The organism is Pectobacterium betavasculorum, assembly GCF_000749845.1.
Lineage (GTDB): Bacteria > Pseudomonadota > Gammaproteobacteria > Enterobacterales > Enterobacteriaceae > Pectobacterium > Pectobacterium betavasculorum.
Genome location: NZ_JQHM01000001.1, coordinates 922,741 through 1,038,083 on the forward strand (window position 1 = coordinate 922,741; position 115,343 = coordinate 1,038,083).

General features: G+C 49.1%; 109 protein-coding genes, 1 tRNA gene, 1 pseudogene, 1 riboswitch and 1 other annotated feature (1 of these 113 running past the window's edge). Of the genes and pseudogenes, 49 read left to right on the forward strand and 62 right to left on the reverse strand.

Annotated elements, in window-relative coordinates; translation table 11 throughout:
* The first annotated feature begins 25 nt into the window (after positions 1-25).
* The 10 genes from KP22_RS04200 to ihfA all read left to right on the forward strand — a co-directional run bounded on the left by KP22_RS04200 (position 26) and on the right by ihfA (position 9,277).
* A complete protein-coding gene (locus tag KP22_RS04200) occupies positions 26-289 on the forward strand; it encodes a YebO family protein (protein WP_039300300.1) in 264 nt (87 codons plus the stop codon).
* A 100-nt stretch (positions 290-389) separates the two neighbouring features.
* On the forward strand, positions 390-1,793 hold the full coding sequence (locus KP22_RS04205) for an amino acid permease (RefSeq protein ID WP_039322629.1): 1,404 nt from the start codon (positions 390-392) through the stop codon (positions 1,791-1,793).
* A gap of 290 nt (positions 1,794-2,083) precedes the next feature.
* Positions 2,084-4,012, forward strand: coding sequence for a threonine--tRNA ligase (gene thrS / locus KP22_RS04210; RefSeq protein WP_039300293.1), 1,929 nt, complete (start codon positions 2,084-2,086; stop codon positions 4,010-4,012).
* Between the two features lie 2 nt (positions 4,013-4,014).
* Positions 4,015-4,557 carry a translation initiation factor IF-3 gene (gene infC, locus KP22_RS21485; RefSeq protein ID WP_072012534.1) on the forward strand — a complete coding sequence of 181 codons (543 nt, stop codon included), beginning with the start codon at positions 4,015-4,017 and terminating at the stop codon, positions 4,555-4,557.
* 95 nt (positions 4,558-4,652) lie between these two features.
* Positions 4,653-4,850 carry a 50S ribosomal protein L35 gene (gene rpmI / locus KP22_RS04220; RefSeq protein ID WP_039300291.1) on the forward strand — a complete coding sequence of 66 codons (198 nt, stop codon included), beginning with the start codon at positions 4,653-4,655 and terminating at the stop codon, positions 4,848-4,850.
* Between the two features lie 42 nt (positions 4,851-4,892).
* A complete protein-coding gene (rplT, locus tag KP22_RS04225; protein WP_005968887.1) occupies positions 4,893-5,249 on the forward strand; it encodes a 50S ribosomal protein L20 in 357 nt (118 codons plus the stop codon).
* Between the two features lie 109 nt (positions 5,250-5,358).
* Positions 5,359-5,482: a sequence feature (Phe leader region), on the forward strand.
* Entirely contained in the window at positions 5,364-5,408 is a 45-nt protein-coding gene (pheM, locus tag KP22_RS22620; protein WP_209428693.1) for a pheST operon leader peptide PheM, read from the forward strand. Its footprint overlaps the feature before it by 45 nt.
* A gap of 108 nt (positions 5,483-5,590) precedes the next feature.
* Positions 5,591-6,574: a phenylalanine--tRNA ligase subunit alpha gene (gene pheS / locus KP22_RS04230; RefSeq protein WP_011093972.1), complete on the forward strand. Its 984-nt coding sequence runs from the start codon at positions 5,591-5,593 to the stop codon at positions 6,572-6,574.
* Positions 6,575-6,588: 14 nt separating this feature from the next.
* Positions 6,589-8,976 (forward strand): phenylalanine--tRNA ligase subunit beta, encoded by a 2,388-nt coding sequence (pheT, locus tag KP22_RS04235; RefSeq protein WP_039322635.1) that lies wholly within the window; start codon positions 6,589-6,591, stop codon positions 8,974-8,976.
* Positions 8,977-8,980: 4 nt separating this feature from the next.
* A complete protein-coding gene (ihfA, locus tag KP22_RS04240) occupies positions 8,981-9,277 on the forward strand; it encodes an integration host factor subunit alpha (RefSeq protein ID WP_009112984.1) in 297 nt (98 codons plus the stop codon).
* Between the two features lie 42 nt (positions 9,278-9,319).
* On the opposite strand, the gene KP22_RS04245 is transcribed toward ihfA, so the two are convergent.
* From KP22_RS04245 to nadE, 4 genes are all read right to left on the reverse strand, one after another.
* Positions 9,320-9,754, reverse strand: a complete 435-nt coding sequence (locus KP22_RS04245; RefSeq protein WP_039300283.1) for a nitrous oxide-stimulated promoter family protein — start codon at positions 9,752-9,754, stop codon at positions 9,320-9,322.
* A gap of 137 nt (positions 9,755-9,891) precedes the next feature.
* The gene (locus KP22_RS04250; RefSeq protein ID WP_039322638.1) at positions 9,892-11,610 is read right to left on the reverse strand and encodes an ABC transporter ATP-binding protein; all 1,719 of its coding nucleotides are present in this window, start codon (positions 11,608-11,610) and stop codon (positions 9,892-9,894) included.
* A 113-nt stretch (positions 11,611-11,723) separates the two neighbouring features.
* A complete protein-coding gene (yddG, locus tag KP22_RS04255) occupies positions 11,724-12,626 on the reverse strand; it encodes an aromatic amino acid DMT transporter YddG (RefSeq protein WP_039322641.1) in 903 nt (300 codons plus the stop codon).
* A gap of 129 nt (positions 12,627-12,755) precedes the next feature.
* Complete coding sequence (gene nadE, locus KP22_RS04260; RefSeq protein WP_039300274.1) at positions 12,756-13,580, reverse strand: ammonia-dependent NAD(+) synthetase; 825 nt, start codon at positions 13,578-13,580, stop codon at positions 12,756-12,758.
* Positions 13,581-13,804: 224 nt separating this feature from the next.
* Between nadE and osmE the strand changes: the two genes are divergently transcribed.
* Complete coding sequence (gene osmE / locus KP22_RS04265) at positions 13,805-14,134, forward strand: osmotically-inducible lipoprotein OsmE (RefSeq protein WP_039300269.1); 330 nt, start codon at positions 13,805-13,807, stop codon at positions 14,132-14,134.
* A gap of 108 nt (positions 14,135-14,242) precedes the next feature.
* Here osmE and KP22_RS04270 read toward each other — a convergent pair whose 3' ends face one another.
* From KP22_RS04270 to kduI, 11 genes and pseudogenes are all read right to left on the reverse strand, one after another.
* Positions 14,243-15,637 carry an L-cystine transporter gene (locus tag KP22_RS04270; RefSeq protein WP_039275127.1) on the reverse strand — a complete coding sequence of 465 codons (1,395 nt, stop codon included), beginning with the start codon at positions 15,635-15,637 and terminating at the stop codon, positions 14,243-14,245.
* A gap of 389 nt (positions 15,638-16,026) precedes the next feature.
* Positions 16,027-16,533: pseudogene (locus tag KP22_RS04275) on the reverse strand (metal-dependent hydrolase); the annotation flags it as partial.
* Positions 16,534-16,642: 109 nt separating this feature from the next.
* Positions 16,643-17,605, reverse strand: coding sequence for a pectin acetylesterase PaeX (paeX, locus tag KP22_RS04280; protein ID WP_039322644.1), 963 nt, complete (start codon positions 17,603-17,605; stop codon positions 16,643-16,645).
* Between the two features lie 337 nt (positions 17,606-17,942).
* Entirely contained in the window at positions 17,943-18,659 is a 717-nt protein-coding gene (locus KP22_RS04285) for an oligogalacturonate-specific porin KdgM family protein (protein ID WP_039300258.1), read from the reverse strand.
* Between the two features lie 247 nt (positions 18,660-18,906).
* The gene (locus tag KP22_RS04290) at positions 18,907-20,196 is read right to left on the reverse strand and encodes an ABC transporter substrate-binding protein (RefSeq protein WP_039300255.1); all 1,290 of its coding nucleotides are present in this window, start codon (positions 20,194-20,196) and stop codon (positions 18,907-18,909) included.
* A gap of 15 nt (positions 20,197-20,211) precedes the next feature.
* Complete coding sequence (locus KP22_RS04295) at positions 20,212-21,339, reverse strand: ABC transporter ATP-binding protein (RefSeq protein ID WP_039322647.1); 1,128 nt, start codon at positions 21,337-21,339, stop codon at positions 20,212-20,214.
* 13 nt (positions 21,340-21,352) lie between these two features.
* Positions 21,353-22,258, reverse strand: coding sequence for a carbohydrate ABC transporter permease (locus tag KP22_RS04300; RefSeq protein WP_039300251.1), 906 nt, complete (start codon positions 22,256-22,258; stop codon positions 21,353-21,355).
* Positions 22,251-23,141 carry a carbohydrate ABC transporter permease gene (locus tag KP22_RS04305; protein ID WP_039300248.1) on the reverse strand — a complete coding sequence of 297 codons (891 nt, stop codon included), beginning with the start codon at positions 23,139-23,141 and terminating at the stop codon, positions 22,251-22,253. The genes KP22_RS04300 and KP22_RS04305 overlap by 8 nt, the downstream gene beginning before the upstream one ends.
* A 46-nt stretch (positions 23,142-23,187) precedes the next feature.
* Positions 23,188-24,819 (reverse strand): pectate disaccharide-lyase PelW, encoded by a 1,632-nt coding sequence (gene pelW, locus KP22_RS04310; protein WP_039300245.1) that lies wholly within the window; start codon positions 24,817-24,819, stop codon positions 23,188-23,190.
* A 273-nt stretch (positions 24,820-25,092) separates the two neighbouring features.
* Positions 25,093-25,854: a 2-dehydro-3-deoxy-D-gluconate 5-dehydrogenase KduD gene (gene kduD / locus KP22_RS04315; protein WP_039300241.1), complete on the reverse strand. Its 762-nt coding sequence runs from the start codon at positions 25,852-25,854 to the stop codon at positions 25,093-25,095.
* An 83-nt stretch (positions 25,855-25,937) separates the two neighbouring features.
* Positions 25,938-26,774, reverse strand: a complete 837-nt coding sequence (gene kduI / locus KP22_RS04320; protein WP_039300237.1) for a 5-dehydro-4-deoxy-D-glucuronate isomerase — start codon at positions 26,772-26,774, stop codon at positions 25,938-25,940.
* A 324-nt stretch (positions 26,775-27,098) separates the two neighbouring features.
* Here kduI and KP22_RS04325 point away from each other — a divergent pair, with 324 nt between their 5' ends.
* Entirely contained in the window at positions 27,099-27,431 is a 333-nt protein-coding gene (locus KP22_RS04325) for a cupin domain-containing protein (RefSeq protein WP_039322649.1), read from the forward strand.
* A gap of 88 nt (positions 27,432-27,519) precedes the next feature.
* Here KP22_RS04325 and hxpB read toward each other — a convergent pair whose 3' ends face one another.
* The gene (hxpB, locus tag KP22_RS04330) at positions 27,520-28,185 is read right to left on the reverse strand and encodes a hexitol phosphatase HxpB (RefSeq protein WP_039300230.1); all 666 of its coding nucleotides are present in this window, start codon (positions 28,183-28,185) and stop codon (positions 27,520-27,522) included.
* 231 nt (positions 28,186-28,416) lie between these two features.
* Between hxpB and KP22_RS04335 the strand changes: the two genes are divergently transcribed.
* Positions 28,417-28,965, forward strand: a complete 549-nt coding sequence (locus tag KP22_RS04335; protein WP_039300227.1) for a YniB family protein — start codon at positions 28,417-28,419, stop codon at positions 28,963-28,965.
* Positions 28,966-29,054: 89 nt separating this feature from the next.
* Here the strand turns inward: KP22_RS04335 and KP22_RS04340 are convergent, their stop codons facing one another.
* From KP22_RS04340 to KP22_RS04360, 5 genes are all read right to left on the reverse strand, one after another.
* Positions 29,055-29,915, reverse strand: a complete 861-nt coding sequence (locus KP22_RS04340; RefSeq protein WP_039322652.1) for a fructosamine kinase family protein — start codon at positions 29,913-29,915, stop codon at positions 29,055-29,057.
* Positions 29,916-30,184: 269 nt separating this feature from the next.
* On the reverse strand, positions 30,185-31,042 hold the full coding sequence (locus tag KP22_RS04345; RefSeq protein WP_039300221.1) for a metal ABC transporter permease: 858 nt from the start codon (positions 31,040-31,042) through the stop codon (positions 30,185-30,187).
* A complete protein-coding gene (locus tag KP22_RS04350) occupies positions 31,039-31,902 on the reverse strand; it encodes a metal ABC transporter permease (protein WP_011093949.1) in 864 nt (287 codons plus the stop codon). The genes KP22_RS04345 and KP22_RS04350 overlap by 4 nt, the downstream gene beginning before the upstream one ends.
* Positions 31,902-32,792, reverse strand: coding sequence for a manganese/iron ABC transporter ATP-binding protein (locus KP22_RS04355; RefSeq protein ID WP_039322656.1), 891 nt, complete (start codon positions 32,790-32,792; stop codon positions 31,902-31,904). Before KP22_RS04355 ends, KP22_RS04350 begins: the two co-directional genes overlap by 1 nt.
* Positions 32,789-33,703: a metal ABC transporter substrate-binding protein gene (locus tag KP22_RS04360; RefSeq protein WP_039300215.1), complete on the reverse strand. Its 915-nt coding sequence runs from the start codon at positions 33,701-33,703 to the stop codon at positions 32,789-32,791. Before KP22_RS04360 ends, KP22_RS04355 begins: the two co-directional genes overlap by 4 nt.
* A 945-nt stretch (positions 33,704-34,648) precedes the next feature.
* Between KP22_RS04360 and KP22_RS22330 the strand changes: the two genes are divergently transcribed.
* The 3 genes from KP22_RS22330 (at position 34,649) to rlmA (ending at position 35,975) form a co-directional block, all read left to right on the forward strand.
* Complete coding sequence (locus KP22_RS22330) at positions 34,649-34,765, forward strand: DUF2627 domain-containing protein (protein WP_085996916.1); 117 nt, start codon at positions 34,649-34,651, stop codon at positions 34,763-34,765.
* 41 nt (positions 34,766-34,806) lie between these two features.
* Positions 34,807-35,016: a transcription antiterminator/RNA stability regulator CspE gene (cspE, locus tag KP22_RS04365; RefSeq protein WP_005968829.1), complete on the forward strand. Its 210-nt coding sequence runs from the start codon at positions 34,807-34,809 to the stop codon at positions 35,014-35,016.
* A gap of 128 nt (positions 35,017-35,144) precedes the next feature.
* Positions 35,145-35,975: a 23S rRNA (guanine(745)-N(1))-methyltransferase gene (gene rlmA, locus KP22_RS04370; protein WP_039300212.1), complete on the forward strand. Its 831-nt coding sequence runs from the start codon at positions 35,145-35,147 to the stop codon at positions 35,973-35,975.
* A 72-nt stretch (positions 35,976-36,047) separates the two neighbouring features.
* Here the strand turns inward: rlmA and mntP are convergent, their stop codons facing one another.
* The 5 genes from mntP to manX all read right to left on the reverse strand — a co-directional run bounded on the left by mntP (position 36,048) and on the right by manX (position 40,375).
* On the reverse strand, positions 36,048-36,620 hold the full coding sequence (gene mntP / locus KP22_RS04375; protein ID WP_039300209.1) for a manganese efflux pump MntP: 573 nt from the start codon (positions 36,618-36,620) through the stop codon (positions 36,048-36,050).
* 426 nt (positions 36,621-37,046) lie between these two features.
* Positions 37,047-37,505, reverse strand: a complete 459-nt coding sequence (locus KP22_RS04380; RefSeq protein ID WP_039322659.1) for a DUF986 family protein — start codon at positions 37,503-37,505, stop codon at positions 37,047-37,049.
* A 72-nt stretch (positions 37,506-37,577) separates the two neighbouring features.
* Complete coding sequence (locus KP22_RS04385; RefSeq protein ID WP_039322663.1) at positions 37,578-38,420, reverse strand: PTS mannose transporter subunit IID; 843 nt, start codon at positions 38,418-38,420, stop codon at positions 37,578-37,580.
* 14 nt (positions 38,421-38,434) lie between these two features.
* Positions 38,435-39,232, reverse strand: a complete 798-nt coding sequence (locus KP22_RS04390) for a PTS mannose/fructose/sorbose transporter subunit IIC (protein ID WP_039300201.1) — start codon at positions 39,230-39,232, stop codon at positions 38,435-38,437.
* 177 nt (positions 39,233-39,409) lie between these two features.
* Positions 39,410-40,375: a PTS mannose transporter subunit IIAB gene (gene manX, locus KP22_RS04395; protein ID WP_039300199.1), complete on the reverse strand. Its 966-nt coding sequence runs from the start codon at positions 40,373-40,375 to the stop codon at positions 39,410-39,412.
* Positions 40,376-40,941: 566 nt separating this feature from the next.
* On the opposite strand from manX, the gene KP22_RS04400 reads away from it, so the two are divergent.
* Positions 40,942-42,498 (forward strand): TerC family protein, encoded by a 1,557-nt coding sequence (locus KP22_RS04400; protein WP_039300196.1) that lies wholly within the window; start codon positions 40,942-40,944, stop codon positions 42,496-42,498.
* A gap of 102 nt (positions 42,499-42,600) precedes the next feature.
* Here the strand turns inward: KP22_RS04400 and sdaA are convergent, their stop codons facing one another.
* From sdaA to pabB, 3 genes are all read right to left on the reverse strand, one after another.
* A complete protein-coding gene (gene sdaA, locus KP22_RS04405) occupies positions 42,601-43,965 on the reverse strand; it encodes an L-serine ammonia-lyase (protein WP_039322666.1) in 1,365 nt (454 codons plus the stop codon).
* 492 nt (positions 43,966-44,457) lie between these two features.
* Positions 44,458-45,051 carry a CoA pyrophosphatase gene (locus tag KP22_RS04410; RefSeq protein ID WP_039322670.1) on the reverse strand — a complete coding sequence of 198 codons (594 nt, stop codon included), beginning with the start codon at positions 45,049-45,051 and terminating at the stop codon, positions 44,458-44,460.
* Complete coding sequence (gene pabB, locus KP22_RS04415) at positions 45,052-46,506, reverse strand: aminodeoxychorismate synthase component 1 (protein ID WP_039300188.1); 1,455 nt, start codon at positions 46,504-46,506, stop codon at positions 45,052-45,054. It abuts the gene before it with no gap.
* Positions 46,507-46,633: 127 nt separating this feature from the next.
* Between pabB and KP22_RS04420 the strand changes: the two genes are divergently transcribed.
* A complete protein-coding gene (locus KP22_RS04420) occupies positions 46,634-46,873 on the forward strand; it encodes a YoaH family protein (protein ID WP_039323464.1) in 240 nt (79 codons plus the stop codon).
* Positions 46,874-46,911: 38 nt separating this feature from the next.
* On the opposite strand, the gene KP22_RS04425 is transcribed toward KP22_RS04420, so the two are convergent.
* Positions 46,912-47,256, reverse strand: coding sequence for a RidA family protein (locus KP22_RS04425; RefSeq protein ID WP_039300181.1), 345 nt, complete (start codon positions 47,254-47,256; stop codon positions 46,912-46,914).
* 194 nt (positions 47,257-47,450) lie between these two features.
* On the opposite strand from KP22_RS04425, the gene yoaA reads away from it, so the two are divergent.
* From yoaA to rnd, 5 genes are all read left to right on the forward strand, one after another.
* Positions 47,451-49,370 carry a DNA repair helicase YoaA gene (yoaA, locus tag KP22_RS04430; RefSeq protein WP_039300177.1) on the forward strand — a complete coding sequence of 640 codons (1,920 nt, stop codon included), beginning with the start codon at positions 47,451-47,453 and terminating at the stop codon, positions 49,368-49,370.
* A gap of 114 nt (positions 49,371-49,484) precedes the next feature.
* Positions 49,485-50,186, forward strand: a complete 702-nt coding sequence (tsaB, locus tag KP22_RS04435; protein ID WP_039322673.1) for a tRNA (adenosine(37)-N6)-threonylcarbamoyltransferase complex dimerization subunit type 1 TsaB — start codon at positions 49,485-49,487, stop codon at positions 50,184-50,186.
* Between the two features lie 98 nt (positions 50,187-50,284).
* Positions 50,285-50,911, forward strand: coding sequence for a Slp family lipoprotein (locus KP22_RS04440; protein WP_039322676.1), 627 nt, complete (start codon positions 50,285-50,287; stop codon positions 50,909-50,911).
* A 208-nt stretch (positions 50,912-51,119) separates the two neighbouring features.
* Positions 51,120-52,805: a long-chain-fatty-acid--CoA ligase FadD gene (gene fadD / locus KP22_RS04445; protein ID WP_156103710.1), complete on the forward strand. Its 1,686-nt coding sequence runs from the start codon at positions 51,120-51,122 to the stop codon at positions 52,803-52,805.
* Positions 52,806-52,946: 141 nt separating this feature from the next.
* Positions 52,947-54,071, forward strand: a complete 1,125-nt coding sequence (gene rnd, locus KP22_RS04450; RefSeq protein WP_039322679.1) for a ribonuclease D — start codon at positions 52,947-52,949, stop codon at positions 54,069-54,071.
* A gap of 160 nt (positions 54,072-54,231) precedes the next feature.
* On the opposite strand, the gene minE is transcribed toward rnd, so the two are convergent.
* The 3 genes from minE to minC are packed head-to-tail and all read right to left on the reverse strand — an operon-like array spanning position 54,232 to position 56,024.
* Complete coding sequence (gene minE / locus KP22_RS04455; RefSeq protein WP_005968801.1) at positions 54,232-54,501, reverse strand: cell division topological specificity factor MinE; 270 nt, start codon at positions 54,499-54,501, stop codon at positions 54,232-54,234.
* A gap of 3 nt (positions 54,502-54,504) precedes the next feature.
* Positions 54,505-55,317: a septum site-determining protein MinD gene (minD, locus tag KP22_RS04460; protein WP_039300160.1), complete on the reverse strand. Its 813-nt coding sequence runs from the start codon at positions 55,315-55,317 to the stop codon at positions 54,505-54,507.
* Between the two features lie 20 nt (positions 55,318-55,337).
* Positions 55,338-56,024: a septum site-determining protein MinC gene (minC, locus tag KP22_RS04465; protein ID WP_039300157.1), complete on the reverse strand. Its 687-nt coding sequence runs from the start codon at positions 56,022-56,024 to the stop codon at positions 55,338-55,340.
* Between the two features lie 136 nt (positions 56,025-56,160).
* Here minC and KP22_RS04470 point away from each other — a divergent pair, with 136 nt between their 5' ends.
* The 3 genes from KP22_RS04470 (at position 56,161) to KP22_RS04480 (ending at position 57,967) form a co-directional block, all read left to right on the forward strand.
* Positions 56,161-56,418 carry a YcgL domain-containing protein gene (locus tag KP22_RS04470; protein ID WP_039300154.1) on the forward strand — a complete coding sequence of 86 codons (258 nt, stop codon included), beginning with the start codon at positions 56,161-56,163 and terminating at the stop codon, positions 56,416-56,418.
* 341 nt (positions 56,419-56,759) lie between these two features.
* Positions 56,760-57,416, forward strand: coding sequence for a fumarylacetoacetate hydrolase family protein (locus tag KP22_RS04475; RefSeq protein ID WP_039300151.1), 657 nt, complete (start codon positions 56,760-56,762; stop codon positions 57,414-57,416).
* A gap of 104 nt (positions 57,417-57,520) precedes the next feature.
* A complete protein-coding gene (locus tag KP22_RS04480; RefSeq protein WP_039322683.1) occupies positions 57,521-57,967 on the forward strand; it encodes a YcgN family cysteine cluster protein in 447 nt (148 codons plus the stop codon).
* Between the two features lie 99 nt (positions 57,968-58,066).
* Here KP22_RS04480 and mgtS read toward each other — a convergent pair whose 3' ends face one another.
* Entirely contained in the window at positions 58,067-58,162 is a 96-nt protein-coding gene (mgtS, locus tag KP22_RS22335; RefSeq protein ID WP_039300147.1) for a protein MgtS, read from the reverse strand.
* A 282-nt stretch (positions 58,163-58,444) separates the two neighbouring features.
* Between mgtS and KP22_RS04490 the strand changes: the two genes are divergently transcribed.
* Positions 58,445-58,642: a DNA polymerase III subunit theta gene (locus KP22_RS04490; protein WP_039300145.1), complete on the forward strand. Its 198-nt coding sequence runs from the start codon at positions 58,445-58,447 to the stop codon at positions 58,640-58,642.
* A gap of 245 nt (positions 58,643-58,887) precedes the next feature.
* Here the strand turns inward: KP22_RS04490 and dsbB are convergent, their stop codons facing one another.
* Both dsbB and nhaB read right to left on the reverse strand, forming a co-directional pair.
* On the reverse strand, positions 58,888-59,418 hold the full coding sequence (gene dsbB / locus KP22_RS04495) for a disulfide bond formation protein DsbB (protein ID WP_039322686.1): 531 nt from the start codon (positions 59,416-59,418) through the stop codon (positions 58,888-58,890).
* Between the two features lie 194 nt (positions 59,419-59,612).
* Positions 59,613-61,193 carry a sodium/proton antiporter NhaB gene (gene nhaB, locus KP22_RS04500; protein ID WP_039322689.1) on the reverse strand — a complete coding sequence of 527 codons (1,581 nt, stop codon included), beginning with the start codon at positions 61,191-61,193 and terminating at the stop codon, positions 59,613-59,615.
* 230 nt (positions 61,194-61,423) lie between these two features.
* On the opposite strand from nhaB, the gene fadR reads away from it, so the two are divergent.
* Complete coding sequence (gene fadR / locus KP22_RS04505) at positions 61,424-62,143, forward strand: fatty acid metabolism transcriptional regulator FadR (protein WP_039300136.1); 720 nt, start codon at positions 61,424-61,426, stop codon at positions 62,141-62,143.
* Between the two features lie 104 nt (positions 62,144-62,247).
* Here the strand turns inward: fadR and KP22_RS04510 are convergent, their stop codons facing one another.
* The 4 genes from KP22_RS04510 to KP22_RS04525 form a co-directional block, all read right to left on the reverse strand.
* A complete protein-coding gene (locus tag KP22_RS04510; RefSeq protein WP_039300133.1) occupies positions 62,248-63,789 on the reverse strand; it encodes a SpoVR family protein in 1,542 nt (513 codons plus the stop codon).
* Between the two features lie 166 nt (positions 63,790-63,955).
* Positions 63,956-65,359, reverse strand: a complete 1,404-nt coding sequence (locus tag KP22_RS04515) for a condensation domain-containing protein (protein WP_197061537.1) — start codon at positions 65,357-65,359, stop codon at positions 63,956-63,958.
* A gap of 50 nt (positions 65,360-65,409) precedes the next feature.
* Complete coding sequence (locus KP22_RS04520) at positions 65,410-66,699, reverse strand: MFS transporter (protein WP_052012470.1); 1,290 nt, start codon at positions 66,697-66,699, stop codon at positions 65,410-65,412.
* Between the two features lie 21 nt (positions 66,700-66,720).
* Positions 66,721-67,656 carry a sulfotransferase family protein gene (locus KP22_RS04525; protein WP_039322691.1) on the reverse strand — a complete coding sequence of 312 codons (936 nt, stop codon included), beginning with the start codon at positions 67,654-67,656 and terminating at the stop codon, positions 66,721-66,723.
* A 551-nt stretch (positions 67,657-68,207) separates the two neighbouring features.
* Here KP22_RS04525 and otsB point away from each other — a divergent pair.
* The 4 genes from otsB (at position 68,208) to KP22_RS04545 (ending at position 73,299) form a co-directional block, all read left to right on the forward strand.
* On the forward strand, positions 68,208-68,981 hold the full coding sequence (gene otsB / locus KP22_RS04530; RefSeq protein WP_039300128.1) for a trehalose-phosphatase: 774 nt from the start codon (positions 68,208-68,210) through the stop codon (positions 68,979-68,981).
* A complete protein-coding gene (locus KP22_RS04535; protein ID WP_052012471.1) occupies positions 68,978-70,372 on the forward strand; it encodes an alpha,alpha-trehalose-phosphate synthase (UDP-forming) in 1,395 nt (464 codons plus the stop codon). Before otsB ends, KP22_RS04535 begins: the two co-directional genes overlap by 4 nt.
* Positions 70,373-70,492: 120 nt before the next feature.
* The gene (locus KP22_RS04540) at positions 70,493-71,968 is read left to right on the forward strand and encodes a GMC oxidoreductase (protein WP_039322694.1); all 1,476 of its coding nucleotides are present in this window, start codon (positions 70,493-70,495) and stop codon (positions 71,966-71,968) included.
* A 20-nt stretch (positions 71,969-71,988) separates the two neighbouring features.
* Entirely contained in the window at positions 71,989-73,299 is a 1,311-nt protein-coding gene (locus KP22_RS04545; protein WP_039300125.1) for an aminotransferase class III-fold pyridoxal phosphate-dependent enzyme, read from the forward strand.
* A 124-nt stretch (positions 73,300-73,423) separates the two neighbouring features.
* On the opposite strand, the gene KP22_RS04550 is transcribed toward KP22_RS04545, so the two are convergent.
* The 7 genes from KP22_RS04550 to KP22_RS04580 form a co-directional block, all read right to left on the reverse strand.
* The gene (locus KP22_RS04550) at positions 73,424-74,323 is read right to left on the reverse strand and encodes a tagatose-bisphosphate aldolase (protein WP_039322697.1); all 900 of its coding nucleotides are present in this window, start codon (positions 74,321-74,323) and stop codon (positions 73,424-73,426) included.
* Between the two features lie 36 nt (positions 74,324-74,359).
* Positions 74,360-74,893, reverse strand: coding sequence for a P-loop nucleotide/nucleoside kinase family protein (locus KP22_RS04555; RefSeq protein ID WP_039300117.1), 534 nt, complete (start codon positions 74,891-74,893; stop codon positions 74,360-74,362).
* Positions 74,890-75,327: a PTS sugar transporter subunit IIA gene (locus KP22_RS04560; RefSeq protein ID WP_039322700.1), complete on the reverse strand. Its 438-nt coding sequence runs from the start codon at positions 75,325-75,327 to the stop codon at positions 74,890-74,892. The genes KP22_RS04555 and KP22_RS04560 overlap by 4 nt, the downstream gene beginning before the upstream one ends.
* A 6-nt stretch (positions 75,328-75,333) precedes the next feature.
* Positions 75,334-75,612 carry a hypothetical protein gene (locus KP22_RS04565; protein ID WP_039322703.1) on the reverse strand — a complete coding sequence of 93 codons (279 nt, stop codon included), beginning with the start codon at positions 75,610-75,612 and terminating at the stop codon, positions 75,334-75,336.
* Positions 75,613-75,676: 64 nt separating this feature from the next.
* Positions 75,677-77,014, reverse strand: a complete 1,338-nt coding sequence (locus KP22_RS04570) for a PTS sugar transporter subunit IIC (protein ID WP_039300107.1) — start codon at positions 77,012-77,014, stop codon at positions 75,677-75,679.
* 13 nt (positions 77,015-77,027) lie between these two features.
* Positions 77,028-77,321: a PTS sugar transporter subunit IIB gene (locus KP22_RS04575; RefSeq protein ID WP_011093910.1), complete on the reverse strand. Its 294-nt coding sequence runs from the start codon at positions 77,319-77,321 to the stop codon at positions 77,028-77,030.
* A 10-nt stretch (positions 77,322-77,331) separates the two neighbouring features.
* The gene (locus tag KP22_RS04580; RefSeq protein ID WP_039322706.1) at positions 77,332-78,312 is read right to left on the reverse strand and encodes a 6-phosphofructokinase; all 981 of its coding nucleotides are present in this window, start codon (positions 78,310-78,312) and stop codon (positions 77,332-77,334) included.
* Between the two features lie 616 nt (positions 78,313-78,928).
* On the opposite strand from KP22_RS04580, the gene KP22_RS04585 reads away from it, so the two are divergent.
* Positions 78,929-80,188 carry a D-amino acid dehydrogenase gene (locus tag KP22_RS04585; RefSeq protein ID WP_039322709.1) on the forward strand — a complete coding sequence of 420 codons (1,260 nt, stop codon included), beginning with the start codon at positions 78,929-78,931 and terminating at the stop codon, positions 80,186-80,188.
* Between the two features lie 143 nt (positions 80,189-80,331).
* On the opposite strand, the gene KP22_RS04590 is transcribed toward KP22_RS04585, so the two are convergent.
* From KP22_RS04590 to yeaG, 3 genes are all read right to left on the reverse strand, one after another.
* Positions 80,332-81,531 carry a multidrug effflux MFS transporter gene (locus KP22_RS04590; protein WP_039300097.1) on the reverse strand — a complete coding sequence of 400 codons (1,200 nt, stop codon included), beginning with the start codon at positions 81,529-81,531 and terminating at the stop codon, positions 80,332-80,334.
* 140 nt (positions 81,532-81,671) lie between these two features.
* On the reverse strand, positions 81,672-82,946 hold the full coding sequence (locus KP22_RS04595; RefSeq protein WP_039301080.1) for a YeaH/YhbH family protein: 1,275 nt from the start codon (positions 82,944-82,946) through the stop codon (positions 81,672-81,674).
* A 36-nt stretch (positions 82,947-82,982) separates the two neighbouring features.
* Positions 82,983-84,917, reverse strand: a complete 1,935-nt coding sequence (yeaG, locus tag KP22_RS04600) for a protein kinase YeaG (protein ID WP_039300095.1) — start codon at positions 84,915-84,917, stop codon at positions 82,983-82,985.
* 454 nt (positions 84,918-85,371) lie between these two features.
* Here yeaG and KP22_RS04605 point away from each other — a divergent pair, with 454 nt between their 5' ends.
* Both KP22_RS04605 and KP22_RS04610 read left to right on the forward strand, forming a co-directional pair.
* Positions 85,372-86,121, forward strand: coding sequence for a MipA/OmpV family protein (locus KP22_RS04605; RefSeq protein ID WP_039300092.1), 750 nt, complete (start codon positions 85,372-85,374; stop codon positions 86,119-86,121).
* 115 nt (positions 86,122-86,236) lie between these two features.
* A complete protein-coding gene (locus tag KP22_RS04610) occupies positions 86,237-87,088 on the forward strand; it encodes an aldo/keto reductase (RefSeq protein WP_039300089.1) in 852 nt (283 codons plus the stop codon).
* Between the two features lie 181 nt (positions 87,089-87,269).
* On the opposite strand, the gene KP22_RS04615 is transcribed toward KP22_RS04610, so the two are convergent.
* Both KP22_RS04615 and gapA read right to left on the reverse strand, forming a co-directional pair.
* Positions 87,270-88,139 (reverse strand): D-hexose-6-phosphate mutarotase, encoded by an 870-nt coding sequence (locus KP22_RS04615; RefSeq protein WP_039322713.1) that lies wholly within the window; start codon positions 88,137-88,139, stop codon positions 87,270-87,272.
* Positions 88,140-88,246: 107 nt separating this feature from the next.
* Positions 88,247-89,242 carry a glyceraldehyde-3-phosphate dehydrogenase gene (gene gapA / locus KP22_RS04620; protein ID WP_039300086.1) on the reverse strand — a complete coding sequence of 332 codons (996 nt, stop codon included), beginning with the start codon at positions 89,240-89,242 and terminating at the stop codon, positions 88,247-88,249.
* Positions 89,243-89,585: 343 nt separating this feature from the next.
* Here gapA and msrB point away from each other — a divergent pair, with 343 nt between their 5' ends.
* Both msrB and KP22_RS04630 read left to right on the forward strand, forming a co-directional pair.
* Positions 89,586-90,005 carry a peptide-methionine (R)-S-oxide reductase MsrB gene (gene msrB, locus KP22_RS04625; RefSeq protein ID WP_039300083.1) on the forward strand — a complete coding sequence of 140 codons (420 nt, stop codon included), beginning with the start codon at positions 89,586-89,588 and terminating at the stop codon, positions 90,003-90,005.
* A gap of 129 nt (positions 90,006-90,134) precedes the next feature.
* The gene (locus tag KP22_RS04630) at positions 90,135-90,413 is read left to right on the forward strand and encodes a YeaC family protein (RefSeq protein ID WP_039322716.1); all 279 of its coding nucleotides are present in this window, start codon (positions 90,135-90,137) and stop codon (positions 90,411-90,413) included.
* Between the two features lie 50 nt (positions 90,414-90,463).
* Here the strand turns inward: KP22_RS04630 and pncA are convergent, their stop codons facing one another.
* The 3 genes from pncA to sppA all read right to left on the reverse strand — a co-directional run bounded on the left by pncA (position 90,464) and on the right by sppA (position 94,234).
* Positions 90,464-91,111: a bifunctional nicotinamidase/pyrazinamidase gene (pncA, locus tag KP22_RS04635; protein ID WP_039300078.1), complete on the reverse strand. Its 648-nt coding sequence runs from the start codon at positions 91,109-91,111 to the stop codon at positions 90,464-90,466.
* A 19-nt stretch (positions 91,112-91,130) separates the two neighbouring features.
* Positions 91,131-92,150 carry an asparaginase gene (gene ansA / locus KP22_RS04640; protein ID WP_039322718.1) on the reverse strand — a complete coding sequence of 340 codons (1,020 nt, stop codon included), beginning with the start codon at positions 92,148-92,150 and terminating at the stop codon, positions 91,131-91,133.
* 233 nt (positions 92,151-92,383) lie between these two features.
* Positions 92,384-94,234, reverse strand: coding sequence for a signal peptide peptidase SppA (gene sppA, locus KP22_RS04645; RefSeq protein WP_039300073.1), 1,851 nt, complete (start codon positions 94,232-94,234; stop codon positions 92,384-92,386).
* A 267-nt stretch (positions 94,235-94,501) separates the two neighbouring features.
* On the opposite strand from sppA, the gene KP22_RS04650 reads away from it, so the two are divergent.
* The 3 genes from KP22_RS04650 to KP22_RS04660 all read left to right on the forward strand — a co-directional run bounded on the left by KP22_RS04650 (position 94,502) and on the right by KP22_RS04660 (position 97,362).
* A complete protein-coding gene (locus KP22_RS04650; protein ID WP_039300071.1) occupies positions 94,502-95,053 on the forward strand; it encodes an NAD(P)H nitroreductase in 552 nt (183 codons plus the stop codon).
* Positions 95,054-95,149: 96 nt separating this feature from the next.
* Positions 95,150-97,075: a DNA topoisomerase III gene (locus KP22_RS04655; RefSeq protein WP_039300069.1), complete on the forward strand. Its 1,926-nt coding sequence runs from the start codon at positions 95,150-95,152 to the stop codon at positions 97,073-97,075.
* A complete protein-coding gene (locus KP22_RS04660) occupies positions 97,072-97,362 on the forward strand; it encodes a DUF1496 domain-containing protein (protein WP_039300066.1) in 291 nt (96 codons plus the stop codon). Before KP22_RS04655 ends, KP22_RS04660 begins: the two co-directional genes overlap by 4 nt.
* Positions 97,363-97,522: 160 nt before the next feature.
* Here the strand turns inward: KP22_RS04660 and xthA are convergent, their stop codons facing one another.
* Complete coding sequence (xthA, locus tag KP22_RS04665) at positions 97,523-98,335, reverse strand: exodeoxyribonuclease III (protein ID WP_039300063.1); 813 nt, start codon at positions 98,333-98,335, stop codon at positions 97,523-97,525.
* Between the two features lie 277 nt (positions 98,336-98,612).
* A riboswitch (glycine riboswitch) is annotated at positions 98,613-98,708 on the forward strand.
* Between the two features lie 21 nt (positions 98,709-98,729).
* Here xthA and KP22_RS04670 point away from each other — a divergent pair.
* Positions 98,730-99,356 (forward strand): trimeric intracellular cation channel family protein, encoded by a 627-nt coding sequence (locus tag KP22_RS04670; RefSeq protein WP_039300060.1) that lies wholly within the window; start codon positions 98,730-98,732, stop codon positions 99,354-99,356.
* 310 nt (positions 99,357-99,666) lie between these two features.
* Here the strand turns inward: KP22_RS04670 and KP22_RS04675 are convergent.
* The 3 genes from KP22_RS04675 to KP22_RS21495 form a co-directional block, all read right to left on the reverse strand.
* A tRNA-Tyr gene (locus KP22_RS04675) sits at positions 99,667-99,751 on the reverse strand.
* A gap of 154 nt (positions 99,752-99,905) precedes the next feature.
* Entirely contained in the window at positions 99,906-100,754 is an 849-nt protein-coding gene (gene purU / locus KP22_RS04680) for a formyltetrahydrofolate deformylase (protein WP_039300057.1), read from the reverse strand.
* Between the two features lie 83 nt (positions 100,755-100,837).
* Positions 100,838-101,305: a YchJ family protein gene (locus KP22_RS21495; RefSeq protein ID WP_072012536.1), complete on the reverse strand. Its 468-nt coding sequence runs from the start codon at positions 101,303-101,305 to the stop codon at positions 100,838-100,840.
* 132 nt (positions 101,306-101,437) lie between these two features.
* Here KP22_RS21495 and rssA point away from each other — a divergent pair, with 132 nt between their 5' ends.
* The 3 genes from rssA (at position 101,438) to galU (ending at position 104,577) form a co-directional block, all read left to right on the forward strand.
* Complete coding sequence (gene rssA, locus KP22_RS04685; RefSeq protein WP_039300054.1) at positions 101,438-102,343, forward strand: patatin-like phospholipase RssA; 906 nt, start codon at positions 101,438-101,440, stop codon at positions 102,341-102,343.
* Positions 102,344-102,443: 100 nt separating this feature from the next.
* Positions 102,444-103,460, forward strand: coding sequence for a two-component system response regulator RssB (gene rssB, locus KP22_RS04690; protein WP_039300051.1), 1,017 nt, complete (start codon positions 102,444-102,446; stop codon positions 103,458-103,460).
* 205 nt (positions 103,461-103,665) lie between these two features.
* Positions 103,666-104,577 carry a UTP--glucose-1-phosphate uridylyltransferase GalU gene (galU, locus tag KP22_RS04695; protein ID WP_039300048.1) on the forward strand — a complete coding sequence of 304 codons (912 nt, stop codon included), beginning with the start codon at positions 103,666-103,668 and terminating at the stop codon, positions 104,575-104,577.
* A 144-nt stretch (positions 104,578-104,721) separates the two neighbouring features.
* Here the strand turns inward: galU and hns are convergent, their stop codons facing one another.
* The gene (gene hns / locus KP22_RS04700) at positions 104,722-105,129 is read right to left on the reverse strand and encodes a histone-like nucleoid-structuring protein H-NS (RefSeq protein WP_039300045.1); all 408 of its coding nucleotides are present in this window, start codon (positions 105,127-105,129) and stop codon (positions 104,722-104,724) included.
* 393 nt (positions 105,130-105,522) lie between these two features.
* On the opposite strand from hns, the gene KP22_RS04705 reads away from it, so the two are divergent.
* Complete coding sequence (locus tag KP22_RS04705) at positions 105,523-106,119, forward strand: thymidine kinase (RefSeq protein WP_039300042.1); 597 nt, start codon at positions 105,523-105,525, stop codon at positions 106,117-106,119.
* A 134-nt stretch (positions 106,120-106,253) separates the two neighbouring features.
* Here KP22_RS04705 and adhE read toward each other — a convergent pair whose 3' ends face one another.
* Together adhE and KP22_RS22340 are read right to left on the reverse strand one after the other, a co-directional pair.
* Positions 106,254-108,929 carry a bifunctional acetaldehyde-CoA/alcohol dehydrogenase gene (adhE, locus tag KP22_RS04710; RefSeq protein ID WP_039300039.1) on the reverse strand — a complete coding sequence of 892 codons (2,676 nt, stop codon included), beginning with the start codon at positions 108,927-108,929 and terminating at the stop codon, positions 106,254-106,256.
* A 302-nt stretch (positions 108,930-109,231) separates the two neighbouring features.
* A complete protein-coding gene (locus KP22_RS22340) occupies positions 109,232-109,408 on the reverse strand; it encodes a hypothetical protein (protein ID WP_156107261.1) in 177 nt (58 codons plus the stop codon).
* Positions 109,409-109,922: 514 nt separating this feature from the next.
* On the opposite strand from KP22_RS22340, the gene oppA (KP22_RS04715) reads away from it, so the two are divergent.
* From oppA (KP22_RS04715) to oppC, 4 genes are all read left to right on the forward strand, one after another.
* The gene (gene oppA / locus KP22_RS04715; RefSeq protein ID WP_039322720.1) at positions 109,923-111,593 is read left to right on the forward strand and encodes an oligopeptide ABC transporter substrate-binding protein OppA; all 1,671 of its coding nucleotides are present in this window, start codon (positions 109,923-109,925) and stop codon (positions 111,591-111,593) included.
* Between the two features lie 323 nt (positions 111,594-111,916).
* Positions 111,917-113,554 (forward strand): oligopeptide ABC transporter substrate-binding protein OppA, encoded by a 1,638-nt coding sequence (gene oppA, locus KP22_RS04720; RefSeq protein ID WP_039322723.1) that lies wholly within the window; start codon positions 111,917-111,919, stop codon positions 113,552-113,554.
* 53 nt (positions 113,555-113,607) lie between these two features.
* Positions 113,608-114,528: an oligopeptide ABC transporter permease OppB gene (oppB, locus tag KP22_RS04725; protein WP_039300031.1), complete on the forward strand. Its 921-nt coding sequence runs from the start codon at positions 113,608-113,610 to the stop codon at positions 114,526-114,528.
* Positions 114,529-114,540: 12 nt separating this feature from the next.
* Positions 114,541-115,343: the 5' portion of an oligopeptide ABC transporter permease OppC gene (gene oppC / locus KP22_RS04730; protein WP_039322728.1), read on the forward strand. Its footprint extends 106 nt past the window's final position; 803 of the gene's 909 nt are visible here — the first part of the coding sequence; the start codon lies at positions 114,541-114,543; the stop codon falls past the right edge of the window.

The following is a 115,343-nucleotide window of genomic DNA, read 5'->3' on the forward strand; positions in this document are numbered from 1 at the left end:
TTGAGTGGTTATAAGTGGAGTCGTTGTGAACATATTAGAAGTGGTTTTTGTCTTATTGGTTGTGCTACTGGCTGCGTTGGTCTGGTTTTTTGTCAATCGGGCGAGTGTCAGAGCGAATGAGCAAGTGAAATTGCTGCAAGAGATCGTAGAGCAGCAACGCCAGCAGTTAGCCTTATTGAAAAAATTGCTGCCCCAGAATGTAGAGAAAAGCGAGCCTGAAACGCTTGCTGCCGAGCTCGATAGTGATGATGTGGCGCTAACGTTTAAAAGCGTCATTCCTGAACGTTAATGGATCAGTCACTGTATAACGCCGTCATGTTTCATGCTGATGACGTAAACAGGCATTGAGATAGAAATGAAGAAAGCGTTACAGGAAGCACGAAAATAACATGGCAAATGCTCAAAAGAACATAGCAAATGATCAACAGGAATTGGTTTTAAAACGAGGGTTAAAAAACCGACATATTCAGTTGATTGCGTTGGGTGGTGCGATTGGTACTGGATTGTTTTTAGGGATATCGCAAACGATCCAAATGGCAGGGCCGTCCGTTTTATTAGGCTACGCTATCGCTGGAATGATTGCGTTTCTGATTATGCGGCAGTTGGGTGAGATGGTGGTAGAGGAGCCTGTTGCAGGGTCGTTCAGCCATTTTGCTTTTAAATATTGGGGCGACTTTGCAGGCTTTCTGGCCGGTTGGAACTACTGGGCGATGTTTATCCTGGTCGGGATGGCTGAGCTGACCGCCGTAGGGATTTATATCCAATACTGGTGGCCTGAGACACCAACCTGGCTGTCCGCGGCGATATTCTTCGTGCTGATTAACCTTATCAATCTGGTTAATGTTCGGATGTTTGGGGAAACGGAATTCTGGTTCGCTATTATCAAAGTACTTGCCATCGTTGGGATGATTGTTTTCGGCGGTTGGCTACTACTGAGTGGCAACGGCGGTGAAACGGCAACGGTACGTAACTTATGGATCCATGGCGGATTCATGCCAAATGGCGCTAGCGGCTTAATCATGGCGATGGCCGTGATCATGTTTTCTTTCGGCGGTTTGGAGTTAGTTGGAATCACGGCCGCAGAGGCCGCCGATCCGAAGCGTTCAATTCCCCAGGCAACCAATCAGGTGGTATATCGCATCCTGATTTTCTATATCGGCGCACTATCGATTTTGCTATCGCTCTACCCATGGGGAAATGTGGTCGGCGGCGGCAGCCCGTTTGTTCTGATTTTCCATGCACTTAACAGCAACATAGTGGCAAACGTGCTCAACGTTGTGGTGCTGACGGCGGCGCTATCGGTGTATAACAGCGGCGTATATTGTAATAGCCGGATGCTGTACGGCTTGGCAAAACAAGGGAATGCGCCGAAATCTCTCGCCAAGATCAATGCGCGTGGTGTGCCCGTTCGTTCCATTGCCCTGTCCGCGCTGGCGACCTCACTGGGTGTGGCGATTAACTATCTGATGCCGGGTAAAGCCTTTGAACTGTTGATGGCGCTGGTGGTTTCAACGCTGGTGATTAACTGGATCATGATCTGCTTTACACACCTGCGTTTTCGTCAGGCAATGATAGAAAAAGGGATTGTGCCCGCGTTTAAAGCCTTCTGGTATCCGTGGGGTAACTACCTGTGTCTGGCGTTTCTGGCGGGGATTTTGGTGATTATGCTGTTGTCGCCGGGGATTCGCATTTCGGTAATGTTAATTCCGGGCTGGATTGCGGTTATTTGGCTTGGTTTCCGGTTCTCCCGCAGAAACTGTTCTTTTGCAAAATCTGTCCTCATGCAAAAATAGTGCTGCGCTGAGGTCTGCTCAAACGCAGTAAACGCTTTTGTGGCCTGTTCATCACGATGTAAAGGTGAGCAGGCTACCCATCTGGCTTTAACACACAACTTATAAGGTGTATTATTGCTTCGACGTTTTCCATGTCACGCTAAGGCACACCTGTAGTCGTGTGCTTCATGTGTATATATTTCACAGAGTACAGAGAAATAGCATGGCTAACACTTTTAATTTTCAATTGATATACGATTTTTTGCATGTGAGCTTTCGTGTGGCTCACCACTGTAAATAAGGGAATTATAATGCCAGTTATCACCCTTCCTGATGGAAGTCAGCGTCATTACGACCACGCCGTTTCTCCCCTGGATGTTGCACTTGATATCGGTCCCGGTTTAGCAAAAGCCTGTATCGCTGGACGAGTCAATGGCGAGCTGGTTGACGCCAGCGATGAGATCGACACCGATGCGCAGTTAGCCATCATCACCGCTAAAGATGACGCGGGTCTGGAAATTATTCGCCACTCCTGCGCGCACCTGTTGGGTCATGCGATCAAGCAACTGTGGCCAGATACCAAGATGGCGATTGGTCCGGTTATCGACAACGGTTTTTACTATGATGTCGACATCGACCGTACCCTGAGTCAGGAAGACATTGAACTGCTCGAAAAGCGTATGCATGAGCTTGCTGACACCGACTATGACGTAATCAAGAAAAAAGTCAGCTGGCAGGAAGCGCGCGATGCGTTCGCTGCACGCGGTGAGACCTACAAAATAGCGATTCTGGATGAGAACATCAGCCACGACGATCGTCCGGGTCTGTATCACCATGAAGAATACGTCGATATGTGCCGTGGTCCGCACGTACCGAATATGCGTTTCTGCCACCATTTCAAATTGCAGAAAACCTCCGGCGCCTACTGGCGTGGCGACAGCAAAAACAAAATGCTGCAACGTATCTACGGCACAGCATGGGCGGATAAAAAGCAGTTGGCTTCTTACCTGCAACGTCTTGAAGAAGCGGCTAAGCGCGATCACCGGAAGATCGGCAAACAGCTTGACCTGTATCACATGCAGGAAGAAGCGCCGGGTATGGTGTTCTGGCACAACGATGGTTGGACGATCTTCCGCGAGTTGGAAGCGTTTGTGCGTATGAAGCTGAAGTCGTACCAGTATCAGGAAGTGAAAGGTCCATTCATGATGGATCGCGTGATGTGGGAAAAAACCGGTCACTGGGATAACTACAAAGAAGCGATGTTTACGACTTCTTCAGAGAACCGTGAGTACTGCATTAAGCCGATGAACTGCCCTGGCCACGTACAGATTTTCAATCAAGGATTGAAATCCTATCGCGATCTGCCGCTGCGTATGGCGGAGTTTGGTAGCTGCCACCGTAATGAACCGTCAGGCTCTCTGCATGGTTTAATGCGCGTGCGTGGTTTCACTCAGGACGACGCACACATCTTCTGTACGGAAGAGCAGGTTCGTGACGAAGTGAACAGTTGCATCAAGATGGTGTATGACATGTACAGCACCTTCGGTTTTGAAAAAATCGTGGTGAAACTGTCTACGCGTCCTGAAAAACGCATTGGTAGCGATGAGATGTGGGATCGCGCTGAAACCGATTTGGCTGCGGCGTTGACTGAAAATAACATCGAATTTGACTATCAGCCGGGTGAAGGGGCGTTCTACGGCCCAAAAATTGAATTTACCTTGCATGACTGTTTGGATCGTGCGTGGCAGTGTGGTACGGTGCAACTCGACTTTTCGTTACCGGGTCGTCTGAACGCGTCCTACGTTGGCGAAAGCAACGAGCGTCAGGTGCCGGTTATGATTCACCGGGCTATTTTGGGATCAATGGAGCGTTTCATCGGTATTTTGACCGAAGAATTTGCTGGTTTCTTCCCAACCTGGTTAGCCCCGGTCCAAGTGGTGATAATTAATATCACCGATAGCCAGTCTGATTATGTCAACGAATTGACCCGAAAATTGCAAGAAGCGGGCATTCGTGTAAAAGCAGACTTGAGAAATGAGAAGATAGGCTTTAAAATCCGCGAACACACTTTACGACGCGTTCCCTATATGCTGGTTTGTGGCGACAAAGAGGTCGAGGCAGGAAAAGTTGCTGTCCGCACTCGTCGTGGTAAAGACCTGGGGAGTCTGGACGTCAGTGAAGTTATCAGTAAGCTGCAACAAGAGATTCGCAGCCGTAGTCTTCATCAATTGGAGGTATAGGTATTAAAGGCGGAAAACGAGTTCAACCGGCGCGTCCTAATCGCATCAACAGAGAGATTCGCGCAAATGAGGTACGCCTGACAGGCGTCGAAGGCGAACAGCTGGGCATCGTAAGTCTAAATGAAGCATTAGAAAAAGCCGAAGAAGCAGGTGTTGATTTAGTTGAAATCAGTCCGAACGCCGAGCCGCCGGTTTGCCGAATTATGGATTACGGCAAGTTCCTTTATGAGAAGAGTAAGGCTACAAAGGAACAGAAGAAGAAACAAAAAGTTATTCAGGTTAAGGAAATCAAATTCCGACCTGGTACCGATGATGGCGACTATCAGGTCAAACTACGCAACCTGGTTCGCTTTCTTGAAGATGGTGACAAAGCTAAAATCACACTGCGTTTCCGCGGTCGTGAAATGGCGCACCAACAGATTGGTATCGAAGTGCTTAACCGCGTTCGTGACGATCTGAGTGAACTGGCAGTTGTCGAATCCTTCCCATCGAAGATCGAAGGCCGTCAGATGATCATGGTGCTAGCACCGAAGAAGAAACAGTAAGGCATTCAAGTAGCAATACCGTACGGCTTCTGTGTTGTACGGTGTTGTTCGCCTTATCTGATTCGTTTTATTAACAATGCGAAGTGGAAATAACAATGCCAAAGATCAAAACAGTACGTGGCGCCGCTAAACGCTTTAAAAAGACCGCAAGCGGTGGTTTTAAGCGTAAGCATGCTAACCTGCGTCATATTCTGACCAAAAAAGCGACTAAACGTAAACGTCACCTGCGTCCAAAAGGTATGGTCTCCAAAGGGGATCTGGGCCTTGTTATCGCATGTCTGCCGTACGCATAAGTAACTTTTTTTAATTCAGAATAAGACTTTAGGAGAGAGCATATGGCTCGCGTAAAACGTGGTGTAGTTGCCCGTGCACGTCACAAGAAAATATTGAAACAAGCGAAAGGTTACTACGGTGCCCGTTCGCGTGTTTATCGTGTTGCCTTCCAGGCAGTAATCAAAGCTGGCCAATACGCTTACCGCGACCGTCGTCAACGTAAACGTCAATTCCGCCAGCTGTGGATTGCACGTATCAATGCAGCAGCCCGTCAAAATGGCTTGTCTTACAGCAAATTCATCAACGGCCTGAAAAAAGCCTCTGTTGAAATTGACCGTAAGATCCTGGCTGATATCGCAGTATTCGACAAGTTAGCGTTCAGCGCTCTGGTCGAAAAAGCGAAAGCGGCACTGGCGTAAGTCAGTTGAGAGAGGGAGCTTTGGCTCCCTCTTTTCGTCATGTACCATATTGTCAAGTACCATAGTTTTTGTTATTCACAAGACTTTTTATTTACGAGACAAGGTAACGCAAGTATGAATACTGCTATTTTCCGTTTCTTTTTTTACTTTAACGCCTGAACTCAGGGGGCTTTGCGCGTAAGAAAAGAAACGAAAAGTAGCGCTTAAGCCTCCCTCTGGGAGGCTTTTTTGTTTACAATAATCGGTTTTTACTCTTGTTTTTAGTAACATTTATCGTTTTGAGTAAAACGACATTCTTCAATCATGACCGTTGGCCACATAGGCAGAAAAAGAGGAACACAATGCCACATCTCGCAGAGCTGGTTGCCAAAGCCAGAACAGCTATAGAAGAGGCTCAGGATGTTGCCGCACTGGAAAATGTGCGTGTTGAATACCTGGGTAAAAAAGGTCACTTAACCCTTCAGATGACCTCGCTGCGCGAGTTGCCGGCTGAAGAACGCCCTGCTGCTGGCGCGGTTATTAATCAGGCCAAGCAAGACGTTCAGGACGCGCTGAATGCCCGTAAGCAAACGCTGGAATCTGCTGAGTTAAATGCGCGTCTGGCACAGGAAACTATCGATGTCTCCTTGCCGGGACGTACCATTGAGAATGGTGGTCTGCACCCAGTGACGCGCACCATCGATCGCATCGAAACATTTTTCGGTGAGCTGGGCTTTTCCGTAGTAACCGGGCCAGAAATCGAAGATGACTACCACAACTTTGATGCGTTAAATATTCCAGGTCATCATCCTGCACGTGCTGACCACGACACATTCTGGTTCGATGCTAAACGCTTGCTGCGTACACAGACCTCTGGCGTTCAGATTCGCACCATGGAAAAGCAGCAACCGCCTATTCGTATTATCGCGCCGGGTCGCGTTTATCGTAACGATTACGATCAGACCCACACGCCGATGTTCCATCAGATGGAAGGGTTGATCGTCGATAAGGACATCAGCTTCACCAATCTGAAAGGCACGTTGCATGATTTCCTGCGTAATTTCTTTGAGGAAGATTTGCAGGTTCGCTTCCGGCCGTCTTATTTCCCGTTTACCGAGCCGTCTGCTGAAGTGGATGTGATGGGCAAAAACGGCAAGTGGCTGGAAGTGCTGGGTTGCGGCATGGTGCACCCGAATGTCTTGCGTAATGTCGGTATCGATCCCGAAGTGTATTCCGGTTTCGCGTTTGGTATGGGTATGGAACGTCTGACGATGTTGCGCTATGGCGTGACCGATCTGCGTGCATTTTTTGAAAACGATTTGCGTTTCCTCAAACAGTTTAAGTAAGGCGGGTATACATCATGAAATTCAGTGAGCTCTGGTTACGCGAGTGGGTGAACCCGGCAGTTGACAGTGAAACGCTATCTGAACAAATTACGATGGCCGGGCTGGAAGTGGATGGTGTTGAGCCTGTGGCTGGCGCATTCCACGGTGTGGTTGTCGGTGAAGTGGTTGAATGTGGGCAGCACCCGAATGCAGATAAACTGCGTGTGACGAAAGTTAATGTAGGCGGTGAGCGCTTGCTGGACATCGTTTGCGGTGCGCCGAACTGCCGTCAAGGGCTGAAAGTGGCAGTAGCGACAGTAGGTGCTGTGTTGCCGGGTGATTTCAAAATTAAAGCCGCCAAACTGCGTGGCGAACCGTCTGAAGGCATGCTGTGCTCATTTTCCGAACTGGGCATTTCCGACGATCACGATGGCATCATCGAACTACCAGTAGATGCACCGATTGGCACGGATATTCGTGACTACCTGAAGCTTGATGACAACGCGATTGAAATCAGCGTGACGCCAAACCGTGCAGATTGCTTAGGCATCATCGGCGTAGCGCGTGATGTCGCTGTGTTGAATCAACTCGCGTTGAATGAACCGACTATTGAGCCGGTAGCCGCGACGATTCAAGATACCTTCCCGATTCAGGTCAAAGCACCGCAGGCATGCCCACGTTATTTAGGCCGAGTGGTGAAAGGCCTCAACGTTAAGGCGGCAACGCCGCTGTGGATGCGTGAAAAGCTGCGTCGCTGTGGCATTCGTTCTATCGATCCTGTCGTCGATGTGACTAACTACGTTCTGCTGGAACTTGGCCAGCCGATGCACGCTTTCGATCTTGACCGTCTCAACGGCGGCATTATCGTGCGTATGGCGGAAGAGGGTGAAACGCTGACGCTGCTGGATGGCAACGAAGCGAAGCTGAATGCGGATACGCTGGTTATTGCTGACCAACAGAATGCGCTGGCGATGGGCGGCATCTTTGGTGGTGAGCATTCCGGCGTCAATGAAGAAACGCAAAACGTTCTGTTGGAATGTGCCTACTTTAACCCGTTGTCGATTACCGGACGCGCACGTCGTCACGGTTTGCACACTGATGCTTCTCACCGCTATGAGCGTGGCGTCGATCCGGCGTTGCAATATAAAGCCATTGAGCGCGCGACCCGCCTGCTGATCGATATCTGTGGTGGTGAAGCGGGTCCGGTGGTTGATGTCACCAGCGAGTCAGACTTGCCAACGCGCGCAACGATTACTCTGCGTCGTGAGAAACTTGATCGTCTGATTGGCCATGTGATTGCCGATGAGCAGGTGAGCGATATCCTGCAACGTTTGGGCTGTAACGTGGTGAAAACCGACTCTGGTTGGCAGGCGACTGCACCGAGCTGGCGCTTCGACATGGAAATTGAAGAGGATTTGGTTGAAGAAGTCGCGCGTATTTACGGCTACAACAACATTCCGAATATTCCTACTCAGGCTCCACTGATCATGACCTCGCATCGCGAAGCGTCACTGTCATTGAAGCGCGTGAAGACATTATTAGTCGATCACGGCTACCAGGAAGCAATTACTTACAGTTTTGTTGACCCGAAAATTCAAGGGCTAATCCACCCTGATGAAGCGTCACTGAGCCTGCCGAGCCCGATTTCCGCGGAGATGTCGGTGATGCGTTTATCGCTGTGGAGCGGCTTGCTGAGTGCGGCGGTGTATAACCAAAACCGCCAACAAAGTCGTCTGCGTCTGTTTGAAAGTGGTTTGCGTTTTGTACCGGACGCGAGTGCTGACCTGGGTATTCGCCAGGATTTGATGCTGGCGGGGGTGATTACAGGCACGCGTTATGAAGAGCATTGGGATCTGGCGCGTCAGGCTGTTGACTTCTATGATTTAAAAGGCGATTTGGAAGCGGTATTGGCATTGACGGGTAAATTGTCTGAGGTTGAATTCAAGGCTGAAAATAATCCAGCATTGCATCCAGGGCAAAGTGCTGCTATTTATCTGTGCGGAGAACGCATTGGATTTATTGGCGTTATTCATCCAGAACTGGAGCGCAAGTTGGATCTTAACGGGCGCACCGTGGTGTTCGAATTGTTGTGGGATAAGGTCGCAGACCGCGTATTGCCTGATGCGAACGAGATTTCCCGCTTCCCAGCGAACCGTCGCGATATTGCTGTTGTGGTAGCTGAAAATGTCCCTGCGGGAGATATTTTGGCCGAGTGTAAGAAAGTTGGCGCAAATCAGTTAGTTGGCGTAAACTTATTCGACGTGTACCGAGGGAAGGGCGTAGCGGAAGGTTATAAGAGTCTAGCTATCAGCCTGACCCTGCAAGATACCACGCGTACACTGGCAGAAGAGGAAATTGCCGCTACCGTTGCAGAATGCGTAGCAGCATTAAAACAGCGATTCCAAGCATCCTTGAGGGATTGAACCTATGGCGCTTACTAAAGCTGAAATGTCAGAATACCTGTTTGAGAAGCTCGGGCTGAGCAAACGGGATGCCAAAGAGCTAGTCGAGCTGTTTTTTGAAGAAGTTCGTCGCGCTTTGGAAAATGGCGAGCAGGTCAAGTTGTCAGGTTTTGGCAATTTTGATTTGCGAGACAAGAACCAACGTCCGGGGCGTAACCCAAAAACTGGCGAAGATATTCCGATTACGGCGCGCCGTGTGGTCACGTTCCGTCCGGGGCAAAAGCTAAAAAGCAGGGTAGAGAACGCCTCTCCCAAAGAGTAACAGTGTCACCCAAAAAGGCCGCGTAAGCGGCCTTTTCCTATCTTATACGCTCTTCACTTTATCAGCGTTGCTGTCTGCTGATGTAGGATGCTGCGCGGCTAAACGCGCGGTTCGTCCGGTTGACGTCTTTGCTGATGTTTCTCTTTTAGGATAATCCGGCACGGGTCGACGATCGTCAATTAAATGCCGTATCGCCAGAATTGGGTGGCGCAGCAGCATCCGTGGCCCTGACCAGCGCATAACCGCTTTGATCGCTTCGCGTCTTGCTGGCTGATAACAGTGAATAGGACAATGTTTGCACGCGGGTTTATCTTCACCAAAATGACAACGCTCCAGACGCTTGATGGCGTAGCTGAATAAGTCGTTATACTCCGCACTCACGTCGGTTTCAGGGTGGTGCTTTTCATACAACGCGATCATCAATCCGACGGTACGAATCTCCCTCTGTCGATATTTTCCCAAGGGTTTTCTCGCCATGCTTGTCATGTCCTGATGAAATTATAATAGATGCATTCTAAATGCAATTTATTGCAAGGGAAACCGCTTAAATCACATCTGTGTTTAAAAGAAAAAGGAGAAAGGCGAGGAGAACCCTCGCCGAAGAAAGAGGGTAATCAGGCTTGACCGAACTGTGCCTGATGTAATCTGGCATAGGTGCCACTTTGCTCCAGTAGCGTCTGGTGGCTACCTTGTTCAATGATACTGCCGTTATCCACCACAACAATGCGTCCTGCATTCTGTATGGTTGCCAGCCTGTGGGCGATGACCAGCGTGGTGCGCCCTGTGGAAAGCTCGCTGAGCGATTGCTGTATCGCCTGTTCCGTCGCCGTATCCAACGCGGACGTCGCTTCGTCCAGAATCAGGATCGGTGGGTTTTTCAGGAAAATACGCGCAATAGACAAACGCTGTTTTTGTCCACCTGACAGTTTAACGCCGCGCTCACCGACCACCGTATCCAGTCCTTCCGGCAGATTCTCGAGCAACTCATCTAATCGGGCTCGTCGTGCGGCTTCCATGATTTCGTCATCGTTGGCATCAAGTTTGCCGTAGGCGATGTTTTCCCGAATGGTACCGCCGAACAGGAAAACATCCTGCTGTACGATGCCGATTTGGCTGCGTAGCGATGCCTGTGTCATCTGGCGGATATCCATGCCGTCAATGGTGATGGCACCGTGGGTTAAATCATAGAAGCGAGGAAGCAGGGAACAGAGTGTGGTTTTTCCTGCGCCGGAGGGGCCAACAAACGCGACGGTTTCCCCTGCGCGAATCGATAGATCGATATTGCGCAGAATCGGGCGATCGGCAGAATAATCAAAGCTCACCTGATTAAAGCGGATATCGCCTGTCAGCGGCCCAGCATCACGTGCATCGGGTGCATCGGCAATCTCGGGGACGGTATCAATCAGTTGAGTAAAGCGTTTGAATCCCGCAATGCCCTTGGGATAACTCTCCAGTACCGAGGTAATTTTGGCGACAGGACGGAAGAAAACTTCAATCAGCAGCAGGAAGCCGATAAAACCTCCGTAGGTGAGCTCGCCCTGAATGACATACCAGATACCTGCTAGCATCACGATAAGCTGTATCAGGCGCGTGCTGAGGTAGCTGAGCGTCATGCTGGCGGTCATGATGCGGTAAGCCTGTAACTTAGTACGGCGGTAGTTTTCGTTATCGTGAGAAAACAGTTTCTTCTCATGAGTTTCATTGGCAAAAGCTTTCACGACACGGATACCGCCCACGCTTTCTTCTATTCGGGCGTTGAAGTTGCCCACCTGACCGAAGAGTTGGCGCCAGGTTTCCGTCATGCGTGCGCCATAGCGGCTGACGAGATATCCCATGAAAGGCACGATAATAATCGTCAGTAGCGCCAGATTCAGGTGAACTGTTGCCATCAGAATAAACGCGCCAATAAATGTCATGATGGCGAGGAAGAGGTCTTCCGGGCCATGGTGAGCTATTTCACCGACTTCTTCCAGATCTTTGGTAACGTGGGTGATGATATGCCCGGTCTTCATATTGTCATAGTAACGGAACGGCAAGTTTTGCAGGTGCTCAAATGCCTGTCTCCGCATGTCGGTTTCAATCCCCACGCCCAGTGCATGTCCCCAATAGTTGACGATAGCCATCAGCGCGGTATTCAGCAGATACACCGCCAATAATGCTACCGACGCTAGCAGGATCAGCGACCAGTCCTGAGCCGGTAACAGTTTGTCGATGAACGCTTTAATCGCCATCGGGAACCCTAGTTCAAGCAGGCCGGCGATAATGGCGCAGCCAAAATCGAGGATGAATAACCCTTTGTAAGGGGAATAGTAAGAAAAGAAACGCCTTAACATGTATGACTTTTTTAGGTAACGAAATGTGAGGGTGACTATAACAGGTTAGCGAGAGAATGTGACCGCGGGCAGATTAGGGTTTTTAGTGGCCGGGAAGCCCGGCCGAAAACGGATCAACTCGTAAGCGTGCGTGTCGCATACCAGCAGAGCAGTGAACCTGCCGTGACCATGGCGACGCCTTGCCAGAACGAAATAGCAGGTGTGATGTTGAGCCAGAGCGCCGCCAATAGTGTCGAGAGCACGGGTGTAAAGTAAGAGGCGGTTGCTAGCAAGGTCAGATTGCCATACTGAATACCGGCATTCCATGCTGAATAGGCTAGCGCGGTTGAGGCACCCATAAAAAGCAGTTCCAGCGAACTCGGCAACGTCAATAAAATAGGCCCTTCGGCACTGAAGGAATACTGAACCCATAGCACAAGCGAAGTGAAGAAAAAGAACAGCGATACGCCACTTTTTCCCTGCCCATAACGCTTGGTGATATTACAGTAGAGTGCCCAGGTTAGGGCCGCAGAAAACGCCAGGCCGTAGGCCAGTGGGTTAGTAAGAATGTTGTTCCACAGTAGCTCGGGCGTCCAGTCACTTTCTCCTTTCATAATCCATACAATGCCACCTAGCGCGAGTGCGAGACCGGGCCAGAGCAGAAAGCGACTTTTCTGTTGATTGATAAAAAGAGAAAAAAGTATGGTCAAACTGGGCCACAAATAATTAATCATGCCGATTTCCATCGCCTGCATGCGGCTATCGGCTAATCCGATGGACAGAGACAAAAATATTTCATAGCAGACAAATAGCGCTCCGCCCGCGAACAAATAGATTCTGGGTAACGTTTTAATGCGTGGAAGACCATACAAGACCAGTAGACACAGCGTGCTGGTGGAGTAAATCATCGCTGCGCCACCAACGGCGCCGAGCGCTTCGGTCAGGCTGCGAATAAGCCCAACGGATGTGCTCCATAGAATGATAGCCAGTAGACCTGTGAGCGTGGCGCGCTGAGGCGTCGTGTTTATTCCCGTCATACTTCACGTTGCCCGTGCGTTGGTTTTTCTGCCACTCAAATTGTGAGGGAATCGATGAAAAGTGTGCAGAAGGGAGGTATAGCAAGCCGGACGCCGTTATCTGCGTCCGGTTATATTCATCGCGATAGTTTACTGCCAGAAGTCATCAAAAACAGTAATCGGTGGACGACGCTTGTGCTCGGTTTTGCGATACCAATTCTCGATGGTGGCCGCATCATCAGCATCGATTTGCTTACCTTCCAGATAGTCGTCGATCTTCTCATAGGTGACGCCCAGCGCCAGTTCATCGGGGAGAGAGGGGCGATCTTCTTCCAGATCGGCGGTTGGGGCTTTCGTATACAGATGAGGAGGGCAGCCAAGTTCGCGCAGCAGCGCTTTACCCTGACGCTTGTTCAGTCGAAAAATCGGGTTGATATCCGTACCGCCGTCGCCGTACTTGGTGAAAAAGCCCGTTACTGCTTCTGCCGCATGATCGGTACCCACAACAAGTCCGGCATTCATGCCTGCGATGCTGTACTGAGCCTTCATTCGTTCTCTGGCTTTCTCATTGCCTTTTACAAAATCGGAGAGCTCCACGCCAATAGCACGCAAGGTGGTTTCGCTGGCCTCGATAGCGGGCTTGATATTTACGGTTAATACACGGTCAGGTTGGATAAAGGCGATGGCATCCTGGCAGTCAGCTTCATCAGCCTGCACGCCGTAAGGCAGCCGAACAGCAATGAACTGATAGCGAGAATTTCCCGTTTCATTGCGTAATTCAGTGATAGCCGTCTGGCACAGTTTGCCTGTCAACGTAGAGTCTTGACCGCCGCTGATGCCCAGAACTAACGACGTAACGAACGGGTGAGCATTCAGATAATTCTTTAAAAAATCAACGCTAACACGGATTTCCTGTGCCGGATCGATGCTGCTTTTCACGCCCAACGCAGTGATAATGTCGTTTTGTAATGACATGCCATCTCCCTCCTGAACTTATTGATACTGCAAAAGAATTATTAAGATTCCTGAGTGTAAAACGAATCGACGTGAAGAAAAAGAACAAGCTGTCAGGTAGTCGTTTTCCCTATAGATAGCTCGTTTTAGACTATCGGCCAATATGTTACATCTTCACGTTATGATTTGAAAAAGTGGTCGCCGCCGACTAGCCTTAGTGTGACGTATAATAATGAGGTGATGAGATGAAGAATAATAGATTATTAGTGTGTATTGCGGCAGCGGGCGCTGTCATGCTTGCGGGATGTACGGCTTACAACAAGGCAGAAAGCTATGTTAATGAGCCTGTGGTAAAAGATGTGAAAGTGGGAATGACGAAGCAGCAGGTTCAGCAACTTGCAGGTAGCGGGGTGGAAAAACACCTGGTGAATGCCAAGGGATCCTGTAGCGATTATCTGTTGAAAAACCGTGATGGTACTGCGCAGAACTATTTCGTGAGCTATAACGACACGGGCCATGTTCTCAATAAAGGTTTCCAGACTTGCCAGGCTTATGACACAAATCCACAGCGCTAAGTAACCGGATTGTACGAAATCGTTACCAAAAAGCATGTGAAGAGTCATAAATAAAAAAACGCCGACAGCATCAGTTGTCGGCGTTTTTTTTTGCACAAGAAGCGCGGCTTAGCGGTGTGTTAACTCAGCGTCATCCTGGGCGTTGAAAACCGTTTTATCCGTCTGTTTCATCAACTGGCTGGTGACTGTCCCGGCTGTCATCGATCCGCTAACGTTAAGCGCGGTACGACCCATATCGATCAGCGGTTCAATGGAGATCAGCAGTGCGACGAGGGTCACCGGCAGCCCCATTGCGGGCAGGACGATTAATGCTGCAAAGGTGGCACCGCCGCCCACACCGGCCACACCGGCAGAACTAATCGTAACGATACCTACCAGCGTTGCGATCCAGACTGGATCCAATGGGTTGATTCCTACCGTTGGTGCGACCATCACGGCCAGCATCGCTGGGTAGAGTCCCGCGCAGCCGTTTTGACCAATGGTGGTACCGAAAGAAGCAGCAAAGCTGGCAATAGACTGCGGTACGCCAATGCGGCGCGTTTGCGCTTCAATACTGAGTGGAATCGTTGCGGCGCTGGAACGGCTGGTAAACGCGAATGTTAGCACTGGCCAGACTTTGCGATAAAAACGCGCCGGATTGATACCCGTGAAAGACAGGATGAGTGCGTGGACGCCGAACATAATCGCCAGTCCCAGATAGGACGCGACAACGAAGCTACCCAGCTTGAGGATGTCTTGCAGATTAGAGCTGGCAACCATTTTGGTCATTAGCGCCATGACACCATAAGGTGTCAACTTCATCACCAGACGAACAAGTTTCATCACCCAGGATTGCAGCGTGTCAATTGCGGTTAACACACGTTCGCCTTTCACCGCGTCATCTTTCAGCAGTTGTAGCGCGGCAACGCCAAGGAAAGCGGCGAAGACAACGACGCTAATGATAGACGTTGGGTTAGCACCGGTCAGCTCAGCAAACGGGTTTTTAGGGATGAATGACAGGATAAGCTGAGGAACGTTAAGGTCTGCGACTTTACCCGCATAGTTGCTTTCAATCGCTGTTAATCTCGCGGTTTCTTGCGCGCCTTGCACGAGTCCGGTTGCCGTTAGACCAAACAGGTTGGTGACAAAAACGCCGACCAACGCAGAGATCAGCGTGGTAATCAGCAGAGTAGACAGCGTCAAGACGCTGATTTTCCCCAATGATGAGGCATTATGCAGTTTGGCAACGGAATTAAGGATGGAGATAAATACCAGCGGCATCACGATCATCTGTAACAGCTGCACATAGCCATTACCGACGATGTTAAACCATGAGATGGACTGCTTAACAACCGGGTTGTCGCCACCATAAATCAGATGCAGCGCCAGACCAAATAATACCCCGACAACCAAGCCCAGCAACACTTTCTTTGCCAGACTCCAGGATGGATTACGGCTGGCGTAGCCTAATCCGAGTAGTAATACGACAAATAGCAAAATATTTATGAGTAGCGGAAAATTCATCCGGTTTTGCTCCCTATCAGTGACCGCTTTGCGCCATACTCTCCACGGATATGCAATAAGGCACAGTGCCGTAAGCGACAGCACGATCTTTCGCGATAAAAAATAACAAAGACGCACAGGATAACAGGTCTTTTACCATCATGTTACAGAGATATGTTTATACCCGTCATACTTCAAGCCGCATGTGCGTTGGCTACGTTCAAATACTCGGCCGTCGTGGGCCTCAACCCTTCGGGGACAGCGCAAGCGCTGCTCAAAAACGCCTTGCCGTTTTTGTCCTGCAACTCGAATTATTTAGGGTATTACGCCAGGTAACGCAGTTATTTCACGTATTGGAAGAGGTATGATTGCGCGGATTGCAAAAAGCGGAATGACTGTTCATAGGTGCAGCAATCCAAATTTTTTTGCGGTTGATACAGTGAAAAACCGATACAGGCAATACACAGGAAACGTTCTAATTGATTACCTTTTTGGCTATTTAAAATCGGCAAGCGGAAACGCCAGCGGCAAGGCCAGAGCAATGGGACGCCCGAAGGAGTCAACATATCAGCGAATATGTGGCTTAGATAACCGACGATCATGGCATGGTAGACATCCGTCGGAATCGGCCAGTCTGGCGGCAGACGCGTCTGAATAAAGAAAATACTGGCGGCGATAGCGAGAAAGCTGTGGGTAAATCCACGGTGCCCAAAGAGTCGGGCAATCGGCGCGGAAAGCCACTTCAAACGTTGCCCGAGAACCGATTTTGGGTGATCGATATCGGGCAACAGTGAGGTAAGCAGTGCACCGGGAATAATGTGCCACCAGTCTCCGGCAGCCAGTGCTGGCGATAGTTCAACTTTTTTAGCCAGAATCGCGCAGGCAACAGAAAACAGCAGGTGTCCTTCCGCAGTCATGAAACTTCTCAAATAAAACTGTTATTTTATACAGTATAAGAGATTATCCCTGTCTGCGGAAGCGGTGACAGCGTAACGATTTATTTCGGAATGGTATCCGCTACGCCTTTTACGGCGCAGCTTTCAACGATTCGCTGCTTGCCGGTAACGCGCGTAACCAACTGTCCAGCAGTTGAGGCCAGGCCGCAGCGGGAAGCCCTTTGGTGCCGCGCAGACCGAAGCCGTGTTTACCTTTCTCAAAAAGATGCATTTCGACGGGAATATGTTTCCCTCGCAGCGCGCTAAACATCACCAGGCTGTTATCAACCGACACTGACGGATCGTCAATTGCATGTACCAAAAACGTAGGAGGCGTCTGATCGGTGACCTGTTTCTCAGGAGAATAACGTATCACTTGTGCTTCCGTCGGTTGCTCGCCGATTAACTGTTTGCGCGAACCTGTATGCGCAATATCCGCTTGCATGGAGATGACGGGGTACATCAGCACCATGAAATCAGGGCGCGCGCTTACGCTGTCAATGGCGTCTATCGGGGGGTAAACGGACTGGGCGAATCGGGTTCCAAGGTTGGCGGCAACATTACCACCGGCAGAGAATCCCATAATACCAATGCGCTGTGGGTTAATGTGCCATTTTTCGGCATTGGCTCTCAGGGTTCTGATTGCACGTTGGGCATCGGCTAACGGGGCGTCAGCACCTTCTTTATGGCCTTCTCCGGGCATGCGGTAGGTCATCACAAAAAGCGTGTAGCCCTGTTGATTAAAGAACGGTGCCATATCACTGCCTTCTTTATCCAGCACGACGCGCTGGTAAGAACCGCCAGGCGTAATGAGCAAAGCCATACCATTAGGCTTCTCTGCGGGATAAACGGTAATTTCGGGGCTGCGAATACCGGTTGCTGCCCGATCGGGAATAGAGGGATCTTTGCTACGCTCGATCACTTGCGGCTGTGCAGTTGAAGAAGAGGCTCCTGGCGCTTCGCCGTGTGGCCAGACAGGAAAAACAGGTTGTGCGTAACTTAATCCATTTACAGACATCATAATGGCCCCGACAAGCAGAGAACGAACAATCATGATAGATCACCTGACAAAGGGAATGAGGGGGGAATCGTTGGGCGATGGTAAAAAATAGGGTAGCCATCACATCGGAGAAAAAATGACCACCCTGAACCGCAAATTTTAATAAAGAAATAACATTCATACACGAAGAGGGTAAATCAGACACAGCAATGACAACAGATAAAATGCATGTAACTAAATCATGTGAAACAAAGAAACGTAACTAACCTGCTTAACCTACGACGAACATCATAATTAAGGGATATTAATGATAAAATTAAACTGAGTAAAACAATTAACAATAATATCCCTTTTACAACTAATAACGCTTATTTAAATAACAAGGTCGTTATTAGAAGCTGTATTGCACACCAACACGGTAACGAGTTTGACGATGATCGGTTGTGCCATCCTGAGCAACGTTACCTACCGCCATATATGGCTTCCAGTTTTTATCCAGTTTATAAGACAATTTTACATCATGGTCGAAATTGTATGTTTCATTGTCGTATAGATACGCACCGGCTTTATTTGCTTTTTTGTAGTCCAGTTCGTAATCAACCTGGAAATCTTTCAGGAATTTATAGCTAACAACGGCGGTTAGGTTATAACCATTTTCCTGGTTGTTTCTTGATGCATTTGGAACATCACCGCTGTTACGCTTGTAGTAAGGACGATAACGTAAAGAGGTAGAAAGGTCGTCAGTGATATTCACTTTACCACGCAGATAAGGGCGGTAGTTGTTAGAGGTAGAGCTTGAATCTAAAGAGAAACCTGGCTCCAGAGAAAAAGTTTTGTTGAAGTTGTAAACATAGCTAGCGACAACTTCAGTACCGTTGCTGACGGTTTCATTAAATGGTTTATTAGGTGTACTGTCAGCACTGGATTGACGCCATTTTGCTTCAACGGATAAACCAAAACCATTGGCAAAACGGTGTGACATTGACAAACGATCGCGGTGATCATTTTTTGGAGTATCTTTCATTTCATGACGGTAATCGATTGTCACAGCCATTGCATTTACACTAATTAATGACGTAACAGCCAGAGCTAGTAATTTAAATTTCATTGTTATATTCCCTACTGGTTAGGATGTCGCTTAATAAAAAAACGCATTATGTTTTTGGGGACAAGTTCTATTCTATTTATTCTTAAATTACGTTCTGTGATCGAGATCTTCTTGAGTAACAAAAAGTAAAATGGGGTTTCAAATTGTGAGGGAGATCGAGTTGAATATAACGGATGTTTTAATTTAACTGAAAAATCCCTGCCGGCAGTGCGGCAGGGATGAATTACAGCGTAAATCGACTGTTACATTATTTCATTGCACGTTTCAGAATACGCTCTGATTGACGCTGGAAGTATTTTGCCGCGTCTTCCACAGATTTCTGTCCGTAATCGATAGACTGGATGGTATCACCAAACAGAGAAACGATTTGTGGGTCGTCGAAATAAGGAGAAACAGCAACATCATGTGGCAGAGACAACGCCAGTTTCAACCCGGCAACGGCTGGCGCATCATCTTTGATGACGCCATCAGCAGTCAACTGAGCCACCGCTGCTTTACTCAATGGTACGCCACGTTCCAGACCCAAGGCCTGAGCACCTTCTTTGCTGTTCAACAGGAAGTTGATCAACTGAGCAGACTCTTTAGGATGCTTGGTTGATTTACCAATAGACAGCATCTGCGCAGGTTTGAAGAACAAGCCTGAATCTTTCGCCTCTGGCAGCATTGGGTAGTTACCCAATTCCAGTTTTGCTGGTGGTTGCAGGTTGTCAGAGTACTTGGTGATGGTGGAGTTCCACATGTAAGTACCAGACCACTCGCCGCTGATCCATGGCTTCATTTCATACATGTTGCTCTTACCGAAAGAGGCATAGTATTTCGCATCAGGCATGACATGGGCGTCGATCAATTTCTTATACATGCCAAAAAATTCTACCCACTGCGCATCGGTATAGGCGAATTTCTGGCTTTTTACATCAATAGCAGGAATGTTGTATTTCTGAACCATGTAGGAGTTCAGCAGTGCCAGAGAATCCTGGTGTTCGAGAACGATAGGGTAATATTTGTCACCTAGTTTTTCTTTGAACACTTTACCGGCGTTCAGCAACTCATCCCACGTTTTTGGATATTCCAGACCCGCTTTTTTCCAGCTTTCGGTATTGAAGTAGAACACGCGAGCAGTAACAGAAATTGGAATACCGTTAAGCTTGCCGTTGACCGTTGTGTTTTGTAGTTCTTTTGCATCGAACTGAGTCAGATCCAGAGAATCTTTAACTTTGTTCAAATCATAAAAACCATCACCGTTTTTGGAGAAAATCGGCAGCCAGTTCCAGTTGGTCTGCATCACATCTGGCTCAGTGTTACCAGCAATTTGTGTTGTCAGACGAGACAGGTGACCATCCCACCCGGTGTATTCTGCTTTCACGGTGATATCAGGATGCTGCTTATGGAACTCTTCAATAGCCTTGAGCGTTTGCTGGTGACGGCTGTTGCCGCCCCACCAGGACATTCTCAACTCAACCTGATCGGCTGCCAAAGACGGCATTGCAACTAATGCCAAAGATGAAACTATTAACGTGTGTAGGATCGCTTTTTTCATCGGTTACTACTCCTGTTAAAGAGAGATATTTTTTTCTGTTTTTGCATCAAAAATATGGCATTTTTCCATGTCAAATTGGAAATATACCGGACGATGCAGTCCCTTCTCGATAATCAGCCGACCTTCGTCATAAGGAATGCGGCTGGTTAATTCAAAGCCATCGACTTTAATGTACATAAAGAATTCGTGACCCATGTTTTCTACGCGAACCAGTTCACCCTGTGAGTGGCTGCCTTCAAATGGCGTATCTGATACGGAAACATAGTCTGGGCGAACACCGAAGAATACGTCTTGTCCTACATAGCTACGGACTTTGTCTTGCTTCTCGCTGTTCAATACCAGCGCGTTATTACCCACAACAACGCCAATCTGACCGTCTTTCTCGACCAGTTTGCACGGCTTAATGTTCATTTCTGGTGAGCCAATGAAGCCAGCAACGAACATGTTGACAGGGAAGTGGTACAGGTTATCCGGCGTATCGACCTGCATGATGTGACCGAGTTTCATCACGCAGATACGGTCGCCCATGGTCATGGCTTCAGTCTGGTCGTGGGTAACATATACCGTCGTTGCCGCTTTACCGCTTTTCTTCAACTGTTTATGCAGGTCAGAAATACGGATACGCATGGATGCACGCAGTTTGGCATCAAGGTTAGACAACGGTTCGTCGAACAGGAAAACATCCGGTTTTTTAACGATGGCGCGGCCTACGGCTACACGCTGCGCCTGACCACCAGACAACTGGCGTGGCAGACGGTCCATCAGGTCTTCCAGCTCCAGAATTTTGGCGGCTTCCGTTACCTGTGCTTCAATTTGATTTTTAGGCATTTTGCTCAGCTTCAGACCAAACGCCAGGTTCTCTTTGACCGTCATGTGAGGGTAGAGCGCATAGTTTTGGAACACCATTGCAATCCCACGCTCTTTCGGTGCCAGATTGTTAACAACGCGTTCACCGATGCGAACTTCACCGCCGCTGATGGTTTCCAGACCCGCTAACATACGCAGCGTTGTTGATTTCGCACAGCCAGACGGGCCGACGATAACCATAAACTCACCATCTTTAATGGTCAGGTCGATGCCGTGAACCGCTTTGAAGCCGTTGGTATATACTTTTTCCAGTTTATTGAAAATAACTTCAGCCATGATAAATCCTCTATTAACCTTTAATTCCGCTGCTGGTCACGCCTTGTACGAAGTAACGCTGTGCCAGGAAGAAAACAATAATGGATGGCAGAATGGAGATGCTGGACATGGCCAGAATTTCATTCCACGGAGCGCCTTCAGTAACGTCGATAGACATTTTCAGCGCCAGCGCAATCGGATATTTATCCACGCTATAGACATAAATCAGCGGACCGATGAAGTCGTTCATTGACCACATGAACTGGAACAGCGCAACAGAGATGATGGCTGGTTTCAAAATCGGCACGACCACATACCACAGAACCTGGAAGGAGTTACAGCCATCGATCTGGGCAGCTTCTTCCATATCACGGGGTACACCACGCAGGAACTGAATCAGCATGAACACAAAGAATCCTTGTGTCGCAAACGCCAGTGGCAAGTACAGTGGCAGATAGCTGTTCAGCATGCCCATTTCACGGAACATGATGTACTGCGGAATCAGTAACACGGTGCTTGGCAGCAGCATGGTGGTGATCAGTGTTGCAAACCAGAAACCCTTCCATGGAATCTCGAAACGGGCGAAGCCGTAAGCGACAATCGTGGAAGAGATAATAGTCAGGAGCACTTTCGGAATCACATACTTGAAAGTGTTAATCATGTAGTGACCGAAGTTGTATTCCGTACCGGTTTTCCAGCCGTTAATGAAACCGTCCCAGGTGGCATGTTCTGGCCACAGGCCCAGTGTCGTGAAGATCTCGTGGTTCGGTTTGAACGACGCTGAGAACATCCACGCCAGTGGGTAAAGCATCAGCAAGCCAACGAACAGCAGTATCACGTACCGAATTGCAGCACTGATTTTTTCTTTACGCAGCGTACGGCGTACTTCTGCAGCAGCAATTTCTTGTGCTGTAGTCAGGTTTGAATGTATGTCAGCCATTTTTTCCTCCTTTATCAGCGGAGTAGAACACCCAGTATTTCGACGACTTAAAGGAGATAGACGCAAATACCGCAACAACCAGGAACAGAACCCATGCCAGCGCAGCACCGTAACCCATATCGAAATACTTGAACGCTGTATCATAGATATAGAGCGAGAACAGGTAGGTGTAGTGCGTTGGACCACCGCCAGTAATGACGTAAGGTGCTGTAAACTCCTGGAATGCCTGAGTGGTCTGCATGATAAAGTTAAAGAAAATAACCGGCGTAATCAGTGGAACCGTTACTTTCAGGAACATTTGCCATTTGGATGCACCGTCGATCATGGCCGCTTCATACTGTGATTGCGGAACGTTCTGCAATGCAGCAAGGAAGATAACCATCGCGGAACCAAACTGCCATACGCGCAGCAGGGTTACCGACATCAGTGCCAGCGAAGGTTCGCCCAGCCAGTTGATGGCGTCAAAGCCAAATACGCCGAGGAAGCTGTTCAGCAAGCCATCGATGGCGAACAGTGCACGCCACAGAACGGCAATTGCCACGCTGCTGCCCAGAATAGAAGGCACATAGTAAGCCGTACGGAAGAAACCGATGCCACGTAATTTGAAATTAAGTACAAACGCAATTAACAGTGCGAAGATTAATTTCAATGGAATGGTCAGAAATACATAGGCAAAGGTAACGCCCATTGATTTCCAAAAAAGATCATCTTCCATGAACATACGGTGATAGTTCTCAAGCCCCGTAAATTCAGGCGGGCTCATCAAATCATACTCAGTAAAACTGAGGATAAATGACGAAATAAAGGGGAAAGCGGTAAAAACTATCAGCCCTATAATATAGGGGGAGATATAGGCTAACCCCAGCATTCTGTTTTCATTCATAATGCTTACCTATTGATTAATTGTGAATCATTAAAAAAACATAAAATTAAGCTGTTAATAACTCTGGATAAATTAATTCCACGTCATAAACAATTCTATTTTCCCCATTAACGTGAAAATCGCCGTGAACATATCCACCTTGTGTCAGATACGGCGGGATATCGTTTAATTTGTTGCGACAAGCGGCAACGAAAGTCAGTAAAGCCAGCGGATAGGTATCATCCAGACGAACATAACGATGCTGTGCAGAGCGAACAAACAAACCACGGTGGTAATGTTGTTCAAACAGAACGCCAGCGAGTTGGGCAGCGTAATGTGCCCAGGATTCTGATTGCTTGTGATCGGCCAGTTCGATAACGGTCAACAGCAGTACCGGGCTGGCGATGTGCTGAATATCTTCTTTATTCAACCGTGTCAGCATGGTATTAACCAGTGCGAACAGATCCTCATCGCCGCTCAGACGATAAGCACGAACTAGCGGTAATAAATAATCACCTTCTAAAGTAAACGGCTTTAATTCCGTTCCCGCTTTACCGTAATAGCCATCGCGTTTAAAGCGGTAGCCTGTCATGTCCTGACCGTTGTTCCACATTGGACGCAACGTATTGCTGGTGACATCGTAGGCGTACTGATAATAATTTTTTAATCCGGAGATGACCCAATTCAGCATTTCTGCATCAGGCTGTGTACGGAGGATATCCAGCATCGCCAGCGGGTTATCAATCAACAGTGGGCGCATATCGCGGAATAGCACATTGGCTTCACGTGCGATTTCACCGAACTCTGGTCCAAACTGGCGTTGAGCGCGGTCGCCAAACCAGGATTGCGTTTGGTTATCGTCTTCCGGCACGGGCTGGCGCTGCTGTGGTGAACTGAACTGATACACAGGCATACCCGTTTCTGGGTTGCGCGCCAGAACGTATTGGCGGTAAAGGTGCTTACCCCAGGCAGCCGCATGGCTATCACCCGTGTATTCTGCGTATTTGAACGCAGCGTAAATCAGATCTGTACCAGCATTAACAAACGTCAGGCCTTTCGTTAATGGCAGAACTGGCCACTGTGCCGGATTGACGACATCATGACGGTTATGCAGGAAAACATTCGGATCGCGTTTTTTGCTGTAATCGCCATGACGACCCAGATCCAGTGAATCCCAGTCCTCAACGTGCGCGTTCCAGAACCCCTGAAAGAAGTTCAGCGTCTTTTCTGCATTAACACGATGCAACAGCGCGTAATAGGGGAGGTGATGCTTTAATTCATGCACCTGAGCTTTGGATTCTGGTCCTTCGCCTGCCAGCGTATCCAGATTAATGAAACGGTGGCCGCCCCAGTAGAACAGGCCGCTTTTATCATCAACAAAATGATCCAGGAAATACTCGCTTTGTGTGATGGCGTGCTGTTGGTAACTTTCATTACCTGTAACGACACTCATGGCACACAGCGTTCTTAACCAATTCTGCTGGCTGGCGAAATTAGAAATCGGTGCGCAGTGCCCATCGGGGAATTGCCATACCACTGGCGTATAAGCTTCCACATCAAAGCCATCTGCCAGTAATGGCGTCGATTTACTCTGGCTGCGGCCTTTTTCCTGAACGCAGGCTATGTGGCTATCAAGTGCTGCAACCCATTCGTCGAGCTGCGATTTCCTGCTGGTGTATAAGTTTTCAAAAATACTCATGGAGTACCTTCTTATGGAACCGCGTGAACAGTTCCTTATAAATAGAAACACTGTTTTGATTGATTATATTGCGCTATTAACCTTGCCGTCATGCACGCAATATCGAAAGTGTGATCAAAGTCGGAACGTTGTTTTGATTTTTTTTAAGAAAGGATTTAGGTAGGAAATAGAATAATGAAAAATGAAATAACAACTTGAAAAATAAATAAAAAGCACAACGAAAATTGTGCTTTTTATCGAGGGCTAGTGTAACGCTGCTAAGAAAAATTGCGCTTAGCGAGCCAACCAGCCGCCATCAACGGCAATTGTGTAGCCATTAATGTAGTCAGATGCGCTAGATGCCAGGAAGACGGATGGACCCATCAAATCCTGCGGTAAACCCCAACGACCCGCAGGGATACGATCCAGAATCTCTTTGCTGCGGTCTTCGTCGGCGCGCAGTTGCTGGGTATTGTTGGTTGCCATGTATCCCGGTGCAATGGCGTTAACGTTGATACCGTGTTTTGCCCACTCGTTAGCCAGCAGACGAGTTACACCCATAACTGCGCTTTTCGATGCGGTGTAGGAAGGTACGCGGATACCGCCCTGGAAGGACAGCATAGAGGCGATGTTGATGATCTTGCCGCCTTTACCTTGCTTAATGAACTGGCGCGCAACGGTCTGAGACATAAAGAAAACGCTCTTAATGTTCAGGTTCATAACGTCATCCCAGTTTTTCTCGCTGAAATCGATCGCATCTTCACGACGGATGATACCAGCGTTATTGACCAGAATGTCAACGTGACCAAATTCAGCAACGGCTTTCTCTACCAGCTCTGCATGACCAGAGACATTGCTCATGTCTGCGGTCAGACTGAGGAAACGGCGTCCCAGTGCAGTGACTTTTTCGATGGTCTCTTTCGGTTCAACGATGTTGACGCCGACGATATCACAACCCGCTTGCGCCAGACCGATAGCCATACCCTGACCCAAACCCGTATCACAACCGGTGATCAGAGCAACTTTACCTTGCAAATCAAAAGAATTTAAAATCATATCTGTAATCTCTCTATAAGCGACAAAATACTTAGTCGTTAGCTGTTACTGTAGGGAACACCGGTAATTCCGGTTGAAAGCGATTAACGTAACTCGCTAACCTTGACGTGATCCATGTCACCGAAAACCTGATTCTCGCCAACCATGCCCCAGATAAAGGTGTAGCGTCTGGTGCCAACACCGGAATGAATCGACCAGCTCGGTGAAATCACCGCCTGCTCGTTTTTTATCACTATGTGACGGGTTTCCTGCGGTTGCCCCATCATGTGAAAAACGGCCGTTTCCTCGTCCATATCAAAATAGAAATAGACTTCCATCCGGCGCTCATGCGTATGACAAGGCATGGTGTTCCACAGACTGCCTTCCGCCAGCTTGGTCAATCCCATGGTGAGCTGGCAGGTCGGCAATACATCGGGAACAATGTATTTATTAATGGTGCGACGATTACAACTGGCATCTTCTCCCACGGTTTGTGGCGAAGCGTCAGCTTGGGTAATCTTGCGGGTTGGGTACGTTGTATGTGCAGGTGCGCTGTTGTAGTAGAACTTGGCTGGGTTAGCCGCATCGGCGCTGGAAAACTGTACATCTTTCATGCCCATACCAACATAGATTGCTTCTTCATTATCCACGTCATAGGGTTCGCCATCGACAGTCACAATACCCGCGCCGCCTATGTTGATGGCTCCGAGTTCGCGACGTTCCAGGAAATAGCTGACGCCAAGTTGTTTACCCACCTCACCGCCAATCGTTACAGCGCTGTGCACAGGCATGATGCCACCGACGATGATTCGGTCGATGTGGCTATAGGTCATCGTGTAGGCATCGGCAGAAAAAATCTGCTCGATCAGGAATTCGCGACGCAAGCCGGCGGTATCCAACTGCTTCGCGTGATCACTGTGAATGCTTTGACGAACTTGCATTGCTTAGCCTCTCTTTAATCATTCCTGGTGAAAGCGCCGGGCGAAACAGATGATGTTGCGTGGCAGTGACAATGTCACCTGTTCCTCAACTTGCCCGGTTCTTTCTTGTTATGCGGGATGATAGTTTGGATGGGATGTGAATTCAATAAAAATGAAATAATGTTTTATTTATTTCTTGAGGGCCGTCATGGTTTTGCTTATTTTATGTTTCTTCTGATACTGATGTAGCTAAAATGTCGCAATCCATAGTCATACACTCGTTGTCGTTCACGATTCGTTGACGCAATAGAAGGTATGGGCAATAAAAGCGTTAGAGGAGAGATGATGAGAAGATACTTTATTGATGATGTAACGCCGTGGGAAGAGCTGGGCGGTGGCATTAAACGTAAAATCATGACCTGGAGCGATGAACTGATGATGGTTTACGTGCACTTTGATAAAGGTGCGATTGGTACGCCGCACTTCCATGAGATTCACGATCAAATTGCTTATGTTGCTGCTGGCAGTTTTGAAGTCGTAATCGAAGGTGAGAAACGTATCCTGAAAACGGGCGACGCCTATCTGGCGGTGAAACACGAGATGCATGGCGTGGTTTCGCTGGAGGATGGAAGCGTGCTGATTGATACTTTCTCGCCTAAGCGCGCTGATTTCCTGTAATTCCTCAAAGCGTGGTCGTTCTGGTCGTCGGCCACGCTTTCGTCATATCCCGCGCCATCTGTTTTTCTACTCTTCTACGTCTTTATTCCTACACCAAATGCTCAGCGGTCAGTTGATTTAGTGAGTCCAACTTATAGTCAGCTAACGCCCAGCGTGCATCAGTGCGAAACTCTGCCTGTGGAATAACGATGGATCGCATGCGTGCTGCTTTGGTTGCGATCATGCCATTCACTGAATCTTCCAGCGTAACGCACTGCGCAGGAGGAACGCCTAGCCCGTTTGCTGCATTCAAATACACTTCGGGGTGAGGTTTACTGTACGGCAGTGTTTCGGCTGACATCAGGACATCAAAGTAGTGTTCCAGATTAAACATACGCAGCACCCGCTGCTGCATATGCAGCGGTGAAGCAGAAGCCAGTCCAATTTTGAGATTCTGTTCACGACACAGTTGCAGTGCATGCTCGACGCCAGGCAGAAGAGGGCGCTGTTCGGCAACGAGTTCGATAGCACGATCGATAATGCGCCGGACAACCTCATTGCGATCTGGGGTTGCCCAGGGAGCATGTTGATACCAGAGATCGACAACCATATCGATGCGTAAACCCAGGGTATCTTTCATTGCGTGTCGGAGCGAAATATCTACGCCCAGTGAGGCGATAACCTCCAACTCGGCCTGATCCCACAATGGCTCAGAGTCGATCAGCAGCCCATCCATATCGAAAATTGCCGCGCTTATAGAAGAATCAAAGGACATACCACTCGCTCCCTCAGCAAAGGAAAATAAAGTTTAATGGTAAACTATACCTTAAATAAGTCGAGTGGCGGCCAACACAGGTAGCGTGAAGTAAGGCGAAGATAACGTTGCTACTGTGGCTAATCAGGCGGTGTGGGAGATAAAGTGTTGACTGTGCGTAAACATACAGTAGGCTACCCGTCGTACTAAAACGATACATTACCAATGTTGCGTCGCTAAGAAGGGGTTCTCATGACGTATCAACAGGCTGGCCGTATTGCCGTAGTGAAACGTATTGCTGGATGGATCATTTTTATTCCTGCGCTGGTTTCAACTTTCGTCTCGCTGGCTAACTATCTCTACGCTTACACCCAGAAAAAACAGGGTATCGATGCTGTTCTTCTGGATTTTGTGCATCTGATGGTTGATATGGTGCGCTTTAATACGTCTTTCCTGAACATTTTTTGGTACAACTCGCCAGTACCGGATTTTACGCGTTTCTTCAGCGCGGCGACGCTGATGTTTTGGCTGATCTACATCCTGATTTTTATTGGCCTGGCGTTACAAGTTTCGGGTGCTCGGATGTCTCGTCAGGCGAAATCTATTCGGGAAGGTATTGAAGATCAACTGATTTTGGAAAAAATGAAAGGCGATGCTGGGAACTCTCGCGAAACACTGGAATCACGTGTTGTTGTTCCTGGTCACACGATTTTTGTACAATTTTTTCCGCTTTACATCCTGCCGGTGATTATCGCAGGCGCTGGCTACATGGTATTACGCCTGCTAGGGTTGCCAGTCTGAGTGATGGTCTGGCGCAACTTTTGCGCCAGACGCAAAAATACCTTTCTTACCGTAGACTATATTTCCCGCCTGAGAGCGAATGCCTCACCTTAAGCCAAAAGTTGCCGCTCAATGAGCTGCTGTGCCTCAACGATATGCTTGCCGCCGAAAAGATTGGCGCGGTTAAGCAGATAGTAAATCTGATAAATGGGTTGGCGCTCAATAAAGCCTTTCTCCAGCGGCCACACACTCTGGTAACCATCATAAATCTGCGCGGGTAGCGATGGATAGCGTGGCAGCATGGCCAAATCACACTCTCTATCGCCCCAATAGCAGGCCGGATCGAACAGATAACCCCCATCTTGGCTATTCGCACAGTTATCCGGCCACAGGTCACCGTGCAAAAGTGACGGCTGAGGCTGATGCCCGGCAAGACGTTCATCGACGCGGGCGATCAGCGTTTCAATGTGGCCAAAGTGCATTCCCTTTTCTGCCGCTAGCTGTAATTGCCACCCGATTCGCTGTTCGGCAAAAAAGGTTGCCCAGCGTCGCTGCCAGCTATTTGGCTGCGGCGTTGTTGAGAGGTCGTTATCGAAATCCAGCCCAAATTGCGGCTGATCGCTCCATTGATGCAGACGAGCTAACTGTTCACCCAAACACCAGGCACTGTGGGCATCCAACGGTTTGATGGGGAGATATTGCAGAAGCAGGAAGCTGTAATCGCGTGAACTACCGACACCATAAACCTTGGGCACGCGAACCGTATTACTGCGGCTCAGTAAGTGAAGCTGATCGGCTTCAGCCGTGAATTTAGCCAACATTTCACGACTATCGCATTTTACGAAGATGTCATGTTCGCCGTAGCGGACGTACCAGGCTGGGTGTATTTCACCGCCGGGTAGTTCGCGGTGTTCCTGAATATCCGCAGTACCGTGATGCTCTTCCAAAAGTCGGCTGATAGCTTGCCACATAAGGTCATCCTCCCGTTGATGTTGCCCGATACGATGCTGTTCACTGGGGTGATTCGTTTACGGTAACCCATTGAGCATAATAAAAATGGAATCTAGAGCACAGTGATACCGATAGGTGGAGATAGCGAGAAACAAGTATAGTCGGAATTAACAATAGCGGAGTTAGGATGATGCTCAATCCGTTAGATAAGGCAATGAAATAGTAGATTAATGACGTAACCGACGGCTATTTTCCGGTTACGTCATGCTAAAAGACTGAGGGCGGGGGATTAGAGCGCGTCGGTTATAGCCTGGGATGCCGCTTGGCGACGTTGTTTAAGCTGGTGGTAAGTCAACGCCAGCGTGAAGAACAATGCCTGAACGATGACGATACAAGGGCCGGTTGCGCCATCAATATAGAAACTGATCATAGTTCCGGCAATACAGGAAATGACGGAAACCAGCGTGGCGACAAGCACCATGCGCTCGAAACGTTTACAGACCATGAAGGCAATAATACCCGGTGCAATCAGCATCGCGATCACTAAAATAACACCGACGGCCTGCAAGGATGCGACGATGGTCATCGCCAGCAGGCTCAGCAGCCCATAGTGCAGCAGCTTAACGGGCAGGCCAATGACGCGGGCATGATTGGGATCGAAGCAGTACAGCATGAAGTCTCGACGTTTTAACAAGATGATGGCCAGCGTCACCCCAGCAATCAGCAATATTTGCGTCAGTTCTTGCTGAGTGATGCCCAGCACGTTACCAAACAGAATATGGTTTAGATGCTGATCGGTATCGATGCGCGCAAACATGACGAGCCCCAGCGCAAACATGCCGGAAAAGATGATCCCCATTACGGTGTCTTCTTTGACCCGACTGTGTTCTTTCACGTACCCCGTCGCTACCGCACAAAAAATACCGGAAATGAAAGCGCCGATCACTAACGGGATCCCCAGTAAGAACGCGACAACGATACCGGGCAACACAGCATGAGAAATGGCATCGCCCATTAGCGACCAGCCTTTCAACACCAGATAGCATGACAGCACCGCACAAACCGTTCCCGTTACCACAGCGGCAAGTAGCGCACGCTGCATGAATGGGTAGGACAGGGGATCAATTAGCCAGCTAATGAGCGTCATAATGCATCTCCTGATTGATCGCGTAACCGCAGACGGCGCGATGCGAGTAATCCGTGTTTAGGTGCAAAAACAAACGCTAACAGGAAGACGACGGTTTGCAATGTGACAATCACGCCGCCGGTGGCACCATCAAGGAAGAAGCTCAGATACGCGCCTACCGCGCTGGTGATCGCGCCGAGTGCAATAGAAATCACAACCAGACGACCAAAACGGTCGGTGAGCAGGTAGGCCGTAGCACCCGGCGTAATCACCATCGCGATGACCAAAATCGCCCCGACGGTTTGCAGCGCCGCAACAGTACAGGCACTCAGCAGCGTAAAAAACAGAATTTTCAGCTTCAGTGGAGAAAGACCAATCGAGCGGGCGTGGTTCTCATCAAAGAACACCGCCAGCAGATCTTTCCACAGCAGGCAGAGAATCACGAACGTGACGCCAATAATGATTTCAACTTGTAGGACATCTTCGTCGGCGATGCCCAAAATATTGCCGAAAATGATGGACTGCACGTTAACCGAGGTCGGATTGAGTGAAATAATCAGCAAGCCTACGGCGAAAAACGTTGAGAAAATAAAACCGATAATCGCATCTTCGCGTAATCGGGTAATGTGACGGATTAAGGTCATTGCCAGCGCAGCGAGCATGCCGGTAAAAAACGCACCAGCGGCATAGGGCAGGCCCAACGCATAGGCACCTGCAACGCCGGGTACGACCGAGTGGGAGAGTGCATCGCCCATCAACGACCAGCCTTTCAGCATCAGGTAGGCAGAAAGAAAGGCACATACGCCGCCGACTATCGCGCTGACCCAAATCGCTTTGACCATGTAGTTATAGCTGAATGGCTGCAACAGGATATCAATCATCAGGGCTGTTTCTCCTCCGGTATCACGCGGGACGCAGGAGGGTCGCTCTTGGTCGAACCATAAAACACTGCCGGACGCTCATCATCTGTCAATACCGTCACAGAGCGGACATCGTCGTCATCATGAAGATGAGAGCCCCCGAGATTAATGTGTCGCAGAACGCCGCCGAACGTCTTCTCCAAATTACTTTGGGTAAAGGTGCTGTGCGTCGGCCCTGCGGCTAAAACAGTGCGATTGACTAAAATGACGTTGTCACAAAACTCAGGAACGCTACCGAGGTTATGGGTGGCGACCAGAATCAGATGTCCCTCATCGCGCAAGGTGCGAAGCAAATCGATAATAGCGTTCTCGGTTTTGACGTCAACACCAGTAAAAGGCTCATCCAGCAGTAAAACGCTGCCCTGTTGAGCCAGCGCCCGTGCCAGAAAAACGCGCTTTTTCTGGCCGCCGGACAGTTCACCGATCTGGCGATGTTGCAGCGACGAAAGCCCGACACGCTCCAACGACTCCGCCACAATTGCGCGGTCTTGTTTACTAGGGATGCGCAGGAAGTTCATTTTTCCATAGCGACCCATCATGACCACGTCGGAAACCAAAACGGGGAAGTTCCAGTCCACGTCTTCTGTTTGAGGAACATAGGCAACCAGATTCTGTTTTAGCGCCTGATAGATCGGTTGCTGATTGAGCTGTACCTGCCCTGAGGTTGGCTTGACCAACCCCATGATGCTTTTGAACAACGTCGACTTTCCGCTGCCGTTTACGCCAACCAGGGCGCAAATCGTACCGCCAGTCAGAGAAAATGAGGCATGGCGAATGGCCTGATGCCCGTTGCTGTAAGTAACCGAAACATCATTGACTTCTAATGACTGTACTGCTCGATCACTACTCATTGATTAAATCCTTTAGCGATGGTTTCCACCGTCACTTGTAACAGATCGATATAGGTCGGCACCGGGCCTTTTTCTGTAGACAGCGAATCAACATACAGCACGCCGCCATATTTCGCCCCCGTTTCTTTGCTGACCTGTTTTGCTGGCTTATCGGAAATCGTACTCTCGCTGAATACCACTGGGATAGCCTTTTCACGCACAGTGTCAATCACTCGGCGTACCTGCTGCGGTGAACCTTGCTCATCGGCATTGATGGGCCAGAGATACACTTCGTTGAACTGATAATCCTTTGCCAGATAGCTGAATGCACCTTCACTGGTGACTAACCAACGTTGCTGCTCTGGGATACGGGCGAGACGTTCACGCAGCGGTGCGTCGAGAGCCTTAATTTTTTCCGCATAAGCTTTCGCATTACGGTTGTATGTCTCTGCATTGGCGGGATCGGCTTGAACCAGACCTTTACGGATATTTTCAATATAGATTAATGCGTTGGAAGGCGACATCCAGGCATGCGGGTTAGGGTTGCCATTATAGGCACCTTCACGGATAGGAAGCGGTGTGATGCCTTCCGTAACCACAACGGCAGGTACGTTTTTCACGTTCTCGAAAAAGCGCGTAAACCAGCGTTCGAGATTCATACCATTCCACAGTACCAGTTGCGCAGACTGTGTCTTCACAATATCACGTGGTGTTGGCTGATAGTCATGAATCTCTGCACCCGGTTTGGTGATGGACTCGACTGTTGCAGCATCGCCTGCAATATTCTGTGCGATATCCTGAATGATGGTAAAGGTGGTGATGACTTTAAGCTTTTCTGCTGCTTGAACGGATGTACTGGCTAAAAACAGTAAGGCGCACGGCAGCGCGATGCGGCAGAACAGAGCAGGTAAACGGGCGTGAAAACCAATCATACAGATATCCTTACAAACCGTGAAAGTGTTACTTGAGAATAATTATCAATATCATTTAAGTCAAGGGGCAGAGAAGAGCGAGGAATTAATAGTGGAAGGTGTCTTATGACACAAGAAATCACTGTTCGCAGGCCCGTTGCACGAGCTTGCGCGGGTAAGGAACGCATCATGCCCCTTTGGTAACATAAATGTTGCTTTAATTTAAAGAATCGTACTTAAGGTTACAACGAAAGTCTAACGGTAATGGTGGGGAATTGTCGCGCAACTATACATAGCCATACATATGGTGAAATTTACGCCAAAAAGCGTGAAAAATCCGATATAACCTTAAAAAAATTGTGATGGCTGCCGATAAACCATAAAGAATGTGAGAGATGTCTCTATTTTATACAAAAGGATTGTAAGTGATATGAGCACAAAATCAGAACGACGTTGGAAGTTGGCAAGTTTGGTTTTATTGACTTTTTTGGTGATACTATTAGTACTGTTAGTTCAAACAAGTTAATTTCCAAGGTAATAAACGGTTAGGTTATAAATAATTTCTATTATGTAATGTATTAATGCAAAAGATATCGATAGCATAAAAATGACAATCGATTTTAAACATTGATATAAGTGTCGCCAATGTCTTGCACGCTTTTCGTTAATGGTCAATATCTTTTCATATACGAAAGCTAATTATAGTTTTTTGTTATGATTGCATGGTTTTTTGCTTGAATTGCGACAGTTGTCGCGTATTTATTACATAATAGAATTCGAAATAGGCTTATTGCTTAGCACCAGAAGGTACGTGCGAATATAGGTGTCAGGCTGCATTATCGTGTATTAATGAACCATTGGTGACGTGAATTTGTGCGGCACATCCACGACTGATAAAAAAGCCCTTGCCATCGTTTACAGAGTGTGTAATAACGCTTCTGGGTAAAACGAGGTACAGTTCTGTATATGAATGGCATTTTCAGTAAAGAAGACTTAAGTACAACCTTTAGCGTTGCATGTTGCTTCTCTGCCGATCCTTATCTTAGTGCCTCAAGCAGTAACGACTTTGGTTTGTCTGTATAACGCCTTCTTGGCGGTTTAAACAATTAAAGGAAATATTTGAAATGGCAAAGATTAAAGGTCAGGTTAAGTGGTTCAACGAGTCTAAAGGCTTTGGTTTCATCACTCCTGCTGACGGCAGCAAAGATGTATTCGTACACTTCTCTGCAATTCAAGGCAACGGCTTCAAAACTCTGGCTGAAGGCCAGAACGTAGAATTCGAAATTCAGGATGGCCAGAAAGGTCCTTCCGCAGTAAACGTCACTGCGCTGTAATTTTACAGCTCTGTTGCAAAACCCGCCATGGTGCGGGTTTTTTGTTGTCTGCGTTTTATCTGCACCCGTAATACTTTTATCTATACCCGTAATGCAATGAAGACATTTTTAATGAGGAAAATGTGCCGATGAGTTATCAGTGTCCGCTATGCCAGTTACCTTTGGAGCGACACCCGCGGCAATGGACGTGTGGTAAACATAGCTTTGACTGTGCGAAAGAAGGGTACGTCAACTTGTTACCAGTACAGTTTAAGCGTTCTAAACAACCTGGTGATAGCGCAGAAATGATGCAAGCGCGTCGCAGCTTTCTGGAAAACGGGCATTATCAACCGCTACGCGATGCTGTCGCACAATATATTGAGAATAGTGTGGCTGATGATGCCGCTGCGTTGCTGGATATCGGCTGTGGAGAAGGGTATTACACCGCAGAGCTGGCACATCGTCTTAAATCACGCAGGGCGATGACGATATATGGGTTGGATGTTTCTAAAGCGGCGATTCAACGTGCGGCAAAGCGGTATGACAATGTTGAGTTCTGTGTTGCTTCCAGTCAGAGGCTGCCTTTTCAGAACCAATCCCTTGATGCTGTGGTAAAAATCTATGCGCCGTGTAATGACGCGGAGTTACAGCGTACTATTAAGATTGGCGGCTGGGTGGTGACAGTGTCACCAGGGCCGCGACATCTTTATCAACTGAAGTCGGAAGTCTACGATGAGGTGTTATTGCACCCGAGCAAAGATGAAGTGCTCACAGGCTTTCAACTTAGGGATCGACAAACGCTCTCATATACCATGCAGCTATCCGGGAGTGAGGCTGCTGCGTTATTGCAAATGACGCCTTTTGCCTGGCGGGCAACACCAGACGTAAGCGAGCGGTTGCAGGCAACCACGCAGTTTAGTTGTGAAACGGATTTTATTATCCGCCTGCATCAGCGTGTTGAGAGCGATGCTGACGCGTGATCGGGAAGAATAAAAACGGGCAGCGCGGTAGCGGGCTGCCCGTTGAAGTAGATGTCTTTTGTGACGGGTATATCAAGCGGTGTAGCCGAGATGCTCGTACAGGATATTGCAGCCAATACCAATCAGGACCAGCCCACCTATAATTTCTGCTTTTTTACCGAGAATCGGACCGATGTAGCGGCCAATCATCATGCCAAGCGTAACCATAATCATAGTGGAACAACCAATGACCATCGCAGTATGGAAAATATTGACCTGAAGAAACGCTAAACCGACGCCAATCGCCATGGCATCCAGACTAGTGGCGACTGCGGTACAAATTAACAGAGCCAGACTATGATTTTTGACTTTTTCACAACGACAGTCGGAAGAACCTTTAAGTCCCTCAACAACCATGCGGCCACCGAGAATCAATAACAGCGTAAATGCAACCCAGTGATCCCATTCGAGAATATATTGGCTGGCAAAAAAACCAAGTGCCCAGCCGATGAGAGGGGTAATCGCTTCGATGACACCAAAAATGAGGCCAGTACGGATCGCATCACGGAAACGAGGATTATGCAGGGCGGCACCTTTACCGATTGACGCGGCGAAGGCATCCATTGACATACCAAATGCTAGGATGAGTGTTGCTGACATGTTCATTATAAATAGCCTCGGCTGGACGATTAACCATATACACGCCGATCATCCCCAACCCGAATGATGATCCTACGTGTCTATGGTCTCGCCTGCCAATCACGCTTGGCCGCCCGCACCACGTTTTATGCTCCGATAATATGGAGATAGAACGAGTATGTTGATACGAGCATTTCTGACAAGTTACTATGAATAGTTTCTAATCAAAAATCGGCTACTCCCCAATGACGGCGCAACCTTACCATATTATTTATGGCGTAAACAACACCAAAAGTTTTAGGTGTTAATAATGCAATTGATAATTATTTTCATTTGAAAGGGAGTGGCGAGGCATTGTATAAAATAACGACAAGGTTGTTGGGGTTAAAATACCATCAAAAAATGAGGTGTATATATCGAGTTATTTTAATTGATTTAAAAATAAAACTTAATTCATTGATTGTTAATCATAAATTTATATATTTTCTCTAAATCATCGAGCTGAGTAACTTGTATCAATAAACGACGTTTCTCAAGATCGATAACTAATACTCCATCCTCAGATAAATTCATATTTTTAATTCTAGTATAAGGAATGAATATATTCGCATAAAAGAAACCGGTTGGTTTAAAAAGTAGTTTTGGCCGACGAATATAAGCCAGATAGCATGCCATGAAGGTCAGGGAAATCAAAAGATAGGTTGTGATAATGGCGCCATTACTCATCACATTTTGATAAATAAGAATACCCACTAAGCCGATGAAAATCAGCGTATCCAGCCGGTTCATTCGCTTTAGAGGAATGAGGAGTTGTGTTTTCCCTTTGAGCTTATCCATGATGAACTCGTCATAGATGGCATAAGCCAATGCTAAAGCAATCAACAACACCAGCGCGATATCCGTCATCGTCATCCGTATTACCTTGCCTATTAAGTATCCGTTAATAAAAAACAGCCGGGCACATTTGCACCCGGCTATTGGGGATTACACGCCGAGTAATCCGATCCAGTATCCGAAGATACCAATGGCGAAGAAGCCCATAATCAGCCACAGCGCGTTTACCTTGCGCCGTAACAGCCACATACAACCGAACGTCAGCAATAAAGGCACGAGCCCCGGCATGAGCTGATCAAGAATGGATTGAACGGTGGTTACCGTGGTTTCCCCGTTTTGGTTCGTCACTGTCGACACCACCATCGGTATATTGACGTGGGTCCATTTATTGACCAATGCCCCCATGACAAACAAGCCGAGGATTGACGCCGCTTCGGTCATTTTTTGCAGGAAACCGCCGCCCATATCACTGACGATATCGATCCCTTTGCGGTAACCGTAGGCGACGCCATAGTAACGTACCAGTAGCCGAACCAGGTTAAACAGGACAAAGAAGAGAACCGGCCCCAACAGACTGCCGCTCATGGCAATCCCTGCGCCTAGTGCGGCGAATACCGGACGGGCGGTGCCCCAGAATATCGGGTCGCCGACGCCAGCCAATGGCCCCATCAGCCCGACCTTCAGACCGTTTATCGCTGCGTCATCAATAGGCGCGCCGTTAGCACGTTGTTCTTCCATTGCCATAGTTACGCCGAGTATCGGAGCGGCAACAAAAGGCTGCGTATTGAAGAACTCCAGATGGCGCTTTATCGCTTGTTTACGCTCTTCCGAATTTTCAGGATAAAGACGGCGAATCACTGGCACCATGGAGAAACAGAAACCGAGTGCCTGCATACGTTCAAAGTTCCAGGAACCTTGAAATAGGTTGGAACGGATAAACACCGCGCGGATGTCGCTGTCAGTGAGTTTTTTGACATTCTTATTTTCGACCATTTTTCTCACTCCTGTTAATCCAGTTCGTTATCAAGACCGTTATTGCCGGATGCAACCGACTGGCCTTGAACCTTGTTATATTTCGGGCTGAGTTGGATATACAGCACCGCCATCACAATACCGATTACGCCCAGAGCCACCAGATTGAACTCAGTGAACGCAGCGGTAACGAAGCCAAGATAGAAGAACGGCATCAGGTAGCCCGCACGCATCATGTTGATGACCATCGCGTAACCGACGACGACAATCATCCCACCGGCGATATTCAAGCCGTTGGTGACAACGTCTGGGATGGAGTTCAGCAGGGCGTGAACGGCGTCAGTGCCGACAGAGACTGCGACAATAACCGCAGGAATCGCGATACGCATCGCCTGAAGCAGCAGGGCGGAGACGTGAATCCAACTGATGGCCGTCAGGTTACCTCGCTCTGCTGCGCTGTCTGCTGCATGCTGGAACGCAACCGTGATGGTACGAACAATGATGGTTAACACTTGCCCAGCGGCAGCGAGCGGAATTGCCAGAGCAATCCCTGCGCCGATCCCCTGACCACCGGCAATAACCAGAATGGTTGAGATAATGGATGCCAGCGCCGCATCTGGTGCTACGGCCGCACCGATGTTCATCCAGCCTAACGCGATCATTTCCAGCGTACCGCCAATAATGATCCCCGTTTTTAAATCACCTAACACTGCACCAATCAGCGTACAGGCGACGAGTGGACGGTGGAACTGGAATTCATCAAGAATCGAACCCATCCCCGAAACACACGCGACGAGAAATATCAGCACAATTTGAAGTGTGGTAATCTCCATCGTACTTCTCCTATAAAATGTGTCTGAGTAAAAATAAATCGCCATCCCCGTTGATTTTCTAAGTCGACATAACGCTTTTAAATATCGACATAAGTGCATATCTTGAAAATCGTCAGGTCTATAAAGCCATTATTGATGATGACATTAGCGTTAATAACCTTCGTAGTACGATAGGTATCAACGCGGAATTTTGTTAATTAAGTCCATCATTTTAATTCGGGAATCGGTTGATACTTTCCGAACCTCCAATTCAATACCGCGTTTATCTAATTCACGGAACGCTGCAATATCCTTCTCATCGATAGAGACGGCATTATTGACCTGCGTTTTCCCCTGTTTGAATGCCATCCCACCAATATTGACCGAAGTGATATTTACGCCATTTTCGATTAGTGTTAATACATCCGTCGGATTAGTGAACAGTAACATCACGCGATCGGCGGCATATTTGGGGTTGTCATAAACACGAACAGCCTTTGCCACATCGACCACGTGCGCGGTAACGCCCGGCGGTGCAACTTGAGTCAGCAACGTTTTACGCACGTGATCGGCAGCAACTTCATCGCTGATAACAATAATGCGCGAAACATTGGTTTCTTTCGTCCAGCGGGTGGCGACCTGACCATGAATCAGGCGGTCGTCGATACGAGCCAGCCCAATCTTCATGTGTTCGCCGGGTCCTGCCGGTATAGGGATGGCGTTGGTTTGCAAGGATGGCGGAGAAGGAGGCGCTGCTTTAGGCTTTTCCTGATGCTTCAGCGCTTTTACGCCATCTCTGCCGGCTTCCAACGCGATAGAAACCAGATCGGAGAAGGACGGATTATCATCCCGGGCCATAAAGGTTTCTGCCAACATGGGAATATTCACGCCAGCGATAACATCATGGTTTTCTTTGTCGGTGACGAGGCGGCTGGCGGCATTAAACGGGCTACCGCCCCAGGTATCAACGAGAAACAGCACGCCTTGCGATGTATCTAACTGCGTGAGCTTTTCCTGATATTTTTCTATCAATGTTTCGGCGTTTTCTCCAGGAACGAAATCGATCCAGGCGACATTACTTTGCTCGCCAAGGATCATTTCTGCTGTCTTTAACAGCGGTCCCGCAGTGGCACCGTGAGTGCATAACATTATGGCAATACTCACTTGCTACCTCCTCACGTTCACGATCAAAAAGAGTCAATGTGTCAGGAAACCGGGTTAGCGTTTAGCTTCGAACGTTAACCGTCGCGGTATTAGTATGGCTGCAAGAAAAAATTTTACCGTGGATTCATGACATTCACTGTGTTCCTCCAGGTTGTCAGGCGAGAAGTCGTGACTGACAGATTTATTTTACTTATCGAAAAAATAAATAGTGTGATGATGCTCTAATGCTGACCAGTTAAGCAGGGGGCTTAAATGACGCGGAATAGGAAAATTTGAACGTGTTATCAATGCGAAGCGGGTCTAAGAAATTCTTTGTGAAAAATGGTAACAACCTGTTAGAGTAAAGATCCCTTAAATTGCTTAGGAGCACCGGGCATCAGCCCTTCCCATGGACTGTCACCGACAAAACGTTCTTTGTTTCCCCGCTAATGCTGGCGGTTTTCTGTACTCTGCTGGTCACTCAGGCCACATTAAGAATCTCTCTGATTCACATCAACTCTTTTTATTACCATTCAATGCTGCTCATGCATTGATGTCATCTGCTCGTTCATTTTCTGGAGTCTGACATGGAATTTTTGCTAGATCCTTCAATCTGGGCAGGCCTATTGACGCTGGTGGTACTTGAAATTGTTCTGGGTATCGACAATTTGGTGTTTATCGCCATTTTGGCGGATAAATTACCCCCCAAGCAGCGAGATAAAGCCCGCATTATCGGTTTAAGCCTGGCGTTGTTCATGCGTCTGGGTCTGTTGTCTTTGATTTCCTGGATGGTCACATTGACGCGTCCACTGTTTAGCGTTGGCGATTTCAGCTTCTCAGGTCGTGACCTGATTCTGTTGTTCGGTGGTATGTTCCTCTTGTTCAAAGCCACGATGGAATTGCATGAGCGGCTAGAGAATAAAACGCAAGACGGTAACGGTAATCGCGCTCATGCCAGCTTCTGGGCGGTAGTTGCGCAGATTGTCGTACTGGATGCCGTATTCTCGCTGGATGCCGTCATTACCGCGGTGGGGATGGTCGATCATCTGGGGGTTATGATGACGGCGGTGATCATTGCGATGGGCGTCATGCTGATTGCCTCTAAACCGCTGACCAACTTCGTCAACGCGCACCCAACGGTGGTTGTTCTGTGTCTCAGCTTCTTGCTGATGATAGGTTTGAGCCTGATGGCGGAAGGTTTCGGCTTCCATATTCCGAAAGGCTACCTGTATGCCGCGATTGGTTTCTCCATCCTGATCGAACTGTTTAACCAAATTGCCCGTCATAACTTTATGAAGCATCAGTCGCACCGTCCTTTGCGTGAACGTACCGCAGAGGCCATTCTGCGCCTGATGGGCTCAAGGAAAAATACGGACGATATGGATGTGGATGAACCGCAGCAGAAACTCACGACAGAGGAATTCGCCGAGGAAGAGCGCAATATGATCAGCGGTGTGCTGACATTGGCCTCGCGTTCACTCCGTAGCGTGATGACACCGCGTACTGAAATCTCCTGGGTGGATAGTGCCAGTTCTGTCGAACAGATCCGGATGCAACTGCTGGATACGCCTCACAGCCTGTTCCCAATATGTCGCGGCTCTCTGGATGAAATTATCGGTGTCGTCCGTGCTAAAGATCTACTGGTGGCGCTGGAAACACAGACCGATGTGGAAAGCTTTGCTGCCGCTAACCCGCCAATTGTGGTGCCGGAAACGCTGGATGTGATAAACCTGCTACCCGTTCTGCGTCGTGCGAAAGGTAGCCTGGTGATCATCGCCAACGAATTTGGTGTGGTCCAAGGGTTGGTAACGCCGTTGGACGTGCTGGAAGCGATTGCGGGTGAATTCCCGGATGAAGACGAAACGTTGGATATCATTCCGGACGGCGAAGGTTGGTTGGTGAAAGGCGGAACGGATCTCCACGCTTTACAACAGGTAGTGGACAGCAGTGTTCTGGTTGATCCGAAGGAAGAGTATGCTTCACTGGCGGGGATGCTGCTCGCACATAGCGATGAGTTCCCGAAAGTCGGCGATACCATCGAATTGCACCACCTGAGCTTCCAGATCATTGAGGTTTCCGAGTACCGCATTGAACTGGTGCGAGTAGAACGCATCATCGATCGGGAAGAGGATGAAGACGCGTAATGTGCGCTTCATGATCAGATTGCAAAAAGCCCCGCCGATTTGGCAGGGCTTTTTTATGATGAAACAGAAGTGGGAAGAAAACGGATTAATCCCTCTGTACTTTTAATCACACTGGACTTTGATCGCCAATCCGCCTCGGGAGGTCTCACGGTATTTGGCGTTCATGTCTTTACCCGTCTCGTACATGGTTTCAATGACCTTATCCAGCGATACGCGGGCTTCACTGGTGCGGCGGGTCGCCATACGAGCAGCGTTAATCGCTTTAACAGAAGCAATCGCGTTGCGTTCGATGCACGGAACCTGTACCTGACCCGCAACCGGGTCACAGGTTAAGCCCAGATTATGTTCCATACCGATCTCGGCGGCGACGCAAACCTGTTCCGGGCTAGCGCCCATCAGTTCTGCCAGCCCTGCGGCTGCCATAGAGCAGGCTACGCCGACTTCCCCCTGACAGCCTACTTCAGCGCCGGAGATGGAAGCGTTCATTTTGTACAGAATGCCGACAGCGCCAGCTGCAAGGAAATAACGGATATAAATGGTCGGGCTAACCGGCTCGATGAAGTGGTCGTAATAGGCGAGGACGGCTGGGACGATACCACATGCGCCATTCGTTGGTGCCGTCACCACGCGGCCCCCTGCGGCATTTTCTTCATTCACCGCCAGCGCGAACATATTAACCCAGTCCACCACGTTCATCGGATCGTTGGATAGCTTATCGGAAGACACCAGCATACGACGCAGCGCTGAGGCGCGACGAGGGACGCGCAACGGGCCGGGTAAAACACCCTCGGTATTCATGCCGCGATCGATACAGGCACGCATCGTCTGCCAAATGTCGGCAAAGTACGCGTCAATCTCCTGACGGCTGTGCAACGCCAGCTCGTTGCGCATCACCATCCCAGAAAGCGACAGGCCACTCTGTTTACAGTGATCCAGCATTTCTTTAGCAGAATTGAACGTATAAGGAACAGAGACGTCGGTAGCGGCATCTTTGCCAAAATTCTCTGCATCAACGATGAAGCCACCGCCGATGGAGTAATAGGTTTTGCTATAAATCTCTTTATTACTGGCAAAGGCGGTGATGGTCATGCCGTTTTCGTGCAACGGCAGATTTTCACTGCGGAAAACCATGCCGCCTTCGCGTGGGAAATCCACCTCATGCTGCCCGTTAGCCAGCAGCAAACGTTCGCGTTGCTCAACATCGCGGATGAAGCCGGGGATCGCATCAATATCAACGGTATCCGGCATGTTGCCTGCCAGACCCATGATGATGGCGATATCTGTATGGTGTCCTTTACCTGTCAACGACAGCGAGCCATACACATCGACGGCAATACGCGTAGTTACGGTCAGTAAATCCTGGTTGATCAATTCATCGACAAATTGCTTACCGGCTTTCATCGGTCCAACCGTATGAGAGCTAGAGGGGCCAATACCGATCTTAAACATGTCGAAAACGCTTATCACGCGAAACTCCTCAAAGACTCAGGATCGTACCCGCTACTCTCTGGCTATCAGTTGCCAGCTCTTTCATCACAATCAGATAGTTATACCCGCCGCACTTCAAGATGAACCTCGCCCTAAAGAGCCAACGCTTTGCGTCGCTCAAAACGCTAACGTGTTGTCCTGAAACTCGAATTATTTAGCGTGTATGCTGCAAACTATCTGGCGATTCCAGTTCTGGCGAGATATGACCTGAATTGTAGTGGATATGTACCCAAAGATTAGAATAAAACTCGTCAAATCGCGCTATTGTAGTGTGGAATATGTTGTAAGGCTTCCTTTTTCGCATGAAATAAACTTATGCCAATGCATAATTTTACTTATCTCAAATGCGACCTAAGCCATTGTAAATTATCTATCTGAATGATTTTTGTTCGGCAAGAATGCCTTGAGAGTGAGGTTAATTAGTGAGAGAAAAGAAGTGCCGTGCCAAAGCCGCGGAGTGCGGCCTTGTACTTAGGGCCTGTCGGAAATCTGTAAAGCGAGCTGGTGGATGATGGCGGCGGTCAGTCCCCAAACAAACTGCTGCTGATACCAGGAGAGATAAACCCGGTGCCGTTGCTGTTTACGCTCAATATCCAGCGGGTAATAGCGGGTCAACGCGAAAGCCTCATCCAGCGGTATTTCAAACAGGTCGGCGACTTCATCTTCATTAGGGTGAAAGCGAGTCTGTGCAGCGATCAGCCCGACGACGGGCGTGACCTGAAAGCCGCTAACGCTGTCCAGCGGCGGTAGAACGCCTAACACTTGTACATTCTCCGGTGGGATAGCCACTTCTTCCTGCGCTTCACGTAGCGCCGTTTCTATAATTGAACGATCCGTTTTGTCTGCCGCCCCGCCGGGGAACGCAACCTGTCCGGCATGATTACGGAGATCGGCAGAACGTCGGGTCAATAATAGTGTGGGCGTAGGGTGACAAACAATCGGCACCAGAACTGCCGCCTGACGTTGTTGATGAACCGGCCGTAGCGGAGATGGAAGCTGTAGCTGAAAGCGCGTAATGAAGTCGTTCAGCACAAACTCCGTTGGCGGCAAGGCGATCTCATTCATTTACTCGATACCTGAATTGTTGGTCTGGGAGCCATCCAGCAGGGGAAGAATGCGGCCCACTTTATCAAATGTTTCTTGATATTCAGCCTGTTCCTGACTGTCGGCGACGATGCCACCACCTGCCCAACAGTAGATTTTGCCGCGTTCGGTTAATAACGTCCTGATGGTGATACTGGTGTCCATGGTTCCACATAGGCTGATGTAACCGATGCTGCCGCAGTAAGCATTGCGGCGCTGAGGCTCTAGTTCTTCAATAATCTGCATCGCACGAATTTTGGGGGCGCCAGTAATTGATCCACCGGGGAAACAGGCACGTAGCAGCGTGGTGGCCGGGCAATCTTCCGGTAGCTGTGCTTCGATCGTACTAACCAAATGATGTACTGCGGGAAAAGGTTCGACGACGAACAACTCAGGCACGCGAACGCTGCCTGGAACCGCGACGCGGCCGATATCGTTGCGCAAGAGGTCGACAATCATCAGGTTTTCAGAGCGATCTTTATCAGAGCTAGCGAGCCGTACTGCCTGTTGTTTATCAGCATCCGGGTCTGCGAGGCGCGGTAATGTACCCTTAATCGGGCGCGTTTGAATGTGATTATTTTCCAGCCAGAGAAAGCGTTCCGGCGATACGCTGATTACCGTATTTTCCGGTAGACGCAGGAAGGCTGAAAAGGGGGCTTTATTGCCTGCGGACAACCGTAAAAACGCCTGCCATTCATCGCCCACGTAAGCAGCAGAAAAACGCTGAGCCAGATTGACCTGATAGCAATCGCCTGCCAGAAGATAGTCCTGTATTTTGCGGAATTTTTCGCCATATGCGTCGCGTGACATATTTGGCTGCCAGTCGCTGGTGAGGCTGAAATCGGTTTTTGGCGCGTTTACGGGCGGGGTAGCTAACCAGTCGAGCCGCGCCTGAAGAGAATGATGTACGATCAGCGTTAATGTTTGCCGGTGATGGTCGGCAACCAGCGCCCAGTCGTATAAACCAATCGCCATGTCTGGCAGGTTGATATCCTGTTCAGCCTTCGTAGGCAGCGTTTCAATCTGACGCCCTAAATCGTAGCCAAACAGGCCAAGTGCGCCACCCTGAAAAGGAAAGTCAGGGTGAGTTTCGAGGGGCAGAGCCAATGCATCCAACTGCTGTTGCAGCAGGGTAAAGGGATCGCCTTCTACGGTATTCGTTACGCTGTCACGTGTGATTTCCGTCTTGCCTTCTCGCGTGCACAGCGTGACTCGAGGGTCAGCGACCATGATATCGAAACGATTGTGCGGATGATCGGCAAACCCAGAATGCAGCAGCATAGCCCACGGCTGTTGGGAAAAGGGTGCAAAGCGATCGATCAGCACAGTCGGGTAATAAGGTAGCGTGTGATAGAGAACGGCGGGGCCCGTCGCGGTGGACGAATCGCTTGTAGTATCTCTTGTATGAGTGATGTGAATCGTATTGGCGGCAGTCATGTTTTTTGTGTTGTGTCTACTATGGCATCGATTTTACTGACCACAGCCTACCACAAAGCAGAAATGCTGGTGTATGCCGAAGCGGGCATGCGATGATACGCACGAATTTATCAACCAGGAAACAATCATGATTGCAGGTATGCCCGCGCTGACACATAAGCAGCAACAAGATGCCGTAGAGCGCATTCAGGAATTGATGTCTGAGGGCATGAGCAGTGGACAGGCTATCGCGCTCGTCGCGGCGGAAATTCGCGAAAACCATAAAGGTGGCAACGTCGCGGTGATGTTTGACGAAGATGATGACGCATTTAATGACAGCGACGAAGAACACCATTTTGATGATGGTGAAGAGGAGGAAGAGCAGTAACCACCTTTCTTCCTCTTCAGATTATCTAAGACGATAGTTTATACCGCCGCGATTGCTTTTATTTCGACTTTGAATTTCGGATGCATCAGCTTAGCCTGCACGGTGCAGCGTACGGGCGCGCTGCCAGCCACGACCCAGGCATCCCACGCAGCGTTCATCGCGGCAAAATCATCGGCGTCGGCGAGAAAAATCGTCACGTCCAGCAGCCTGCTCTTATCCGTTCCCGCCTGTTTTAGAACCGCATCTATTGCGCTCAGCGCGTTTTCCGTCTGCGACTGGGCGTCGTCATCCAGATTCTCCGGCACGCTGGTGTAATAGAGCGTGTTGTTGTGGATGACAGCGTCTGACCAGCGTGCTTCAGGATTAATTCGTGTGATCGCCATGGGTGACGTTTCTCCTAACGTAATAAAGCGAATCGCCAAGCCTAACACAGTGGGTGTCGGCACGCGTTCCTGATTTAGGGTGGTAGCGGCGGGTGACTCTTGGCATAATCAGCGCGATATTTTGCCGCGACCTGAAACGGTTAGGGGCTTATAGACTTTATAGATAAAGCATTCCTTTGAAAAAGAGAGCAGGCGTGACGAACGATCGGGTAATCGATGATTTTGCTAATGACGGCGCGCTGGCGAAAGCAATCACGGGCTTTAAGCCTCGCGAACCACAGCGACAGATGGCGCAGGCTGTCATGCGGGCCATTGACGACAAAACGGCATTGGTGGTGGAAGCTGGAACCGGAACGGGTAAAACCTATGCTTACCTTGCGCCTGCCTTGCGTTCAGATAAAAAAGTCATCATCTCGACCGGGTCGAAAGCCTTACAGGATCAGCTCTATAGCCGTGATTTGCCAACGATTGCGCAAGCGCTGAAGTACAAAGGAAAATTAGCGCTGTTGAAAGGCCGCTCAAACTACCTCTGTCTGGAACGGCTTGAACAGCAGTCGCTAGGGGGCGGTGATTTACCCGGCGAAACGCTGAGCGAACTGGTCAGGCTGCGCGGCTGGTCGTCGGAAACAACAGAAGGCGATGTCACGACCTGTGCGGGCGTAGCGGAAGATAGCGCGATCTGGCCATTAGTGACCAGCACCAACGATAACTGTCTGGGCAGCGACTGTCCGCATTATAAAGAATGCTTCGTAGTGAAGGCGCGGCGCAAAGCGATGGATGCCGATATCGTAGTGGTCAACCATCATCTTTATTTGGCAGACATGGTGGTGAAGGAGACGGGGTTCGCGGAGCTGATTCCAGAAAGCGATGTCGTTATTTTCGATGAAGCCCATCAGATACCTGATATCGCCAGCCAATATTTTGGCCAACAGCTTTCCAGCCGCCAACTGCTGGATCTGGCAAAAGACATCATCATTGCCTACCGCACCGAAGTACGCGATGCCTCTCAATTACAAAAAAGCGCCGATCGCCTGACGCAAAGTACGCAGGACTTCCGGCTGGCGCTGGGCGATCCGGGGTTTCGCGGCAATCTCCGCGATGTGCTTGAGCAGCCGTCGCTTCAGCGTGCGCTGCTACTGTTGGATGATGCACTGGAGTTGTGTTACGACGTAGCGAAACTTTCGCTCGGGCGTTCTGCACTGCTGGATATTGCCTTTGAACGCGCCACACTTTACCGCAACCGTCTGAAACGGCTGAAAGACGTTCAGCTACCGGGATACAGCTACTGGTATGAATGCAATTCGCGTCATTTCGTGTTGGCGCTGACGCCATTGTCCGTCGCCGATCGCTTTCGCGAACTACTCAAGGAGAAGCCCGCCGCCTGGGTGTTTACCTCCGCGACGCTGTCTGTTAACGATCAACTCTTTCACTTCACCGATAGGCTGGGTTTGGATAACGCGAAGACGCTCCTGTTACCCAGCCCGTTTGATTACGCTAATCAGGCTCTGCTCTGCGTTCCTCGTAACCTGCCGGAAACCAATCGCCCCGGTGCGGCGAAAAGGCTGGCAGCGATGCTGCGACCGTTGATTGAAGCGAATCAGGGGCGCTGCTTTATGCTGTGTACCTCACATCAGATGATGCGAGATTTAGCCGCCGAATTCCGCGCCACGCTGACGCTACCGGTGCTGTTACAAGGAGAAACCGGCAAGGCGCAGCTGTTGTCGCAGTTTGTATCGGCGGGTAATGCCTTATTGGTGGCGACCAGCAGCTTCTGGGAAGGCGTGGATGTGCGCGGCGATACGCTCTCCTGCGTCATTATCGATAAACTGCCGTTTACCTCACCGGACGATCCGCTGTTGAAGGCACGTATTGAAGATTGCCGTCTGCGCGGCGGTGAGCCATTCGACGATGTGCAGGTTCCCGATGCGGTAATTACCTTGAAACAAGGCGTGGGTCGCCTCATCCGTGATGTTGAGGATCGCGGTGTGATTGTGATTTGCGATAATCGGTTGGTGATGCGGCCGTACGGTGCAGTGTTCCTTAATAGTTTACCGCCGACACCGCGTACCCGCGATATTCAGCAAGCGATTACTTTCCTGACGCGTAACACGTAATCCCCGTTGACGATTGCCGTATGGCCTGACCGATGGTGGGAAGGGCTGCGGCACAGCAGGGGCTTATGCTATGATACGGGTTATTAAGATTTATTTATCCTGCCTGAGGTTGGCATGTCTACGCGAATTCTAGCGCTTGATACCGCAACGGAAGCCTGTTCCGTCGCACTCTGGAATGAAGGCGAAATTCATTCTCTGTTCGAAGTTTGTCCCCGTGAACACACTCAACGTATCCTGCCGATGGTTCAGCAGGTGCTGGCTGACAGCGGCCTGACGCTCAAGGATCTTGATGCACTGGCCTTTGGGCAAGGGCCGGGAAGTTTTACTGGTGTGCGGATTGGAATTGGTATTGCGCAAGGGCTGGCGTTGGGGGCGGATTTACCGCTGCTCGGCGTATCGTCATTGGCGACCATGGCGCAGGGTGCTTTCCGCCTGACGCAGGCGACGCAAGTGCTTGCTGCCATTGATGCGCGCATGGGGGAAGTGTACTGGGGCTGCTACCAGCATGATGTTGACGGTGTCTGGCAGGGCGAATCTGAGGAAGCCGTATTGAAACCTGAACAGGTGCAGGCGTTAACTGCCGCGCTGTCAGGCGAATGGGCCACAGTAGGAACCGGGTGGGAAACCTATCCTAAACTGGTTAATCATTCCTCCTTGTCGTTATCGAAGGGTGAGGTGCTGTTGCCGCAGGCGCAGGACATGTTGCCGCTGGCCTGTCAGCTATGGCTGGCAGGAAAAGCGGTCAGCGTCGAGAATGCGCAACCGCGCTACCTGCGCAATGAAGTAACCTGGAAAAAACTGCCCGGCCGCGAATAGCCATCACGCACATATTTCATAATGTATAACGGGAATAAACAGCAACTTATTCGATGCTGAGCAGTCTAACGGTCAGATATCTGAAGAGGGGTTGTGCCATGCGTGTACAGATAAAAAGTATGCAAAAAAGGCTGCATCTGAGTCAGAAAAAAGCACGCCTCTGTATGGTGGCTGCGTCAGTGCTGTTGCTTTCAGGCTGTGTCACGGTGCCGGATGCCATCAAAGGTACGTCCCCAACGCCGCAGGACGATCTCGTTCGTGTGATGAATGCGCCGCAGATTTATGTCGGCCAGGAATCACGTTTTGGTGGGCGAGTGGTCAGCATCCGCAATGAAGCGAATAAAACGCGCCTGGAGATCGCCAGTATGCCACTGGATAGCGGTGCGAAACCGCGGTTGGATATGCCGTCAGAAGGGCGTTTTATTGCCTATGTAAATCGCTTTCTGGAACCTGTCGATTTTAAAGACCAACTGGTGACGGTTGTCGGGCCTATTGTCGGCACCGAACAGGGCGCTATTGGTGATAAACCCTATCGCTATGTCGTGATCGACGCACAAGGCTACAAACGCTGGAATGTCGTGCAGCGCCTGATGGTGCCGCCCGGAGGTTACGGCTATGGTCCGTGGGGATGGCGTGCGGGTTACGGTTACGGCTGGGGTCCCGGGTGGGGGTTCGACGGCGGTTGGTCTGGTCCGGCACGGATTGAGAATATTGTGACAGAATAAGAATCTAAAATTATTTCGTTCGACGTAAAGAGATCAGGCGACGCAGGTCGCCTGATTTTTTTTGAATAAAGAATAAATTAGTGATCGTTCTCGCAACCTTAACATTGTTTGTTAGCTAACTGGTAGGCTGAGTTAAAATAATGTTAATAACAATATGCCTCTGAGGGCGACGACGATGCCACTAAAAAAATATCTCGGGAGTGACGTCTTGGAAAAAATTTGGTTATCACGCTACCCGGCGGACGTACCGGCGGAAATCGATCCGGATCGCTATTCGTCGTTGGTTGACATGTTTGAAAATAACGTAAGGCGTTATGCCGATCGACCTGCATTCATCAACATGAGTGAGGTGATGACGTTTCGCAAGTTGGAAGAGCGGAGTCGGGCGTTTGCGGCCTATTTGCAAAACCAGCTTAAATTGCGAAAGGGCGATCGTGTCGCGTTGATGATGCCCAACCTGCTGCAATATCCCGTTGCGCTGTTTGGCGTGCTGCGCGCGGGTCTGGTGGTGGTTAACGTTAACCCACTGTATACGCCGCGTGAGCTGGAACATCAGCTAAAAGACAGCGGTGCCAGCACGATTGTTATCGTGTCTAACTTCGCGCATACGCTGGAAAAAGTCGTCCATAACACGGCGGTGAAGCACGTAATTCTGACCCGTATGGGAGATCAACTCTCCACGGCGAAAGGGACGCTGGTCAACTTCGTGGTGAAGTACATTAAGCGGCTGGTGCCTAAATACCATCTGCCGGATGCGATATCGTTCCGTCGTGTTTTGCAGGAAGGACGGCGTCAGCAGTATATTCGCCCCGATATTATCAATACCGATCTGGCATTTCTGCAATACACCGGCGGCACCACGGGCTTAGCGAAAGGTGCCATGCTCACACACCGTAATATGCAGGCGAATGTAGCACAGTGTCTTGCGGCTTATGGCCCGGTGTTGAGGGAAGGAAATGAATGGGTTGTCACGGCGTTGCCGCTGTACCATATTTTTGCTTTAACGGCGAACTGTCTGCTGTTTTTTGAGTTGGGCGGACAAAATCTGTTGATCACCAATCCCCGAGATATTCCTGCGGTGGTAAAAGAATTGAAGGCGTATCCTTTTACGGCGATTACGGGCGTCAATACGTTGTTTAATGCGCTGTTAAATAATAAAGAATTCCATGAGCTTGATTTCTCAACGCTGCGTCTATCGGTTGGCGGTGGAGCATCGGTGCAACGGGCGGTAGCGGAACGCTGGGAGAAGCTAACGGGTAAACATCTGCTTGAGGGATATGGGTTAACAGAAAGTTCCCCGCTGGTGGCAGTGAACCCTTACGATCTCAAACATTACAGCGGCAGTATCGGGCTACCGGTGGCATCAACGGATGTCAGAATTATTGACGATAATGGTAACGACGCAGGGCCGGGTGAATCCGGTGAGCTGTGGGTGCGTGGGCCGCAGGTGATGTTAGGGTACTGGCAGCAGCCTGCCGCAACGGATGAGGTGTTAAAAGACGGCTGGCTGGCAACAGGTGACATTGTCACTGCTGATGATGAAGGATTCCTGCGAGTCATCGATCGTAAGAAAGACATGATTCTGGTTTCCGGTTTTAACGTCTATCCGACAGAAATTGAAGACGTTATCAGTCGTCATCCTAAAGTCTCCGAGTCTGCGGTGATTGGGGTCGAGAATGAGGTATCTGGTGAAGCAGTAAAAGCCTTTGTGGTAAGGCGTGATAACTCGTTAACGAAAGAGGAACTCATTACTCACTGTCGCCGTAATCTTACAGGTTATAAAGTGCCGAAAGAGATCGAATTCTGTGAGGATTTGCCGAAATCCAACGTCGGGAAAATTCTGCGCCGCGAATTACGTGGCGAGAAGATGGCGAAGAAAGACGTTGCCGCCTGACGATTTTCCGCGAAAAACGACTGCCAGAGAGAGGCAGGACGCGATATGATGTTTTCACGCCGGTTTATCCGGCGTTCTTTTTTATGGCGATATAGATTTGACCCAGAACCGTAAAGTTAAAACAACCAAGAGAATGACGTTTTGAATTATCAGTTGATCACTTCCGACATCGGGTTACAACAGGTTTGCTCTCAGGCGCGACGCTTTCCGCAGGTGGCATTGGACACGGAGTTCGTCAGAACCCGCACGTATTACCCGCAATTAGGGTTGATTCAATTGTATGACGGCGAACAGCTTTCACTTATCGACCCGTTAACCATTACAGACTGGGCACCCTTTCAAGCGTTACTGCATGACCAAGAGGTCACTAAATTCCTGCATGCAGGCAGCGAAGATCTGGAGGTGTTCATCAATACGTTTGGGACATTGCCGACGCCGTTCATTGACACACAGATTCTGGCTGCATTTTTAGGCAAACCGCTATCTTATGGTTTCGCTGCGCTAGTGGCCGACTACATGGACGTGACGCTGGATAAAAGCGAGTCGAGAACCGACTGGCTAGCTCGACCATTGAGCGAAAAGCAGTGCGATTACGCAGCGGCAGATGTGCTCTATCTGTTGCCGATGGCGATTCAACTGGTGGCAGATACGGAAGCAGCAGGGTGGATGAATGCCGCGCGGGATGAGTGTCTCCTGCTTTGTCAGCGTAAACAGGATATTTTATCACCAGCGCTGGCCTATCGTGAATTTGGTAATGCCTGGCAACTGCGTGACCGGAACCTGGCTTGCCTTCAGCGTTTGGCTGAATGGCGCTTGTGTAAAGCGCGTGAACGGGACAGTGCGGTGAATTTTGTCGTACGTGAAGAGAACCTCTTACAGGTAGCGCGTTGTCTGCCTACTTCGCTGGGTGAACTGAGTTCACTGGGGCTGAGCGGCCCGGAAATCCGCTATCACGGAAAGACGCTGCTGGATTGTGTTGCGCAGACGGAAGGTATTGCTGACGCGGATTGTCCTCCGCCAGTGATTAATTTGATCGACTATCCCGGCTATAAAAAAGCGTTTAAAGATATTAAGGCATTAGTGCAGCACGCGAGCGAACAGAGTGGATTATCCGCCGAGCTATTAGCATCACGTCGCCAAATTAATCGCCTACTGAACTGGCACTGGAAATTAGCGGCGCAAGACGCGAGCACACCGGAAATGTTGTCCGGCTGGCGTGGTCAGCTATATGGCGATGAACTGCGTGAAATCGTACAGGGCTATTAATTACCTGCAAGTGAGTATTTTCAATACACCTTATTTGTTGCGAATTGAAAAAGCAGCAAATAAGGTGAGAAGAGCGCGACGAAATAACAGAACAAGCAACAACTAACTGTATAAATATACAATACCCCTGCAAAATCGCAGGGGTATTAAAGCAGAAAAATCATTTAGGCGTTTCTTCCGCTTCCGGTAATGTAACGTTCAACTCAAGCACGGAAATATCATCTCCTTTTTGCTCAAGTTGAACTGTTACCATCTCAGGATCAATCTGTACATATCTACAGATAACCTCAAGAATGTCTCGCTTTAATTGCGGCAGATAATGGGGTTCGCTATCTCCCCGGCGTCGCTCCGCGACAATAATTTGCAGCCGTTCCTTGGCAATATTGGCTGTCGTTTTTTTGCGGGACAGAAAGAAGTCCAGTAAAGCCATAATTTATCCCCCAAAAAGTCGTTTAAGGAAACCCTTCTTCTCTTCTTCAATAAAACGGAAAGGACGCTCTTCGCCAAGCAAGCGATCAACCGTATCCGAATAGGCTTTACCCGCGTCGGCTTCAGCATCCAGAATCACTGGTTCGCCTTGGTTAGAGGCGCGGAGTACGGATTGATCTTCAGGAATCACGCCAACCAGTGGAATCCGCAGGATCTCAAGCACGTCTTCCATACTCAGCATGTCGCCACGACTCACCCGGCCAGGGTTGTAACGCGTCAACAGCAAATGCTCTTTGATTGGATCTTCAGAACGCTCTGCACGACGTGATTTTGAGGATAGAATGCCCAGAATACGGTCGGAGTCGCGAACGGAAGAGACTTCCGGGTTAGTGGTGATAATCGCTTCGTCAGCGAAATAGAGCGCCATCAACGCACCCGTTTCAATCCCGGCTGGTGAATCACATACGATAAAGTCAAAATTCATATCGCCCAGATCGTTGAGTATTTTTTCAACACCTTCATGGGTTAACGCATCTTTATCACGCGTTTGTGACGCGGGCAGAATGTAGAGGTTGTCCGTTCTCTTATCTTTGATCAGCGCCTGATTCAACGTGGCGTCACCTTGAATAACGTTCACAAAGTCATAGACGACGCGACGCTCACATCCCATGATCAGGTCGAGGTTACGCAGACCAATGTCAAAATCGATGACAACGGTCTTTTTTCCTTTCTGGGCTAAACCGGTAGCAATGGCCGCGCTTGATGTGGTCTTGCCAACGCCCCCTTTACCCGATGTAACAACAATGATGCGTGCCATAAATGTTTCCTTGGGAGATTCTAGTCTAGAGGTTTTATCGTTAACACATTGTCCAGCTGGTTCAGGTTGATCCGTGCTGGCTGCCCAAAATACGCTTCAGGTATCTGGTCGCTCAGCCAGTAACGACCCGCGATAGAAACCAGTTCTGCGGCCAGATGCGTACAGAATATCTGGCTCTGAACATCACCAGAAACGCCTGCAAGGGCTCGGCCGCGCATCATGCCGTATATATGAATATTGCCATCGGCAATCACCTCTGCCCCTGCGCTGACGCTACTTGTGACGATTAAGTCACAGTTCCGGGCGTAAATCTGTTGGCCGGAACGAATAGGAGTATTGATGACTTTCGTTTTCACTGCCGTAGGAACGGCGGCGACGGGTTCGACTACCCGACGTTGTGCTTTACCTTCGCTCAGAAGGGGAAGCCCCGCCTGTGCAATGGTTTTCTTTAACGCATCGTCGTTGCATCCACTGACGCCGACGACATGCAGACCGGTTGACGAAATGGCCTGCTGCAATTTTATCCAATCGGTTTCCGCTGTTAATGCAGCAACATTAATGACAACGGGGGCATTTTTCAGGAAAGCAGGTGCTTGCTCTATTTTTTCCTGGAGTGCCTGGTAAATTACCTCGGGTTGCGAATCATGCAAATGAACAACCGATAAGGTAAAGCTGCTGCCTTTTAGCTCTATTGGCGTTTGTGACATCTATCCTGACTCAGTTTCAGCATCTTTTAATCCCTAGAGTAACATTTAAGGCATGATATTCCAGAGCGCTGTAAGCATGTTATAGTCACAATTATATACAGGCAAGATGGCATTCCCATCAAATAGAGTAAAAAAAATGTTTTGTGTGATCTATCGAAGTGCGAAACGCGATCAGACCTATCTTTATGTTGAAAAAAAAGACGATTTCTCACGCGTGCCGGAAGAATTAATGAAAAGTTTCGGCGCACCGCAGTTAGCCATGGTTTTACCGTTGGATGGACGTAAAAAACTGGCGAATGCCGATATAGAAAAAGTGAAACTTGCGCTACAGGAACAGGGTTTTTATCTGCAAGTTCCTCCTCCGGTCGAGAGCTTATTAAACACGGCTGTGTAAGTGTAAAAAAATAATACCAAGGCATACTTTCAGATAAAGCCGCAAACATAATTTGGCGTGGAATATCTCGTCCTTTGTCTGATATTCCGCGCGATAAATATTCATCTTTTGAGTTTTACTCCGTCATAATTTAATTGTTTCCATTTTTGATAGGCTATCAAGCCTTCTTCAGACCGTACGAACGCTAGCCTCGCTCTCCTGAAATCTGTTGGGGTAACCCCCGTAGCGATGATATAACGATGGTTTTGCACCATCGTGTTCTTATATAGCTGTTTTCTTTTTGGGCAGGTTGTGTGCCACGAAGACAGCGATAATCCAACAGACCGGGCAGGAGAATACCCATGTATCAACACAGAGACTGGCAGGGCGCGCTACTTGATTTCCCTGTAAATAAAGTCGTTTGCGTCGGAAGCAACTACTCAGAACACATCAAAGAAATGGGAAGTGCCACCCCAAGCGAGCCAGTTTTATTCATTAAACCTGAAACTGCACTGTGTGATTTACGTCAGCCAGTCGCTATTCCTAAAAACCTGGGGTCGGTTCACCACGAAGTGGAGCTGGCGGTGCTGATCGGTACGCCGTTGAAGCAGGCAAATGAAGAACGCGTTGCCCGAGCCATCGCGGGCTATGGCGTGGCGCTGGATTTGACGCTGCGTGATTTACAGTCCGAATTCAAAAAAGTGGGTCAGCCATGGGAAAAGGCCAAAGCCTTTGACGGTTCCTGCCCGATCTCCGGTTTTATTCCCGTTGCCGAGTTTGGCGATCCACAGCAAACCGATCTGGGTGTAAAAGTGAATGATGAAGTGCGCCAGCAGGGCAACACGCGTGATATGATTACGCCGATTCTGCCGCTGATTGCCTATATGAGCCGTTTCTTTACGCTGCGTGCGGGCGATATTATTCTAACGGGTACGCCGAAAGGGGTCGGCCCGATTCTGTCAGGCGATATGCTGACGATTACGGTAAATGACCGGACGCTGAGCACACGTATTATCTAACGCTCTAGCTGCCCGTAGAACGACGGGCAGCAAAACTTCCCCGCAGTGCCTGCCAGAATCACGCATCTTTTTTACAACGCTATCGATTTACAACAGGAAGAAACATGACTGAACGCCCTTTTTGGCAGCAAAAAACGTTGTCTGAGATGTCTGACGATGAATGGGAGTCGCTGTGCGATGGCTGCGGTCAGTGCTGTTTGCATAAACTGATTGATGAGGATACGGAGGAGATCTACTTTACCAACGTCGCCTGTAATCAACTCAATATTAAAAGCTGTCAGTGCCGTAACTATGAGAAACGCTTCGAGTACGAGCCAGACTGCATCAAGCTGACGCGCGAGAATCTTCTGACGTTTAACTGGTTACCTGCGACCTGCGCCTATCGTCTGGTGCATGAACGTGAGGATTTACCTCGGTGGCATCCGCTGGTTTGCGGAACCAAAACAGAAATGCATCGCGAGCGTATCTCTGTCCGCCATATTGCCGTGCGCGAAAGTGAGGTGATGGACTGGCAGGACCATATCCTAAATAAACCGGAGTGGGCGCGATAATTTTTGTTCGGTGCGGGTTGTTACTTGATTGAAACAAGAAGCCCCTCAATCTGAATCTCTCAGAAGAGGGGCTTTTTATCGGGGGAGAGTCAGTACTCATTAGTCGTCCCATTTGGGGCTGAGATACGCCGCCAGAAAACTAAGGAAAAGGATGCCGCCCAATACGGCGATGAAAAGATTGATATTGCCTAACATCTTTGTTTCTCCTGAATAAATTAATGCGATAGAAATACCTCATCGGATGAAAAGTCGTTGTTGACCTGCGATAGGTACTATAGGGATAAGGGGCGTTCTAATGAAGAAAAAACGCTCAGAAAGGGATAGATGGTTTACATATCGTTGAAGTGGAACCGAAACGCTCATCTGTTTTGCACGCCACGTCACATTTTCCTTGTGCGAATCATGCTCCCGCCTCCAGCATAAATCGTGACGTGTTGTATAATTTTAGAACAGTGTAACCAGCAGGAGGGAGAACATGTGATTAACTTTGAGAAAATCATTATTGAGTACAGCGAGCAGTACACTGACTTTGCTGCCTCCACGATTGCTTTTATGGAAAGTCAGGAAAAAAAGATCGACGCTGATGAAATATCGCGCAGAATTCCGCAGGAAAAGAGGCTTTTTTTTAACGAGCGATTAGGCCATTATCGTGATATTTACCGACCACAGCAGTGAGGGTTGGTACACAGCGTGGAAACAGTTACCAGAAGCCCGACATATTGTCGGGCTTTTCGGTTTATACCCGTCATACTTCAAGTTGCATGTGCGTTGGCTGGTCAAATTCGTACCCGACGAATTTTTCCTTCTCTTGCCGCGTTACGAGGCCCATAAATGAGCCTCGCCCTAAAGGGCCAACGCTTTGCGTTGTTCAAAACGTTAACGTTTTGTCCTGAAACTCGAATTATTTAGGGTATATATAATTAGCGGCTGAAGAGGTCGCGTCGCTTCGGACGGAAAGGTTGAGCGATCAACACCAGCACCGCAATCACCAGATAAGCGACGAAGATGCCAAGCAGCCATTGCGGCATTTCCAGAGAGAGGAATTCCCACTGGCGCACAGAGCAGTCACCTGTCGCATTGAAAATAGCCGGAAGCCATTTGTCTAAAGGCAACCATGACGGGAAGCTGACAAAGAAATCACAGGTGGTAAACGGCGACGGATTTAACAAAATATCCGTGTGTTTCCAGGCCAGTCGAACCCCTTCGTAGGAACTGTATATCCATAATGCGATGGCAGGGTAACGCAACGAGGTTGTTGGCGCGATGGCACCAACAATACCGGCTGCGAACACACCCCACAGCGCACAGCGCTGATAAATACACAGCACGCACGGTTTTAATAACATAACGTGCTGAAAATAGAGCGCAGTCAACTCCAATGCTAAAGCAGTAAACGCCAGCAGCAGCCACGCACCACGTCCGCGTGAGCAACGATTAAGAAATCGCAACATAAAAATATTCCATGCTTAACATGATAAAAGCAGCAGTGTAAACCGTTCTGGCTTCACTGCCATCATTTCACTGTGCAAAACGTAACGATATGTTTATTTGATGCTTTTCTATCATTCTACGGCGGCGAACCCGGTATTGATAAAACCATCAAGACAGAATTTGTCGCCACCGTGATTACTATACACGATCGTGATTATGCGTGACTGCCCGATAGGGTCAAATTTGGCAAAGAAATCCAGTCATTATTCAGCAAAAAGTCGGTGAACGGCACCAGCGTATACTCAACGCAAAGCAACCCGACTAGCGTCATCACAATGGTATAAGGCAATGCCATGATCACCATGCGTCCGTAAGATAGGCGGATAAGCGGAGCCAGCGCGGATGTCAACAGGAATAGAAACGCGGCTTGCCCATTCGGCGTAGCGACGGAAGGAAGATTGGTGCCGGTATTAATCGCCACGGCGAGTAGCTCAAATTGGGGTAAGGATATTTTACCGCTCTCAAACGCATTACGCGCTTCGTTGATATAAACCGAACCAACAAAGACGTTATCGGATATCGATGATAGCAGCCCATTGAATAGATAAAACTGTGTCAGCTGGGCGCTGTCAGAAGATTGTAAGACGTAATGAATAATCGGTGAGAACAGTTGCTGATCGATAATGACGGCGACGATGGCAAAGAAGACCGTCAGTAGTGCGGTAAAGGGCATGGCATCCTGAAAGGCTTTGCCGATAGCGTGTTCTTCAGTCACGCCGCAGAACGTTGTGGCCATAATAATCACCGAGAGGCCAATCAACCCGACCTCAGCCAGATGAAACGCCAGTGCGATGATGAGCCAGACGCCAATCACTGCCTGCACGAGTAAACGCACTTTATCCTGCGGCGTGCGCTTTTCTGTCATGTCCCGATCGTAATCCTCAAGTACGCGGCGTACGTCGGTCGGCAGGTTTACCCCATAGCCGAACAGCTTGAAGCGTTCGACCAGCGCGCAGGTCAGGATGCCGCAAATAAAGACGGGGACGGTCACCGGTGACATGCGCAGGAAAAAGCTGACAAAATCCCAGCCTGCGCTTTTCGCAATAATCAGGTTTTGCGGTTCGCCGACCATCGTCATCACTCCACCGAGAGCCGTACCGACGCCTGCATGCATCATCAGACTGCGCAGAAATGCACGGAATTGCTCCAGCGTACGATGATGTTCCTCGTTGCTTAACGCGCTGTCATCGCTGATATCGCTCTCGTCTTCACCTTGCTGAGAGGCAAAGCGATGGTAAATACTATAAAACCCGATAGCGACGCTGATGACGACGGCAATTACGGTCAATGCATCTAAAAAGGCGGAGAGAAAGGCTGCCGCCATACAGAAGGCGAGCGAAAGCAGGGGCTTAGAATGGATGCGAAGCAGCAGTTTGGTAAACACAAACAGCAGTAGTTGCTTCATAAAGTAGATGCCTGCCACCATAAACACCAACAACATCAGAACTTCAATATTCCCTGTGACTTCATGCCACACCTGCTGTGGGCTAGTCATGCCGATGAGTATCGCCTGTAGCGCCAGTAGGCCACCAGGCTGTAGCGGATAACATTTCAGCGCCATGCCGAGCGTAAAAATAAACTCCACGACCAATAACCAACCGGCCCAAAACGGACTGACAAAATAGAACAGCAGCGGATTAATCAACAAAAAACTAAAAATGGTCAGTTTGTACCAGTCAGGTGCGTATCCCAGGAAGTTTTTTAGCAGCGCACGGTGGAGGGGCATGGCGATCATAATGGGTGCGGAATCCTTATTCGTTATAATAGATTGATGGTTTTTATCATATAGTAAAAACTTTACAAACGGTCAGAAGTCTACCGTTCTACGCAGTGAGAGGGTGGTTTGCAGTCACAATTTTTCACTGAAATGGTTCGGAGCCAGAGTACGGTGCTATATCATGATTCTTTCGTCTGGTATTATGATTTGGCTTTTTTCGGCAATCACCGCTACGGATTATCAAACACATGGTTATAAAGGCGCAAAGTCCGGCTGGATTCGCGGAAGAATACATTATCGAAAGTATATGGAATAACCGTTTTCCTCCAGGCTCTATTTTGCCCGCGGAAAGGGAGCTTTCCGAACTGATCGGCGTGACCCGCACTACCCTGCGTGAAGTGCTTCAACGCTTAGCCCGTGATGGCTGGCTGACGATACAGCACGGGAAACCGACAAAGATTAACAACTTTTGGGAAACTTCCGGTCTCAATATTTTGGAAACGCTGGCCCGGCTCGATCACGATAGCGTGCCGCAATTGATCGATAATCTGCTGGCTGTGCGGACCAACATTGCCGCAATCTTTATTCGGACGGCATTACGGCATAATCCAGAAAAAGTGCGTGATGTGTTGACCCAGTCAAATGCGGTAGACGATAGCGCAGAAGCCTTTGCGCAACTTGACTACAATGTGTTCCGTGGTTTGGCTTTTGCCTCCGGCAACCCGATTTATGGTCTGATTCTGAACGGTCTGAAAGGATTGTATATTCGCGTAGGGCGATACTATTTCTCCAACCCGGAAGCTCGTAAACTGGCGGTGAATTTTTACAGTCGGTTGGAAACATTGCGTAGCGAAGAGCTTTACGATCAGGTCATGGATGTCGTCAGACATTACGGTAAAGAAAGTGGGGCGATCTGGCACAGTATGCAGAGCGCGATCCCGCGAGATATCGCGGAAGTGCGCCGCTAAGACGTCATTCGCTTCATAGCAAAAACGTGAAAAGGGGATTCAGGTATTGCCTGAATCCCCTTTGTCTTTTATCGGCGAGACTTTTATCTGCGTAACGCGTTTTGCTATGCGGATGCAGCACCGTTACGTGGCGGGCAGCGTTCAATCAGCTCAATGCTCCCATCTGCATTAGCCTGCTCCAGATACACGTCAAAACCCCACAGGCGATGGACGTGCTTCAACACTTCCTGGCTGCTTTTATCCAACGGTGCGCGGTTATGTGGAACATAGCGCAGCGTTAGCGCCCGATTGCCGCGTAAATCCACGTTCCAGACCTGAATATTCGGCTCCAGATGGCTCAGGTTATACTGTGCGGACAGCTCCTGTCGGATCAAACGATAACCTTCTTCGTCGTGAATCGCGGCAATTTCCAGATAGTTGTTTCGGTCATCGTCCAGCACCGTGAAGAGCCGGAAGTCACGCATCAATTTAGGCGATAAGAACTGACTGATGAAGCTCTCGTCCTTAAAGTTCTGCATCGCAAAATGCAGCGTATCAAGCCAGTCTTTACCCGCAATGTCGGGGAACCAGTAGCGATCTTCATCTGTTGGCGACTGACAAATACGCTTAATGTCCTGAAACATCGCGAAGCCTAGCGCATACGGATTGATGCCGCTGTAATACGGACTGTTATACGGCGGCTGATAAATCACGTTGGTATGGCTGTGCAGGAATTCCAGCATGAAGCGCTCAGATACTCGTCCTTCATCATAGAGATGGTTGAGAATGGTGTAGTGCCAGAAGGTAGCCCAGCCTTCATTCATCACCTGAGTCTGCTTCTGCGGATAGAAATACTGACTGACTTTCCGCACGATGCGCAATACTTCTCGCTGCCAGGGTTCCAGCAGCGGGGCATTTTTCTCCATAAAGTAGAGCAAGTTTTCCTGCGGCTCTTGCGGAAAGCGTCTCGCTTGTTCTGGTGCTGCGCCCTGTTCGCGGCGCGGTAAGGTTTTCCAGAGATCGTTCACCTGGCTTTGCAGATAGGCTTCACGACTTTTCTGGCGAGATTTTTCCTCTTCGAGCGAGATTTTCTGCGGGCGCTTGTAGCGATCAACGCCGTAGTTCATGAGCGCGTGGCAGGAGTCTAGCAGGCGTTCTACCTCGTCCACACCATAACGCTCTTCACATTGCGCGATATATTGTCGGGCAAAAAGCAGGTAATCGACGATGGAGCTGGCATCGGTCCAACTGCGGAACAGATAGTTGCCTTTGAAGAAGGAGTTGTGCCCGTAGCAGGCGTGTGCCATGACGAGCGCCTGCATCGGCAGCGTATTCTCTTCCATCAAGTACGCAATACAGGGATCGGAGTTAATAACGATTTCGTATGCCAACCCCTGTTGCCCATGTTTGTAACGTTGTTCGGTTTCAATGAATTTTTTCCCGAACGACCAATGAGAATAGTTGATCGGCATACCTATGCTGGAATAGGCGTCCATCATTTGTTCTGATGTGATGACTTCGATCTGGTGAGGATAGGTTGCCAGACGATAAAGTTTGGCGACCCGATCAATCTCATCGAGATAAACCTGTAATAACTCAAATGTCCAGTCCGGTCCATCACTCAGGCGAAGTGTTTTTTTTACCTGATTATCCGTCGATATAGCCATCCGCGCGCCCCCTAACATAATAAGCCTGTACGTGAGATCCCGTTTACTGCCTTTCCGTTGGCTCCTGTCAAAAAATCATCGTGGTTCATTTAGTTATAGCTGAGCTTTGGACACGCGGCAATTGACGGATTGAGCGTAGCAAGAAGGTTATCTCGTTATCGCAACCTTACTGCTTTCCCTCATCCAGCCAGCATCCTGTGCTCACGACGGTAGCAAGCAGCTTTCTGGTTTGAGCAAGATATTGCGATATGACATGGCTCGCTTGCTCAGACGCAGGATGACGATAGTTAAGGAAAAGTCCATCGTGCGTGCGAATGAACCATAGGCACACTTCTTCAGGGTCGACGCTGGTGCAGTAGGATGTAGCAACTTGCCACTCAGACCAGTGACGTGAACCTGGCGTACGACGCATGTCCATGTACGAAATCATGAAAGGATCGCGAAGCGGTTGGTTGATCAGGTCGGCTACGCGAGTTATCGGTATTTGTGCCAACGTCTTTATTCCCTTGAGGCCTGTTACCGCGTGGGCGAGTGCCGCTGAGAATGGGCTTGAACCATCGATTCGGCAGGCAAATGGAGACATCCCCACGTACCACCCCATCGACGGCTGTCTGCTCCCCGACTGGGTTTGACAGGGAATCATCGTCCGAAATTCACACTGTCCGGTTTTATCATGAGCGGATTTAGCCAGACAAGCTAACAGCCCGGAGAAGGTGTCTCCACCAGCGGACCGACAGATACGGCTAAACGCGTTTGCATCATTTTTGTTCATCACCGTAATGTGCCCGCTATGCTGTGCAGTTAACGGATTTTCCGGTCTGTCTAGCGGAATGGGGAACGGAGGCAGATGGCCTCCTGACTCATCGACAAAGTGCTTCCAACGAATAATCCCTTCATGATCGGCGGTCAGCGCTTCAGATGCGCAGCGTTCTGCTTCTGCAAAATCGAGATAACTGGCAGCGGGAGGCAGAGTGCGTGGGGTGTTATCGGCGGAGATCGCCGCATGGTATAAAAGAGAGAACTCAGCCGGAAGTTCAAAGAGTGAATAGCCGTCTATCAATGTATGATCAACGGCGACACAGACGGTTGTCGCTTTAGCATGCTGGATCGTGGTAAACAGATAGCCAGGCCAGTTGAGCGGACTCACGCTGTCGTTGAATAACTGCTCCAGATCGCTGGTTTTGCTGAAATGACCGATAAAGCTGGCATCCACCTTGATAGCCGCCGTTTCCAAGGTCAGGCGTTCCAAGTGCGTGTGTGCCGTTGGCGTCGCACTAAGTCTAAGATGGCTGCGTAGCGTTTCATGACGGTCGGCCCAGTGGCATAGGGCTTTTGAGAACGCCGCCTGATCGAGTGCCGCAGGCATAGTAAAGGTACAACTTAACCAGGATGCCGAGGCTCTCCCTTGCTGCTGTTCCTCAAGGGCTCCCATAATACTCGCCTCCTGAATACACGAGGCCCGTCGCCGATCGCGAACCCATCTTGCATCCGACATCGGGGGCGCTTTAGCTCGCCAGACCGTAAGACGGCCCGGAGGAAGAGTCAGCGACGGCATATCGATAAACTTCATGATCTTTTCCTTAATCTCTGTGAAGTGTGTTGTCGAATAAAAGCGGCAATTCAACCTGGTTTCTGCATCAACTGAGGCGTCCGAACTTTCCACAATGGGGATAAGACAATCCATGTGGCGGCCAGCGCCATCAAGATAGCGGCAAGTAAGAGGGATAACCGTATACCCAGAAACGTTCCGCATGCTCCACCCAGTACGGCACCTAACGGTGCCAGCCCCCAAACCAGCGTGCGGATGCTCGCGTTTATCCGGCCATGAATAGCTGCGGGGGAAAGGGTATAACGGATCGGAACCTGATGAATGTTATAGATCTGCATGCCAAACCACATAATGGATTGAGAAACACCTACCGCGATTTCCCCTTGCAGTAATGGGCAAAGCATCGCACCGACGGCGCTGATAATAATGGCAATGACGAGAACGCGTCCCAGCCCTAGCCATCTTGCGGCGATGCCGGAAAGTAACGCTCCCGTCACACTTCCTACCGCGGCGAAACTGGTCACAAGGCCAATTTTCTCTGGTGTGAGGTGGAGGCTCCCGGATAGATAGAGAATGAATAAAGCAGAGTAGGCGCTATAAAAAAAGATCAGCGTAGCCGTGGCGAACGTGGCTGCGCGAAGAGGTGGGGTATGCAACAAGAATTGGGCACCTTCTACCGCTCCAGTGAGGATCCGTCGTAATGTCCCTGAGGCGTGCGCGCGCTGCACCTGATGCGTCGCGGGTTGAGTCATCGACGTGCCTGACTGGGTTCCAGTCGTCACGTAAGGGAGTAATGCGGTCATCAGCAGTAACGCGACGACATTCGCCACCATCGCCGTAGGCGCTGAAAACGTTGCAATCAGCCAACCTGCGAGTGGCAAACCAACAATCATCGCCGCTGATTGTCCTAACTCTAGCCTGCTCTGTGCTTTGACCCACAGCGTATGCGGAACGATGGCCGGCACCCAGGATAGAAATGTGATATCCGTAATCACCATAGCGGCACCAACGAGCGTTGCAGCGGTATAGAGGTGAAACATACTGACATGTCCGTTCCAGAAAACCGCCAGAGGAATCGTTGACAACATCAAGGCTATAACCATATTCGCCGCCATCAAAAGTAGCCGGTGTGATACGTTGTCAACCAGTAGTCCGACAAATAGCCCTAACAGCAAATAGGGCACACGACCGCAGGCGAGTAATATCCCGGTTTCAAATGAATTGGCGTGGTTTAAGTGAATAGCCGTGAGTGGGAGCGCGAGGGTTGTTATCTGCGTGCCGGTCAGGGAGAGAACCTGACCGGACAGAAGAAGATGAAAACCCGCGGGGAGCCGCTTTGCCTCGTTTGTTAAATCATGCATGGCGCGTCGAACCCTAAAAAGCTAGCTGTTTGTCGCCAGGCTGTAACCTAAGCGTTGTAATTCTTTTCCTGCGATAAGTTCGAATTTTTCAATTTGGTCTTGGGTGAGATCCTGACGGTAGCGACCATTGCGCCCAGTATAAACTGGCTTGCTTGCCGCCTCGGCAGAGGGGTGTCCCCAGGGTTTTTCGAAAAGAGAGTGGGAAAGGTCTGAATGACGTAGTAAAGCGTCATCCCATTTTAACCCAATGAAATCAATCATCTGCTTAATGACGATTTGAGGCGTCATGACCAGATCTTCGTATCTGATTTCTTGGTATCGCGCGTTCGGCGCGGAACGATACGCGTTGGCAACTATCTCTAACCAGCCGTGGGCGGCCTCTTCTGTCGTCTGATAGCCCCATTCAGGCACTGTCTTTAAGTGGGAGGCCGCGAGATCGCGTCCATCACGGATGATATGAATAAAATCCGCGTTAGGCCAGATAGCGGCATAGTTTTTAACGTCTTTGATTCTTCTCTGAAGCTTAAGACCCCAGCGCTTCGCTCCGGTTTGCTGTCGCCGAAGTTCTCCAATTGAATCAATGAGGTGGCAACGATCGTTCAGAGAGGAAAGCTCGCTACCACACGCGGACATCGCATTGTTTACCAGATTTCTAAGATCGTCGCGGTCCAGACCAAAACGCTCGCATTGAATGATGAAGTGTACGCCGTCAAACCATTCAGGATCGACGCTTTCTTTTGTTGCGCCGATCAGGCTTTTCTCATTGATATCTATAAAATTACAGGCTTCGAGAATGTGAGGGCCAAGGTTGACGGGCTCTGTAAAATCGAGTTCGGGCCCAACGACCAGATCGGAGTGAGAATCAAGAATCACGCTGAGCAACGTGGTGCCTGAACGGTTTTCTCCTCCCAACAGAACGGGGTTGGAGGTTAATACATGAGATTTACAGTCGGCCATAACATATCCTTTTGTTATTAAAAGTGCTTATCAATATTCTCAGTGTTCCATATTTTGGAAAAATAATTTCTACCTGAATAACCATTAATATGGCTTAAAAATAATTAGCAATATCAGCTTAATTTCCCTTTTGTCATCTCCATAGCAAAGTTAAAATTTTTTATCATTTGTTATTTGATAGATCAATATATAATTTATTGTTAATTTATGTTGAAATTTATCTTAAGGGGGTTAAATAATAGTTAAGCAGTGTGACAAGGAGGGTGAACGTTGCTCAGTGATGAATCATAGCTTGTTAATTATTTTCACTTTTGTTTTATTTATTAATTTATTGATATTTATGGTTTTTTAATAAAATAAAGAATGGGCGTTTGTGCGAAATGTAATGCAGGATTTTTTGTCAAATAACCTTTTATTGTGGCGTGATTTAGGCCGAATAATAGATTTATATTAATGCGTTACGTTGATGGTTTTTAGGCAGTTTATGTGTATTGGCTAGGTGAAAATAGATATAGCAAAAGGGACGTCATTATCTCAGCGAGGAGTAAAATATGTCTTTTACCGATGAGCTAGCAAACATTAGGCCGGACAAACACGCATTTTTCTTTGATATCGACGGAACGCTGGCCGAGATTTGTCAGCGCCCGGAACAGGTAAAAATATCCTCCGATCGTTTGCGTTTGCTGACACGACTTTCATTTTTGAGTGGGGCGCTGGCGATTATATCGGGGCGCAGCATGGTGGATATTGACCGGTTATTATCCCCCCTCAAATGTCCTGCGGCGGCGGTACATGGCGCTCAAAAGCGGTATGCCTGCGGAACGCTTTGGCAATCTGAGGCGTACTTACCGGAAAACCTGCTTCAGCAGTTGCGTTTGCTGGCTGCGGATTTACCCGGCGTTCGTCTGGAAAAGAAAGCGAAAATTGCCATGACGATACATTTTCGCGCCTGTCCTGAGAGCGGGCATGACGTCTTGCTGAGGGTGAAACGTTTGATTGCGGACTATCCGCAATTTGCGCTGCAACCTGGTAAGCAAGTCGTTGAAATTAAGCCTCGCGATGTGGATAAAGGCGCTGCGCTGCATGAGTTTATGGCACAGCCGCCTTTTCTCGGTAGAATCCCCGTTTTTGTTGGTGACGACTTACCTGACGAGGGCGGATTTGCGGCGGCTCAGGCACTCGGCGGTATAGGCATCAAAGTCGGTCAAGGGGAAACCTGCGCCACACATCGACTGGCAAGCACCGAAAGCGTTGAAAATTGGCTCCGACGCGTTACCGCTGAACCGAATTCTGCCTTGTCTAAGAAAGGAGACTGCCTACGATGAGCCGTCTGGTTGTTGTTTCCAATCGTGTCGCGTCGCCGGCAACAAACGGCTCTCCTGGTGGCCTCGCTAGCGGTCTGCTGGATGCGCTAAGTCAGATTGGCGGTCTTTGGTTTGGCTGGAACGGGGAAATCACAGATGCTGCTGGCGAATTATCCATGCAGGAAGAGGGTGACATCACTTTTGTCACGATGGGTCTCACCCGTCAGCAGTTCCAGCAGTACTATTGCGGTTTTGCAAATAGCATGCTGTGGCCTGTTTTTCATTATCGCATTGATATAGCAAGCTATAATAGCAGTGACTATGCAGGGTATTGCCAGGTTAATACCTCATTAGCCCAAAAATTAATTCCCTTGTTGCGTCCAGATGATTTGTTATGGGTGCAGGACTATCATCTCATCCCTTTTGCTAATGCGTGTCGTCAGTTGGGAGTGTGCAACCGTATCGGTTTTTTTCTGCACACGCCTTTTCCCTGTGCGGAGATAGCAAGAACGATTCCCCCTCATCACGATCTCTTTGGTTATCTGGCTGATTACGATCTGGTGGGATTCCAGACAGAAACCGATCATCAGGCGTTTCTGGATTATGCTCGTCGCTTCAATGTCAATCAGGGTGTACCGCCTACGGGAGTTTACCCTATAGGCATTGCGCCTGATGCGGTGACGAAGATGGCAGAGACGCATCAGGAAAATGCGATTCTAACGGGGCATGCACACCGGGCGTCACGGACTCAGGTGATTTTTGGCGTCGACAGGCTCGATTACTCCAAAGGACTTCCTGAACGTTTTCAAGGCTATGAACGATTTTTAGAGACGTATCCTGCTTATCGACGCCAGGTACAGTTTGTCCAAATGGCGGCGACTACACGAGAAGATCTGACCTGTTATCGCCAAATCCACCAGCAGCTCAACGCAGAGGTTGGCCGAATTAATGGGCGTTTCGGTGATGTTGACTGGCTCCCGCTGAATTATTTAAACCAGAGTTGTTCACGCGCCTGTCTTGCAGGGTTAATGCGTCAGGCTCGTGTCGGTCTGGTGACGCCATTGCGTGATGGTATGAATCTCGTCGCGAAAGAGTATGTTGCCGCCCAACATGCTGATAACCCTGGGGTATTGATTCTTTCCTGTTTTGCCGGTGCGGCTCACGAACTCGATGCGGCGCTCATGGTGAATCCGCATGATGCCGATGAAGTCGCGGCGGCATTAGACCGCGCATTGACGATGTCTTTGTCAGAACGAAAAGCCCGACACCGGGCAATGATGCAAGTGTTAAATAAGAACACGATAGCTGATTGGCATGGAACGTTTCTCACTGATTTACGCAACGTCAGACCGACTAACACGCCGCTACGTGAGCGACGCAGTGCATTCGGCGGCGATGCTGCACGTCTGTAGTCATTGAAAAACGTTTAAGTATTACTGGTCGTGGTGGATAACCAGGCAGCCATTACGTTAACCACCGCGATCGCGTGGGGGCCAGTTGGTGGCAGGCCTATTGAAAAAGGAGCAAATCTTGTGACGATAATTCAGCATATCGCCGCCTATCAGGGACGATTCGATCAATTCGACGCCGTCGTAGTGGGTTCTGGCCCTTCAGGCTCAATGGTTGCCAGAACATTGGCTGAAAAAGGCAAACATGTTCTCATTCTGGAACTTGGTGCGCATGCGCCGCCGGGCGCAGTGCTTACCACGCATCAATCCGTATTTGGCCGGGCCATAACGGAAGACAATATTGCAGATGGTAATCCGTGGACGGCGTGCTGCGTTGGTGGGGGAATGCAATTCTATTCCGCGATTACTTTTCGTTACCGTGATGCGGATATGCACGCGAGTCGCTATTTGAACTCTGATATGGAAATGGATTGGCCGATCGCGCTTCAGGATTTGAATGAGCATTATGACTATGTCGAAATGCTGATGGGGATCACTGAAATGGGGAATTATCCCGTCAGTGCTCGCGGCACCAAGATAGCCGCGGCGATGTCCTTATTAGACTATCAACCTAAGAATATGCCGCTAGCTATCCTTCCGCCCGGCAAAAACGGAGGATGCAGTTATTGTGCCGCCTGCGATAGCCGCTCATGTCCAATAGGGGCGAAGGCCTCCGTTTTCACGCGTTCAGTGATTGACGATACCTTGTTGAAGGGCAGCATCACGCTGTTGTACGGCTGTGTGGTCAAAAAAATCGTCTTGGACAAACAGGGGCATGCTGGTTCAGTAGAGTGCTATATCCCTTTCTCCTCTCAGCACTTAAGCGTGCCAGTCGAGAAAATCATTTGCTGCGGCAATGCAATCCAATCAAGCGCGTTGCTTATGCGATCTAAGTCCAACTATGCGCCTCAGGGTATTGGCAATGATTACGATCTGGTTGGACGGGGGCTGTCATTTAAAATCAGCGGCTATTCAATTGGTTCCAATCCGCTATGGCTGCAACAACCCGATTTGGGGACGCCGCATCAGGGCGCGCCAGCGACAGTCTATACCGATGCGTTCTATCAGGCTCCGGACGTGCCTACTGGCATGGGGGGCTTGATTTATGAGGCGGCTTCGCCTTTCCCAGAAAAAAATATTGGCCATTTGCGGATCCACTACCTTGCCGGAGAAGAGGCCTGGTCGCATAACCGTATTTCACTGGATGATGAAGAAGATGTCTTTGGTAACCCATTAATCAGGTTCCACTATAAAAATACTGAAAATGACCAAGCTCGCTTCGCATTCTTAGCCGATCGGGCTGACGACATATTACGTCAGGCTGGCGCAACATCGATTGAACGTGAAGTTCCGCAGTACAAAAAAGGCAGCTCGCACCTGCATGGCACTGCCCGCGCTGGACAAAATCCAGAGCGGGCAGTTGTCGATCTCGTTGGCAAGGTGCATGGCTATGACAACATTTACGTTATGGATGCCTCCGTAATGAATTTTGCGGGTAACTGGAATCCAACACACACCATCATGGCTAACGCACGCAGAATGGCAATCGCACTGGATTGAGGCGAAGAGGGAAATAAATCATGGAGCACACTGAAATGGATAATAAACACCTGCTATTGAGAGCAATGTCTTCAACGGCGGCAAAGCAGTATGACGTAGATGCGCGTCCTCCGTTTGTCGTCAATAGTGCGAAAGGGGCGTGGTTAAAGGACTGCGATGGGCGTGCTATTTTGGATATGACATCGTCTAATGGCACGACGCTGTTTGGCTATCGGCGGGAAGATATCGATAACGCTGTGATCGAGCAACTCACTCAGAGAGGGACGATCTTCCCGACCACGCTGTCTGCGCAGCGTATTGAACTGGCAGAGCGTCTTATCAGCCGCTATCCGGCGGCAGAAAAAGCCGTTTTCTTCCGTACCGGATCGGATGGAACGTCAGCGGCGATAAGAATGGCGCGTGCTTATACTGGGAAACGTATTATTTTATCCAGTGGTTATCATGGATGGCACGACTGGCACCGTCTTTTCGGCAAGGCCTGTTTCGATAAACAGACGGAAGTTTTTCACTTTGGCTACAACTTATCCGCGTTATCACAACTGTTGGAACATGCCAGAGAGGGTATCGCTGGCGTTATTGTGACGCCTGAACCAGGTTGGTATGACGAAAGCCACTTTCAGGCAATGTACCAACTGTGTAAACAGGCTGGCGTTCCTTTCATATTAGACGAAGTGATGTCTGGTCTGCGCTACGGCGCAACGGGTCTGAATGGCGCGGGTGTGTCAGCTGATTTGGTGGTTATCAGTAAAGGATTAGCTAACGGTCATGCGCTTTCTTGCGTGGCGGGAAAGGCGGATATCATCAATGCCTATGATGCCGCAGGGCTGGCTGGAACTTACAATAAGGAAGTCACGCCGATGGCCGCCGCCCTCACCGTGTTGCGCATCCTTGAAGAGGAAAAACCTCACGAGATGGCCTGTGCTGTGGGGGCTGAGCTGATGCAGGGGATGCAAAACGCAGCGGATAAAATCGGTTTCCCGCTGTGGGTCACCGGTGCCCCGTTGATGTTCAAAACGGTATTTCCCAACATGGCGCTTGCTGATGCCGTCACGACGTCTTGTTTTTCCTCCGGCTTGTTTTTGGAATGTAGCGGTACCCATATGATCAATTTCGCATTCGGTGCACAGGAACGGGATTATGCGATTACCTGTTTTGCAGAAGCGCTGAAGGAGGTGAAGTCATCGGGACTGGCTGAGGGGGTCATTGATAGCGAGATCTCTGAATTCCAACGTAAAGCGTATGCCCGTGATGCATTTGGCGCAGCATTTGAGGAAGACGAAGACATCATGCATCAAATCGCACAGGTGTTAGCATACCTTGACCTGCGTTAGGCACAACGCGCTTTTCTCGCGCATACCTATATAGAGAGGTGTCATTCCCACATCGCGTTAGGAAAGGGAATGACACATCCCTGTTTTCATCATACTTCGTCTAGCCTGCCTGACGTTTACTCATTTAGCGGCGTTGATACCGCTTTAACAGCGTTTGAATATCGTTGAGACGGGAGACGGCAACGGTGGATAGCTTCTGTTTAGAAATATTGCGATCGAGTGAGATGCAATCCTTCCACAGAGAGCGTCCGGCAATCACGCCAGAAGCGCCATTTTTTAACGCGCTCTCTACCTGAGGCAAAAACGTTGCATGATCGACGCCCGCCGACAGAACGGCCCAGGGTATTTCACCGCAGAGTGTGGTCACGCGCGCGCAGGCTTCATCCGATCCAGGATAAGGAATCTTCAAGACTTTTGCGCCTTGCTCTATACAGGCCTGACAGCCTGCCGGAATGAGTTCGGGCAGGAGGCGGGTATAGGCTTCGCGAGATTCATTTTCCAGAGGATAGGTCAGAAACTCGACGACGAGCAGTAAATCCTCCTGCGCAAAGTCTTGAATCACGCTACGGAGTGTTGCAAGGTTACGCGTGTTGGCTTCTGGGATATCCGGGCGAAGGTAGATCATGATTTTTCCGCCAGTGGCCCCCCATTCGCGCACTTTACGTGCCGTAACGCCCTCAACCATAGTGGATACTCGGTAACCTTCCGGGCTCGTTTCCCAGCCGGAAGCATCAAGGCCGATGAGCAGGCCGGTATCGCGGGGCAAAATATTGTCGTCTATCAGACCCGGTATGGCGCAGATCGGGTCGACCAGTACACAGCCTGCCTCAGCGGCCAGATAGCGAGTGATGTCATATTTTGTTTTTCCTAACGTTTCATTGGTAATCGCAGCCTGTGCATCAGAAGTCGGTGCTAATAATGTTCGCATGCCGCCACGTTGATCGCAGGCAATAACCATCATGGCGCCCGTCGCGTTACAAATTAATTGATATCCCCGGTGCTCAGCTGTTGTCATGGTGTTCATGATAATTACCCTCATAAAATTAATGTAAATAAGCGATTAATCCAGGTGTGTTTTGATCCATTGAATTAATTCCTGATGATTAATTTCCTTATCCTGATCAACCGTGTAACACTTGCCAATACACATTGGCTGTGCCTGATGTGCGAGTGAAATTAATTCCGGGAGATACTCATCACCGGGATGGCCCTTTATTCTTTCATTCATTCTGGCTTGATATCGTTGTGCCGCACGTTCAGATGAAATAGCATTCCATATTTCAAGCGAATGTTTAATGTCACACGATGTTAGATATTCCTGTAATATCGATTTTTCGCGAAAGCCGAACCAGGCGTCAAGAATAAGAATGCTATTATTAGATGCCTGTCTAACAATATTAAACATCGCCTGATACGCGGCATGCCCCAGTTTCCTATTTAACGATCTGTCGATGGTGTCGCAGAACTGCATCATGAATGGCTCTTTTATTTCATCCAGGCTTAACCGCGGGAGATTCAATTCATCAGCGATAATACGCGCTACCGTGCTTTTCCCAGATGCGGGTATGCCATTTACCAAAATAAGCTTTTTCATAATACCCCGATAATATCATTTGATGTGGTGGCACATCGAATCCGAGAGAGCATGTCATCCTGTTCCAATAGATTAACGATGGAGGCGATGCCTTCCGTAATATGTGCATCGCTGTTAACGCCACCGAACATAATTAAAATATCTACCGGTTCACTTCCCTGAATAGAGAGAGGCGTGTGTAACGTTAGCAAACTGAAACAATTCTCAATGACTCCGCATTCAGGGCGTGCATGTGGAATAGCGATGCCTTCATCAAAAACATAATAAGGACCGTATTCCTTCGTACTTTCTATCACCGCAATCGGATAGTCCTTCGTAATACACCCTGCGCTGATTAATGGTTGTGCAGCACAATAAATAGCGTCTTCCCATGTCTTACATGTCACGCTGAGTTGAATGCAATTGTGCTGCAAAAGGAAATTTTTTATGCTCATAAAACCTCATATATTTTTCCGAATGGTATTTCTGAGTTCATCGATCTGAATGAAGATAGTATCAACCCGATCCCGATAATCAGGATGGGAAGCCAATAATTGAATGGCCTGATTGTATTTAATCATTAACGTTTTTTGTGTTTCACTATGCGTCGGATCTTGTGCTAAACGAGATTCAAGTTCCGCTAATTCCTCCTCAATTTCCCTGATGCGATTGTCATTTGTATTATCATGGCGACCGGAAGTGGGATCGGGTGATAAAAAACGTTTGAGTAGAGAAAACATAGTGACTCCTTAGCAATTTACACAATCATATTAATGACGACAGGCCATGCGACGTGTTTATACGCTATTGCGATAGTTTACGATTCGCAATAAAGGCAATGGCTGCAACGAACGCGACAAATACGGCGACAAATAACCAGTCCTGCTGGAAGGCGTGTCCTAATATCAGGCCTGTACCGATGACATCCGAATCACTGAAGGTGACGCCGGTAAACCCGAAGACTTCCAGTAATGGCACCAGAATGGCGGGCAATAAGGTAATGAAAAGACCATGAACCACACCGCCAATAATTGCGCCACGCCGTCCTCCCATGGCGTTACCGAAAATACCCGCTGTTCCGCCCGCAAAGAAGTTGGTCAGTAAACCCGGCAGAATCATCGCCAACCCAAACATTGGGAAGATCAGCATTCCCAGAATGGAACCGACGGTGGTGGCGAGGAAGCCAACAATCACGGCGTTGGGCGCATAAGGGAAGAGCACCGGGCAATCCAGCGCGGGTTTAGCGTTAGGCACCAGACGCATAGCGATACCGCGAAATGCGGGAACCAGCTCATTAAGCAGCAGACGTACACCGCTGTAGAGAACGAAAACCCCCGCCACAAACTGCATGGACTGCATGAAGGAATACATCAGATAGTTAACGCCGTTGGCATATTGCGCGATGTATGCCGGTCCCGCGGCCACGGCGGGGATGAGGTACATCGGCACCATGACGACGGCCATCGACAGGTAGGTATCCTGCAAGAATTTGAAATTATCGGGCAGCGTTAAGTCTTCGGTGGATTTGGAGTTTTTACCCACTAATCGGGCGACGGCGGCCTGTACCAGATACCCGATGGTACAAAAATGCCCGAGCGCAACATCATCGGAATTCGTGATTTTACGGACAATCGGCTGCGCCAGTGCTGGCATCAGTACGGCCATAATGCCGCCAAATATTCCTCCGGTTAGGATTAGCGTTGCGCCAGTTAAGCCCGATTTGTAGCCGATCACGGTACCAATTGTTGCCATCCACAGCAGAGCCTGTCCCGTCAGAAAGATATATTTAAAGGGGGTAATTCGCGCAATCAGGATGTTGACGGCAAAAATTACCATGAGCGTTAACGCGACTTCTGACCCGAGTTCACGATTGGCCAGACCGGCAATGGCGGCGACATCAGTGATGTAGCCTTTCATACCAAAGCCTTGGGTAAAGATACTGTTCAAATACGTCAGGGTATCGACGATGATATTAATTCCCGCCATCATGATGAGGAAACCGAGCAGTGTTTTGAACGTCCCCTCCGCAATTTTCCCTGCCGACTTCTTCTGCAAAATTAATCCGATCATGGCGATCAGCGCGATTAATATGGAGGCCTGGCCTAATAGATCTTTCACAATGAAATTGATAACGGTGTTCATTTTTCACCTCATGCTATTTATGAGCCTGGATGTACGCTAAAATTTTTTCTTCTATTTCATCTTTGTCGGTAAGTTTATTAAGGATGATGACCCTTTTTTTCTCATCTTCACTGGCATCGCTGTTCAGTATGTCAGCAAATATTTTCTGGGTTAGAATGACGTCATAATTGAAAGCAGAGGCTTCAGAAATCGTGGTGTGATTGATTTCTGCATCAATACCTAATTTTTTTAGTACGGATTTCGCGCTCATTTCGATAGCGAAACTAGAGCCTAATCCACAGCCGCAAACACAAAGTACTTTCAACATAATAATGGCCTCATATAAGGTGATGAGTTTTCGCGAGCTTATAAAAATGACTTTCGATATCAACCAAACGTCGTTCGGAATCCTCCAGATCGATAGGGATAGCTTTGTTGTTATTATTGATAATGATAATTTTATTAGTCAGGCCAGCGTTAATGCACCGGACTACTTCTTCTGCTAACAGGGTGCCCTGAATAATTTCTTCCCCGGTGGGCGCGCCATTTCGTAAACCGTATCCTAAAATAGTTTTCCGGATACGGATTCCAACCTTATGTTCAAGTTTCTTGATAATAGTATCGATAGCGCCCTGAAACCCCGGAGTATATTCATGGGTATAGCCTTCAGAGCATAAAATGATCACGCTGTTTTGTTCTGCGATTTTCTCCCGAATGCGTTGTGATAACGTTTCAATATCCCACGGTGATTCAGGAATGAGTGCGATGTCTGCATTGCTTTTTAATGCCGCCTGTAGTGTTAATTCACCACAATAGCCGCCGAGTAGTTCAATCATGAATACCCGACCTTGTAATCCTCTGCCTGTATTACGCAATTTTTCTACCTCACTCATTACCTGTTCGCAGGCGGTAGAAAAACCAATCGTATAGCTATTCCCTGAGATATCGTTATCAATCGTCATTCCAACGCCGTAGCAATGAATACCGTAGTGACTTAGCTTTTTTAAAAATTGGAATGAGCCATCTCCTCCCGCCATAATGAGTGCGTCGAGTTTTTGTTTTTGGATATTTTTAACGATTTTTTCGTAGTCTGTTTTTCTACATTTTCCGGTTTTTCTCCCTGATGCAATCAGGGGCATTGATGAAAGTGAATAATCTACCAGATCACGGCGAGTAATCGCTTTGCAGCAATTATCGATAAGGCCAATAATTCCACCATCGAAAATAACGATGTCAGCATCTGTCATTCTGTTCACCTGAAAGATGAAGTTATTTATTCCGCTAACGTCGCCGCCGCTAATGACCAATCCAATTTTCATCATCGCCTCTAACAATATGAATAATCATCTTGTGAACATAATGTTATTAAACTGATAAGGCGTTTTTTTGATGAATGTCTCAATTTTGTATTTAACTATGAGGTCGTTTGTCTTGACACTGATTCTACTGGCTCTATTAATGTGATGCTTATCACGATTTAAAAATAAGCAATCTGACTAACTTGTTAATTAGGTTGATATTTAACATTCCCATCTTTTTTATTTCATCTGTCCTTTTCTGCTAAAAAGCGAATACATATTTTGTGAATGATTTCACAGTTATTTCGTTACGATCTCAATGATGAATCGAAGAGAGAAATATATACCCTAAATAATTCGAGTTTCAGGACAAAACGTTAACGTTTTGAACAACGCAAAGCGTTGACCCTGAAGGGCGAGGCCCACGAGGGGCCGAGTATTTAAGCGCAGCTAACGCACATGTAACTTGAAGTATGACGGGTATAAAGAAATGTTATCGTTGAGACGAGTGACAATTCCCCCCCAAATGCTAGAGTAGTCTTCAGTTTTACCTTTTAACTAGTGTTTTATTCCATTAAATAAGCATTATTCCAGCAGATTAGACGGTCTTTGACGGAGAGAAAGGGAGAGCGGTAGCATGCGGGTTGTGATTCTGGGAAGTGGTGTAGTTGGCGTCAGTACTGCCTGGTATCTTGCGCAGGAAGGGCATGATGTCACCGTTATCGACAGACAACCGGAGCCTGCGTTGGAAACCAGCGCAGGGAATGCCGGACAGATTTCCCCCGGCTATGCCGCACCGTGGGCTGCACCGGGAATACCGCTGAAAGCGATAAAATGGATGTTTCAGCGCCATGCTCCGTTGGCCATCCGGCCAGACTTCACGACAGCGCAGCTTTGCTGGATGTGGCAAATGTTGCTCAATTGCGATGCGCGCCACTATAAAACCAATAAAGCACGAATGGTGCGTTTGGCTGAATACAGCCGTGACTGCCTACAACAGCTGCGACGAGATACCGGCATTCAGTACGAAGGTCGACAAGGTGGGACGCTGCAACTGTTTCGCACCGAACAGCAATATGAAAATGCGACACGAGATATCGCCGTGCTGGAAGAGGCTGGCGTACCGTATCAATTGCTAACTCGCCATGAGCTGGCCTCCGTTGAGCCGGGGTTGGCGAACGTAGTCGGGAAGCTGACTGGTGGGCTACGTTTACCACATGATGAGACAGGCGATTGCCAATTGTTCACTCGCCAGCTTGCAGCCATGGCCGCCGAGGCTGGCGCTACCTTTAAATTGGGGCGTAGCGTTCGCCAACTGCGGGTAGAAGGGGACAATGTCACGGGCGTGCAGTGCGACGACGGCATGATCGTGGCAGATGCTTATGTGATGGCCTGTGGCTCCTATTCAACGGGACTACTGCGACAGTGGTTCGATATTCCAGTTTATCCGCTGAAAGGCTATTCACTGACCATTCCTCTGGCGGATGACGCCTCAGCACCGGCTTCTACCGTGTTAGATGAAACGTATAAAGTGGCCATTACGCGTTTTGACAATCGTATTCGCGTTGGTGGAATGGCAGAAGTCGTGGGCTTCAATACCGACTTGAATCCCAAACGTCGGGAAACGCTGGAAATGGTGGTGCGCGATCTGTACCCACATTGTGGGCCGATTGAGCAAGCGACATTCTGGACGGGACTACGCCCGATGACGCCGGATGGTACGCCGCTGGTGGGACGCTCTCCGCTGAAAAACCTATACCTGAATACCGGTCACGGCACATTAGGCTGGACGATGGCCTGCGGGTCGGGGAAATTGCTGGCAGATATTCTGTCGGACAAATCACCGGAGATTGAAGCCGATGATTTGTCCGTGTCTCGCTATACTCGTCATACTTAAAGTTGCATGTGCGTTGGCTGCGCTTAAATACTCGGCCCGTCGTGGGCCTCGCCCTAAAGGGCCAACGCTTTGCGTTGTTCAAAACGTTAACGTTTTGTCCTGAAACTTTAATTATTTAGAGTATCTGTATTTGGTGTTTTGAATTAGGCGCGGGGCAGCGACGTAATGCTGCCTTTGTGTTGCCGCGTGAGCAGGCGGGCGCGTATCGCCAGCAGGGCGGCACAGAGCATAACCAGCGCCAGTGATATTTTTGACGGCAGAGGAATTGCCATCGCCCCCAACCCTAACGCGGCACCGCCTGCCATTTGCACAAATCCTACCATCGCCGACGCAATTCCCGCTTCATTAGAATAAGGCTCCAGCGCATAACTGGTGGATGGCCCGATCAGGAATGCCAGACCTGCACAGGCCAGTGCAACAGGTAACATGTAGGTTGGCCAGGTCTCTTGCATCGCTTCCGGTAAGAGCGCGACACTGCCAAGCAGCGAAAGAAAACCTGCTCCCATCAGCAGGCTACCGATAGCCAGGCAACGTGGCCGACCGACTTTGCGGATAATGCGGTTCGCAAAGAAGCTGACCAGCATGATCCAAAAACCGTTCGCGCCAAAGGCAATTGAAAACTCAAGCGGCGTGAGCTGCGCTTGGTTCATTAACACTACAGGGGAAAAGGTGACGTAAGTTAACGCCATCCCCATTGCGCCGGCATTGACTGACGCGAACCCCAGAAAGTGGCGATCGGATAAAAGACGGGCATATTGACGCAGCGGCAAGCCGTGCACCGGTAAGGTTGAATCCGGGCGTGTTTCTGGCAGAAAGCGGATAACGAGTGCCAGTACCAGAATACTGTAGCCCGCGAGGAACCAGAAGGGCGCACGCCAGCCGAAGGCTTCAGCCAAAAGCCCGCCTAATAGCGGTGCCAGCGCGGGTACAATGTTCAGCGTGCCGTTAAGAAAACCATAGGTTCTGGCAGCATCATCGCCGTTTAGTTTGTCACGCACGCTGCTGAAAATGGCAACGGCGGTGCAGCACACGGCGATGCCCTGAAAAAGACGTGAGAGGATGAACAGTGTGGCGCTGGTGGCCAGTGCGCCCATGATCGCGCCGATGATGTAGATCACCACGCCCGCCAGCGCCATTGGACGGCGACCATATTTATCGACCAGCGGTCCGGCCAGAAGTTGGCCTAATCCCATAACCAGAATAAAGAGGGCGACGGTGGACTGAATCAGCGATTCCGGGCTGTTCAGCGCCACGGCAATGGCGGGAATAAGCGGTAAATAGATGTCAATGCCCAGAGGGCCGAGTAGAACCAGAGTCAGTAAAATCAGAACAAATCGTTGCATAACAATACAGAAATCTATGTTTTATGGGTTCGACAGGGTAATGCGCACACTGGCGGAAAGGAAGTGTTATCTTTGTGACGGTGTCACTGTGGTCGACTTAAAAAGGAAATCGGCCAGTGAACTGGCCGATTGAGATGTGCTCAATGTCCTACGGTTTGTTTACGGAAGAGTTCACGGAAGACAGGGTAGATATCATCCTGATCGCGAATATGCTGCATGGCGAAATTGCCAAACGTATTGCGCAGCGTTTCGTATTCGCGCCAGAGCGTCTGGTGTGAACGCCGGGTGATTTCAATGTAGCTGTAGTAACGCACCATTGGCAGGAGCTGATTCGCCAGAATCTGGTGACACAGCGGTGAATCATCAGCCCAGTTATCGCCATCTGATGCCTGCGCCGCGTAGATATTCCACTGTGACGGGTCGTAACGCTCTCGCACCACTTCCTCCATCAGCTTTAACGCGCTGGAGACAATGGTGCCGCCAGTTTCCTGAGAGTAGAAGAACTCCTGTTCATCGACCTCTTTAGCCTGCGTGTGGTGGCGAATATAGACAACGTCGACGTTTTTGTAATTTCTGCTGAGGAACAGGTACAGCAGAATATAAAAGCGTTTCGCCATGTCTTTCGTCGCCTGATCCATCGAGCCGGACACGTCCATCAAGCAGAACATCACGGCCTGACTCGACGGTTCAGCCCGACGCTCGTAGTTCTTGTAGCGTAGGTCAAACGTATCAATAAACGGCACGCGTGCGATTTTCTGGCGAAGTTCGGCGATCTCCTGCCGTAGCCGTTCCTCCTCCAGCAATTGTGCGGGTTCGGTATGTGCCAACTGGTCCAGCGACTCTTCCAACTCATGCAACGTGCGGCGTTTCCCCGCTGTCATCGCCATACGGCGTGCCAGCGAGTTTTGCAGAGAACGCACCACGCTGATATTGGCAGGAACACCGTTAGCGGTGTACCCGGCGCGGTGCGTTTTGTACTCGGTCATCTGCCGATGCTGGGTCTTCTTCAGATTTGGCAGCGCCAGATCTTCAAATAGCAGATCCAGATATTCATCTTTGGAGATTTGAAAGACAAATTCATCTTCGCCTTCGCCGTCTTTACTGGCATCCCCCTGACCGGAACCGCCGCCGCCACCTCCTTGTGGCCGCTCGATTTTGTCGTTCTGAACGAAGTGATCGTTGCCTGGATGGACGCGGTGGCGGCGTCCTCCACGGCCCTGATGGAACATCGGTTCGTTAATGTCTGAATTGGGGATCGATACCGACTCCCCGCTTTCGATGTCGGTCACCGAACGCTTATTAATGGCCTCGGAAATCGACTGTTTTATTTGCGACTTATAGCGGCGCAGAAAGCGTTGGCGGTTTACCGTGCTTTTGTTTTTGCCGTTCAGCCGTCGATCAATAAAATAGGCCATGTTTCCCCCAAACGCTGTTGCCAGCATCGTACGTCATTATGATGATTTCCTCACCCGCAGATACCATTCGCACAGCAAACGAACCTGTTTCCGGGTGTAGCCTTTCTCCATCATACGATCGACGAAGTCATCATGTTTCTTCTGTTCATCCGTTGAGGTTTTGGTGTTAAACGAAATCACAGGCAGCAGCTCTTCCGTGTTAGAGAACATCTTCTTCTCGATAACCGTGCGCAGCTTCTCGTAACTGGTCCAGTTTGGATTCCGGCCGCTATTGTTGGCGCGGGCGCGCAGGACAAAGTTGACGATCTCGTTACGGAAGTCTTTGGGATTACTGATGCCCGCAGGTTTCTCGATCTTTTCCAGCTCGGCGTTCAGCGATTCACGGTCAAACAGCTGACCCGTATCTGGATCACGGTACTCCTGATCCTGAATCCAGAAATCCGCATAGGTAACATAACGGTCAAAAATATTCTGTCCGTATTCGGAATAGGATTCGAGATAGGCCGTCTGGATCTCTTTACCGATAAATTCGGCGTACTTCGGCGTCAGATAGCCTTTCAGGTGCTCCAGATATTTCTCTGCCAGCTCCTGCGGGAACTGCTCGCGTTCGATCTGTTGTTCCAGTACGTAAAACAGGTGTACCGGGTTGGCGGCGACTTCGCTGTGATCGAAGTTAAAGACGCGTGACAGAATCTTGAAGGCGAAGCGGGTCGATAGACCGTTCATTCCTTCATCCACACCCGCGTAGTCGCGATACTCCTGATAGGACTTCGCTTTCGGATCGGTATCTTTCAGGCTTTCACCATCGTAAACCCGCATCTTGGAGTAGAGACTGGAGTTCTCGGGATCTTTCAATCGCGACAGTATGGAGAAGCGAGCCAGCGTTTCCAGCGTGCCGGGCGCGCAAGGGGCATGCGTCAGCTCGCTGTGGTCCAGCAGCTTATCGTAGATTTTCACTTCTTCAGACACGCGCAGGCAGTACGGCACCTTCACGATATATACGCGGTCGAGGAACGCTTCATTGTTCTTGTTGTTACGGAACTGCACCCATTCGGACTCGTTGGAGTGCGCCAGAATAATCCCGTTGAACGGTAGGGCAGCAATGCCTTCCGTTCCATTATAGTTGCCTTCCTGTGTGGCGGTCAGCAGCGGGTGGAGCACTTTGATGGGAGCCTTGAACATCTCGACGAACTCCATAATGCCTTGGTTCGCGCGGCATAATGCACCGGAGTAGCCGTAGGCATCGGGATCGTTCTGAGCAAAATGTTCCAGCTTGCGGATATCGACTTTACCGACCAGCGCCGAAATATCCTGATTGTTTTCATCGCCCGGTTCGGTTTTCGCGATCCCGATTTGCGCCAGAATTGATGGCCAGACTTTGACGACTCTGAACTTGGAAATGTCGCCGCCGAATTCCTGGAGGCGTTTGGCGGCCCACGGCGACATTATTGTGCCGAGGTAGCGCCGTGGAATCGTGTACTCTTTCTCAAGTATCCCAGCATCTTCCTGCGGGTTGAACAGGCAGAGCGGATGGTCATTTACCGGGCTGCGTTCGCCGTTGGCGCTGAGAATGTAAATGGGCACGCGCTGCATCAGCGCTTTCAGGCGTTCAGCCAGAGAGGATTTCCCGCCGCCCACCGGTCCCAACAGATACAGAATCTGTTTCTTCTCTTCCAATCCCTGCGCGGCATGTTTCAGATAAGAGACAATCTGCTCTATAGCCTCTTCCATACCGTAAAATTCTTCAAAAGCAGGATAGCGGGCAATGACCCGGTTCGAGAATAGGCGTGACATTCGTGATTCTTGGGCGGTATCCACCATTACAGGCTCACCGATAGCCGTTAACAATCGTTCAGCCGCATTCGCATAAGCATTGCGATCCTGCTGACAGATGGTAAGGAATTCCTGCAGAGTGAACTCTTCGTCCTTGGCAGCGTCGTAGCGCTGGCGGTAGTGATCAAATATGTTCATAGCGATGCCCGTCCTTCGTCGATTAGCACAGATTAAGAGAGCGTGTGAAATATATGCCTATTAATGTATTGCCCTCCGAAAGAAGAAGTCTTTTGAATCCAGCAACCCTTATGCCAACTTGTCGCGTCAGGGCTCGTGATTTTATTCATACCTGCTGGTCAGGAAGACGTCACCTTCTGTATTAAAGCGTAGTTTGCATCCGTAAAATTTCCTCTAGTCCACGGACGTATTTTTAAGATATTTCAATGACTCACTTTCAGGAAAATCCATGTAACATTACAGTTAATAGGCTCTCAGCCTTAAGGACACCGCCTATTACCGACGTTAGCGCACGTAAAACCTATCGAATATATAGGTTATTCGTTAATGTTATTTTTATATAACCTGAACGCGAACGTGTGTAATTGGCTTATCATGTTTCATGATATTAATCTGTAATAGGAAATAGAAAACTGTGAAAAAACCTCAACTATGTGTGCTGGCCGCGCTCATTTCTGGTGCTGTGGTCCTGCCTTCAGCCTATGCCGCAGATGTCTCTCTGGGCCTTGGTGCTACGGGCTCAACGTCCGTGTACCGTGGTGTTGATAATGACGTTTATCCGCTTCCTGTACTGAATTATGAAAGTGAAAATTTTTATTTCCGCGGGTTGGGCGGTGGATACTACCTGTGGAATGATGGCGTAAATCGCTTCTCTCTAACGGCTTACTACCTGCCTTTAGGTTTTAAACCGGGAGATAGCGACGATCTGCGTATGAAACAGTTGGATAAACGTCGCGGTACGCTAATGGCTGGCGCGGCTTATCGTCATACTGCCGACTGGGGGGAAATTCGTACTGTGCTGGCAGGCGATACGCTGGATTACAGTAACGGTTTTGCGTGGGACACCGCTTACCTTTACCGCTTCTCAATGGGCGATCTGAGCATCACCCCCGGTATTGGTGCGACCTGGTTTAGTGAAAACATGAACCAGTATTACTACGGTGTAAGTGCGCAAGAATCTTCGCGTTCTGGCTTTAACCAGTACAGCCCTGATGATGGCTGGGCGCCATATCTTGAACTGAGCGCGGGCTATCAGATTAACCAAAGCTGGAGTGCCTGGGCCGTCGGTCGTTACACGCGTTTGTCTGACGAAATGAAAGACAGCCCTATCGTTGATAGTAACCACAGCATCTTAATGAGCGCAGGCGTCAGCTACCGCTTCTGATGCTTTTCGTAAGCATGGTGCATCTGCCGTACAATAATGGGGTGATATCACCCCATTTGCACATTTATGGTGCACCAAGCGCCATGTTACGTTGATGGTAAATAAGGGAAGGTTCATGACAAAAGTGATTCGTTTTCCAGATGACACCCGCGTACCGGCAATCGGTCAGGGAACGTGGTACATGGGGGAAGATGCCCGAATGAAAGCGCAGGAAGTGACAGCGCTGCAAGCGGGTATCGACCTTGGTTTAACGTTGATTGATACCGCAGAAATGTACGCAGAAGGCAGGGCGGAGGATGTCGTCGGGGAAGCGATACGTGGCCGTCGTGACAGTGTTTATCTGGTATCGAAAGTCTATCCGCACAATGCGGGAGGTGAAAACGCGATACAGGCGTGTGAACACAGCCTGAAGCGACTGCAAACCGAGCGTATTGATTTGTATCTGCTGCACTGGCGCGGTGGTATCCCGTTAGTCGATACCATTGCGGCGATGGAGCGGTTGCAGAAGGCAGGTAAAATTGCTCAGTGGGGCGTATCCAATCTTGATCTTGAGGATATGCAGGAGCTGTGGTCGCTAAACGGCGGGCAGCGCTGCATGACCAATCAGGTGCTCTACCATTTGGCATCGCGCGGCATTGAATTTGATTTGTTGCCGTGGTGTCAGCAACAGCAGCTTCCTGTGATGGCGTATTGCCCGCTGGCGCAAGCAGGGCGCTTGCGTGGTGGATTATTCTCACATCCAGTGGTGAATCGCATTGCACGCGAACACGGTATTACGGCAGCTCAGCTTCTATTGGCGTGGGCGATTCGTCAGTCGGGTGTGATTGCGATTCCAAAAGCAAGTTCTGTAAAGCATGTTCAGGAAAATGCGACAGCGCTGAACGTGCTGTTGTCTGCGGAGGATATTGCGCAATTAGATCAGGCCTTCCCACCACCAACGCGTAAACAGCATCTGGATGTGATGTAGCGAAGCGAAGGGAGTATTTGCAGAATCGGGTGTATGGCGATATACCCGTCATACTTCAAGCCGCATGTGCGTTGGCTTCTCTTACTCACCCCAGTCACTTACTTGTGTAAACTCCTGGGGATTCGTGCGTTTGCCGCCTTCCTGCAACTCGAATTATTTAGGGTATATGCAGTGACGGTGGTTATTTCTTGATACGGATAACTGTCGCCAGACGAGCCGGAGCGTTGGCGGAGGCGATAAACGGTTGATTAATCCGCGCGGTCTCCACGCAGACGAACGTTTTATATCCCTCATCCGGCATGTCGCTAATCGTACGAGAAAGTTCTGCACCAGGGTTCCATGACACCACATCGCTATGGTGCGTATGGTGGACTTCAATCGTACGTTTCAGGACGGCGTCATGTACCACGCTGGTATCCTGTGGCTGGGTATAGATACGGTCTGTACGATCGGTAAAGACTAGGTCACCTTGCTGTGTTGCCAGTTTGCCCTGATTGACCTTATCAATGAATGACTCACCCAAACCGGCAATGCGAATAGCGCTGATGTCGCCGATGTTGAAATAGGTGTGCAGCGCGCTGGTAATGCTGTAATCGCCATGTGCTTCCAGTTCAATACCGCACTCCTTGCCCAGCTTGAAGCGGGCGATGAGTGTGAATTCATGTGGCCAACGTTTACGTGTTTCTTCGTTATCGCGCAGCGTGAATGTGAGTTGCACGCCGTGCTCATCTTCGCTGTGAGCGGTAAATTCCCACGGCAGCAGGCGGGCAAAACCATGGTTAGGTTCGGCGAAGGGGCCAAACCAAGGGAAACAGATTGGTACACCGCCGCGAATAGCAACGTGATGAGTAAAAGGCGTCTTGTCGCTCAGCCAAAGCACTGGCTTTTCGTGTGTCGGTTGCCAACTGAGCAGATGTGCCCCTTGTAATGCAACGGCTGCGCGAACCTCAGGATGATCAACGACGATGATGGGTAATTGGTCCAACTGACGCTGGCTGAGGGTTGCGCTAATTTGCTTAGTGACGGGGAGTGAGAAAATTGTGTTATGCATGATAGTGCCTTTTTTTGATTGTTTTTCGTTTTCAAAAGAAATCTGCAATTAACAATAAAAAAGGGCGACATTACGTCGCCCTTTTTTCACCGAATCATCGCTGATGCTTATTTAGAAATGTGAGCGATCAGATCCAGAACTTTGTTTGAGTAACCCGTTTCGTTGTCGTACCACGAAACCAGTTTCACAAAGTTGTCGTTCAGTGCGATACCCGCTTTGGCATCGAACACAGAAGTCAGTTTTTCACCGTTGAAATCGGTAGAAACAACGTCGTCTTCGGTGTAACCCAGAACGCCTTTCAGTTCGCCTTCAGCAGCGGCTTTGATTGCTGCACAAACTTCTTTGTAAGAAGCTGGTTTTTCCAGACGAGCAGTCAGGTCAACAACAGAAACGTTAGGGGTAGGAACGCGGAACGCCATACCAGTCAGTTTGCCGTTCAGCTCAGGAATAACTTTACCTACTGCTTTAGCCGCACCGGTAGAAGATGGGATGATGTTCTGTGATGCACCGCGGCCGCCGCGCCAGTCTTTATGAGACGGGCCATCAACGGTTTTTTGCGTTGCAGTCGTTGCGTGAACGGTGGTCATCAGTGCTTCAACGATACCGAATTTGTCGTTGATAACTTTTGCCAGCGGAGCCAGACAGTTAGTGGTGCAAGATGCGTTAGAAACGATATCCTGACCAGCGTAAGCTTTGTGGTTTACGCCCATAACGAACATTGGGGTATCATCTTTAGATGGACCAGTCAGAACGACTTTCTTGGCACCAGCAGCGATGTGTTTACGTGCAGTTTCGTCAGTCAGGAACAGACCAGTTGCTTCAGCAACGATATCAACGTTGACTTCGTTCCACTTCAGGTTTGCAGGATCGCGCTCTGCGGTAACACGAATGGTTTTACCGTTAACAACCAGGTGGCCATCTTTAACTTCAACGGTGCCGTTGAAACGACCATGGGTTGAGTCGTACTTCAGCATATACGCCATGTATTCGGCGTCTAACAGGTCGTTGATTGCAACGATCTCGATGTCAGAACGCTCTTGTGCAGCGCGGAAAACAATACGGCCGATACGGCCAAAACCGTTGATACCTACTTTGATAGTCATATATTCCACCAGCTATTGGTTTGTGAATAAAAGGTTGGTTGTAAAATTACAAAAACCTTGCTGAGCGTCAAGCGGAATCGTGTCAATAGTTGCTGTAAGTCAAACCTATGACCAAACTTTGTGCGAAAACCGCTCGACTCTGTAACTAAGTAACATCTAAGACTGATATGAGGGCGAAAAGCATCATATAAAGCCTGTGTTATCGTAATATGTGACGTGCGTCACAATTAAATACTCATGCTAATAACATTCCTAATATTAGGTTAGAACAGCCTGTTAAGTTGTTAATTTTTTGTTATAATCAACAGTTGATTGAATTGATATCACCCGCTGTGAGACTTCCATGACTAACGATTTTGCTTCGCGTACCCCGCCCGACAATACTGAAATGACAGAGATGCAGCGCTATGTCACCCAGCAACGCGGTACGGAGCCTGCGTTTTCAGGCAAATTGCTGCATAACAAGCGCACAGGCGTTTATCACTGCCTGTGCTGTCAGGCACCGCTGTTTTATTCCGACAGCAAATATGATTCCGGATGTGGCTGGCCAAGCTTCGATCAGCCTGTCTCCTCAGAGGCGGTTCGCTATCTGGAAGATGAATCACACAATATGCGCCGTATCGAGATTCGCTGCGGGCAGTGTGATGCACACCTGGGACACGTTTTCCCTGATGGCCCGAAAACCACTGGCGAACGCTATTGCGTGAATTCAGCTTCGCTGAGCTTTATCGACGATGTTGATGGCGAACGTGTTGACGGATAATCGGTTTGCGATAGGTGTGGCAGTGACAGGCTGATGGTGGTTAGCTTTAAACGATTCAGCTACTGTGGAACACTGTTAAAAACAGGAATCCAGTAATGAATCTGACTTCTCTCGGAGTAGAAACCGGATATGGAACTCAATGATTTGATGGACGCCATGACGCCAGAAATCTACCAACGGTTAGTCACGGCGGTAGAGTTGGGCAAATGGCCAGACGGTGTCGCGCTGACGGCTGAACAGAAAGAAAACTGCCTGCAAATGGTGATGATGTGGCAGGCTCGCCATAACGAACAGGCTGAGCACATGACGATTGGCACCAATGGCGAAATTGTGATGAAGAGTAAGCAGGAACTGAAGCGCCAGTTTAACGGTTCTGATGCGATTGTTACGCTTAAACCCGACGCGTAAAACGTGAGCAGGCAGCCGTAACGGCTGCCGCTATTTTGGACGGCAGGATGCTAACGAGCAGAAGGCAGTGTCGTAAGAAACTGCGCCATATCCATCAATATCGCCCCACGCTGCACCATTTCCCGTAACGCAGATTCGCTGTCATTGGACGAAAGGTTCACGCCACGACAGCCATCCACCAAGACTTCAGTGTGATAGCCCAGCGCAATCGCATCCAGCACGCTAAACTTGACGCAATAATCGGTCGCCAGCCCCAGAATGGTCAAATGGGTGATGTGGTTGGCGTGTAGCCACGCATCCAATTCGGTTTTCACCCGATGTCCGTTATCGAAAAAAGCGCTATAGCTATCGATCTCTGGTTGAGTCCCTTTTTGTACGACCCACTGAATGGCGGACTGATTAAGTGCCGGATGAAAATCAGCCCCGGTTGTTCCCTGCACACAGTGAACGGGCCACCAGATCTGCGGCAACCCGTTTAGTTCACCGATTTCTCCGACCTTTGTATTTGCGTTAACGGCAAAGCTGCCGTGGTTAGCTGGGTGCCAATCCTGACTGGCAATCACCGCGACGCCAGCGGTTACGCAGGCCTCCATAGCATGATTGGCTACCTCAATGACGCGGTCGCCCTCATTAACGGCTAAGGCGCCTCCGGGACAAAAATCATTTTGTAAATCAATTAATAGCAATGCTTTTTTCATTATCTACCCCGTGATTGACTCAATTTTTATCGCTCAATTCCCCATGCAGGTTTTGCTGCATCAACTGGCGAACTTCATCGGCACTTAAATCTTGTTGGCTCAGTAGGTAATGCAGTTTGGTCAATGCAGCCTCAACGGTCATGTCAAAGCCACTGATTACCCCTGCATGCGCCAGCGCATTGCCTGTCGCATAACCGCCCATATTCACACGCCCGGAAATACACTGAGTCAAATTGACGACTACAATGCCGCGCGCGGAGGCTTTACGTAACTCATGCAGCAGCCCAGGGCTTTGCGGCGCGTTGCCAACGCCGTAGGAGCGCAAGATAAGCGCCTTTACGGGCTGACGGAGGAAATTGCTGATGACATCGGCAGAAATGCCGGGGTAAATCGTAATCACCCCAATAGGCTGCGGCGTAATGTGATGGACGTTCAGCGGCGGACAGTTGCTGCATTCCACGGTGGGTGCCAGCCGACGAATATGGATACCGGCTTCCAGTAGCGGTGGATAATTAGGGGATGCAAAGGCATCAAAACCATCCGCATGGGCTTTGGTAGTGCGGTTGCCGCGTAACAGTTTGTTATTGAAGAAGAGGGCGACTTCGTTAATTGGATGATTGGCGGCAACGTATAGTGCGTTCAGTAGATTTGTCTGGCCGTCAGAACGCAATTCCGCTAACGGAATTTGTGACCCTGTCACGATAACCGGCTTGGCAAGGTTTTCCAGCATAAACGAAAGCGCAGAGGCGGTGAACGCCATTGTGTCAGTGCCATGCAGAATCACAAAGCCGTCGTAATCATCGTAGTGTGTTTGAATATCGTCCGCGATGGATTGCCAATCTGCTGGCGTCATGTCAGATGAATCGATCAGCGGGTCATACTCATGAATCGTGAACGAAGGCATCTCTTCGCGGTGGAATTCGGGCATTTTTGCTAATTGCTGCTGTAAATGACCGGATACAGGGACATAGCCATTGGCAGAACGCTGCATGCCAATGGTGCCGCCCGTATAGGCGACATAAATGGATTTCTTTTGCATGATGGTACGCGTCAGGATTAAACCGAGAATTATAGAGGGGAAAACAGCCCGATAATACTATCATAAGCAATGACTATTACCGGGCTATACCCGTCATACTTCAAGCTGCTTGTGCGTTGGCTTCTCTTACTCACCCCAGTCACTTACTGGTGTAAGCTCCTGGGGATTCGTTCGGTCGCCGCCTTCACGCAACTCGAATTATTTAGGGTACATATGGGCTGCTACTGTAAACGCTACCGGACGTCTCCGCAGGTGAGACAAAATGCGTATCGGTTCTGCGGGTCGTTCAGGTTATTCATGATCGACGGCTGTGAACGCACAACTTCCGCTAACTGTGCGACCGGTGCGGGCAACATGGACTGAACGGCAACGGGCAGCAGGGCGTAAACAGAAGCGTTCACTTGATTCAGCATTGTATCGAGCAGACCCGGTTGTTCGGCATACCAGTTCAATTGATATTGTCCCAGTTTTGCTAGCTCAGCGGCCTTCTTCACGGCATCATCAAAATCACCGATCTGATCGACCAAACCATTTTCTTTCGCATCGCTACCGACCCAGACGTGCCCTTGCGCGATCTGATCGATTTGTTCCGGCGTTTTCTTACGTGCCTGTGCCACGATATCGATGAAGTTCTTATAACCGCGTTCGATACTCAACTGCATCATCTGCGAGAATTCAGGCGGCAGCGATTTCGTGATCGACAGATCGGCCAGCGGGGAGGTGGCAACACCATCCGTGTGGACGCCAAGATTTTCCAGGGAATCTTCGAACGTGGTAATCACGCCAAAAATACCGATAGAGCCTGTTAGCGTACTGGCGCTGGAGATAATGGCGTTCGCCGGCGTTGAGATCCAATAACCGCCCGATGCTGCCATACCGCCCATGGATACCACGATCGGTTTACCCGCCAGACGAAGTGCCATCAGTTCTGATCGAATCAGTTCCGATGCCGTGACGCTACCGCCAGGGCTATTGACGCGCAGCACCAGTGCTTTGACTTTAGGATCGAGGCGCGCGGCACGAATTTGTGCTGCCGTGGTGTCACCACCGACCATTCCCGGCGTTTCCTGGCCATCAATAATTGCACCATTGGCAAAGACAACCGCGATCTGGTTGTTATTTTGCACTGTTGGTTTGATGGTGTAGTCGTAGATGCTGATGAAATTAAAGTTGTTCTTCTGGCTATTCCAGCCGAACGCTTTAACCAGCGATTGTTCGGTCATGGAACGTGATGCTACTTCATCGACCAGTTTGTTATCCAGCGCGTAGCGTGCGGTATCACCCTGAACGGCCTGCAAACCCGCAATAATATTGGTTGCACCAGGGAAGAGCTGCTGAGGTGTAATCTGACGATTGGCGGAAACCGTATTTAAATACTGCTGCCACAGAGCGTTAATCCAACGGCCATCGGCATCTCGCGCAGCAGGTGACATGTCGTCACGCAGATATGGCTCAACCGCTGATTTATAGGTTCCCACACGGAAGATATTGGTGGTCACTTTCAACTTGTCGAGCATGGATTTGAAGTAGAGGTTGTTGGTCGCGAAACCATGTAGATCAACACTGCCCTGTGGCGTTAATGACACCGTATTGGCAAAACTGGCTAAATAGTATTGAGACTGGTTGTAGCTATCGCCAACGGCATAAATAGGTTTACCGCTATCGCGAAATTCACGTAGCGCCTTACCGATATATTGCAGAGACGGCTGATCGGCACCGGTAAAATCGCTGAGGTCCAGCACCATTCCCGTAATATTGTTGTCGCCTTTCGCCTGACGAATACTGTCGACGATATCAAACAGTGAGTTTTCCTGACGGCGGTTGTTCGACGCGCCGAAAAATTCGCGCCCTAATTGACGCAGCTTATTGTTGACGGTCGGTTGATCAACCACCACGCCCGTTAAATCGACCAGCAATGCCCCTTTCGTGGCCTCTTCCGGCGTTGTTTTTACCTGTGAGTAAATCCCAACGCCAGCCAAAATCAGCGCGATAAGGAAAATATTGAGAATAAATTCTCTGATAAAATTAAGCAGACGCCATGTCCACTTAAAAAAACTGCTAAAAATTCGCCACAATGTGCGCATGATATCTCCATGAACGGGTAAACAGCGTGTGCCCTACGTCCTTCAACTCGCCCTCTGGCAAGTGGTGAAGCACAAGGAGTGATAGTATCCTAATGAGCGGACAGTAAAAAGTCAGCATTAAATCACCGTGGAAGCGCGCCCTGTCGGGGTTATCTTGTAACAAAACTTCTACTTGTGCTAACGTGGCGCGCAACGTTGCCATACAGTCGTTTCTATCGCAGGAATGGGTGTGCCGCAGAAATTATATTGCCAGACAGGAGATGTGCGATGGATGCTCTTGAATTGCTATTGAATCGTCGTTCGGCCTCGCGCCTGACCGCGCCAGCACCGACAGGTGACGCATTGAATAACATTATCCACGCTGGTATGCGTGCGCCGGATCATGGTGCGATACAACCGTGGCGCTTTTTTATGATCGAAAATGAGGGTCTGGATCGTTTTAGCACGTTGCTGACCCGTGCGGCGCGGCAGGACGGTCTGGACGAAGCCGGTATCGACAAAGCTCGTCAGGCTCCTTATCGGGCACCGCTGATTATTACCGTTGTTGCGCATTGTGAAGAGAACCCGAAAGTCCCGCTCTGGGAGCAAATTGTCTCCGCAGGTTGCGCCGTTCAGGCGATGCAGATGGCAGCATTGGCGCAAGGCTTTAATGGCATCTGGCGTAGCGGTGCTTGGACGCACAATACGCTGGTGCGTGAAGCATTCAACTGTCGTGAGCAGGATGAAATTGTCGGTTTCCTCTATCTGGGGACACCACAGTTGAAAGCATCGACCACGGTCACGCCGCTTGATACCGACGCGTTTGTTCACTACTTCTGATCGCCATCTTTTGAATAATATCGACTTTCCACTCGTTTTACAGCGTGCTTTCCCGCGGCTTACGCGGGAAATGCCTAGTCTGCTTGATGGTGAATAATGCGACTTTTTATTGCCGAAAAGCCCAGCCTCGCACGGGCGATTGCAGACGTGTTACCCAAACCGCATCGACGCGGCGATGGTTTTATTGCCTGCGGTCAACATGATGTCGTGACGTGGTGCGTAGGGCACCTGCTGGAGCAGGCGCAGCCGGATGTTTATGATGCGCGCTACGCCCGCTGGTCTCTCGCCGACCTACCTATCATTCCTCAAAAATGGCTGTTACAACCTCGACCCTCGGTCAGCAAGCAGTTGAACGCCATAAAAAAACTCCTGAATGATGCCACCGAAGTGATTCACGCGGGAGACCCCGATCGTGAAGGACAACTGCTGGTTGATGAAGTACTGGAATACCTTTCCCTACCAGAAGAGAAACGCCAGCAGGTACGTCGTTGCCTGATCAACGATCTCAACCCACAGGCGGTTGAGCGTGCCGTTTCTCGCTTGCGTGAGAACAGAGAGTTCATTCCCTTGTGCGTGTCGGCATTGGCTCGTTCCCGTGCCGATTGGCTCTACGGCATTAATATGACACGCGCCTATACGATATTAGGGCGCAACGCTGGCTATGATGGCGTACTGTCGGTTGGTCGCGTGCAAACACCTGTGCTGGGGCTGGTGGTGCGGCGAGATGAAGAGATAGAAAACTTCGTTTCCAAAGATTACTTTGAAGTTAAAGCCCACATCGTGACGCCAGCCGATGAACGCTTTGTCGCTATCTGGCAGCCCAGCGAATCTTGTGAGCCTTATCAAGATGAAGAAGGGCGCTTACTGCATCGTTCTCTGGCGGATCACGTCGTTAAACGCATCGAAGGTCAGCCCGCGTTCGTCACCAGCTATAATGATAAGCGGGAGTCGGAAACCGCGCCGCTGCCTTATTCGCTCTCAACGCTACAGATTGAAGCCGCGAAGCGTTTCGGGCTTAGCGCGCAGCAGGTACTGGACGTGTGTCAGAAGCTGTATGAAACCCATAAATTGATCACGTACCCGCGTTCTGACAGTCGTTATCTGCCAGAAGAACATTTTGCCGGGCGTCATGCCGTCTTGAATGCGATCGCTGTACATCAGCCTGACCTCTTGCCGCAGCCGGTTATGGATATCGATCGGCGCAACCGCTGCTGGGACGATGGTAAGGTCGATGCTCACCACGCGATTATTCCCACAGCCCGTAGCGCATATGCTTCGCTGACGGAGAATGAACGCAAGGTATATGGTCTAGTCGCGCGGCAGTACATTATGCAGTTCTGCCCGGATGCCGTGTTTCGTAAATGTGTTATTGAACTGGATATTGCGGGCGGTAAATTTATTGCCAAAGCACGATTTCTTGCTGAGGCTGGTTGGCGAACGTTGCTAGGCGGCAAAGAGCGAGACGAAGAAAACGAAGGCATGCCGTTGCCCGTGGTGGCAAAGGGTGATGAATTATTGTGTGAACGCGGTGAGGTGGTTGCGCGCCAAACTCAGCCACCGCGACCTTTTACCGATGCGACGCTATTATCGGCGATGACGGGTATTGCACGTTTTGTGCAGGATAAAGAGTTAAAGAAAATCCTGCGGGCGACCGATGGTTTAGGCACAGAGGCGACGCGTGCAGGTATCATCGAACTATTGTTTAAGCGGACATTTCTGTTTAAAAAAGCGCGCTATATTCACGCGAGTGAAGCGGGGCGAGCATTAATTCACTCGCTGCCTGTGAGTGCGGCGCATCCTGATATGACCGCACATTGGGAAGCCACGTTGACGCAGATCAGCGAAAAGAAATGTCGCTATCAGGATTTTATGCAACCGCTGACGAATTCCTTGCAGGAGCTGATTCAGCAAGCGAAACAAAACGGTGCGGTGAGAGCGTTCAAAGGGCTTTCTGCACCGCCGTCGGGTGCTTCAAAGCGGCGCAAGCCTCAGGCTAAAAAAGCGAAGGAGCAGAATCAATGAAATCGTTAGTATCTTTGTGTTTCGCCAGTGTGATGCTGGTGCTGCCCACGCTGGCGCAGGCTAACCGCGGCGGAACGGATATTGTCGTTCCCGTTCCACCGGAAGTGTGGGGAGCAGGGACGACGGGACGTGAGCAAAGCAATAACTGCCTGCGCTGTTGTGTGTATGAAAACCGTAACTATTCTGAAGGCGCGGTGGTAAAGGTCGAAGGGGTGATTCTACAATGTGTGCAGGACAAACAGACGCTGGGAACGAACAATCGGATTTGGCAATTGATTAAGCAGTAACCGTGAATTAAGAAGGCATGATATCCAACACGACTGTTGATGTTAATCACCGCTGTGGTTTTGATGCCCAGCGGTGATGTCATTTTTACCGCGCGCTTTTTTACAACGTACTACTTCTACAACACATTATTTTCACGCGATGCATTTTTTTACACGGTAGTTAGTGCGACAAAGCAAACTGTGCCCAGATCGGCGCATGGTCGGAAGGTTTCTCCATTCCTCGAATATTGTAATCAATACCCGTTGCGACACAGCGTTCAGCGAGGAAGGTACTGGCGAGAATGAGATCAATACGCAGACCGCGGTTATCATCAAACCCAGAAGAGCGATAGTCAAACCACGAGAAACGGTCATTGTTATCTGGGTTGGCTGCACGGAAGGTATCGACGAGCCCCCAACCTTGCAAACGTGCCATCCATTCACGCTCTTCGGGTAAGAAAGAACATTTACCGGTGCGTAGCCAGCGCTTGCGGTTCTCTTCACCGATCCCAATATCCAGATCGGTAGGGCTGATATTCACATCGCCCATCACAATCAGAGGCTGCGTCGCGCTGTGGTGCTGTTCCAGATAAGTTTGCAGATCTTGATAGAAGCGCGTCTTGGCCGGGAATTTCACAGGATGATCGCGGCTTTCTCCCTGCGGGAAATATCCGTTTACTACCGTAAGAGGGCCGTGCTCGGTGGCGAAATCTGCCATGATGATCCGACGCTGCGCATCCTCTTCATCCGTTGGGAAACCGCGACGGACTGCAATCGGCTGCTCTTTACACAGCAGTGCGACGCCGTAGTGACCCTTCTGCCCGTGATAATAAACGTGGTAGCCGTACTTGCTGACATCCTCTAACGGAAACATGTCATCGTGGACTTTTGTTTCCTGCAACCCGATCACATCCGGCTGATGTTGTTCGATAATAGCGGCCAACTGATGAGGGCGCGCCCGCAGGCCATTGATATTAAAAGATACAACTTTCATGTTCGCTGCCATTCGCTAAAAAATGTGACCAGATGGTAGCAGAAAATGGCGTGTGGCGTCACGGCGACGACGCGCTTTCTTACTGGGAAAATGGGCGATGTTAGGAACGGTGCACGCAGATAAAAATCGTTGAGAATAAGATTCACTTATATTCAGTTGAACACGAGGCTAATCGACCGTTATACTCCGCACCTCGCAGGAGAGAGGGCGCATTATAACGCTCCGCCGAAGGCGCAAACTCCCATAATCGCTCAGGCTACCCTAACTGCGAATTCCATTGAAGCCAACTGGAGAGAGGTTGCGATGCAACCCACCGAAGGGGCAAGCAGCTTTGCTGCGTAAACTCTCAGGTAAAGCGGACAGAGGGAGTGGCACATTTCACAGGATAACTTGTGTGCTGACTTACATCTATCTGATCGCGATTACGGCAGAAGGGATGTCCGGGGCGCTGGCCGCCGGGCGTCGGAATATGGATATTTTTGGCGTTGGCATGATTGCCTTCATTACCGCGCTTGGCGGCGGCACCGTTCGCGATATTCTCCTCGGTAATTACCCCATCGGTTGGACGCAGCATCCCGGTTATATTTACCTCACCATTGGTGCAGGTCTTTTCACGATTATCATTGCGCGCTTCATGCATCATTTACATCGTCTCTTCCTGGTGCTTGATGCTATGGGGCTCATTGCTTTTACCATTATTGGCTGCAATGTGGCGCTGAAGCTGAATTATTCGATGACAGTAGTCGTCATGGCGGGGATTGTGACCGGGATTTTCGGTGGCATATTGCGTGATATCTTCTGTAACCGTACGCCAATGGTGTTGAAGAAAGAGCTGTATGCCAGCGTCTCACTTTTAGTTGCACTTTTATATCTGGGTCTGAAATCGCTTAATATCAATCACGATATTAACCTGCTAGCGTCATTCTCTATCGGTCTGGCTGTGCGATTGGCAGCAATTCGCTGGTCATGGCAGCTACCCGTTTTCTCTTATGTTCCGGGCCGCTGGAAAGGAAAGGCGTAAGGGTAATGCCAGTCACTTAAGCATGGATTTAGGGGAAACACGGTGATGAGGTTCCCGTAGGGATGCCTCACTCTGTGGTAGCCCCGGTATCTCGATCCTTAAACGATCGGTATTAAGCGTAAGGGTATCTTTCCCCATCCCATAATATTGTGCAAATTATTGGTACAAGTGGCGGTGGGGGATAAATAACGCTAAGCGTTGCTCAAAACCGTTCCGGTTTTGTCGAACCTTGGTCGAAGGTTCTCACCTTCCCCTGATGGGAATCTGATGCTTTGGTGTTGGGATGTAATTCAGAGTTGTTACTTTGAAATGGTGGTGGGGGAAGGATTCGAACCTTCGAAGTCTGTGACGGCAGATTTACAGTCTGCTCCCTTTGGCCGCTCGGGAACCCCACCACTGGCCTTGCTGCAAGACGCTTTCGCTTCAAGCGGGGCGCATCATATCAAATGCCACGCCCCTGTAAAGCGGTATATATCAAAAATAAATGCATCTGCCGTTTTTTTATTCCGTTCGGCGTATCCTTATACAAAAAGATGTCGGATCAACCAATTACAGAATAATAGTGCGGTTACCGTAGACAAAAACACGCTGTGCCAGCACACGGTACAGCGCCCGGCTCAGGACATTTTTCTCAACGTCGCGGCCTGCACGCATCATGTCATCACCCGAGTACGTATGGTCGACATGAATGACGTCCTGCATGATGATCGGGCCTTCATCCAAATTATCGTTGACGTAGTGAGCTGTCGCGCCAATGATTTTCACACCGCGTTCGTATGCCTGGTGGTACGGACGGGCACCGATAAAAGCGGGTAAGAACGAATGGTGAATGTTGATCACCTGATTCGGATAGTGCTGAACAAACGCCGGTGTCAGTACTCGCATGTATTTCGCCAGCACGACGTAATCGGGTTTGTATTGATCGATCTGCGCGATCATCTGTTGATCGTGCTCTTCGCGAGTCAGCCCTTCATGGCTGACCAAATGGAAAGGAATATCAAACCGCTCGACCAGCGTCTGTAATGTATCGTGGTTGCCGATGACGGCAGCGATTTCGACATCCAGACCGCCATACGCGCTTTTCATCAACAGATCGCCCAGGCAGTGAGCTTCTTTCGTCACCAAAACGACGATGCGACGACGACCTGCTGCGGTTAATTCGCGAGAAGATCCTTCAGGAAGCGCGCCATCCAGATCCGCTAACAGCGTGGTGTCATTGAAAATCCCTTCCAACTCGGTCCGCATGAAAAAGCGTCCAGTGCGGTGATCGACAAACTCATTGTTCTGCACGATGTTCAGTTCGTGCTTATAACAAATATTCGTAATTTTCGCGATGAGCCCTTTTGCGTCGGGGCAAATGGTTCGTAATACTTTTCTTTGTATATTTTGGGATTGCATGAGCGAGTGGATCCTGTCCAAAAACTAAAATATCGATCTTATGGTTACGCAGCAATAAGGCTGCATGGGCGACTGCCTGTGTTCTATTGTCCGCAACACTTTTTGTATTTTTTACCGGAACCACACGGGCAAGCTTCATTTCTTCCTGTCTGCAAATGAACGCCGTCTATATAGTACCAGCGATTATGCTGGCGAAGGAAGCGTGAGCGTTCTCGCATTACTTCTGTGCGCTGGCTGTCGATTTCCGATATAAAACGAGCGGCAAATTCCACATAGCCTTCATCGGGTGTTTTTCCGGGAGCCGTTGCCAGTATAGTGAGACCGAGCCACTGTGAATTGTGACAGCTTTCAGTGAGAGATTCTCGCCATTTCTCGGGTTTGAGATCGGGATACCAGGTGGCGATCAGGTAGTCGACATCGTGTTTGACGTAGGCGGTATAGCGCGATCTCATTAAGATAGCGGGCTCGGCCGCTGTGGCGGCATGCGTGAGGTAGGGTTGGCAGCAAGCGTTATACTGCAATCCACTGCAACAGGGGCAAGATTCTGACAAAACGTCTCCTCAAGAAAATTTAAGATAAAAACTGATAGATAATAAACAGATCCCTATGCAGGATGCCGATATGTTACCTAAGAAACTCTACGTGTAGCAATGTGCGCTAAAATGAAGACGGGTGGAACAATCATGCAACGAAAAAAGATTGGAGTAGCCTTGGGGTCCGGGGCCGCGAAAGGATGGGCGCATATTGGGGTATTGAATGCGTTAACAGAAATGGGGATAGCGGTTGACGTCGTCGCGGGCTGTTCTATCGGCGCTCTGGTTGGTGCGGCGTATGCCACAAACAATTTATCCTCAATGGATCGCTGGGTAAGAAGTTTCGGCTACTGGGATGTGATTCGCCTGATGGATCTCTCTTGGCAGCGCGGTAGTTTGTTGCGTGGCGATCGCGTCTTTAACAATGTGAAACATTTGTTACATATAACGCAAATCGAAGACTGTGATATCAAGTATGGCGTGGTGACGACAAACCTTAGTACAGGGCGTGAGCTCTGGCTGACAGAAGGGGACTTACATCAGGCTATGCGCGCCTCTTGTAGTATGCCGGGCCTGTTATCTCCCGTTAGATTTAACGATTACTGGCTGGTGGATGGTGCGGTGGTTAATCCTGTACCCGTTTCTCTGGCGCGAGCCATGGGCGCTGATATCGTGATTGCGGTTGATCTCCAGCATGACGCGAGCCTTAATCATCAGGATTTGCTGTCGATTAAGCCTACGGCATCGGATATTGATGCGGGTAATGTTCCACAAGATTGGCGTAGCAGGATTCGCGAACGTCTGCTGCGAAATCGTCGCCATCCAACGGAAAGTTCGCCGACGGCGATGGAGATAATGAGCACATCGATCCAGATTCTGGAGAATCGGTTGAAGATGACGCGGATGGCGGGCGATCCTCCTGACGTGCTGCTGCAACCACATTGCCCCCAGATTGCTACGTTAGATTTTCATCGAGCGCAGGAGGCGATAGATGCTGGCTATAAAGCGGTGGAAAAAATGCGTGATGAATTGTCGCCGCTAGCGAAAGAAACATAGTCAAGAACGTATGTAGTTAAGAAGATAGGGTATGCCGTCTATTCGGCGCATCGACGTTAAAGCAGGTGTGATTATTTGGTGTTTGAAGTAAGGGGTACTGATGGAACAACCACTGGCGGGTAAGCATATTTTAGTCATTGATGACGAGGCCGTTTTTCGATCTGTGCTCGCTGGTTATCTGACTTCTCTTGGCGCTATGCTTCAGGAGGCGGTTAATGGATTAGATGCACTGAGTATTCTTGAGCATTACCAACCTGATTTAATAATTTGCGATCTGAAGATGCCGACGATGGGAGGCATTGAATTCCTTGAACACCTGCGCTTGAAGGATAACGACACTCCAATACTCGTCATTTCCGCAACCAGCCAAATGGCAGACATCGCCAAAGTCTTGCGTCTTGGTGTTCAGGATGTGTTACTGAAACCGATTCGTGATTACACCCGTTTGCGTGAAGCTGTAATGTCTTGCCTCTATCCTGACCTGTTTACTTCGCAGTTGAACGAGATGGATCAACTGATGCAGGATATGGATTCGCTTAATCAATCTCCAGAAGCGGTAATTAAACTGCTTGCTCAGTTACAGCCGCCCGTTCAGCAAACGCTAGCTCGCTGCCGAGTTAACTACCGTCAGTTGACGGCAGCGGAACAACCGGGGCTTGTGCTGGATATTGCCGCGCTTTCAGAAAACGAGCTAGCGTTCTATTGCCTTGATGTCACACAGGGCGTCAATAATAATGGAACGCTGGCCGCGTTACTGCTTAGAACGTTGTTCAATGGATTGCTTCAGGAACATTTGGCCGATCAGCAGCATCGTTTACCGTATCTGCCGACGTTATTGAAGCAGGTAAACCAGTTGTTACGACAGGCGAGCCTGAGCGGCCGTTTTCCTTTGCTTGTCGGGTATTACCATCGGCAATTAAAACAGCTGATACTGATCTCCGCTGGGCTAAATGCGACGCTGAATGTTAACGAACAACAGATAGCACTGAGCAGCGGTATCCCTTTAGGAACGCTTGAAGGCGCTTATCTCAACCAGCTAAATTATCAGTGCGAAGCATGGCAGTGTCAGATATGGGGTGGTGGCGGTCGTCTGAGGCTCATGTTGACTACAGAATAGTCTGATAGAACGAAATAGGACGGGCTTCGGGTAATACTTCTCTTTCGGTACTATTTTTTATTTCCTACTATGTAGGGAGTTATCTTATTTTTATTGAACGCTAACGTTGGGACAAGCGTGCCCTTGTTAAAGTAGTTATACTCTTTCGGTTATCTTGATTAGATAAATAAAGTTCATTATTTGAACGGTATATAAGAGGCTGTTTATGTCTATTGTGAATAAAAAAGTAAAAAAAGCGGTCATACCGGTTGCTGGATTAGGGACGCGTATGCTGCCTGCCACCAAAGCCATTCCTAAAGAAATGCTGCCCTTGGTAGATAAACCGCTGATCCAATATGTCGTTAATGAGTGTATCGCCGCAGGGATTAATGAAATTATTCTGGTCACGCACTCTTCTAAGAATTCCATTGAAAACCATTTCGATACGAGTTTTGAACTGGAAGCCATACTGGAAAAACGAGTTAAACGCCAACTGCTGGAAGAAGTTCAATCTATCTGCCCTAAACACGTGACCATTATGCAAGTCCGTCAGGGATTAGCGAAAGGGCTGGGCCATGCTGTATTATGCGCACACCCATTAGTCGGTGATGAGCCTGTTGCGGTTATTCTGCCGGATGTGATTATTGATGAATATGAATCCGACTTGAAGAAAGATAACCTGAGTGAAATGCTGCAACGTTTTTCTACTACTGGTCACAGCCAAATTATGGTTGAACCGGTTGAAAATGTAAGTAGCTACGGCGTAGTTGATTGCAAAGGCGTGGAATTAAAAGCAGGGGATAGCGCACCTATGGTTGGTGTGGTTGAGAAACCTAAAGCTCCCGACGCCCCATCTAATTTAGCTGTCGTTGGACGTTATGTACTTTCTGCTGATATTTGGTCCCTGTTGGAGAAAACACCGCCAGGCGCAGGTAATGAAATTCAGTTAACTGATGCTATCGCGATGCTGATGGAAAAAGAAACAGTAGAGGCATATCACCTAAAAGGTGTGAGCCATGACTGTGGTAACAAATTAGGCTATATGCAGGCATTTGTAGAATATGGCTTGCGTCATGACGGTTTAGGTGATGAGTTCGCGCAATGGTTGCAGGAAACGATTGACGCAGAAGAAGAATAACCGAGTGTAATAATTGCTCTCTGTTTACAAAAACAGGGAGCAGCCTAAAACCGTGACATATCTGTTTTCTCTTTGCAGAGCACATATAAAGAAAAAACCCCGATAGTTATCGGGGTTTTTTTAGTATTCAGTACTTATGAATAATTACAGAAGGAAATCATCTAAAGATTTACCTTGCTCTTCGATTGCTTTTTTGATTACTGCCGGAGTACGACCCTGGCCAGTCCAGGTTTTAGCGTCGCCGTTTTCGTCAGTGTATTGATATTTTGCCGGACGGGCAGCACGTTTGCTTTTACCTGCAACTTTAACTGAACCTGAAGATTGTAATAATTCGTTAGGGTCAATACCATCTGCAATCAGCATATCGCGATATTGCTGCAATTTACGCGCACGTTCTTCAACTTCAGCCTGAACCTGGCTATCTTCTTCGCGGCGTTCATTAACCACGACTTCCAGTTTTTCCAGCATTTCTTCCAAAGTATCCAGGGTACATTCTCTTGCCTGGGCACGCAGAGTACGGATGTTGTTAAGAATCTTTAGTGCTTCGCTCATTGTGATAATCTCAAATTAATATTATTGGTGGCGTGTAGTGTGATAATAGAGTGCTATTTTCCTTTCTGCAATAGTCAAATTTGTAAGTTTGTTAAAAAACATCATTTTTAAAACAGATCTCACATCGTATGTTACATAAATATAAATACTTTCCTGTTATCAAAAAAATACATTTGGTATGCCATTTTTTCTGACTCAAACGATAGTGAATGGCTTATTGCTGCCGCATCGTTGTTATAAGGAATGTTTATATCTTTTATCGTAATGAGCGACTTGTAGCGATTGAGTGGGCAAAATGTGGTTGGAGAATAGCCCATTGCACAGCGTGAAGGCGAGTTGTTACAATAAGTTTTACGACACGAAGATCATATAGCCTGTGTTTGGAGTAGCTGAGTGGCTCAACTTTATTTTTATTATTCTGCAATGAATGCGGGGAAATCGACGGCGCTATTGCAGTCGTCATATAACTATCAGGAGCGCGGAATGCGCACGCTGGTGTTCACTGCAGAAATAGATAATCGGCATGGTGTGGGGATAGTAAGTTCACGAATCGGCCTTTCTTCTCCGGCGTTATTGTTTAATCCACAGACATCTTTATTTGAACTGCTGGAGAAAGAGCACCGTACTCAGCCCGTAGATTGTGTATTAATTGACGAATGTCAATTTTTAACCCGCGAGCAGGTTAACGAGCTTTCTGATGTCGTGGACCAATTAGATATCCCGGTCTTGTGTTATGGGTTGCGTACGGATTTTCGTGGTGATTTGTTTTCAGGGAGCCACTATTTATTAGCGTGGGCAGATAAGTTGATCGAGTTAAAAACGGTCTGTCATTGCGGGCGTAAAGCAAACTGTGTATTGCGATTAGATGCGCAGGGTAATGCCGTCCATGAAGGCGAACAGGTCGTTATTGGTGGCAATGAGAGTTATGTTTCCGTATGTCGTAAGCATTATAAAATTGCGCTGGGATTAATCCGTAAGGAAAGCGTCTAAGACGGTTAAATATCCGACTGGCGGGATGATTAATCAACGGTACATTGATTCGCGCGCGGGTAATAAAAAAGCCCAACCTTAAAAGGGTTGGGCAGGGTAGTAAGCTAGCCTATAAGGCGGTAGCGGTTGATGCGTTAGTGTGCAGCTTTCTTGCCAGTTTTGGCTGCTTTTGCTACAGGTTCAACGGTTTCCGTTTTTACTTCTTCAGAGAATTTACGACCATAGTAAGTATCCAACAGAATCTGTTTCAGCTCGGAAATCAACGGATAGCGTGGGTTAGCGCCAGTACACTGATCGTCGAACGCATCTTCTGACAGTTTATCGACCTTGGCCAGGAAATCGGCCTCCTGTACACCCGCCTCACGAATGGACGTTGGGATCCCCAGTTCGGTCTTCATTTCTTCCAGCCAGTTCAGCAATTTCTCGATTTTCTGTGCGGTACGGTCACTCGGCGCAGTCAAACGCAGGTGATCGGCTATCTCTGCGTAACGACGGCGTGCCTGCGGACGGTCGTACTGGCTGAACGTCGTCTGTTTGGTCGGATTGTCGTTCGCGTTATAGCGAATCACGTTAGAGATCAGCAGGGCGTTAGCCAGACCGTGCGGAATATGGAACTCAGAGCCCAGTTTATGCGCCATTGAGTGACATACGCCGAGGAAGGCGTTGGCGAACGCAATACCCGCAATCGTCGCAGCGTTGTGTACACGCTCACGGGCAACCGGGTTTCTCGCACCGTCACGATAGCTGTCTGGCAGATTTTCCTTCAGAAGTTTCAGTGCTTGTAGCGCTTGCCCATCTGAATATTCGTTTGCCAGCACGGAGACATAGGCTTCCAGTGAGTGTGTTACGGCATCGAGTCCACCAAATGCACACAGAGATTTCGGCATGTTCATTACCAGATTGGCGTCAACAATCGCCATATCTGGCGTCAGCGCATAATCTGCCAACGGATATTTCTGTCCGGTTGCGTCGTCGGTCACCACGGCAAACGGTGTGACTTCGGAACCCGTACCTGACGTGGTGGTAATCGCCACCATTTTGGCTTTGACGCCCATTTTCGGGAACTTGTAGATACGTTTACGGATATCCATAAAGCGCAGCGCCAGTTCTTCGAAGTGCGTTGTAGGGTGCTCATACATCACCCACATGATCTTCGCAGCATCCATCGGAGAACCACCACCCAGTGCAATAATGACATCGGGTTTGAAGGAGTGCATTTGTTCTGCGCCTTTGCGGACGATGCTCAGCGTTGGATCAGCTTCAACCTCAAAGAAAACTTCGGTTTCTACTCCTTGATGTTTAAGTACTGAAGTCACCTGGTCGACATAGCCGTTATTGAACAGGAAGCGGTCAGTTACGATAAATGCGCGTTTTGCGCCATCGGATGCGATTTCTTCAAGTGCGATAGGCAGTGAGCCACGACGGAAATAAATAGATTTAGGAAGTTTATGCCACAACATATTCTCTGCTCGCTTGGCTACCGTTTTCTTGTTGATCAAGTGCTTCGGACCGACGTTTTCGGAGATGGAGTTTCCGCCCCAGGAGCCACAGCCCAGCGTCAGAGACGGAGCGAGTTTGAAGTTGTAGAGATCGCCGATACCACCCTGAGACGCTGGTGTGTTTATCAGGATACGCGCCGTTTTCATCATATTACCGAAATGATTCACGCGCTCTGGTTGATTGTCTTGATCGGTATACAGACAGGATGTGTGACCGATACCTCCCATTGCCACCAGTTTTTCCGCTTTAATGACGGCATCATTGAAGTCTTTCGCACGGTACATCGCCAGCGTTGGAGACAGTTTTTCATGTGCAAACGGTTCGGATTCATCGACCTCGGTCACCTCACCAATTAGCACTTTGGTGTTCGCAGGGACGGTGATGCCAGCCATTTCAGCGATCTTCGGTGCGGGTTGGCCAACAATGTCGGCATTTAGTGAGCCGTTTTTCAGCAGGATACCCTGTACAGCATGCAGTTCTTTGCCCTTCAGCATGTAGCCGCCGTGGGTTGCAAAACGCTCACGAACGGCATCATAGACGCTGTCTACCACGATAACTGATTGCTCTGACGCACAGATGACGCCGTTATCGAAGGTTTTCGACATCAGAATAGAGGCAACGGCACGCTTGATATCTGCCGTTTCGTCAACAACAACGGGGGTGTTACCAGCACCAACGCCGATCGCGGGTTTACCTGAACTGTATGCCGCTTTCACCATACCTGGCCCGCCGGTAGCCAGAATCAGGTTGATATCTGGGTGGTGCATAAGCTGGTTGGATAAATCGACAGACGGTTGATCAATCCAGCCGATGATATCTTTCGGTGCACCTGCGGCGATTGCTGCTTGCAGAACAATATCTGCAGCTTTATTGGTCGCGTTTTTTGCACGAGGATGGGGAGAGAAAATGATCCCGTTACGGGTTTTCAAGCTGATTAGTGCTTTAAAAATCGCAGTAGAAGTGGGGTTGGTGGTGGGAACAATACCGCAAATCAGGCCAATAGGCTCTGCAATTGTAATGGTTCCGAAAGTGTCATCAGTAGAGAGGACGCCACAGGTTTTTTCATCCTGATAGGCATTATAAATGTATTCGGATGCGAAGTGGTTTTTGATGACTTTATCTTCCACGATCCCCATGCCGGATTCAGCAACCGCCATTTTTGCTAATGGGATACGGGCATCCGATGCAGCGAGTGCAGCAGCACGGAAGATCTTGTCCACTTGTTCCTGACTATAAGTGGCAAATTCCTGCTGTGCCTTTCTCACTCTTTCGACCAGTGCGTTAAGTTCAGCAACGTTGGTTACGGCCATAATGCTCTCCTGATAAATGTTAAACTCTTTCAGTCAATTGTTCGCCGGGATAGAACAGTATAGATAAACGAGCGGGGTACGTTTCTGTTACCAGGCTATTCTTTCTTACCTATCTCACGTTAATTGACTCAAAGAGCTAGTCAGCTGCCGTTGTGACGCGGTTACTGCTTTTTAAAATACTGTAACCGCTGATATCTTAAATCGTTGAAAGATTGTTTTGAAAATAAGCCAAAATTAAGATGATTTACGCGTTCGTTACAGTATGGAATGAGCATACCTATTTGTGGGTGTCTTTTTTGTGATCAATATCGAATTTTCTCCATGCTGACACCATTCAGCACGATGATGTTGATAATCGCTTTCATTAACCAGGTCGGGTCAGCGGCTTTTCTGCCTGGAAGGGATTGGTAGGAGAGAATCGGCGGCAGTGGTGTAGATAAATTATCTGCGTCAATTCTGTGTTCTACCTGTTCATTCATATAGAACGTGTTTGTATAAACATTGCTTATATCTTAATCGGGTTAGTTATTTTACGCACCAGCTATAGCAGAGAAATAGGGTGCTATTGTGGTGCAAGGTGAGTAATTAAATTGTTAGAATAATAACATTTCCGTCAGATAATGACGCGAATAGGTAAGCATGATTCATCATTTATGTGCTGTGAAAATGATGAAACCCACTACGATGTTTTTTTGCTAAAAATCTATAAATTGATGAATATTTAAAATATATTTGAAATTAAAGCAAAAAAACATTGTTTATCATAAGGTTAATGATTGTATTGCGTTATTGCAATAAAACATTTATCAAGCTGTGATAAAGAAAATTAAGCAACATCAATGTAAAAATATTGGCGAATGTGTCTGCTTTTGATAGCTTCGAGTTTCGACTTCTTATTCGTTATTAAATCATAAATTAATTTTATGATTTATTTGGATAATAGGCGTTCTTTTCTGCTCTATGTAACGGCGATCTTTACGCATAGAGTCGGGTATGGCGTTGTATCAAGACAGGGGCGTTTATAAAGTGAAAATTCGCAAAACAAAACGATGCTTTGTTACCAGTATGATTGCCGCAGCAGTGATGACATCATGCGTGAATGTTCAGGCTGCTAATGTACCTGCCGGTGTTGAGCTGGCGAAAGAACAGATTCTGGTGAGAAACAATGGCGCTGAGGTGTCATCACTGGATCCGCATAAAGTAGAAGGCGTACCGGAATCTAACGTCGCGCGTGATTTATATGAAGGGCTGGTGATTTCCGATCCTGATGGACACCCGATTCCCGGCGTGGCTGAGCGTTGGGAAAGCAGCGATTTTAAAGTTTGGACGTTCCATTTACGTAAAGGTGCCAAGTGGTCAAATGGCGAACCGCTTATTGCACAGGATTTTGTTTACAGTTGGCAACGCTTGGCCGATCCAAAAACGGTTTCACCTTATGCCAGCTATTTGCAATACGGTCATCTGTTGAATATTGATGACATTATCACCAGCAAAAAATCTCCTGATACGCTCGGCGTAAAAGCGCTCGACGACCATACTCTGGAAGTCACATTAAGCGAGCCGATCCCTTATTTTTATAAATTACTGAATCACTACTCCATGTCTCCGGTAAATAAAAGCGTGGTAGAGAAATTTGGTGATAAATGGACTCAGCCGGGAAACTGGGTTGGGAATGGCGCCTACCAGCTTAAGTCCTGGGTCGTAAATGAACGGCTTGTACTTGAGCGCAATACCCAATATTGGGATAATGCCAAGACCGTGATTAATCAGGTCACCTATCTGCCAATTGCTTCTGAAGTGACGGATGTGAACCGCTACCGCGCAGGTGAAATTGATGTCACCCATAATAAATTACCCATCGAGCTATTTCAGAAGCTAAAAAAAGAAATCCCGCAAGAAGTTAATATCAATCCCTACCTCTGCACCTATTATTACCAAATCAATAATCAGAAACCGCCATTTAACGATGTGCGGGTGCGTAACGCTCTGCGCATGGGGCTTGATCAAGACTTATTGACTAATAAAGTTAAAAATCAGGGTGATATCCCGGCCTATGGTTATATTCCTCCCTTTACGGATGGCCTGAAAGCACATACGCCAGAGTGGTTTACCTGGTCACAGGCGAAGCGTAATGAAGAGGCGAAAAAACTGTTAGCTGAAGCGGGCTATACCGTAGAGAAGCCGCTAACGTTTAATTTGCTCTATAACTCGTCTGATTTGCATAAAAAGATGGCGATCGCGGCAGCATCGATCTGGAAACAGAATCTGGGCGTCGACGTGAAGTTGGAAAACCAAGAGTGGAAAACCTACCTCAGCACGCGTCATCAAGGGAATTATGATGTCGCGCGTGCCGGATGGTGTGCGGACTATAACGAACCGACGTCATTCCTGAATAGTATGCTGTCAGACAGCAGTAATAACACGGCGCATTACCAGAGCGCGGCGTTCGACAAACTGATGAAGCAGGCTGTTCAGGCGAAAACAGACGACGAACGTGCACAGATTTATCAGCAAGCAGAATCGCAATTAGATAAAGATGCTGTGATTGTACCAGTCTATTACTACGCGAATGCCAGACTGATAAAACCTTATGTCGGCGGCATTACCGGCAAGGATCCGTTAGATAATATACGGGTGAAAGATCTCTATATCATTAAGCATTAAGCATTAATCCGCTGCTGTTTACGGTTTGATGCAAATGAAGTGGACGAGTTGCGATTAATTTGGTGTTTAATCTCTGGTTATCCATTCCTGCTATACCCTAAATAATTCGAGTTGCGTGAAGGCGGCAACTGCGAGAATCCCCAGGAGCTTACTCAGGTAAGTGACTGGGGTGAGCAAAGGCAGCCAACGCACAAGCAGCTTGAAGTATGACGGGTATATGTGGGAATAGGTCGTGAGTCGAATCGGTTAATCGTTTTCTCACAGGGCGTTAATTCAGGAATCGTGCTGGGATAACTAACACGACAACATTACAGGAGAAAATAATGACACACATCACAACTAAAAAAAGAATAGCTGCCGCTATTATCGCGGCATTGAGTAGCACGATGGTGGTTTCTGCCTTCGCCGCGGCCGTTCCCGCTGGCGTTCAGTTAGCAGAAAAACAGGAATTGGTTCGTAATAACGGTGCTGAAGTTTCTTCCCTTGACCCGCATAAAATCGAAGGTGTACCGGAATCCAACGTATCGCGCGATCTGCTGGAAGGGTTGGTCATTGCTGACGTTAACGGCAAAACTAGTCCGGGCGTAGCAGAAAGCTGGGATAACAAAGATTTTAAAGTGTGGACATTCCACCTGCGTAAAGATGCCAAATGGTCCAACGGTGAGCCGGTTACCGCACAAGATTTCGTCTATAGCTGGCAGCGTCTGGCCGATCCAAAGACAGCATCGCCTTACGCTAGCTATCTGCAATATGGTCATCTGCTGAATATCGATGACATCATCGCCGGCAAAAAATCCCCTGAAACACTGGGTGTGAAAGCGATTGACGATCATACGCTCGAAGTTACGCTTTCCGAAGCGGTGCCTTATTTCTATAAACTGCCAGTTTATGTCGCCATGTCTCCCGTTAATAAAACAGCAATCGAGAAATTCGGCGATAAATGGACGCAGCCGCAAAACTGGGTTGGCAATGGTGCCTATAAGCTGAAAAGTTGGGTAGTGAATGAAAAAATGGTACTGGAGCGTAACCCTCAATATTGGGACAACGCCCATACAGTGATTAATCAGGTAACGTATTTGCCGATTGCGTCTGAAGTGACGGATGTCAACCGCTATCGCAGCGGTGAAATCGACATGACCTATAATCAACTGCCTATTGAATTATTCCAAAAGCTGAAGAAAGAAATTCCCGACGAAGTGAAAGTCAATCCGTACCTGTGCACCTACTATTACGAAATCAATAATCAGAAGCCACCATTTAACGATGTTCGAGTGCGTGATGCGCTGCGCATGGGATTAAGTCAGGATATTCTAACCAACAAAGTGAAGAACCAAGGCGACATTCCTGCCTATGGTTTTGTGCCACCCTATATTGATGGTTTTAATGCCCAGACGCCAGAATGGTTCACCTGGTCACAGGCAAAACGTAACGAAGAAGCGAAGAAATTGCTCGCGGAAGCCGGGTATACAAAACAGAAACCGCTAACGTTTAATCTGCTCTATAACACCTCCGATTTGCATAAGAAAATCGCTATCGCGGCTGCCTCTATCTGGAAACAGAATATTGGTGTGGACGTTAAGCTTGAGAATCAGGAATGGAAAACCTTCCTCAATACCCGTCATCAGGGTACCTATGATGTTGCACGTGGCGGATGGTGTGCGGACTATAACGAACCGTCAACCTTCCTGAACAGCATGCTGTCCGATAGTAGCAGTAACACCTCGCACTATAAGAGCAAAGAGTTTGATGCACTGGTGGCGAAATCCTTACAGGTGAAAACCGATGAGGAACGTGCGAACGTTTATCAGCAGGCTGAAGCATTGCTGAATAAAGACGCGGTAATTGCCCCGGTTTATTACTATGCGAATACCCGATTGGTGAAACCTTATGTTGGCGGATTAACAGGCAAAGATCCTCAGGATAATGTTTACGTTAAAGATCTTTATATCATCAAGCACTAATAATAATGGCTGGCGCACGCAACTATGCTGCCAGCCTTTTATAGGTACGAGCAATGTTAAAATTTATTCTTCGCCGCTGCTTAGAGGCGATTCCAACACTATTTATCCTGATCACCATCTCGTTCTTCATGATGCGATTGGCACCGGGGAGTCCTTTTACCGGCGAGCGTAATTTACCGCCGGAAGTCATGGCGAATATTGAAGCCAAATATCATCTGAACGACCCAATAATGACGCAGTACGGTAACTACTTGCTGCAATTGGTGCAGGGGGATTTTGGCCCTTCTTTTAAATACAAAGACTATTCCGTGAACGATCTGGTCGCGACGTCTTTCCCCGTTTCTGCCAAATTAGGGCTCGCGGCATTCATTCTCGCCATTGTTTTTGGGGTGAGTGCGGGGGTGATCGCGGCGTTGAATCAAAATACGAAATGGGATTATACCGTGATGGGTTTTGCCATGACGGGAGTGGTGATTCCCAGCTTTGTCGTCGCACCGCTATTGGTGCTGATTTTCGCCATTACGCTGCGTTGGTTACCCGGTGGTGGCTGGAACGGTGGGGCACCGAAATACATGATTTTACCGATGGTGGCGCTGTCTTTGTCTTATATCGCCAGCATCGCGCGTATTACCCGAGGATCGATGATCGAGGTTTTGCACTCTAACTTTATCCGCACCGCGCGCGCCAAAGGGCTGCCGATGCGCCGCATCGTTCTCCGCCATGCGTTAAAACCTGCGTTGCTGCCCGTGCTCTCCTATATGGGGCCCGCGTTTGTCGGGATTATTACCGGTTCCATGGTGATTGAAACCATTTTTGGTTTACCCGGCATTGGGCAACTGTTTGTGAACGGTGCGCTGAACCGAGACTATTCACTGGTACTGAGCCTGACGATTCTGGTCGGCGCCTTAACCATCTTATTTAATGCGATCATTGACGTGCTCTACGCTGTTATCGATCCGAAAATTCGCTATTAATTGGGGGGCGCTATGTTTTGGAATCGAAAAAACGTTGAAGCGTTAGAGAACTTCACCGAGCAGGCTGAGATTGAAGGGCGTAGTTTGTGGCAGGATGCGCGTCTGCGCTTTATCCATAACCGAGCCGCACTGGCCAGTCTGTTTGTTTTGGCTCTGATTACCGTGTTTGTGATTTTTGCGCCCATGCTGTCTGCATTTGACTACGCCGATACCGACTGGGGAATGATGTCCGCCGCACCGGATATGACGTCTGGGCACTATTTTGGTACGGACTCATCCGGCCGTGACCTGCTGGTTCGCGTTGCCATCGGTGGCCGTGTTTCTCTGATGGTTGGCGTGGCGGCGGCGCTGGTGGCTGTGATCGTCGGAACGCTGTATGGCGCGATGTCTGGTTATCTGGGCGGGAAAGTGGACTCGGTAATGATGCGTCTGCTGGAAATTCTCAACTCCTTCCCGTTCATGTTCTTCGTCATTCTGCTGGTGACGTTCTTTGGGCAGAACATGCTGCTGATCTTCGTTGCTATAGGCATGGTGTCCTGGTTAGATATGGCCCGTATCGTGCGCGGTCAGACGCTGAGCCTGAAACGTAAAGAGTTCATTGAAGCAGCGATGGTTTCCGGTGTCTCCACGCGCGGTATCGTGTTGCGCCATGTGGTGCCTAACGTGCTTGGTGTCGTGGTGGTTTACGCCTCACTACTGGTGCCAAGCATGATTCTGTTTGAATCCTTCCTGAGCTTCCTGGGGCTGGGCACACAGGAGCCGTTAAGCAGTTGGGGCGCCTTGCTGAATGATGGTGCGAACTCAATGGAAGTATC

Coding starts and splice junctions, on each gene's coding strand:
- KP22_RS04205 (WP_039322629.1), top strand. CDS start 390: ATGGCAAATGCTCAAAAGAACATAGCAAATGATCAACAGGAATTGGTT.
- KP22_RS04585 (WP_039322709.1), top strand. CDS start 78,929: ATGCGGGTTGTGATTCTGGGAAGTGGTGTAGTTGGCGTCAGTACTGCC.
- tsaB (WP_039322673.1), top strand. CDS start 49,485: ATGTCTACGCGAATTCTAGCGCTTGATACCGCAACGGAAGCCTGTTCC.
- KP22_RS04615 (WP_039322713.1), bottom strand. CDS start 88,139: ATGCATAACACAATTTTCTCACTCCCCGTCACTAAGCAAATTAGCGCA.
- KP22_RS04325 (WP_039322649.1), top strand. CDS start 27,099: ATGAGAAGATACTTTATTGATGATGTAACGCCGTGGGAAGAGCTGGGC.
- minD (WP_039300160.1), bottom strand. CDS start 55,317: ATGGCACGCATCATTGTTGTTACATCGGGTAAAGGGGGCGTTGGCAAG.
- yddG (WP_039322641.1), bottom strand. CDS start 12,626: ATGACGGGAATAAACACGACGCCTCAGCGCGCCACGCTCACAGGTCTA.
- mgtS (WP_039300147.1), bottom strand. CDS start 58,162: ATGTTAGGCAATATCAATCTTTTCATCGCCGTATTGGGCGGCATCCTT.
- hns (WP_039300045.1), bottom strand. CDS start 105,129: ATGAGCGAAGCACTAAAGATTCTTAACAACATCCGTACTCTGCGTGCC.
- KP22_RS04565 (WP_039322703.1), bottom strand. CDS start 75,612: ATGTTTTCTCTACTCAAACGTTTTTTATCACCCGATCCCACTTCCGGT.
- KP22_RS04480 (WP_039322683.1), top strand. CDS start 57,521: ATGACTGAACGCCCTTTTTGGCAGCAAAAAACGTTGTCTGAGATGTCT.
- pelW (WP_039300245.1), bottom strand. CDS start 24,819: ATGAGTATTTTTGAAAACTTATACACCAGCAGGAAATCGCAGCTCGAC.
- KP22_RS04550 (WP_039322697.1), bottom strand. CDS start 74,323: ATGAACACCATGACAACAGCTGAGCACCGGGGATATCAATTAATTTGT.
- KP22_RS04350 (WP_011093949.1), bottom strand. CDS start 31,902: ATGATTGATATCCTGTTGCAGCCATTCAGCTATAACTACATGGTCAAA.
- purU (WP_039300057.1), bottom strand. CDS start 100,754: ATGCAATCCCAAAATATACAAAGAAAAGTATTACGAACCATTTGCCCC.
- KP22_RS04345 (WP_039300221.1), bottom strand. CDS start 31,042: ATGACGCTCATTAGCTGGCTAATTGATCCCCTGTCCTACCCATTCATG.
- KP22_RS04270 (WP_039275127.1), bottom strand. CDS start 15,637: ATGAATTTTCCGCTACTCATAAATATTTTGCTATTTGTCGTATTACTA.
- kduI (WP_039300237.1), bottom strand. CDS start 26,774: ATGCAAGTTCGTCAAAGCATTCACAGTGATCACGCGAAGCAGTTGGAT.
- KP22_RS04250 (WP_039322638.1), bottom strand. CDS start 11,610: ATGTTAAGGCGTTTCTTTTCTTACTATTCCCCTTACAAAGGGTTATTC.
- KP22_RS04590 (WP_039300097.1), bottom strand. CDS start 81,531: ATGCAACGATTTGTTCTGATTTTACTGACTCTGGTTCTACTCGGCCCT.
- kduD (WP_039300241.1), bottom strand. CDS start 25,854: ATGATTTTAAATTCTTTTGATTTGCAAGGTAAAGTTGCTCTGATCACC.
- KP22_RS04570 (WP_039300107.1), bottom strand. CDS start 77,014: ATGAACACCGTTATCAATTTCATTGTGAAAGATCTATTAGGCCAGGCC.
- galU (WP_039300048.1), top strand. CDS start 103,666: ATGTCTATTGTGAATAAAAAAGTAAAAAAAGCGGTCATACCGGTTGCT.
- KP22_RS04410 (WP_039322670.1), bottom strand. CDS start 45,051: ATGAATGAGATCGCCTTGCCGCCAACGGAGTTTGTGCTGAACGACTTC.
- pheS (WP_011093972.1), top strand. CDS start 5,591: ATGCCACATCTCGCAGAGCTGGTTGCCAAAGCCAGAACAGCTATAGAA.
- KP22_RS04470 (WP_039300154.1), top strand. CDS start 56,161: ATGTTTTGTGTGATCTATCGAAGTGCGAAACGCGATCAGACCTATCTT.
- KP22_RS04580 (WP_039322706.1), bottom strand. CDS start 78,312: ATGAAAATTGGATTGGTCATTAGCGGCGGCGACGTTAGCGGAATAAAT.
- ihfA (WP_009112984.1), top strand. CDS start 8,981: ATGGCGCTTACTAAAGCTGAAATGTCAGAATACCTGTTTGAGAAGCTC.
- rssA (WP_039300054.1), top strand. CDS start 101,438: ATGCAACGAAAAAAGATTGGAGTAGCCTTGGGGTCCGGGGCCGCGAAA.
- KP22_RS04290 (WP_039300255.1), bottom strand. CDS start 20,196: ATGAAAAAAGCGATCCTACACACGTTAATAGTTTCATCTTTGGCATTA.
- pabB (WP_039300188.1), bottom strand. CDS start 46,506: ATGACTGCCGCCAATACGATTCACATCACTCATACAAGAGATACTACA.
- fadR (WP_039300136.1), top strand. CDS start 61,424: ATGGTTATAAAGGCGCAAAGTCCGGCTGGATTCGCGGAAGAATACATT.
- KP22_RS04545 (WP_039300125.1), top strand. CDS start 71,989: ATGGAGCACACTGAAATGGATAATAAACACCTGCTATTGAGAGCAATG.
- pncA (WP_039300078.1), bottom strand. CDS start 91,111: ATGAAAAAAGCATTGCTATTAATTGATTTACAAAATGATTTTTGTCCC.
- KP22_RS04440 (WP_039322676.1), top strand. CDS start 50,285: ATGCGTGTACAGATAAAAAGTATGCAAAAAAGGCTGCATCTGAGTCAG.
- dsbB (WP_039322686.1), bottom strand. CDS start 59,418: ATGTTGCGATTTCTTAATCGTTGCTCACGCGGACGTGGTGCGTGGCTG.
- KP22_RS22330 (WP_085996916.1), top strand. CDS start 34,649: ATGAATGGCATTTTCAGTAAAGAAGACTTAAGTACAACCTTTAGCGTT.
- KP22_RS04340 (WP_039322652.1), bottom strand. CDS start 29,915: ATGTGGCAAGCTATCAGCCGACTTTTGGAAGAGCATCACGGTACTGCG.
- KP22_RS04385 (WP_039322663.1), bottom strand. CDS start 38,420: ATGGTCGAAAATAAGAATGTCAAAAAACTCACTGACAGCGACATCCGC.
- KP22_RS04575 (WP_011093910.1), bottom strand. CDS start 77,321: ATGTTGAAAGTACTTTGTGTTTGCGGCTGTGGATTAGGCTCTAGTTTC.
- nhaB (WP_039322689.1), bottom strand. CDS start 61,193: ATGATCGCCATGCCCCTCCACCGTGCGCTGCTAAAAAACTTCCTGGGA.
- KP22_RS04380 (WP_039322659.1), bottom strand. CDS start 37,505: ATGACGATGACGGATATCGCGCTGGTGTTGTTGATTGCTTTAGCATTG.
- KP22_RS04515 (WP_197061537.1), bottom strand. CDS start 65,359: ATGAAGTTTATCGATATGCCGTCGCTGACTCTTCCTCCGGGCCGTCTT.
- rpmI (WP_039300291.1), top strand. CDS start 4,653: ATGCCAAAGATCAAAACAGTACGTGGCGCCGCTAAACGCTTTAAAAAG.
- KP22_RS04335 (WP_039300227.1), top strand. CDS start 28,417: ATGACGTATCAACAGGCTGGCCGTATTGCCGTAGTGAAACGTATTGCT.
- KP22_RS04475 (WP_039300151.1), top strand. CDS start 56,760: ATGTATCAACACAGAGACTGGCAGGGCGCGCTACTTGATTTCCCTGTA.
- KP22_RS04390 (WP_039300201.1), bottom strand. CDS start 39,232: ATGGAGATTACCACACTTCAAATTGTGCTGATATTTCTCGTCGCGTGT.
- KP22_RS04595 (WP_039301080.1), bottom strand. CDS start 82,946: ATGGCCTATTTTATTGATCGACGGCTGAACGGCAAAAACAAAAGCACG.
- KP22_RS04400 (WP_039300196.1), top strand. CDS start 40,942: ATGGAATTTTTGCTAGATCCTTCAATCTGGGCAGGCCTATTGACGCTG.
- xthA (WP_039300063.1), bottom strand. CDS start 98,335: ATGAAAGTTGTATCTTTTAATATCAATGGCCTGCGGGCGCGCCCTCAT.
- pheT (WP_039322635.1), top strand. CDS start 6,589: ATGAAATTCAGTGAGCTCTGGTTACGCGAGTGGGTGAACCCGGCAGTT.
- cspE (WP_005968829.1), top strand. CDS start 34,807: ATGGCAAAGATTAAAGGTCAGGTTAAGTGGTTCAACGAGTCTAAAGGC.
- ansA (WP_039322718.1), bottom strand. CDS start 92,150: ATGCAAAAGAAATCCATTTATGTCGCCTATACGGGCGGCACCATTGGC.
- KP22_RS04360 (WP_039300215.1), bottom strand. CDS start 33,703: ATGATTGGTTTTCACGCCCGTTTACCTGCTCTGTTCTGCCGCATCGCG.
- KP22_RS04560 (WP_039322700.1), bottom strand. CDS start 75,327: ATGAGCATAAAAAATTTCCTTTTGCAGCACAATTGCATTCAACTCAGC.
- minC (WP_039300157.1), bottom strand. CDS start 56,024: ATGTCACAAACGCCAATAGAGCTAAAAGGCAGCAGCTTTACCTTATCG.
- KP22_RS04630 (WP_039322716.1), top strand. CDS start 90,135: ATGGAACTCAATGATTTGATGGACGCCATGACGCCAGAAATCTACCAA.
- msrB (WP_039300083.1), top strand. CDS start 89,586: ATGACTAACGATTTTGCTTCGCGTACCCCGCCCGACAATACTGAAATG.
- KP22_RS04610 (WP_039300089.1), top strand. CDS start 86,237: ATGACAAAAGTGATTCGTTTTCCAGATGACACCCGCGTACCGGCAATC.
- KP22_RS04660 (WP_039300066.1), top strand. CDS start 97,072: ATGAAATCGTTAGTATCTTTGTGTTTCGCCAGTGTGATGCTGGTGCTG.
- mntP (WP_039300209.1), bottom strand. CDS start 36,620: ATGAACATGTCAGCAACACTCATCCTAGCATTTGGTATGTCAATGGAT.
- KP22_RS04525 (WP_039322691.1), bottom strand. CDS start 67,656: ATGGCCGACTGTAAATCTCATGTATTAACCTCCAACCCCGTTCTGTTG.
- KP22_RS04535 (WP_052012471.1), top strand. CDS start 68,978: ATGAGCCGTCTGGTTGTTGTTTCCAATCGTGTCGCGTCGCCGGCAACA.
- KP22_RS04355 (WP_039322656.1), bottom strand. CDS start 32,792: ATGAGTAGTGATCGAGCAGTACAGTCATTAGAAGTCAATGATGTTTCG.
- nadE (WP_039300274.1), bottom strand. CDS start 13,580: ATGTCATTACAAAACGACATTATCACTGCGTTGGGCGTGAAAAGCAGC.
- rssB (WP_039300051.1), top strand. CDS start 102,444: ATGGAACAACCACTGGCGGGTAAGCATATTTTAGTCATTGATGACGAG.
- thrS (WP_039300293.1), top strand. CDS start 2,084: ATGCCAGTTATCACCCTTCCTGATGGAAGTCAGCGTCATTACGACCAC.
- rplT (WP_005968887.1), top strand. CDS start 4,893: ATGGCTCGCGTAAAACGTGGTGTAGTTGCCCGTGCACGTCACAAGAAA.
- minE (WP_005968801.1), bottom strand. CDS start 54,501: ATGGCTTTACTGGACTTCTTTCTGTCCCGCAAAAAAACGACAGCCAAT.
- KP22_RS04510 (WP_039300133.1), bottom strand. CDS start 63,789: ATGGCTATATCGACGGATAATCAGGTAAAAAAAACACTTCGCCTGAGT.
- yeaG (WP_039300095.1), bottom strand. CDS start 84,917: ATGAACATATTTGATCACTACCGCCAGCGCTACGACGCTGCCAAGGAC.
- KP22_RS22340 (WP_156107261.1), bottom strand. CDS start 109,408: ATGAATGAACAGGTAGAACACAGAATTGACGCAGATAATTTATCTACA.
- osmE (WP_039300269.1), top strand. CDS start 13,805: ATGAAGAATAATAGATTATTAGTGTGTATTGCGGCAGCGGGCGCTGTC.
- rlmA (WP_039300212.1), top strand. CDS start 35,145: ATGAGTTATCAGTGTCCGCTATGCCAGTTACCTTTGGAGCGACACCCG.
- KP22_RS04425 (WP_039300181.1), bottom strand. CDS start 47,256: ATGGCGATCACACGAATTAATCCTGAAGCACGCTGGTCAGACGCTGTC.
- KP22_RS04285 (WP_039300258.1), bottom strand. CDS start 18,659: ATGAAATTTAAATTACTAGCTCTGGCTGTTACGTCATTAATTAGTGTA.
- KP22_RS04245 (WP_039300283.1), bottom strand. CDS start 9,754: ATGGCGAGAAAACCCTTGGGAAAATATCGACAGAGGGAGATTCGTACC.
- KP22_RS04650 (WP_039300071.1), top strand. CDS start 94,502: ATGGATGCTCTTGAATTGCTATTGAATCGTCGTTCGGCCTCGCGCCTG.
- oppA (WP_039322720.1), top strand. CDS start 109,923: ATGGCGTTGTATCAAGACAGGGGCGTTTATAAAGTGAAAATTCGCAAA.
- paeX (WP_039322644.1), bottom strand. CDS start 17,605: ATGATTGTTCGTTCTCTGCTTGTCGGGGCCATTATGATGTCTGTAAAT.
- adhE (WP_039300039.1), bottom strand. CDS start 108,929: ATGGCCGTAACCAACGTTGCTGAACTTAACGCACTGGTCGAAAGAGTG.
- otsB (WP_039300128.1), top strand. CDS start 68,208: ATGTCTTTTACCGATGAGCTAGCAAACATTAGGCCGGACAAACACGCA.
- KP22_RS04520 (WP_052012470.1), bottom strand. CDS start 66,699: ATGCATGATTTAACAAACGAGGCAAAGCGGCTCCCCGCGGGTTTTCAT.
- hxpB (WP_039300230.1), bottom strand. CDS start 28,185: ATGTCCTTTGATTCTTCTATAAGCGCGGCAATTTTCGATATGGATGGG.
- sppA (WP_039300073.1), bottom strand. CDS start 94,234: ATGCGCACATTGTGGCGAATTTTTAGCAGTTTTTTTAAGTGGACATGG.
- gapA (WP_039300086.1), bottom strand. CDS start 89,242: ATGACTATCAAAGTAGGTATCAACGGTTTTGGCCGTATCGGCCGTATT.
- KP22_RS04555 (WP_039300117.1), bottom strand. CDS start 74,893: ATGAAAAAGCTTATTTTGGTAAATGGCATACCCGCATCTGGGAAAAGC.
- KP22_RS04420 (WP_039323464.1), top strand. CDS start 46,634: ATGATTGCAGGTATGCCCGCGCTGACACATAAGCAGCAACAAGATGCC.
- KP22_RS04295 (WP_039322647.1), bottom strand. CDS start 21,339: ATGGCTGAAGTTATTTTCAATAAACTGGAAAAAGTATATACCAACGGC.
- KP22_RS04305 (WP_039300248.1), bottom strand. CDS start 23,141: ATGAATGAAAACAGAATGCTGGGGTTAGCCTATATCTCCCCCTATATT.
- KP22_RS04300 (WP_039300251.1), bottom strand. CDS start 22,258: ATGGCTGACATACATTCAAACCTGACTACAGCACAAGAAATTGCTGCT.
- KP22_RS04655 (WP_039300069.1), top strand. CDS start 95,150: ATGCGACTTTTTATTGCCGAAAAGCCCAGCCTCGCACGGGCGATTGCA.
- oppB (WP_039300031.1), top strand. CDS start 113,608: ATGTTAAAATTTATTCTTCGCCGCTGCTTAGAGGCGATTCCAACACTA.
- oppA (WP_039322723.1), top strand. CDS start 111,917: ATGACACACATCACAACTAAAAAAAGAATAGCTGCCGCTATTATCGCG.